111 protein-coding genes and 2 riboswitches (2 of these 113 only partly in view) are annotated in these 115,343 nt (G+C 67.4%); of the genes, 72 read left to right on the forward strand and 39 right to left on the reverse strand.

The window, feature by feature from the left end; translation table 11 throughout:
• Positions 1-70: the 3' portion of a TetR/AcrR family transcriptional regulator gene (locus Y900_RS24010; protein ID WP_036344872.1), read on the forward strand. 545 nt of this gene lie to the left of the window's left edge; 70 of the gene's 615 nt are visible here — the last part of the coding sequence; its start codon lies beyond the left edge, outside the window; the stop codon is at positions 68-70.
• A 77-nt stretch (positions 71-147) separates the two neighbouring features.
• Here Y900_RS24010 and aceA read toward each other — a convergent pair whose 3' ends face one another.
• On the reverse strand, positions 148-2,451 hold the full coding sequence (aceA, locus tag Y900_RS24015) for an isocitrate lyase ICL2 (RefSeq protein WP_036344873.1): 2,304 nt from the start codon (positions 2,449-2,451) through the stop codon (positions 148-150).
• 450 nt (positions 2,452-2,901) lie between these two features.
• Here aceA and Y900_RS24020 point away from each other — a divergent pair, with 450 nt between their 5' ends.
• Genes Y900_RS24020 through Y900_RS24030 form a run of 3 tightly spaced genes read left to right on the forward strand, consistent with a single transcriptional unit; the run spans position 2,902 to position 5,801 of the window.
• Positions 2,902-4,101 carry an MCE family protein gene (locus tag Y900_RS24020; RefSeq protein ID WP_036344874.1) on the forward strand — a complete coding sequence of 400 codons (1,200 nt, stop codon included), beginning with the start codon at positions 2,902-2,904 and terminating at the stop codon, positions 4,099-4,101.
• Between the two features lie 53 nt (positions 4,102-4,154).
• Positions 4,155-4,352: a ferredoxin gene (locus Y900_RS24025; protein ID WP_036344876.1), complete on the forward strand. Its 198-nt coding sequence runs from the start codon at positions 4,155-4,157 to the stop codon at positions 4,350-4,352.
• Entirely contained in the window at positions 4,353-5,801 is a 1,449-nt protein-coding gene (locus Y900_RS24030) for an APC family permease (RefSeq protein WP_051660234.1), read from the forward strand.
• Positions 5,802-5,852: 51 nt separating this feature from the next.
• Here Y900_RS24030 and Y900_RS24035 read toward each other — a convergent pair whose 3' ends face one another.
• The 7 genes from Y900_RS24035 to Y900_RS24065 form a co-directional block, all read right to left on the reverse strand.
• Positions 5,853-6,401 (reverse strand): glycoside hydrolase, encoded by a 549-nt coding sequence (locus tag Y900_RS24035; protein WP_036344877.1) that lies wholly within the window; start codon positions 6,399-6,401, stop codon positions 5,853-5,855.
• Positions 6,402-6,712: 311 nt separating this feature from the next.
• Positions 6,713-7,624 (reverse strand): enoyl-CoA hydratase, encoded by a 912-nt coding sequence (locus Y900_RS24040; protein ID WP_036344880.1) that lies wholly within the window; start codon positions 7,622-7,624, stop codon positions 6,713-6,715.
• A gap of 29 nt (positions 7,625-7,653) precedes the next feature.
• Complete coding sequence (locus Y900_RS24045) at positions 7,654-9,123, reverse strand: AMP-binding protein (RefSeq protein WP_036347672.1); 1,470 nt, start codon at positions 9,121-9,123, stop codon at positions 7,654-7,656.
• Entirely contained in the window at positions 9,120-9,902 is a 783-nt protein-coding gene (locus Y900_RS24050; protein WP_036344881.1) for an SDR family NAD(P)-dependent oxidoreductase, read from the reverse strand. Before Y900_RS24050 ends, Y900_RS24045 begins: the two co-directional genes overlap by 4 nt.
• Positions 9,895-11,457: an AMP-binding protein gene (locus Y900_RS24055; RefSeq protein ID WP_081845220.1), complete on the reverse strand. Its 1,563-nt coding sequence runs from the start codon at positions 11,455-11,457 to the stop codon at positions 9,895-9,897. The genes Y900_RS24050 and Y900_RS24055 overlap by 8 nt, the downstream gene beginning before the upstream one ends.
• Before the next feature lie 6 nt (positions 11,458-11,463).
• Positions 11,464-12,204 (reverse strand): GntR family transcriptional regulator, encoded by a 741-nt coding sequence (locus tag Y900_RS24060; RefSeq protein WP_036344882.1) that lies wholly within the window; start codon positions 12,202-12,204, stop codon positions 11,464-11,466.
• A gap of 1 nt (position 12,205) precedes the next feature.
• A complete protein-coding gene (locus Y900_RS24065; RefSeq protein ID WP_036344884.1) occupies positions 12,206-13,795 on the reverse strand; it encodes a Vgb family protein in 1,590 nt (529 codons plus the stop codon).
• 156 nt (positions 13,796-13,951) lie between these two features.
• On the opposite strand from Y900_RS24065, the gene Y900_RS24070 reads away from it, so the two are divergent.
• From Y900_RS24070 to dtd, 13 genes are read left to right on the forward strand one after another with little or no spacing between them, the layout of a single operon-like run.
• Positions 13,952-14,794 carry an SDR family NAD(P)-dependent oxidoreductase gene (locus Y900_RS24070; protein WP_036344885.1) on the forward strand — a complete coding sequence of 281 codons (843 nt, stop codon included), beginning with the start codon at positions 13,952-13,954 and terminating at the stop codon, positions 14,792-14,794.
• A gap of 12 nt (positions 14,795-14,806) precedes the next feature.
• Positions 14,807-16,180 (forward strand): aromatic ring-hydroxylating oxygenase subunit alpha, encoded by a 1,374-nt coding sequence (locus Y900_RS24075; RefSeq protein ID WP_036344886.1) that lies wholly within the window; start codon positions 14,807-14,809, stop codon positions 16,178-16,180.
• Positions 16,177-18,018: a flavin-containing monooxygenase gene (locus Y900_RS24080; RefSeq protein WP_036344888.1), complete on the forward strand. Its 1,842-nt coding sequence runs from the start codon at positions 16,177-16,179 to the stop codon at positions 18,016-18,018. The genes Y900_RS24075 and Y900_RS24080 overlap by 4 nt, the downstream gene beginning before the upstream one ends.
• Positions 18,019-18,933: an SDR family NAD(P)-dependent oxidoreductase gene (locus Y900_RS24085; RefSeq protein ID WP_036344890.1), complete on the forward strand. Its 915-nt coding sequence runs from the start codon at positions 18,019-18,021 to the stop codon at positions 18,931-18,933.
• Positions 18,930-20,087 carry a CaiB/BaiF CoA transferase family protein gene (locus tag Y900_RS24090; protein ID WP_036344891.1) on the forward strand — a complete coding sequence of 386 codons (1,158 nt, stop codon included), beginning with the start codon at positions 18,930-18,932 and terminating at the stop codon, positions 20,085-20,087. The genes Y900_RS24085 and Y900_RS24090 overlap by 4 nt, the downstream gene beginning before the upstream one ends.
• The gene (locus Y900_RS24095) at positions 20,084-21,256 is read left to right on the forward strand and encodes an acyl-CoA dehydrogenase family protein (protein WP_036344893.1); all 1,173 of its coding nucleotides are present in this window, start codon (positions 20,084-20,086) and stop codon (positions 21,254-21,256) included. Before Y900_RS24090 ends, Y900_RS24095 begins: the two co-directional genes overlap by 4 nt.
• A 5-nt stretch (positions 21,257-21,261) precedes the next feature.
• The gene (locus tag Y900_RS24100) at positions 21,262-22,179 is read left to right on the forward strand and encodes an acyl-CoA dehydrogenase family protein (RefSeq protein WP_036347676.1); all 918 of its coding nucleotides are present in this window, start codon (positions 21,262-21,264) and stop codon (positions 22,177-22,179) included.
• Positions 22,176-23,096, forward strand: coding sequence for a Gfo/Idh/MocA family protein (locus Y900_RS24105; protein WP_036344894.1), 921 nt, complete (start codon positions 22,176-22,178; stop codon positions 23,094-23,096). Before Y900_RS24100 ends, Y900_RS24105 begins: the two co-directional genes overlap by 4 nt.
• Positions 23,093-24,259 (forward strand): acyl-CoA dehydrogenase family protein, encoded by a 1,167-nt coding sequence (locus Y900_RS24110; RefSeq protein WP_036344895.1) that lies wholly within the window; start codon positions 23,093-23,095, stop codon positions 24,257-24,259. The genes Y900_RS24105 and Y900_RS24110 overlap by 4 nt, the downstream gene beginning before the upstream one ends.
• A complete protein-coding gene (locus Y900_RS24115) occupies positions 24,259-25,215 on the forward strand; it encodes an acyl-CoA dehydrogenase family protein (protein WP_036344897.1) in 957 nt (318 codons plus the stop codon). Before Y900_RS24110 ends, Y900_RS24115 begins: the two co-directional genes overlap by 1 nt.
• A gap of 19 nt (positions 25,216-25,234) precedes the next feature.
• Positions 25,235-26,947, forward strand: coding sequence for a thiamine pyrophosphate-binding protein (locus Y900_RS24120; RefSeq protein WP_036344898.1), 1,713 nt, complete (start codon positions 25,235-25,237; stop codon positions 26,945-26,947).
• A 27-nt stretch (positions 26,948-26,974) separates the two neighbouring features.
• Positions 26,975-28,411, forward strand: coding sequence for an aldehyde dehydrogenase family protein (locus Y900_RS24125; protein WP_036347677.1), 1,437 nt, complete (start codon positions 26,975-26,977; stop codon positions 28,409-28,411).
• 54 nt (positions 28,412-28,465) lie between these two features.
• Entirely contained in the window at positions 28,466-28,897 is a 432-nt protein-coding gene (dtd, locus tag Y900_RS24130) for a D-aminoacyl-tRNA deacylase (RefSeq protein ID WP_036344900.1), read from the forward strand.
• Between the two features lie 28 nt (positions 28,898-28,925).
• Here dtd and Y900_RS32040 read toward each other — a convergent pair whose 3' ends face one another.
• Both Y900_RS32040 and Y900_RS32190 read right to left on the reverse strand, forming a co-directional pair.
• Positions 28,926-29,417: a hypothetical protein gene (locus Y900_RS32040; RefSeq protein WP_051660235.1), complete on the reverse strand. Its 492-nt coding sequence runs from the start codon at positions 29,415-29,417 to the stop codon at positions 28,926-28,928.
• 13 nt (positions 29,418-29,430) lie between these two features.
• Positions 29,431-30,030, reverse strand: a complete 600-nt coding sequence (locus tag Y900_RS32190) for a hypothetical protein (protein ID WP_131536267.1) — start codon at positions 30,028-30,030, stop codon at positions 29,431-29,433.
• Between the two features lie 139 nt (positions 30,031-30,169).
• On the opposite strand from Y900_RS32190, the gene Y900_RS24145 reads away from it, so the two are divergent.
• From Y900_RS24145 to Y900_RS24200, 10 genes are all read left to right on the forward strand, one after another.
• Positions 30,170-30,862: a response regulator transcription factor gene (locus Y900_RS24145; protein WP_036344903.1), complete on the forward strand. Its 693-nt coding sequence runs from the start codon at positions 30,170-30,172 to the stop codon at positions 30,860-30,862.
• Entirely contained in the window at positions 30,859-32,325 is a 1,467-nt protein-coding gene (locus Y900_RS24150) for a sensor histidine kinase (protein WP_036344905.1), read from the forward strand. Before Y900_RS24145 ends, Y900_RS24150 begins: the two co-directional genes overlap by 4 nt.
• A 161-nt stretch (positions 32,326-32,486) precedes the next feature.
• Positions 32,487-33,011, forward strand: coding sequence for a TetR-like C-terminal domain-containing protein (locus Y900_RS24155; protein ID WP_051660466.1), 525 nt, complete (start codon positions 32,487-32,489; stop codon positions 33,009-33,011).
• Positions 33,012-33,450: 439 nt separating this feature from the next.
• Complete coding sequence (locus tag Y900_RS32195) at positions 33,451-33,654, forward strand: hypothetical protein (protein WP_131536269.1); 204 nt, start codon at positions 33,451-33,453, stop codon at positions 33,652-33,654.
• Positions 33,651-34,139: a DUF421 domain-containing protein gene (locus Y900_RS24165; protein ID WP_036344907.1), complete on the forward strand. Its 489-nt coding sequence runs from the start codon at positions 33,651-33,653 to the stop codon at positions 34,137-34,139. The genes Y900_RS32195 and Y900_RS24165 overlap by 4 nt, the downstream gene beginning before the upstream one ends.
• Positions 34,132-34,557 carry a MarR family transcriptional regulator gene (locus Y900_RS24170; RefSeq protein WP_051660236.1) on the forward strand — a complete coding sequence of 142 codons (426 nt, stop codon included), beginning with the start codon at positions 34,132-34,134 and terminating at the stop codon, positions 34,555-34,557. Before Y900_RS24165 ends, Y900_RS24170 begins: the two co-directional genes overlap by 8 nt.
• 65 nt (positions 34,558-34,622) lie before the next feature.
• A complete protein-coding gene (locus Y900_RS24175) occupies positions 34,623-35,180 on the forward strand; it encodes a hypothetical protein (RefSeq protein ID WP_036344908.1) in 558 nt (185 codons plus the stop codon).
• A gap of 10 nt (positions 35,181-35,190) precedes the next feature.
• Positions 35,191-35,958 (forward strand): alpha/beta fold hydrolase, encoded by a 768-nt coding sequence (locus tag Y900_RS24180; protein WP_036344910.1) that lies wholly within the window; start codon positions 35,191-35,193, stop codon positions 35,956-35,958.
• Between the two features lie 67 nt (positions 35,959-36,025).
• Positions 36,026-37,177 (forward strand): phosphatase PAP2 family protein, encoded by a 1,152-nt coding sequence (locus Y900_RS24185; protein ID WP_081845221.1) that lies wholly within the window; start codon positions 36,026-36,028, stop codon positions 37,175-37,177.
• Between the two features lie 741 nt (positions 37,178-37,918).
• On the forward strand, positions 37,919-39,229 hold the full coding sequence (locus tag Y900_RS24200; RefSeq protein ID WP_036344914.1) for an NAD(P)/FAD-dependent oxidoreductase: 1,311 nt from the start codon (positions 37,919-37,921) through the stop codon (positions 39,227-39,229).
• On the opposite strand, the gene Y900_RS24205 is transcribed toward Y900_RS24200, so the two are convergent.
• The 6 genes from Y900_RS24205 to Y900_RS24230 all read right to left on the reverse strand — a co-directional run bounded on the left by Y900_RS24205 (position 39,230) and on the right by Y900_RS24230 (position 45,446).
• The gene (locus Y900_RS24205) at positions 39,230-40,330 is read right to left on the reverse strand and encodes a PDR/VanB family oxidoreductase (protein WP_036344915.1); all 1,101 of its coding nucleotides are present in this window, start codon (positions 40,328-40,330) and stop codon (positions 39,230-39,232) included. It abuts the gene before it with no gap.
• The gene (locus Y900_RS24210) at positions 40,327-41,226 is read right to left on the reverse strand and encodes a metal-dependent hydrolase (protein WP_036344916.1); all 900 of its coding nucleotides are present in this window, start codon (positions 41,224-41,226) and stop codon (positions 40,327-40,329) included. Before Y900_RS24210 ends, Y900_RS24205 begins: the two co-directional genes overlap by 4 nt.
• Positions 41,227-41,280: 54 nt before the next feature.
• A complete protein-coding gene (locus tag Y900_RS24215; protein WP_051660237.1) occupies positions 41,281-41,694 on the reverse strand; it encodes a hypothetical protein in 414 nt (137 codons plus the stop codon).
• Between the two features lie 130 nt (positions 41,695-41,824).
• Entirely contained in the window at positions 41,825-43,309 is a 1,485-nt protein-coding gene (locus Y900_RS24220; protein ID WP_036344917.1) for a cryptochrome/photolyase family protein, read from the reverse strand.
• Positions 43,310-43,319: 10 nt separating this feature from the next.
• Positions 43,320-44,771, reverse strand: a complete 1,452-nt coding sequence (locus Y900_RS24225; RefSeq protein ID WP_036344918.1) for a serine/threonine-protein kinase — start codon at positions 44,769-44,771, stop codon at positions 43,320-43,322.
• Positions 44,772-44,780: 9 nt separating this feature from the next.
• Entirely contained in the window at positions 44,781-45,446 is a 666-nt protein-coding gene (locus Y900_RS24230) for a TetR/AcrR family transcriptional regulator (protein ID WP_036344919.1), read from the reverse strand.
• Positions 45,447-45,665: 219 nt separating this feature from the next.
• Between Y900_RS24230 and Y900_RS24235 the strand changes: the two genes are divergently transcribed.
• The 13 genes from Y900_RS24235 to Y900_RS24295 all read left to right on the forward strand — a co-directional run bounded on the left by Y900_RS24235 (position 45,666) and on the right by Y900_RS24295 (position 60,943).
• A complete protein-coding gene (locus Y900_RS24235) occupies positions 45,666-47,663 on the forward strand; it encodes a dipeptide ABC transporter ATP-binding protein (RefSeq protein ID WP_036344921.1) in 1,998 nt (665 codons plus the stop codon).
• Complete coding sequence (locus Y900_RS24240; RefSeq protein WP_036344923.1) at positions 47,663-48,532, forward strand: ABC transporter permease; 870 nt, start codon at positions 47,663-47,665, stop codon at positions 48,530-48,532. Before Y900_RS24235 ends, Y900_RS24240 begins: the two co-directional genes overlap by 1 nt.
• Before the next feature lie 17 nt (positions 48,533-48,549).
• Positions 48,550-49,548 (forward strand): ABC transporter permease, encoded by a 999-nt coding sequence (locus Y900_RS24245; protein WP_420329841.1) that lies wholly within the window; start codon positions 48,550-48,552, stop codon positions 49,546-49,548.
• Positions 49,549-50,190 (forward strand): cysteine hydrolase family protein, encoded by a 642-nt coding sequence (locus tag Y900_RS24250; RefSeq protein WP_036344926.1) that lies wholly within the window; start codon positions 49,549-49,551, stop codon positions 50,188-50,190.
• Positions 50,187-51,767 carry an ABC transporter substrate-binding protein gene (locus tag Y900_RS24255; RefSeq protein ID WP_036344927.1) on the forward strand — a complete coding sequence of 527 codons (1,581 nt, stop codon included), beginning with the start codon at positions 50,187-50,189 and terminating at the stop codon, positions 51,765-51,767. Before Y900_RS24250 ends, Y900_RS24255 begins: the two co-directional genes overlap by 4 nt.
• Before the next feature lie 5 nt (positions 51,768-51,772).
• Entirely contained in the window at positions 51,773-52,606 is an 834-nt protein-coding gene (locus Y900_RS24260) for an N-acyl homoserine lactonase family protein (RefSeq protein ID WP_036344929.1), read from the forward strand.
• Positions 52,603-53,949 (forward strand): allantoinase AllB, encoded by a 1,347-nt coding sequence (gene allB, locus Y900_RS24265; protein WP_036344930.1) that lies wholly within the window; start codon positions 52,603-52,605, stop codon positions 53,947-53,949. Before Y900_RS24260 ends, allB begins: the two co-directional genes overlap by 4 nt.
• Positions 53,946-54,692 (forward strand): aspartate/glutamate racemase family protein, encoded by a 747-nt coding sequence (locus tag Y900_RS24270; RefSeq protein WP_036344931.1) that lies wholly within the window; start codon positions 53,946-53,948, stop codon positions 54,690-54,692. Before allB ends, Y900_RS24270 begins: the two co-directional genes overlap by 4 nt.
• Complete coding sequence (locus Y900_RS24275) at positions 54,689-55,699, forward strand: allantoicase (protein ID WP_036344933.1); 1,011 nt, start codon at positions 54,689-54,691, stop codon at positions 55,697-55,699. Before Y900_RS24270 ends, Y900_RS24275 begins: the two co-directional genes overlap by 4 nt.
• Positions 55,696-56,280 (forward strand): hypothetical protein, encoded by a 585-nt coding sequence (locus Y900_RS24280; RefSeq protein ID WP_237752636.1) that lies wholly within the window; start codon positions 55,696-55,698, stop codon positions 56,278-56,280. Before Y900_RS24275 ends, Y900_RS24280 begins: the two co-directional genes overlap by 4 nt.
• Complete coding sequence (locus Y900_RS24285; protein ID WP_036344934.1) at positions 56,277-57,314, forward strand: isopenicillin N synthase family dioxygenase; 1,038 nt, start codon at positions 56,277-56,279, stop codon at positions 57,312-57,314. The genes Y900_RS24280 and Y900_RS24285 overlap by 4 nt, the downstream gene beginning before the upstream one ends.
• Positions 57,315-57,452: 138 nt before the next feature.
• Entirely contained in the window at positions 57,453-59,531 is a 2,079-nt protein-coding gene (locus Y900_RS24290; RefSeq protein WP_036347692.1) for an adenylate/guanylate cyclase domain-containing protein, read from the forward strand.
• Positions 59,528-60,943 carry a mechanosensitive ion channel family protein gene (locus tag Y900_RS24295; RefSeq protein WP_036344935.1) on the forward strand — a complete coding sequence of 472 codons (1,416 nt, stop codon included), beginning with the start codon at positions 59,528-59,530 and terminating at the stop codon, positions 60,941-60,943. Before Y900_RS24290 ends, Y900_RS24295 begins: the two co-directional genes overlap by 4 nt.
• Positions 60,944-61,016: 73 nt before the next feature.
• On the opposite strand, the gene Y900_RS24300 is transcribed toward Y900_RS24295, so the two are convergent.
• The 4 genes from Y900_RS24300 to malQ are packed head-to-tail and all read right to left on the reverse strand — an operon-like array spanning position 61,017 to position 65,001.
• Positions 61,017-61,472 (reverse strand): nuclear transport factor 2 family protein, encoded by a 456-nt coding sequence (locus Y900_RS24300; protein ID WP_036344936.1) that lies wholly within the window; start codon positions 61,470-61,472, stop codon positions 61,017-61,019.
• Positions 61,469-62,350, reverse strand: coding sequence for an LLM class F420-dependent oxidoreductase (locus Y900_RS24305; protein WP_036344937.1), 882 nt, complete (start codon positions 62,348-62,350; stop codon positions 61,469-61,471). Before Y900_RS24305 ends, Y900_RS24300 begins: the two co-directional genes overlap by 4 nt.
• Positions 62,351-62,359: 9 nt before the next feature.
• Positions 62,360-62,857, reverse strand: coding sequence for an NUDIX hydrolase (locus Y900_RS24310; RefSeq protein WP_036344939.1), 498 nt, complete (start codon positions 62,855-62,857; stop codon positions 62,360-62,362).
• Positions 62,858-62,859: 2 nt separating this feature from the next.
• Positions 62,860-65,001 (reverse strand): 4-alpha-glucanotransferase, encoded by a 2,142-nt coding sequence (gene malQ, locus Y900_RS24315; protein ID WP_420329784.1) that lies wholly within the window; start codon positions 64,999-65,001, stop codon positions 62,860-62,862.
• Positions 65,002-65,031: 30 nt separating this feature from the next.
• Here malQ and Y900_RS24320 point away from each other — a divergent pair, with 30 nt between their 5' ends.
• Positions 65,032-66,225, forward strand: coding sequence for an MFS transporter (locus Y900_RS24320; protein WP_036344943.1), 1,194 nt, complete (start codon positions 65,032-65,034; stop codon positions 66,223-66,225).
• On the opposite strand, the gene Y900_RS24325 is transcribed toward Y900_RS24320, so the two are convergent.
• The 3 genes from Y900_RS24325 to Y900_RS33495 are packed head-to-tail and all read right to left on the reverse strand — an operon-like array spanning position 66,194 to position 66,992.
• On the reverse strand, positions 66,194-66,517 hold the full coding sequence (locus Y900_RS24325) for a DMT family transporter (RefSeq protein WP_036347693.1): 324 nt from the start codon (positions 66,515-66,517) through the stop codon (positions 66,194-66,196). The genes Y900_RS24320 and Y900_RS24325 overlap by 32 nt on opposite strands.
• On the reverse strand, positions 66,517-66,861 hold the full coding sequence (locus Y900_RS24330; protein ID WP_036344944.1) for a DMT family transporter: 345 nt from the start codon (positions 66,859-66,861) through the stop codon (positions 66,517-66,519). The genes Y900_RS24325 and Y900_RS24330 overlap by 1 nt, the downstream gene beginning before the upstream one ends.
• A gap of 5 nt (positions 66,862-66,866) precedes the next feature.
• Positions 66,867-66,992, reverse strand: coding sequence for a hypothetical protein (locus Y900_RS33495; protein ID WP_272945560.1), 126 nt, complete (start codon positions 66,990-66,992; stop codon positions 66,867-66,869).
• A 31-nt stretch (positions 66,993-67,023) separates the two neighbouring features.
• Between Y900_RS33495 and Y900_RS24335 the strand changes: the two genes are divergently transcribed.
• The 6 genes from Y900_RS24335 (at position 67,024) to Y900_RS24360 (ending at position 73,500) form a co-directional block, all read left to right on the forward strand.
• On the forward strand, positions 67,024-68,577 hold the full coding sequence (locus Y900_RS24335; RefSeq protein WP_036344946.1) for a carboxylesterase/lipase family protein: 1,554 nt from the start codon (positions 67,024-67,026) through the stop codon (positions 68,575-68,577).
• Between the two features lie 107 nt (positions 68,578-68,684).
• Positions 68,685-69,566: a sterol desaturase family protein gene (locus tag Y900_RS24340; protein ID WP_051660240.1), complete on the forward strand. Its 882-nt coding sequence runs from the start codon at positions 68,685-68,687 to the stop codon at positions 69,564-69,566.
• A gap of 33 nt (positions 69,567-69,599) precedes the next feature.
• Positions 69,600-70,082, forward strand: coding sequence for a cation:proton antiporter regulatory subunit (locus Y900_RS24345; protein ID WP_036344949.1), 483 nt, complete (start codon positions 69,600-69,602; stop codon positions 70,080-70,082).
• A 5-nt stretch (positions 70,083-70,087) separates the two neighbouring features.
• Complete coding sequence (locus Y900_RS24350) at positions 70,088-71,212, forward strand: cation:proton antiporter (protein ID WP_036344951.1); 1,125 nt, start codon at positions 70,088-70,090, stop codon at positions 71,210-71,212.
• 27 nt (positions 71,213-71,239) lie between these two features.
• The gene (locus Y900_RS24355) at positions 71,240-72,655 is read left to right on the forward strand and encodes an NAD(P)/FAD-dependent oxidoreductase (protein ID WP_036344952.1); all 1,416 of its coding nucleotides are present in this window, start codon (positions 71,240-71,242) and stop codon (positions 72,653-72,655) included.
• A gap of 152 nt (positions 72,656-72,807) precedes the next feature.
• Complete coding sequence (locus Y900_RS24360; RefSeq protein ID WP_036344953.1) at positions 72,808-73,500, forward strand: Rv1815 family serine proteinase; 693 nt, start codon at positions 72,808-72,810, stop codon at positions 73,498-73,500.
• Here the strand turns inward: Y900_RS24360 and Y900_RS24365 are convergent.
• Positions 73,497-73,937 carry a nitroreductase/quinone reductase family protein gene (locus Y900_RS24365; protein ID WP_036344954.1) on the reverse strand — a complete coding sequence of 147 codons (441 nt, stop codon included), beginning with the start codon at positions 73,935-73,937 and terminating at the stop codon, positions 73,497-73,499. The two genes, Y900_RS24360 and Y900_RS24365, sit on opposite strands and share 4 nt — an antisense overlap.
• 109 nt (positions 73,938-74,046) lie before the next feature.
• On the opposite strand from Y900_RS24365, the gene Y900_RS24370 reads away from it, so the two are divergent.
• The 3 genes from Y900_RS24370 to Y900_RS24380 are packed head-to-tail and all read left to right on the forward strand — an operon-like array spanning position 74,047 to position 76,751.
• Positions 74,047-74,739, forward strand: a complete 693-nt coding sequence (locus tag Y900_RS24370) for a TetR/AcrR family transcriptional regulator (protein WP_036344956.1) — start codon at positions 74,047-74,049, stop codon at positions 74,737-74,739.
• Between the two features lie 45 nt (positions 74,740-74,784).
• Positions 74,785-75,276: a VOC family protein gene (locus Y900_RS24375; protein ID WP_036344958.1), complete on the forward strand. Its 492-nt coding sequence runs from the start codon at positions 74,785-74,787 to the stop codon at positions 75,274-75,276.
• Positions 75,273-76,751, forward strand: a complete 1,479-nt coding sequence (locus Y900_RS24380) for an FAD-binding protein (protein ID WP_051660241.1) — start codon at positions 75,273-75,275, stop codon at positions 76,749-76,751. Before Y900_RS24375 ends, Y900_RS24380 begins: the two co-directional genes overlap by 4 nt.
• On the opposite strand, the gene Y900_RS24385 is transcribed toward Y900_RS24380, so the two are convergent.
• Positions 76,748-78,661: an ABC transporter ATP-binding protein/permease gene (locus tag Y900_RS24385; RefSeq protein WP_036344959.1), complete on the reverse strand. Its 1,914-nt coding sequence runs from the start codon at positions 78,659-78,661 to the stop codon at positions 76,748-76,750. The two genes, Y900_RS24380 and Y900_RS24385, sit on opposite strands and share 4 nt — an antisense overlap.
• Before the next feature lie 350 nt (positions 78,662-79,011).
• Here Y900_RS24385 and secA2 point away from each other — a divergent pair, with 350 nt between their 5' ends.
• The 12 genes from secA2 to Y900_RS24445 all read left to right on the forward strand — a co-directional run bounded on the left by secA2 (position 79,012) and on the right by Y900_RS24445 (position 91,273).
• Positions 79,012-81,294, forward strand: a complete 2,283-nt coding sequence (gene secA2, locus Y900_RS24390; RefSeq protein ID WP_051660467.1) for an accessory Sec system translocase SecA2 — start codon at positions 79,012-79,014, stop codon at positions 81,292-81,294.
• A 16-nt stretch (positions 81,295-81,310) separates the two neighbouring features.
• On the forward strand, positions 81,311-81,907 hold the full coding sequence (locus tag Y900_RS24395) for a CDP-alcohol phosphatidyltransferase family protein (RefSeq protein WP_036344961.1): 597 nt from the start codon (positions 81,311-81,313) through the stop codon (positions 81,905-81,907).
• Positions 81,894-82,808, forward strand: a complete 915-nt coding sequence (locus Y900_RS24400) for a DUF881 domain-containing protein (protein ID WP_036344962.1) — start codon at positions 81,894-81,896, stop codon at positions 82,806-82,808. The genes Y900_RS24395 and Y900_RS24400 overlap by 14 nt, the downstream gene beginning before the upstream one ends.
• A gap of 15 nt (positions 82,809-82,823) precedes the next feature.
• Complete coding sequence (locus Y900_RS24405; protein WP_036344963.1) at positions 82,824-83,156, forward strand: small basic family protein; 333 nt, start codon at positions 82,824-82,826, stop codon at positions 83,154-83,156.
• A 1-nt stretch (position 83,157) separates the two neighbouring features.
• Complete coding sequence (locus tag Y900_RS24410) at positions 83,158-83,934, forward strand: DUF881 domain-containing protein (RefSeq protein WP_036344965.1); 777 nt, start codon at positions 83,158-83,160, stop codon at positions 83,932-83,934.
• A gap of 39 nt (positions 83,935-83,973) precedes the next feature.
• A complete protein-coding gene (gene gcvH, locus Y900_RS24415; protein WP_036344966.1) occupies positions 83,974-84,369 on the forward strand; it encodes a glycine cleavage system protein GcvH in 396 nt (131 codons plus the stop codon).
• A 156-nt stretch (positions 84,370-84,525) separates the two neighbouring features.
• Positions 84,526-84,993 carry a glycogen accumulation regulator GarA gene (gene garA, locus Y900_RS24420; protein WP_233209206.1) on the forward strand — a complete coding sequence of 156 codons (468 nt, stop codon included), beginning with the start codon at positions 84,526-84,528 and terminating at the stop codon, positions 84,991-84,993.
• On the forward strand, positions 84,993-85,736 hold the full coding sequence (gene ftsR / locus Y900_RS24425) for a transcriptional regulator FtsR (protein WP_036344968.1): 744 nt from the start codon (positions 84,993-84,995) through the stop codon (positions 85,734-85,736). The genes garA and ftsR overlap by 1 nt, the downstream gene beginning before the upstream one ends.
• 46 nt (positions 85,737-85,782) lie before the next feature.
• Positions 85,783-86,277 carry a bifunctional nuclease family protein gene (locus tag Y900_RS24430; protein WP_036344970.1) on the forward strand — a complete coding sequence of 165 codons (495 nt, stop codon included), beginning with the start codon at positions 85,783-85,785 and terminating at the stop codon, positions 86,275-86,277.
• Positions 86,278-86,523: 246 nt separating this feature from the next.
• Positions 86,524-87,168, forward strand: coding sequence for a MerR family transcriptional regulator (locus Y900_RS24435; protein WP_036344971.1), 645 nt, complete (start codon positions 86,524-86,526; stop codon positions 87,166-87,168).
• Between the two features lie 21 nt (positions 87,169-87,189).
• A riboswitch (glycine riboswitch) is annotated at positions 87,190-87,287 on the forward strand.
• A riboswitch (glycine riboswitch) is annotated at positions 87,288-87,422 on the forward strand.
• Positions 87,423-87,460: 38 nt separating this feature from the next.
• Positions 87,461-90,316 carry an aminomethyl-transferring glycine dehydrogenase gene (gene gcvP / locus Y900_RS24440; protein WP_036344972.1) on the forward strand — a complete coding sequence of 952 codons (2,856 nt, stop codon included), beginning with the start codon at positions 87,461-87,463 and terminating at the stop codon, positions 90,314-90,316.
• 87 nt (positions 90,317-90,403) lie between these two features.
• A complete protein-coding gene (locus tag Y900_RS24445; RefSeq protein WP_237752637.1) occupies positions 90,404-91,273 on the forward strand; it encodes an alpha/beta fold hydrolase in 870 nt (289 codons plus the stop codon).
• Positions 91,274-91,277: 4 nt separating this feature from the next.
• Here Y900_RS24445 and Y900_RS24450 read toward each other — a convergent pair whose 3' ends face one another.
• From Y900_RS24450 to Y900_RS24490, 9 genes are all read right to left on the reverse strand, one after another.
• Entirely contained in the window at positions 91,278-93,179 is a 1,902-nt protein-coding gene (locus Y900_RS24450) for a substrate-binding domain-containing protein (protein ID WP_036344974.1), read from the reverse strand.
• A 53-nt stretch (positions 93,180-93,232) separates the two neighbouring features.
• On the reverse strand, positions 93,233-95,416 hold the full coding sequence (locus tag Y900_RS24455; RefSeq protein ID WP_036344975.1) for a malate synthase G: 2,184 nt from the start codon (positions 95,414-95,416) through the stop codon (positions 93,233-93,235).
• Positions 95,417-95,435: 19 nt separating this feature from the next.
• Entirely contained in the window at positions 95,436-96,314 is an 879-nt protein-coding gene (locus Y900_RS24460; RefSeq protein WP_051660468.1) for a hypothetical protein, read from the reverse strand.
• A 31-nt stretch (positions 96,315-96,345) separates the two neighbouring features.
• Positions 96,346-97,398, reverse strand: coding sequence for a hemolysin family protein (locus tag Y900_RS24465; protein ID WP_036344976.1), 1,053 nt, complete (start codon positions 97,396-97,398; stop codon positions 96,346-96,348).
• Complete coding sequence (locus Y900_RS24470) at positions 97,398-98,759, reverse strand: hemolysin family protein (RefSeq protein WP_036344977.1); 1,362 nt, start codon at positions 98,757-98,759, stop codon at positions 97,398-97,400. The genes Y900_RS24465 and Y900_RS24470 overlap by 1 nt, the downstream gene beginning before the upstream one ends.
• 190 nt (positions 98,760-98,949) lie before the next feature.
• Complete coding sequence (locus Y900_RS24475; RefSeq protein ID WP_036344978.1) at positions 98,950-100,386, reverse strand: GuaB1 family IMP dehydrogenase-related protein; 1,437 nt, start codon at positions 100,384-100,386, stop codon at positions 98,950-98,952.
• A gap of 39 nt (positions 100,387-100,425) precedes the next feature.
• Positions 100,426-101,880 (reverse strand): NADP-dependent phosphogluconate dehydrogenase, encoded by a 1,455-nt coding sequence (gndA, locus tag Y900_RS24480; RefSeq protein WP_036344980.1) that lies wholly within the window; start codon positions 101,878-101,880, stop codon positions 100,426-100,428.
• 44 nt (positions 101,881-101,924) lie between these two features.
• The gene (locus tag Y900_RS24485; protein WP_036344981.1) at positions 101,925-102,851 is read right to left on the reverse strand and encodes a M56 family metallopeptidase; all 927 of its coding nucleotides are present in this window, start codon (positions 102,849-102,851) and stop codon (positions 101,925-101,927) included.
• A gap of 14 nt (positions 102,852-102,865) precedes the next feature.
• Positions 102,866-103,282, reverse strand: a complete 417-nt coding sequence (locus Y900_RS24490) for a BlaI/MecI/CopY family transcriptional regulator (protein ID WP_036344983.1) — start codon at positions 103,280-103,282, stop codon at positions 102,866-102,868.
• Positions 103,283-103,521: 239 nt separating this feature from the next.
• Between Y900_RS24490 and Y900_RS24495 the strand changes: the two genes are divergently transcribed.
• The 8 genes from Y900_RS24495 (at position 103,522) to Y900_RS24530 (ending at position 109,229) form a co-directional block, all read left to right on the forward strand.
• On the forward strand, positions 103,522-104,238 hold the full coding sequence (locus Y900_RS24495; RefSeq protein ID WP_036344984.1) for a hypothetical protein: 717 nt from the start codon (positions 103,522-103,524) through the stop codon (positions 104,236-104,238).
• Positions 104,239-104,405: 167 nt separating this feature from the next.
• Positions 104,406-104,825 (forward strand): PaaI family thioesterase, encoded by a 420-nt coding sequence (locus tag Y900_RS24500; RefSeq protein ID WP_051660242.1) that lies wholly within the window; start codon positions 104,406-104,408, stop codon positions 104,823-104,825.
• Positions 104,826-104,876: 51 nt separating this feature from the next.
• Positions 104,877-105,179 carry an urease subunit gamma gene (locus Y900_RS24505; RefSeq protein WP_036344985.1) on the forward strand — a complete coding sequence of 101 codons (303 nt, stop codon included), beginning with the start codon at positions 104,877-104,879 and terminating at the stop codon, positions 105,177-105,179.
• A gap of 17 nt (positions 105,180-105,196) precedes the next feature.
• Positions 105,197-105,508, forward strand: coding sequence for an urease subunit beta (locus Y900_RS24510; protein WP_036347705.1), 312 nt, complete (start codon positions 105,197-105,199; stop codon positions 105,506-105,508).
• Entirely contained in the window at positions 105,505-107,238 is a 1,734-nt protein-coding gene (locus tag Y900_RS24515; RefSeq protein ID WP_036344986.1) for an urease subunit alpha, read from the forward strand. Before Y900_RS24510 ends, Y900_RS24515 begins: the two co-directional genes overlap by 4 nt.
• A gap of 13 nt (positions 107,239-107,251) precedes the next feature.
• Positions 107,252-107,899, forward strand: coding sequence for an urease accessory protein UreF (locus Y900_RS24520; RefSeq protein WP_036344988.1), 648 nt, complete (start codon positions 107,252-107,254; stop codon positions 107,897-107,899).
• 10 nt (positions 107,900-107,909) lie between these two features.
• Positions 107,910-108,590 carry an urease accessory protein UreG gene (gene ureG / locus Y900_RS24525; protein WP_036344989.1) on the forward strand — a complete coding sequence of 227 codons (681 nt, stop codon included), beginning with the start codon at positions 107,910-107,912 and terminating at the stop codon, positions 108,588-108,590.
• A gap of 6 nt (positions 108,591-108,596) precedes the next feature.
• A complete protein-coding gene (locus Y900_RS24530) occupies positions 108,597-109,229 on the forward strand; it encodes an urease accessory protein UreD (protein WP_036344991.1) in 633 nt (210 codons plus the stop codon).
• Here Y900_RS24530 and Y900_RS24535 read toward each other — a convergent pair.
• The 5 genes from Y900_RS24535 to Y900_RS24555 form a co-directional block, all read right to left on the reverse strand.
• Positions 109,220-110,533: a sensor histidine kinase gene (locus Y900_RS24535; protein ID WP_036347707.1), complete on the reverse strand. Its 1,314-nt coding sequence runs from the start codon at positions 110,531-110,533 to the stop codon at positions 109,220-109,222. The two genes, Y900_RS24530 and Y900_RS24535, sit on opposite strands and share 10 nt — an antisense overlap.
• A 112-nt stretch (positions 110,534-110,645) precedes the next feature.
• Positions 110,646-111,035, reverse strand: coding sequence for a heme-binding protein (locus Y900_RS24540; RefSeq protein ID WP_036344994.1), 390 nt, complete (start codon positions 111,033-111,035; stop codon positions 110,646-110,648).
• A gap of 109 nt (positions 111,036-111,144) precedes the next feature.
• Entirely contained in the window at positions 111,145-112,515 is a 1,371-nt protein-coding gene (locus tag Y900_RS24545) for a type II NADH:quinone oxidoreductase Ndh (RefSeq protein WP_036344996.1), read from the reverse strand.
• A gap of 109 nt (positions 112,516-112,624) precedes the next feature.
• Positions 112,625-113,554 carry an LLM class F420-dependent oxidoreductase gene (locus tag Y900_RS24550; RefSeq protein ID WP_036344998.1) on the reverse strand — a complete coding sequence of 310 codons (930 nt, stop codon included), beginning with the start codon at positions 113,552-113,554 and terminating at the stop codon, positions 112,625-112,627.
• Between the two features lie 70 nt (positions 113,555-113,624).
• Positions 113,625-114,296 carry an SDR family oxidoreductase gene (locus Y900_RS24555; protein ID WP_036345000.1) on the reverse strand — a complete coding sequence of 224 codons (672 nt, stop codon included), beginning with the start codon at positions 114,294-114,296 and terminating at the stop codon, positions 113,625-113,627.
• 116 nt (positions 114,297-114,412) lie between these two features.
• Between Y900_RS24555 and Y900_RS24560 the strand changes: the two genes are divergently transcribed.
• Complete coding sequence (locus Y900_RS24560) at positions 114,413-115,228, forward strand: ABC transporter permease (protein WP_036345002.1); 816 nt, start codon at positions 114,413-114,415, stop codon at positions 115,226-115,228.
• Positions 115,221-115,343, forward strand: the 5' portion of a protein-coding gene (locus Y900_RS24565) for a sulfate/molybdate ABC transporter ATP-binding protein (protein WP_036345004.1). The gene runs 957 nt beyond the window's last position; only the first 123 of its 1,080 coding nucleotides appear in the window; its start codon is at positions 115,221-115,223; its stop codon lies beyond the right edge, outside the window. Before Y900_RS24560 ends, Y900_RS24565 begins: the two co-directional genes overlap by 8 nt.

The following is a 115,343-nucleotide window of genomic DNA, read 5'->3' on the forward strand; positions in this document are numbered from 1 at the left end:
CGGCAGCTACGGCGATCTCGACGCGGCCCGTCGCGGGCTCACCAACGCGATCGTCGCCTACTTGAAGTAGGTTTCCGCGCCGAGATCGACGAAATGTCGCGCGCTACTCGCTCTTCCGCGGCGAAATGTCGGTTTGGGCGAAAGAGGTCAATCCTCCTTGGCGATAAGCCGTTTCAGCGCCACACGGTCGGGCTCCAGCAGCTCGGCGATGCGCTCCTGATTGACGTCGGCGACGATGATCTCGCCGACATCCTTGTGTACATCGCTGAAGATGCCGTGCGCCTTCATCTTGTCGGCTTGATAGATGTTGTCCTCGGTCGGCGTCACGTAGTAGACGGCGTCTGCCTTGAACCGGTGCACCATCCACAGATGTATCAGCGTCATCAGGCGCTTCTGCCGCAGCTTCTCGGCGAAGGTGTTCTGGTCGCGCACCGTCAGGATGCTCCGGCCGTGCCGGTCCTTGATCGGATCGACGAGCACGTTGGCCAGCAGCTCCTGCTCGCCGCCCTTTTCCCGCTCGCCGTAGATACCGAGCTCGAGCACCTCGCCGCCGGCACGCCGCGGACGCAACGTCACCCGCAGCTTCTCGCCGAGTTCGTAGTGCTCGCTCCACAGTGCCAACCAGTCTTCGAGCAGCTTCTTCGGCACTTCGGTCTGCACAAGGTGCTGGTGCTGCGTGGAGCCCTTGCCCATCGACTTGGTGGTGGCGGTGCGGCCCGAGGACGCCGCCAGCGCGGCATCGCTGCGCGGACCGCCGACCAGCGTTTGCGGTGTGCGGTAAGGCGATTCGACTAGGCGCATCTTGCGCTGCAGACGCGCCAGCGCCAGCATGCCGTCCTGGCGCAGGGCCGTGGCGAATTCCTCGGCGGCGACACCGTCGATCTGGTGGCCGCCGTAGGTCATGAAGTTGAAGACGAAGCCCATCTTGCCGAGCTCTTCGGGGAAGGCCCGCATCTCCTCGTCGGTCATCCCGGTGGTGTCCCAGTTGAACGAGGGGGAGAGGTTGTAGGCCAGCATCTTGTCCGGATACACCGCATGGACGGCTTCGGCGAACTCTCGGGCGTCGGCCAGATCGGCAGTCTTGGTCTCCATCCACAGCAGATCCGCAAACGGAGCTGCGGCAAGGGATTTCGCGATCGCATAGGGAATGCCGCCACGCACCTGGTAGTAGCCTTCGGGGGTCTTGGCTCGCTCGGGATCCCATGCCGCGTCGACGCCGAGTTCACGCGCCTTCTCCCGGGCCGCGTGCAGCGACGCGGTCTTGGCGAACTCGCGCCAGTCCGCGGCGCTCATCTCGTGTGGCTCGCCTTCGCTCTCCCGGAATGCGAGAAGCTCGGCCACCGCGTCGCCATAGGTGTCCAGCGAGGCGTCGTCCTGCCAGGCGTCGACGAATCTCGACTCGACCTTGTCGAACAGGGCGTCCAGGGAATGCTGTTTACCGTCGCGCCACGCGGCGGCCTGTTCGGTGATGAGGTCGGCGATGCCCTGCCGCTGCAGCCAGGCGTCGGCCACCGCGTATTCGCCTTCGGGCAGCGCGTACAGCAGATGACCGTTGAGCTCGGTGACACCCGACTCGTAGAACCGGCGCACCATGGCCAGGAAGCACGACTTGTACGGCGGCACCTTGAGATTGGTCGCGCCGAGCAGGAACGGCTGGTCCCGCTCATCGCCGCGGCTGTCGATGAGGTTCGCCGCCTCGGCATCGGTTCGGGCGACGATGATGCCCGGCACACCCATGATGTCGAGCTGGAAGCGGGCGGTGTTCAGCCGCTTGAGCTGTTCATCGGACGGCACCAGCACCTTGCCGCCCTGGTGGCCGCACTTCTTGGTGCCGGGGCGCTGATCCTCGATGTGATAGCCCGCGACGCCGGCCTCGACGAAGCGGCGAATCAGGTTGCGCACGTGCGGGTCTCCGCCGTGGCCGGTGTCTGCGTCGGCGATGATGAACGGGCGGTAGTCGACGGCCGGCGTGGCCGCACGCTGCTCGGGCGTCATCTGCAGGCGCAGGTACTGCTGGTTACGGTCGGCGGTCAGCAGCGCGCGCACCAGGCCCGCTGCCTCCTCGGGCACCTGGCTCAGCGGGTAGCTCGCCAGGTCCGGGCCCGGGTCCTCGGTGGTCGAACCCTTGGCCGAGGTCGCCCAGCCCCCGAGGTAGATGCCTTCGATACCCATCCGCTTCATGGTCACCGCCTGGCCCGGCGAGTACGGCCCGAAGGTGGTGATGCTCTTCTTGGCCGCGAAGAGCTCTCGCAGCCTCTTGTAGAAGGCGGCCGACGCCTCGCGGGCGACGGTGTAGTCGACGGGGATCGTGCCGCGCTGTTCGACGACCTGGGCTGCGGTGTAGAGGCGGGTGATCCCCTCGAATCGCGGACTGTCGATGTACTGCTGGGTCTCGCTGACCGCGCGCTGATGGGGCGACTGGGTTGCTGAGTCCGCTTCGATGATGGACATGAGTCTCACGCTCCTCGCTGAGCTGTTCCCGCGCCGGCGACACCCCCGGGCGGCACAGTCGATTATCCCGACTCCACCGCTTACCGGAGCGGCTTTGGGGCCAGTTCGGGATACCGTCAGCATCCGGTCGGCGGGCGGCATTCGCCCAGCATTGGCACCGCAGTTCCTCAGCAAATATTGCAAAGACAAATTGCCGCCCATATCGGCGGCCGTTGACCGTGCACATGAGTGCATTCGGAATTGGTTGGGCACCTGCATATTCCACCGCGCCAGTGCATTCCCGAATATATTGACGATGCCGCAATCCAAATTACCGAATTAACGGCATGGCGAATTGCGCGGATGACGACCATTCGAATCTCAAATCAGGTACATTCCTGTGGTCCACGTCACTGGCTACGGCCGGTAGGGGCGCTCGTTCGCTTGGGTCGGGGTTGAGGAGGGGCTGCGGTGAACTGGCGCGACCGTCCGCCGCTCAAGGCCGCCGGCTTGATATTTCTTGCCGTGATCGTCCTCGTCCTGTCGTTGGTCTATCTGCAATTTCGCGGCGACCTGTCGCCGCGGGCAACGTTGACGATGGTGTCCGATCGCGGCGGCCTGGTGATGGACACGGGTTCGAAGGTCACCTTCAACGGAGTGGTGATCGGTCGGGTCATCAACGTCACCTCCGGCGAGCGCGACGGAAAGAACATCGCGCGGCTGAGGCTCGACGTCGAGCCCCGCTATTTGGCCTTCATCCCCGCCAACGTGCACGCCGATATCAAGGCCACCACGGTATTCGGCAACAAATATGTCGCGCTGTCGACACCGAAGAATCCGGTGTCGGCCCGTCTGGCGACGTCTGACGTCATCGACGCCTCCAGCGTCACCACGGAGTTCAACACACTTTTCGAGACGGTCACGTCGATCTCCGAGAAGGTTGATCCGGTCAAGCTGAACCTCACGCTGTCGGCGACGGCGGAAGCGTTGAACGGGCTGGGCACCAAGTTCGGCCAGTCGATCGTCAACGGGAACTCGGTGCTCGACGATATCAACCCGCAGATGCCGCAGCTCCGCCGCGACATCCAGCGACTGGGCGATCTGGCCGACGTCTACACCAAAGCCAGCCCCAACCTGTGGGATGCGCTGGACCATGCGGTGGTGACCGCGAACTCGCTCAACGGCCAGCAGCACGACATCGATGCGGCACTGCTCGCCTCCATCGGGTTCGGCAATACCGGCGCCGATGTGTTCGAGCGCAGCAAGCCGTACTTCATCCGGGGGATGGCGGATCTGGTGCCCAGCTCCCAGCTTCTCGACACCTACAGCCCGGAACTGTTCTGCGGCATTCGCAACATCGCACTGGCGGCGCCGAGTGCACTGGATGCCTTCGGCGGCAACGGATATTCGCTCAGCACGATGACCGAGATCCTCGGCGCCCCGAATCCCTACGTGTACCCGGACAACCTGCCAAGGACCAACGGCAGGGGTGGCCCCGGCGGCGCGCCGGGGTGTTGGCAGACGATCGACCGCAATTTCTGGCCGGCTCCCTATCTGGTGATGGATGACGGGGCCTCGATCGCGCCGTACAACCACTTCGAACTCGGCCAGCCCTTGCTCACCGAGTACGTGTGGGGGCGTCAGGTCGGAGAGAACACCATCAACCCCTGAGGCGCTTGCCGGAATCGGCGCGTGCACTCGGGGACTGCGGTTAACCTGAGCCGATGCGGGTCCGTCTGGAGAGCTCACGGTGCGTGGGCCATGCGCTGTGCTATGCCGTTGATCCCGAACTGTTCCCGGTCGATGAGATGGGCTACTCGACACTCGACGAGCATGACGTCGCACCGGGAGACGAGCAGCGCACCCGAGACGGTGTCGAGGCCTGCCTGGAACAGGCGCTGGTGCTCGACGAGGGTGATTGATTGGCCGGCCAGGAGGCGTCCGGTGACCCCGCGCTGCGCCGGACCCTCTCCGTCTGGTCGGCGGTGGGTGTGTCGGTTGCACTCATGGCGCCGTCGATGGCCGTCAACATCAATCCGCAGGGAACGGCCGCCGCGGTCGGTCGTGCAGTCCCGCTGGCATTCCTGTTGGCGACAGTCGGCGTTCTACTGATCGCCCACACGTTCGTCCGGCTCGCGCAACGGTTCAGCCACGCCGGCAGTGTGTATGCGTTCGTCGGTGTCACCCTCGGACCGCGGGCCGGCAGTGTGGCGGGCTGGCTCAACGCGGGAACCTATGTCTTTTTCGGCGCGGTGACTGCGACGGCAGCGGGGATCTTCCTGACCGACCTGGCTCGAAAAGTTGCTTCCCCCAACGAATTACCGGATTGGGTTGCGTTCGTGTCCGGCTGGTTGGTGCTCGCCGCGGTGTGGTGGCTCGCCGCCAGGGAGATCAAGGGTGGCGCCACCGTCCTGCTGGTCACCGAAGGCCTTACGGTGATGCTGATCCTGGTGGTGGCGGCGATCACGCTGGGCAAGGTGATCGCCGGCCACACTCCCGGCGGTCAGCATCTGGATATGTCGGTGTTCTCCGTCGCCCCCGGTACCTCGGTCTCCACGGTGTTCTTGGGCATCGTCTTCGGTTTCCTGTCTTTCGCCGGCTTCGAGGCAGCGGCGACTCTCGGTGAGGAGACCGAGGCGCCGCGGCGCAACATTCCCCGGGCCATCCTCGGTACCGCGCTGTTCGGCGGGATGTTCTTCGTGACTGTCACGGCGATTGAGATGATGGCGTTCGGCACGGACTCGGCCGGAGTCGCGGCCTTTGCCAAGTCCGACGCTCTCATGGGTGATATCGCCGAGCAGTACGTCGCGCCGTGGCTGTCCTATGTCATCGTCGTCGGCGCGACGTTCAGCGCGGCGGCCTGCTGCCTGGCCAGCGTGGTGGGTGCGAGCCGGCTGCTCTTCGCGCTCAGCAGGGACGGCATCGGCCCGGCCGCGCTGGCAGCGGTGCATCCCCGACGCAACATTCCGCATGTCGCGGCGGCGGCAGCTGTGGCGGCGGTGTTCGCGATCCAGGCCATCGGCTGGGTTGCGTTGCGGGCGCGTCCATTCGACGTGTTCAGCATCGCTGCCACAGCGGGCACGCTCATCTTGCTGGTGGCCTACGCACTGGCCACGTTGGGAGCTGTCCGGCTGCTATTCCTCGCCCGCGACACCCAGATTCGCAAGTCGGAGGTGATCCTGCCGTTGCTCGGTCTGGCCCTACTGGGGTATACCCTGTATCGCAATGTGATCCCGTGGCCGCACGGCAGTGCGGTGTGGGGACCGTGCCTGGCTGTCGCCGTCCTGGTGCTGGTCGTGGCCGGCGTGCTCGCCCGTCCCGTCGCTGCGCGTGAAGCGGGAGTGAAGCTCATTGCGCAACAAGGCTTTTGATGACGTACGCCGCACTGCCGAGGTGGGCAGTGCGGCGTAATCGTCGATGTTCTATGCGGGTTGGGGGGCGGGATCGCCTGGCGGAGAGGCGATATCGGCGCTGACGGGCACGGTGCCACCGGCCGGTGGAGGAACGTCGCCAGCGGGCGGCGGCGGTGCGTCGACAAACACCGGCGCATCCGGAGGCGGCGGGGGAGCATCCGGCGCCGGCGGATCCTGCATGTCATCGGCAGGCATCGGCAGGTACATGTGGTGGGTGAACTGCGGTTGGTAGGCGCCGCCGCCGCCGACGCGCACGCCGGCGCCCTCACCGCTGGAGACTGCAGTGCCGTCGGGCAATGTGACTGCGGTGTGGCGGCCATTCCAGCCGATCACCAGGGAATTGGGGGCGGTTCCGTAGTGGAATCCGCGGGCGAGGAGGGCGGCTTCCTCGTTGCCGGTGTGAAACCGGCTGCCAAAGGCAGGCCTTCCGGTGGCCACATTTGACACCCAGGAGGCCAGTCCCGAGCAGTCGGTGCCAGCCGGTGTGTCCCCGCCGGGGACGTACGGCGTGCCTGACACCTGACTGATCAGAGTCATCAACGTCGCTATTGCAAACATGCGGCCGAAGCTAACAACAATTTGCATGTATACCAAAGTCTGTGCTTTTCACCACGTTTCGCGAAAAGGTGTGTCCTGCACAACAAAAATTTCGAGAAATATAAAGCCAATCCGATTGCGGCGCCGTGCGCATTCTGCGAATTAAAGCCTACTACAAGGGATTTCGGCAAGACCACGTTGACGGTACTTCGGCTGCAGTCGTCCAACCATACGGCTCATCTGTCGCTGTCTGTGACAGTGCCGAGACTGCTTGAACGATTCAGGTGAGCTGGAATCGGGACTTTGCCGTGATCGCGCAGATGCGCTGACGATCAGCTTTCAGCGCGGACCTGGTCCTTGACCGCTGGCACGATCGGCGGGGCGGTCTTCCAGTTCGGCAGGCCATCGGACTCCAGGCCTACCGGCCAGCCCTCCTCGTGCACCTGTGCCCAGTGCGAGTGATTGAGCTGGTGCAACGTGAAGCACGCGTTCAGCGCGTTGTAGAAGCCCATGTTGTCGACGGTTTGATTGACCGCTTCTTTGGCGAGCAGAGCCGCCATCGTGGGCACCTCGGCGATCCGCCGGGCGAATTCCAGCGTCTTGTCTGCGAGCTCGTCGTGGGGGAAGACCTTGGTGATCATGCCGAGCTGATACGCCTCGTCGACCTCCATCGCGTCACCTGTGAGCATCAGCTCCTTGGTCTTGCGGGGTCCGAACTCCCACGGATGGGCGAAGTATTCGACACCACACATACCCAGCCGGGTGCCCACCACGTCGGCGAACCGGGTGCCCTCGGCCGCGATGATCAGGTCGCACGCCCACATCAGCATCAGTGCTGCCGCGTAGACGTCGCCGTGCACCTGCGCGATGGTGATCTTGCGCAGGTCGCGCCACCGCCGGGTGTTGGCGAAGAAGTGATGCCACTCCTGCAGCATCAGCTTCTCCGCGCCCTCCCGGTTGGCGCCAAGGCCCTGAAAGCTCGGGTGCTGGTCCGGCCCCGGGCTGTACTCGGCCCGCGACACCGCCGACCCGAGGTCGTGACCGGAAGAGAACATCGGGCCATGACCGCCCAGGATGACCACCCGAACCGTGTCGTCGGCCTCGGCTCGCAGGAACGCCTCGTTGAGCTCGACCAGCAGGCCGCGGTTCTGCGCGTTGCGTGCCTCGGGCCGGTTGAGCATGATGCGGACGATGCGGCCGTCATCGAGCTCTTCGTAGGTCAGGAAGCGGTAATCGGTGGACATAGCGGCATTCTATGCAGACGAGAACGTCGTTACCCGAGGCGGGCGCGCAATTCGCGCTTGAGCACCTTGCCGTAACTGTTCTTGGGCAGGTCGTCGACGAAGAGGTAGCGCTTTGGCCGTTTGAACCGGGCAATCCGATCGAGCAGGTGGGCGTCGAGCACATCGCCGGCGGCGGAGCCCACGACGAACGCCACGACGACCTCACCCCACTCGGGATCCGGCGCACCGACCACGCAGGCTTCGGCGACGTCCGGATGCTCCAGCAGCGCCTCCTCCACCTCCCGCGGATAGATGTTGCTACCACCGCTGATCACCACGTCCTTGGAGCGGTCGTGCAAGGTCAAGTAGCCACGGTCGTCGAACGAGCCCATGTCCCCGGTGTACAGCCAGCCCTGCCTGACGGTGTCGCGGGTGGCCGCCGGGTTGTTCCAATACCCGGACATCACCACGTCGCCACGACAGACGATCTCGCCGATCTGGCCCGGCTCGGCGCGTGAGCCGTCCTGGCCCAGCACCGCCACCTCGACGCCGGAACGGGGGTATCCCACCGACCCGAGGATCTCGTCGCCGGCGAGTTCATGGTCGGCACGCCGCAAGCCGGTGATGGTCATCGGAGATTCACCCTGGCCGTAGATCTGTGCGAAGACCGGCCCGAACGCGGCCATCGCCTTCTTCAGGCCGTCGACGTACATCGGGCCTCCGCCGTACACGATCGTGCGGAGGGCGGCGGGTGCCTTGCGCCCGGTGTCGACCAGGCGCTGAATCATGGTGGGCGCCAGGAACGCTGAAGATCCCGGGTGTGCCGCGCAGAGATCGAGGAACTCCTCCGGGTCGAAGACGCCGGATGCGGCAACCACCTGCCGTGCGCCGCGCAATACGTAGGGCGCGATGTAGAGACCGGAGCCGTGCGACATCGGGGCGGCGTGCAGCAGGCTGCACTTCTCGTCCGGGGAATCGATATCGGCCAGATGTGCCACCGTCATCGCGGTGAGACTGCGGTGGGACAGCATCGCTCCCTTGGAGCGGCCGGTGGTACCGCTGGTGTAGAAGAGCCACGCCAGCGTCGACGGGTCGGTTACCGGGGCGTCAGCGGGCGGGGCGGTGAACAGCTGGTCGTAGTCCGGGCCGCCGATCTGTTCGACGCCGACCGGGGAGTGCGGGGTCAGTTCCGCCGCGATCTTAGGAGAAGCGAATACCATTGCCGCACCGCAGTCGTCGAGGATCTGTGCCATCTCGCGGGGATGGAGCTTGAAGTTGACTGGAACGACGACGCACTCGGCCGCCCACACCGCGTAGAACAGCTCGATGATCTCCGCGCGGTTCTCGCTGGCGATCGCGATCCGCCGGCCTGGTGCGTGGACACGCCGAAGCGATGCGGCCAGTCGCAGCGCGCGCTGCCTGAGCTGGCTCCAGGTGTGCAGCTGCTGCTCGCCGCAATACACCGCGCCGCGGTCCCCGAAGCGGTCCGCGGCCTGATCGAGGGTGGCGAACAGGTTCACCGGGCGACCCACTCTGAGGTCAGCGCGAAGTCGGACAGATACTTGGTGGAGCTCCAGCCTCCGTCGACCACGATGGTCTGGCCGTTGACGAAACTGCCTGCGGGGGAGCACAAGAACGCCACCGTGCCGGCGATGTCCTCGACCCGGCCCAGCCGGGTGTGCGGTGTCATCTCCGTCTGCATCTTCCGGAAGCCGGGGTCGTCCAAGCGGTGCTCCACCATCGGGGTGACCGTGACGCCCGGCGCGACGGCGTTGCTGCGAATCCCTTGTGCGCCGTACTGGCACGCGATGTGCATGGTCAGTGCGGTCAGACCGCCCTTTGCTGCGGAGTAGGCGCCGCCACGCAGACCGCCGACCACCGCGAAGGTCGACGTGACATTGATGATGGCCGAACCTACTCGCATGTGTGGGATGACGTCGCGGGCGAGCCGGAACGGCGCGCGCAGCATGACGCCGAGGAAGTAGTCGAGCGTCTCGTCGTCGGTTTCGTGCAGCGGTTTCGGGCTGCCGACACCGGCGTTGTTGATCAGGAAGTCGACATGTCCCCATCGGGAGACCGCCTCCTCGACGATCCGCTGCGGCGCATCGTCGTCGGTGAGGTCGACCGCCAGGGTGGCCACCCGGTTGGGATCGCCGATTGCGTCGGCCAGCGCGGCCAGCCGGCCCGCGTCGCGCCCGGTGCCGACGACAGCCATACCCGCCGCAGCGAGCGTTGTGGCGCAGGCGAATCCGATTCCGCTGCTTGCCCCCGTCACCACCGCCACCTGTGGATCACTCATCCGCGTCGACCAATCTTGCTCGAATTCGATGTTTCAGTACCTTGCCTGCGTCGTTCTTGGGCAGTGCGTCCCAGACGACGACCTGCTCGGGCCACTTGAACTTCGCGACACCGGTGGCCTGCAGGAAGTCGCGCAGATCGCCGACGTCTGGCCCCGGCGCCCGATCGGTGACGATCACCGCACACGCCCGCTCGCCGGTGCGCCGGTCGGGGACTCCGACGATCGCGATCTCGCTGATGCCGGGGTGGCCGAGCAGTACGTCCTCGACTTCCTTGGGGGAGATGTTCTCGCCGTTGCGGATCACGATCTCCTTGGCCCGGCCGGTGACCACGAGATAGCGGCCGTCCACCCAATGACCGAGATCGCCGGTGCGGAAATAACCGTCAGCATCGAAGGCGTCGGTGTTGTCCTCCGGATGCAGGTAGCCCAGCAGCATCTGCGGACCGCGGGCCCGGATTTCACCGTCCACGATCGTGACGTCGGCGATGCCGGGTCGGCCGTCGGTGTCGGCGGCCCGGTCGCGATCGTCGGGAGCGCCGATCGTAGTGACCGGCACCTCGGTGGAGCCGTACACCCGGGAGACCAGCGCCCGCTCGAAATAGTCAGCGGCAGTGCGGATCAGCTGCGGCGAAACCGAGGCACCGCCACAGATGAACACCCGCAGGTCGGGTAGTCGGGTGTTCGCGCGTTGGGCGGCGGCGAGAATCGCCTGCAGGAACGGCGTCGCGCCGGCCATGTGCGTGCAGTGCTCGGCGGTCAGTAGTGCGACCGCGTCCTCGGAGTTCCACCGGTCCATCAGCACCGCGGTGGTTCCCAGCAGGACTGGGCATTCGAACGCATAGATCGAGCCACCGATGTGGGCGATGGGGGAGGGCACCAAGAATGCCGATCCGGGTTCGATCAGCCAGTGTCTGCCGATCTGGCGGATCAAAGCGTGAATCGAATTATGGCTGTGAAGAACCCCTTTGGGGCGTCCGGTGGTGCCGGAGGTGTAGAGGATCATCCGGACGGCGTTGGGGTCGAGAGCCGGAGCCGGCGCCGGCTGCGTCGGGAGCGAGTCGAACGCGAGCTGCCCGGCCAAGGGTTCGCCGCGCACCACGATGACAAGAGGTGGATCGGGCAGCGTCGCGGTGACCCGTTGGAGCATTGCCGCATAGGCGTGACCGCCGACGTCGCCGGGCACGAAGATCATTCGCACATCGGCATCGGCCAGGATGAAAGCCAGCTCGTGGTCGCGCAGCGACGGCAGAATCGGGTTGACCACCATGCCGGCCGCGGTCGCGGCGTGATAGACGATCGCCGCTTCATGCCAGTTGGGCAACATGAACGACACCACGCTTCCGGCGGGTATCCGGTTGAGCATCACGCCGGCAAGCCCGGTCGCGCGATCGTGAAGCGTTGCGCAGTCGAGGCGCACCGGGCCGTCGATGACAACCTCCCGCCGCGGGGTGTCGCGGGCGGCGGCGGTCAGTGCGTCGGCCAGGGTGTCGTGCACCCACAAGCCGGAAACATAGGCCCGGGTGGCCAATTCGGCGTCACGCTGCGCGGTGCGCACTGCCCGTCAGCCCTTCACCCGTCGCATCGTCATCGAGTGGCGGAACCGCGAGGCCGGGTGGGTGTTGACGGTCACCTGGGCGATCTCGCCATCGGACGTGATGTAGGTTCGTTGCATCTCGAGGGCGGGTGTACTCGGTTCGACCTTGAGCCGGCCGGCCAGCTCGACGCTGATCTGGACAGCGGAGATCTCCTGCCGCACTTCAACGATGCTCAGCCCGAACAGGTCCTCGATGAGTGGGAAGATCGGCCCGCTATGGTTCTGCAGCATCCGGCCCACGGCCGCGAACGCGCGGTTGATGTAATACTCGGTACGGCAGACCGGGGCGTCGGCTCCGTCGGCGCCGCGGAATCCCCAAACTGCCAGCCAGTCTTCGCCGGCCGTCAAACCTGTTCGGTGCTCGAGTTCGTCGTCGATGGGCACCATGGCGATCGATTCGATGGCGAAGCGGGCGCCCGTCGCGAAGGCCAGCAGATCGTTGATGGACACCACGTCCTGGACGTAGGCGTGCGCCGACGGCCTGGGCACCACCATCGTGCCCGCCCGCGGCCGGGACGACACCAGGTTGTCCTCACGCAGCCGTCGCAAGGCTTCGCGTACCGTATACCGGCTGACCGAAAACCGTTGGCACAGTTCATGTTCGGTGGGCAGCTGAGAACCGACGGGATACACCCCGTCCACGATCTCCTTGCGCAGCGTGCGGGCCACCTGAATATAGCGGTGGTCGCCGGACTCGGGAGGCGACATGTCAGCCGCCCCGATGCAGGGCCAGGACGCTGCCGTCGGCATCGGCCGAGACGTATAGGGTGCCGTCCAGCGCGGTGGCGATCCCGGCGAACGGTCCCTGGGGACCCGAGAACGGCGGCATGCCGCGCAGCGGTTTGGGGGTGACGCCAGGTGGTGCGCCGACCGGAAGACCCGAGGCGATCGTGGTTCGCGATCCGCTGTCCAGATCGACTTCGAGCACTGACTTGGCCTCCGCGTCGACGATGTAGAGCCGGTTGCCGTCCACCAGAATGCCCTGCGGACAACCCAATCCGTCCACCACCGGCTCGATCGTGCCGCCGTCGACCCTGACCACACGGCCGCGTTCGCTGACCAGCGGGCTGCCATCGGGTCCGAACGCCACCCCGACCGGGGTGTCGAGTCCGGTTGCCAGTACCTCGATGCGACCGGCGTCCACGGACACCAGTCTCCCGGTGCCCTGCTCGACGGCGACGATTCCACGCGCTCCGACGGCCACCCCGTAGAGCTGGTCCAATCCGTCTGCCAGAAAATCACTTTCGCCATCGGTCGGACGGAATCGGGCGACCTGCCCCCCTGAGGTCGTCACCACGAATTCGCCCGGCCCCGTCGCGGTCACACCCCGGATGAAACCGGGGTAGCCGGGGCTGAACAGCATGCCGAGGGTATGTAGCACGCCATCGGCGCCCAGTGCATAGAAGTAGGTGCCGTCAGCGATGTAGACCACGCCGTCGGAGCCGACCGTGAGGTCCAACGGCCAGTTCAGCCCGCCGGGCAGCGCCGTGCGGGTCCGCAAACCGGCGAGGACCTCGGTGATCTCACCGGTGAAGTTGGAGACGAACAGTCTGTTTCCCACGAAGGTGAGGTTGTCCAGCCCGGGACTGAGGTTGGCCAGTACGGTCTGCTCGCCGGTGCGCGGATCGATCTGCAGCACCTGGCCGCTGTGGACCTGGGTGGAGACCAGATTGCCGTTCGCGTCGAACTTGACGGCGTCGGGCACGCCGAGACCCGTCGCCACCACTTCGGGCTCACCGCCGTCCGGATCGATTCGCCAGATCGCGTTGGCGCCCATCACCGGGAAGTACAGCAGCCCGTCGGGTCCGACCTCCATCGCGTTGGGTGAGGGCGCATTCTCCAGCAGGATGCGCGGCGGCCCGCCGGCCGGATCGAGCTCCATGATGCGGCCACCCTCGCGGCATTCACCGATGAAGAGCCGGCCGTGGTGCACGGTGATGCCGTTGGCGCATGGCACATCGTCGCGCAGCACCCGGGTGGTGCCGTCGGCGGCGCGCGCGCTGACCCGCCCGTCCATCACCTCGGTGGCGTAGAGGTTCCCGGCATCGTCGAACGCGACGTCATCGGGGGCGATGATGTCGCCGCCCTTGGCGCTGATCGTGTCGAGTGATCCGGTCCCGATGTCCAGGGCGCTGATCTGGCTGCCGGTCACCTGCGCGATGTACACCCGACCGTCCGGACCGGTCCGCAGACCGTTGGCCCCGAACAGTCGGCTGGGTGCGGTTCGGCGTTCGACTGTCCAGCCCTCGGCCACCACCGGGGGTTGGACGAGGGTGAAGCGGCCGTTCTGCTGCAGCATCACGGCGTGACCGTACCAAGCTGATTTAGTCCAGACAATAGGCGTCATATTTCTTCGTTGAGACCCTTGACGTCGCTATAACCGCTGCGGAATCATGTTCTCCATTCGGCAGAGTGCAGCTATTTGTCCGGACAAAATATCGAGTGAAAGCAGGGTATGGCGGATCTCCTCAAGCTCGACGGCCGCATCGTGGTGGTGTCGGGCGCCGGCGGCGGCATTGGAACCGCCGTCGCCGACATGGCCGCACGGGCCGGCGCGACCGTCGTGGCTGTCAGCCGCTCGCGGGACAACCTCGACACCCACATCGGTCCGCTGATCGCTGACGGACTGCCGATCGTGCCGGTGACGGCCGACGCCGCGACCGATGACGGGATCGCGGCTGTGCTGGCCGCGGTGCGCAGCACCGAGGGGCGATTGCACGGCCTGGTCAACATTGCCGGCGGTGCCGCGCCCTCGACGTGGATGCCCGCCACCCGGGTCAGCCGTGACGACTGGCGGGACCTGTTCACCGCCAACCTGGAGACGATGTTCTTCATGAGTCAGGCGGTGGCCGCCGAGATCCGGGCAGTCGGTGGCCCTGGCTCAATCGTGTCGGTCTCGTCGATCAGCGGCATGAACACCGCGCCCTTCCACATCGCCTACGGCACAGCCAAGGCTGCGATCGTCGCGGCCACCCGCACCCTCGCGGTCGAACTCGCACCCGCCGAGATCCGGGTCAACGCGGTTGCGCCCGGGGTCACCGAGACAGCGGCGTCGCGCACCTACGTCGACGCCGATCCGGAACGGGACCGAGCGGCGATCGCGATGGGACGGCGGGGGCAACCGGAAGAACAGGCCGGCGCCATCGTGTTCCTGCTCTCGGACCTCGCCAGTTACATCACTGGCCAAACCCTGCTCGTCGACGGTGGCCTGGACCTGCGGTGGAGCCACCTGCGTGCCGACAACACCTCGCTGTTCCTCAAGGACGACGACTTCCGCCGCGAAATCAGCAGGCCCTGAAAGGACGTGAGGATGGGCGAAGTGGAGAGTGTCGACGAGCTCGCGGAGCCGATGACCATCGGCGTAGATGCCTACATCTCGCCGGATTACGCCCGTGCTGAACGCGACAAGCTGTGGCGCAAGGTCTGGCAGCAGGTCGGCCGGGTGGAGGAACTGCCCGAGGTGGGCAGCTACCTGACCTACGACATCCTCGACGACTCGATCATCGTCGTACGAACCGGCGCGGACACCTTCGCCGCACACCACAACGTGTGTATGCACCGCGGCCGCCGGCTGGTGGACACCCCGGCAGGTGCGAAACATGCTGTCGGACGGGCCCGTAAGTCGTTCGTCTGCGGATTCCACGGCTGGACATACGGTCTGGACGGCACCTGCACCCATATCCGGGAAGAGGCCGACTGGAAGGGTGCGCTGAATCCGGACAACACCCGGCTCCGGCCGGTGAACGTCGGCACCTGGGGTGGCTGGCTGTGGGTCAACATGGATCCCGACTGCGAACCGTTGGCGGACTACCTGTTCCCGGCCGCGAAGATCCTCGATCCGTTCGGGTTGGAGAACATGCGGTGCAAGTGGCGCAAATGGGTGCATTTCGACTGCAATTGGAAAGTCGCGCTGGAAGCGTTCAACGAGACCTATCACGTCTTCACCACACATCCGGAGTTCAACAAATTCGGGGAATTCAAGGGCTGGGCCAAGGCGCAGGGCCGGCACAGCAACATCGGCTACGACGCTCCGGAGGACATGGCCGAGACGAAGTCAAAGATCAGGCTCGGGACCGGTGACCCCCGGATCTCCACCGCGGAGATGCAGGTGTACACCATGGAGGAAACCAACGCCACCACCACGGCGACCCTGGTGGCCGCCGCATTGCGACTCGTCGACGAATTGCCCGAGGGCACCCCCGCCGACAAGGTTCTGGAGCACTGGCTGGCCTCCGCGCGGCGCGACGACGAGGCACGCGGGGTCTTCTGGCCGACGATCCCTGCCGATATCCTCGGTCAGAGCGGCACCGCGTGGCAGCTGTTCCCGAACTTCCAGATCGGTCAGGGCCTGACCAGTGCACTGTGCTACGGGGCGCGCCCCGACCCGGGCTACGACCCGGATAAGTGCATCTTCGAGGTCTCGGTGTTCGAGCTCTATCCCAAAGGGGCCGAGCCCCAAACGGAGTGGGAGTACACCCCGGTGGGCGATCCGCGGTGGCGCAGTGTGCTGCCGCAGGACTTCTCCAACATGGCCGCCGTCCAGAAGGGGATGAAGTCGCTGGGTTTTCCCGGTACACAGCCGAACCCGTACCGCGAGCGCAGCACCGTCAACCTGCACCACCAGTTGTCGAAGTACATGGGCACCGGGCAACCCCGACCGCTCGCAGAGGAGGACGGTCGATGACCGCCGAGTGCGGACCCACCGAGACCCCCACCGACATCGACATCGATGCGATGCGGGAGAAGTACCGGGTCGAGCGCGAAAAGCGACTACGTCCGGAAGGTTCCGCGCAATATCTGGAGCTTGACGGCGAATTCGCCGAGTTCTACGAAGTCGACCCGTATACGCCGGTGGTGCAGCGTGATCCGATCGTCGAAGACGTCGATGTTGTGGTGCTCGGCGGCGGTTTTGCCGGGTTGCTGGCGGGCGCCTACCTGAAGAAGGCCGGCGTCGACGGCATCCGGGTCATCGAGATGGCCGGCGATTTCGGCGGCGTGTGGTACTGGAACCGGTTCCCGGGGATTCAGTGCGACAACGATGCCTACTGCTACATCCCCATGCTCGAGGAACTGGGCTTCATGCCGTCGAAGAAATTCGCCGACGGCGCCGAGATATTTGGGCACTGCCGCAACATCGGAAAGCAATTTGGGCTGTACGACGGTGCGCTGTTCTCCACCCAGGTGCGCGAACTGCACTGGGAGGACGAGACGCAACGCTGGCGGATCAGCACCGACCGGGGTGACGACATCCGGGCCAGGTTCGTCGTGATGGCGCAGGGCTCCTACAACCGGCCGAAGCTGCCGGGCATCCCGGGGATCACGGACTTCGCCGGCCATGTGTTCCATTCCGCGCGCTGGGATTACGAGTACACCGGCGGCAGCGCCGACGGTGGATTGGACAAACTGGCCGACAAGCGTGTCGCGCTGGTGGGGACCGGCGCGACCGGCATTCAGCTGGTTCCGCATCTGGGCCGGGACGCCCAAGAGCTCTTCGTCTTCCAGCGCACGCCGTCGTCGGTCGACGCGCGAACCAATCCTCCGACCGATCCGGCCTGGCCCGCTGCGCTGCAGCCCGGTTGGCAGGAAGAGCGCAAGCGCAACTTCCACAACTGGTCGCCGTTCGTCGGTGTGGTGTTCGGTGAACCGGATCTGGTGTGCGACTTCTGGACCGAGCTCGGACGGAACCTGACTGCCCGGATCGCCGCGAGCGACGATCCCGCGTCGGTGTCGATCGAGCAGATCATGGCGTTCAGAGAGGAAGAGGACTTCAAGATCATGGAGCGGCTGCGCCGCCTCGTGGCCGAGATCGTCGAGGATCCGGCCACCGCCGAGGCGCTCAAGCCCTACTACCGCTTCATGTGCAAGCGTCCGACGTCCAGTGAGCACTACCTGGCCACCTTCAACCGTCCCAACGTCACCCTCGTCGACGTGTCGGCGTCCAAAGGTGTTGAACGGCTGACCGAGCGGGGGATCGTCGCGGACGGGGTCGAATACCAGGTCGACTGCGTGATCTTCGCGAGCGGCTTCGAGATCTCCACCGAGATCAGCCGGCGGTTCGCGATCGACGCCATCGTCGGTCGCGACGGGCTGTCGTTGTTCGAGCACTGGCACGATTCGTACAAGACCCTGCACGGCATGACCAGCCGCGGATTCCCGAACCAGTTCTTCATGGGCTTCATCCAGGGCGGTGTCTCCGCCAACACCACCGCGATGTTCGAGCAGCAGGCCAAGCACATCGCCTACATCATCGCCGAGGCCCAGAATCGCGGCGCGACAACCGTCGAGCCGAGTCAAGAAGGGCAGGACGCCTGGGTCAACACGGTCCGGGAGTTGTCGATCGACAATTCCGCATTCGAATTGTCCTGCACGCCAGGCTATTACAACAACGAAGGCCAGGGCGGCGCGAAGGACAACGGCGCGTTCCTCGGTGACTTCTATTCGCCCGGCTTCTACGCCTTCGACGACCTCCTCGCCGAATGGCGGTCCAAGGGTGACCTCGACGGTCTGGTGCTCGGAACTTAGATGGCACAAGCACGATTCGACGGCCGTGTCGCCGTCATCACCGGCGCCGGCCGGGGGCTGGGCCGCGAGTACGCGCTACTGCTCGCCGGTCTGGGCGCCAAGATCGTCGTCAACGACGTCGGCGGTGAGCTCACCGGTGACGGTGCCGACACCGGCCCGGCTCAGCAGGTGGTCGACGAGATCACCGCGGCCGGCGGGGAGGCGATCGCGTCGTCGGACTCGGTGGCGAGCGCGCAGGGTGGTCAGGCGATCGTGGCGGCGGCCCTCGATGCTTACGGCCGCCTGGATATTGTTATTCACAACGCTGGAAACGTCCGCCACGCACCGCTGTCGGAGATGACGGCCGAGACCTTCGACGCGGTGCTCGACGTTCACCTGCACGGTGCTTTTCACGTTGTGCGGGCGGCGTTTCCGTCGATGTGTCAGGCCGGCTACGGTCGAGTGATCCTCACGTCGTCGATCGGCGGCCTATACGGCAACCGCGGGGTGGCCAACTACGCCGCGGCCAAGGCCGGGGTGATCGGGTTGTCCAACGTCGTCGCGCTGGAAGGCGCCGAATACGGGGTGCGCTGCAACGTCATCGTCCCGGCAGCGGTCACCAGAATGGCCGAAGGCATTGACACATCGGCCTACCCGCCGATGGGTCCCGAGCTGGTCGCTCCCGTGGTCGGCTGGCTGGCGCACGAATCCTGTTCGGTAACAGGCGAGATCCTCACTGCAATCGCCGGCCGGGTGGCCCGGGTCGCCGTCGTCGAGTCCGCTGGGGTCTACCAGCCGGCGTGGACCGTCGACGACGTGGGCGCTCGCATCGACCAGATTCGCGACCTCAGTGAGCAGCTCGTGTTCCCGGTGGTCCCCGACGGCCACCACGCGCACATCGGCCACAGCTTCGCAATGGCAAGGGGCACGCTATGAGCAGCAGCGGCCCACTGGCCGGGATCCGGGTGGTCGACCTCACCGCGATGGTGATGGGACCCTACTGCACCCAGATCCTGGCCGACATGGGCGCCGACGTCGTGAAGGTCGAGCCACCGGCCGGTGACGACACCCGCTACGTGTCCGTCGGTCCGGCGCCCGGGCTCAGCGGTGTGTTCGTCAACGTCAACCGTGGCAAACGCAGTGTGGTACTCGATCTTCGATCCGACAAGGGCCGGGCCGCGCTGCGCGCGCTGATCGCGGGTGCCGACGTGTTCATCCACTCGATGCGGGCGAAGGCGATCACCAAACTCGGGTTCGGCTACGACGACGTCGCCGCCATGAACCCCTCGATCGTCTACACCAACTGCTACGGATACGGCCGCCGCGGACCCGACCGGGACCGTCCCGCGTACGACGACACCATTCAGGCCGAGTGCGGCCTGCCAGCCGTGCAGGCCGCATTGACCGGTGAGGCGAACTATGTCGCCACGATCGTCGCGGACAAGGTCGCCGGACTCACCGCGGTCTATGCGACGACGATGGCGCTCTTCCACCGCGAGCGAACCGGCGAAGGTCAGGAGGTCGAAGTCGCGATGTTCGAGACGATGGCCTCGTTCATGCTCGTCGAGCACGCCAACGGGGCGATGTTCGACCCGCCGCTCGGGCCGGCGATGTACCACCGGACGGTCGCGCCGAATCGAAAGCCGTATCGCACCAAGGACGGCTACATCTCGGCATTGATCTACAACGACCGGCACTGGGCCAGCTTCATCGACTCCGTGCAGCCCGTCTGGGCTACCGAGCGTTACGCGACGCTCACGGCGCGGGCCGCCGAGATCGACACCGTGTACTCATTGGTGGCGCAGACCATGACCGAACGCACCACCGAGGAGTGGTTGACGTTGTTCGTCGAGCTCGAGATTCCGGCCGCACCGCTGAATTCGCCCCAGGCACTGTTCGACAACGAACAGCTCAACGCCGTCGGATTCTTCGAGACCGTGCCCACTGCCCAGGGTCCGGTACGGATGCCGGGCGTGCCCACCTGGTTCTCCCGGACTCCGGGCCGGATTGCCGGCCCCACACCTGAACTCGGCGCCGACACCGAGGCTGTGCTGGCCGAGTTGGGTCTGGCGGAAGTGGAGAGCCGATGAATCTGAACTTCGAGATGGGCGCGTCTGCGGCAGCACTGCGCACACAGCTGCGTGAGCTGGTGAAGGACCATGTCCCGGATGGATATCTCGGAGCGTTCACCGATGACCCCGCGGATCTGAATGTCGCGCAAAGGTTTTGCCGAACGCTGGCCGAGCACGAATTGCTCTGTCCGGCCTGGCCACAGGAGTTCGGCGGTCGCGGCGTCTCGGTGTGGGAACAGACCGTGGTCCGCGAGGAGATGTGGGCGCACCACGAACCGCGCGGTGCCCAGTACATGGGGGTCAACTGGGTGGGGCCCATCATCATGCGGCACGGCACCGAATCCCAGCAGCGCACCCATCTTCCGGCAATTGCCCGCGGCGAAGTCATCTGGTGTCAGGGTTTCTCGGAGCCCGAAGCGGGTTCGGATCTGGCGTCGCTGCGCACCACCGCGCGCCGCGACGGCGATGGTTGGTTGGTGAGTGGTCAGAAGATCTGGACGTCCTACGCGACGATGGCGCAGTGGTGTTTTCTGCTGGCGCGCACGACCAAAGTGGGAGAAGGCGCAACGCAGAAAAAACAACAGGGCCTGACGATCTTCCTGGTCCCGATGGACGATCCGGCCATCACGGTGCGGCCGATCCGATGCATGATGGGCCCCCATCACCTCAACGAGGTGTTCTTCGACAATTTGCGGGTCACCGAGGCCGACGTGCTCGGCACCATCGACGACGGATGGTCGATCGTGCAGGAGGTGACCTCGTTCGAGCGGGTGGGAATCGCTCGATACGCGCGGTGTGAACGGTTGCTGGCAGCGGCGCCAACGGTTCTCGGCGACCGGTGGGATGCCGTGTCTGCTGAACTGCGCGGCAGGTGGGTGCGGATGTTGACGCATTGCCGCCGTGCGCGGCTGATGGCCTATCGCATCGTGGAACTCCAGAACACCGGGCGGGTCCGGCCCGGCGACGCCGCCGCTTACCGGATCGCGGTCACCACGTTGGATCAGGACAGCGCAGAGGTGTTGATGGACATCGTGGCCGAGGTCTCCCACGACGACCCGCGCGCGGGGTGGTTCCTCGCCGAGGTCGACGACCACTGGAAGTACTCCCAGGCCTCGACAGTGTCCTCCGGTAGCATCGAGATGCAGCGCATCCTGCTGTCGCGTTCCATGCTGGCGGCCGCGAAATGACCGGGATGGTGCTGGATCTCAGCGAGGATGCCAGAGAGTTCGGGCATCAGGCACTCCGGGCTTTCGAGGCCGCAGGCGGTGACCAGCTGGTGCAGCAGGCCGAGGCTAAACCAGACCTCCGGGAGTCACTTGTCGGTCCGATCCTGACCGGGTTGGGCGCGTGGGAACTCGACCCTCGCACCGACCCGGACAGTCTGGAAGCCGCCGCGGCTCTGTGCCGCAGCGCAGGCTACTGGGCGCTGCCGTACCCGGTGGCCGAGCGCCTGGCCGCCCCCACCGACCTCGACGTCGACGGCCTGGTGGTCGTAGCAGGTATCCGTCCGATGGCGACTCTGGCCGGACTCGAAACCCGTTGGGCAGCAGTGACCCTGGCCGGCGAACGAGCCCACGTGGCCGGCCATGCCGAGGACGGCCCGGCGTTCGTCACCGGGCTGCAGCTGGCGGCGATCGACGAGAACGGCACCGGGGATATCGCCCTGGCGCTGACACTGCAATGCTGGACGCTGCTCGGGATGCTGGATCGTGCGATCGAGCTGACCGTTGCTCATGTGAGCCTGCGCAAGCAATTCGGCCAGTCGCTATCGGGCTTTCAGGGAGTGCAGTTCCAGCTCACCGACGCCGAAGTCGAGCGCAGCGGGTTGGATATGCTCGCCAAGTACGCGCTGTGGAGCATCGGAAGCGACAGCCCCGACGCGTTGAACGATGCTCTCGCCCTCCGGATGTCGGCTCTCGAAGCCGCGGAGATCGTCTTTCGGGTGTGCCATCAGCTGCACGGTGCGGTGGGGTTCTGCGACGAGACGACGCTGTCGTGGCTCTCGCGCCACAGCCAGCCGCTGCGGCGGCTCCCATCGGGCCTGTCCGCGACGCGAGACCTGCTGACACGCAGGGTGGGCGGGGCCGGATTGAAAGGACTTTTCGCGTGAAGGTCGTTGTCATCGGCACCGGCTTCGGAAAGCACGCTGCCGCTCCGGTCTACTCGAGTCTCGGCCTCGACGTCGAGGTGATCAGCCCACGTGACGAGTCCGCGGTGCAGCATGCGATCGCATCCGACGACGTCGATCTGGTCTCGGTGCACTCGCCACCGTTCCTGCACGTCGATCATGTGAACGCCACCATCGATCACGGGCACCCCGTGCTCTGCGACAAGCCGTTCGGCCGCAACGCCGCCGAGGCCGAGGCGATGCGTGACAGGGCAACGGAAGCCGGAGTGCTGAACTTCCTGAACTTCGAGTTCCGGTTCGCCGAGGCGTGGGCGAAGCTGAAACAGCTGGCCGACGATGGAACGATCGGGGCGCCAGTGCATCTGAACTGGACGTTCTACGGCAGCGGACTACGCGGACGCGAGTACGGCTGGATCAACGATCGTGAGCGCGGTGGCGGTTGGATCGGCGCCTACGGCTCGCACCTCATCGACTACACGCGCTGGTTGTTCAACAGCGAGGTGGCCGACTGCCGGGGTGTCACGCGTATCGATGGTTCGCCGCCCGAGGCGACCGCCGAGGATGCGTACTCGGCCTGGTTCAGGATGACCAACGGCTGCACCGCCGCACACGACACCGGTTTCGCCGGGGCGGTTCCGCTGGCACCGCGGGCCACGCTGCTCGGCAGCGCCGGCTCCATTGAGTTGACGGCCGACACGACACTGGTGGTGTACCGGCCTGGTGAAGATCCGCGGACTCATCAGTTTCCGCCAGCGCCACGGCGGTCGCCACCGCCGGCGTTGTCGTCGTTCCTCGGCGCGGTCGTCGAGGCGATCCGAAGCGGCACGCAGATCGCGCCGTCGTTCGACGACGGTGTGGCAGCCGCCCATGCCATGGACCGGCTGCGAGTCAAGCCATGACGAGCCCGGACGAGTTTCGCGAGCATGTCCGCGCGTGGTGCGTCGCGAACATCCCCACCGACTGGCGGGCTACCCAAACCGGCGCCAGCGAAGCTGAATTCGTGGCTTTCCAGAAGGCGTGGTTCGCCGAGCTGCACGCTGCCGGGTTCGCGGTGCCGCATTGGCCCGCCGAGTGGGGTGGCGGCATGCCCGTCGACGAGCAGATCGTGCTGTACTCCGAACTGGCCGCCCACGACGCGCCGCGGCTGGTGCTCGCGTTCGTCGGTATCCACCATGCGGCGTCCACGCTGCTGGTCGCGGGAACCGACGAGCAGCGCCGCCGGCATCTGCCCGCGATTCTCGATGGCGAGATCTGGGTGCAGGGTTTCAGCGAGCCCGAGGCTGGATCGGACCTGGCCAGCCTGCGCACCACCGCCCGGCGCGAGGGCGACACGTTTGTCGTCGACGGTCAAAAGCTCTGGGCCAGCGGGGGATTGCACGCCGACTGGTGCCTGTTGCTGGCCCGCACCGATCCTGGCGCCCCGAAACGCGACGGCATCTCGTACTTCCTGATGGACATGACCAGTCCGGGCGTCGAGGTCCGGCCGATCCGCAACGCCGTGGGCGACTCGCACTTCTGCGAGATCTTCCTCGACGGTGTCGAGATCCCGGCCGCGAACCTGATCGGCACCGAGAACCAGGGCTGGCAGGTCGCGCAGGCCACGCTCGGCGCCGAGCGCGGCATGACGATGCTGGAATTGACCGAGCGGCTGGCGAACGCGGGCTTCCGCCGGCTGGTGCAGGCCTGCTCGCCAATCACGGATGCGCGAGTCGCCGATCGCCTGGCGCAGTTCGAGATCGAGATCGCCGGGCTGCGTGGACTGTGTCGGGACCTGGTGCTCAGCCATGACACCGGGGGTGTCGGCGCGGCAGACGCCTCGGTGGTGAAGTTGTTCTACAGCGAACTGCTGCAGCGGATGACCGACTTCGGCGCCGAGATCGGCGGCCTGGCCGCCCACACCACACTCGTCAAACCCGCGTCCAGCGGCTGGGAGTCCGGGGCGTGGGTGCTGGACTTCATCGGCTCCTGGGAATGGACGATCCCGGGCGGCGCCAGCGAGATTCAGCGCACGATCATCGCCGAACGCGGGCTGGGCCTGCCGCGAGAGCCGAGTAGCGTGTGATGGCCGCAGAGACATCAGAATTCGACGAGTTCCATGGCGAGCTGCGTTCGTTGGCGGCTGAGCTGTTGGCCAAAGACCGCGCCGTCGCCTGGCCGGTGCTGGCCGACGCGGGGTGGGTCGGGCTCGAGGTGGCCGAGCACCTCGGCGGTGCCGGCGCGACCTTCGCCGAGGTGGCGGTCATCTGCGAGGAGCTGGGTCGCGCAGCCAGCACCACGAGCTTTCTCGGCAGCGCCGTGCTGGCCGTCGGGGTGCTGAATGCGCTGGAGCCCAGCGAGTTCCGTGATCGGCTGCTGGCCGAGATCGCGTCGGGCGACACCCGGGTAGCCGTCGCGTTCGAGCCGTTCGATTTCGTGCCCGATGCCGAGGGTGCCGACACGGTCTTGGTCGTCACCGACGCCGGGGTCACCGAGGCGACGGTGAGCATCACCCCGCAGCCGGTACTGGATGAGACGCGCCGCCTGGCCCGCGTCGCGGTCGAACGCCCAGGAGCAGCACTGAGTTTCGTCGACGAGTCCGCCGGCCGCCGGCTTCGCGACCGGGCTGCCGTCGCCATCGCATGCGACAGTCTCGGCGTGGCCGAAGCCATGCTCACCGCGACCGTCGACTACGCCAAAGTGCGGCAACAGTTCGGCAGGCCCATCGGCTCGTTCCAGGCCGTCAAGCACGCCTGCGCTGACATGTACGTCGCGATCTCGGTGTCGCGCCAATTAGTCAGTGCTGCAGTACACGCCATCGCACTCGATCAGCGCGATGCTGCCGTGAAGGCCTCGATGGCCAAGTCGTACGCGTGCAGCACCGCTGTCGACGTGGCAGGCAAAGCCATGCAGCTGCACGGCGGCATCGGCTACACGTGGGAGAGCGGCATTCACGTCTACCTCAAGCGGGCCGCGCTGAACCGTTCGCTGTTCGGCTCGCCCGCGTCCTGTCGCCACGAGCTTGCTCAACGTTATCTATAGAGAAGTCAAGGAGTTTCGCATGGGTGTTCCCGTTTACAAACGCATTCTCGACCTGTTCGAGGCCGAGGGTGTGAACACGTTGTTCGGCATCCCCGATCCCAACTTCGTGCACATGTTCACCGAAGCGGACGCCCGCGGTTGGTCGGTTGTGGCGCCGCACCACGAGCTGAGCGCCGGATTCATGGCCGAGGCCGCATCCCGGATGACGGGCAAGCCCGGCCTGTGCATCGGAACGCTCGGCCCGGGCATGGCCAACATCGCAGGCGCCATCCAGTGCGCACTCGTCGAGAACTCGCCGGTCATCTTCCTGGGCGGGCAGCGGGCCCGGGTCACCGAACGCCGGGTGCGGCGCGGACGTATCCAATTCGTCCAGCAGGAACCGCTTTTCGCCGCATCAGTGAAGTACAGCAGCTCCATCGAGTACGCCGACCAGACGGACGAGATCATCCACGAGGCCATCCGCAAGGCGATGTCCGGCACCCCCGGCCCGACCTACGTCGAATTCCCCTCGCACGTCATCCTCGAAGAGCTCGACGTCGATGACGCGCCGCCGCCGTCGTCCTACCGGTTGGTGAACCAGGGTGCGGGCTCCCGTGAGGTGGCCGAGGCGGCGACCCTGATCCGCGAAGCCAAGAGCCCCGTGCTACTGGTCGGTCACGGGGTGCACACCTCCAGAACCCAGCAGGAAGTCAAGGAGCTCGCCGAGCTGATGGCGTGCCCGGTGATCCAGACGTCCGGCGGTACATCGTTCGTCCCGGGTCTGCAGGACCGGACGTTCCCGTACCTGTTCTCCCCGGCCGCCAATGAAGCCGTCGAAGAATCCGACCTGTGCGTGGCGCTGGGCACCGAACTCGGCGAACCCATGCATTACGGCCGCACCCAGCACTGGGCTGCCAACAACGCGACGCGCAAATGGGTGATGGTCGAGCAGGACCCGACCGCCATCGGCGTCAACCGGCCCATCGACGTGGCGCTGGTCGGTGACCTGCGCGGTGTGGTGCCACAGCTGGTCGAGGCGCTACGGGACACTCCTCGCGCTCCGTCGGCCGCCCTCGAGACGCTGATCAAAGCCGACGTCGCCGAGCTGGCGCGGGTGGCGGAGGAGGCGCCGAGCGGACGCACCCCGGTGCACCCGGCCCGGTACGTCGTCGAGGCGACCAAGGCGTTCGACGAACTCGACGACGGGATCCTGGTGCGCGACGGCGGGGCGACGGTGATCTTTCAGTGGACCTATTCGCAGACCAAGCCGCGCGATGTGATCTGGAATCAGAACTTCGGTCACCTGGGCACCGGCTTGCCGTATGCCGTCGGTGCCTCGGTGGCCGAGGGCGGTAACCGCCCGGTGATGCTGCTCACCAGCGACTCGGCGTTCCTGTTTCACATCGCCGAGTTGGAGACCGCCGCTCGGCAGAACGTGCCGCTGGTGTGTGTGGTCGGCGTCGACCATCAGTGGGGTCTCGAGGTTGGCGTGTACAAGCGGACCTTCGACCAGCCGTCGCCGCAACCCGGCGTGCACTGGAGCAAGGATGTCCGGATGGACAAGATCGCCGAGGGTTTCGGTTGCCACGGCGAATATGTGGAGAAAGAAGAGGAGATCGGCCCAGCGATCGCCCGCGCGTACGCGAGTGGAAAAGTCGGCGTGGTGCACGTGTGCATCGACCCGAAGGCCAACTCCGAAGAGATGCCCAAGTACGACCGATTCAGGACCTGGTACGCCGAAGGCACCCAATAACCCACCCGGATTGAGGAGGATGTGATCATGCGTGAATATTTGAAGTTCTACATCGATGGCCAGTGGGTGGATCCGGTCGAGCTGCGGACGCTCGACGTCGACAACCCGACGCTCGAGCAGGTCGGCGGCACGATCGCCATCGGCAGCGACGCCGACGTGGACAAAGCGGTCAAGGCGGCCCGCACGGCATTCGGCACGTGGTCGGTCAGCTCCAAGGAAGACCGCCTCGACGCCTTGCAGACGATCCTCGACGAGTACCAGAAACGTCTGAAGGATCTCGCCGATGCGGTGCACGAGGAGATGGGCGCCCCTCCGACGCTGGCCGCGGGGCCGCAGGTGATGATGGGTCTCGGTCACCTCTCCACTGCCATCGACGTGCTGAAGAACTACAGCTTCGAAACCGAGCGCGGCCAGACCATGGTGGTCAAGGAGCCGGTCGGGGTGTGCGGCCTCATCACGCCGTGGAACTGGCCGATCAACCAGATCGCCTGCAAGGTGTTCCCGGCTCTGGCCGCCGGGTGCACCATGGTGCTCAAGCCGTCCGAGGTCGCGCCGTTCTCCGGGCAGATCTTCACCGAGATCATCGACGCCGCAGGGCTTCCCGCGGGTGTCTACAACATGGTCTTCGGTGACGGGCCGGGCGTCGGCGCCGCGCTGTCCAGCCATCCCGGCATCGACATGGTGTCGTTCACCGGCTCGACCCGGGCAGGCATCGAGGTGGCGCGCAACGCCGCACCCAGCGTCAAGCGAGTCAGCCAGGAACTCGGCGGAAAGAGTCCCAACATCGTGCTCGACGACGAGGCGTTCGGCCAGAGCGTCGCGGCCGGCGTCGCGGTGATGATGATGAACTCCGGGCAGAGCTGTAATGCGCCATCGCGCATGCTGGTTCCGAACTCGCGGATGGATGAAGCCGTGGCGGTGGCGAAGGCCACCGCAGAGGGAGTGAAGGTCGGCGATCTGTCCGACAGCTCGGCCATCGGGCCGGTGGCCTCCCGCGCGCAGTTCGAGAAGGTACAAGGCCTCATCGAGAAGGGCATCGCCGAGGGAGCGAAGGTGGTGGCGGGCGGTCCGGGCCGTCCTGAAGGCCTTGACACCGGCTACTACGTGCGTCCGACGGTGTTCGCCGACGTGAACAACGACATGACGATCGCCCGCGAGGAGATCTTCGGACCGGTGCTGTGCATCCTGGGTTACGACAACCTGGACCAGGCCGTCGAGATCGGCAACGACACCGATTACGGCCTCTATGGGTACGTCTCCGGTGCCGACCTGGACCAGGCGCGTGCGCTGGCTCGGCGTATCCGTGCCGGCGCCGTCGCGATCAACCACGCGTTCGACATCAAGGCCCCCTTCGGCGGGTACAAGACCAGTGGCAACGGCCGGGAGTGGGGCGAAGAGGGTTTCGCCGATTTCCTGGAGACCAAAGCAATTCTCGGGTACGCGCCGGTGGGCACCGGGGAGTAGCTCGTCTCCTGGGCGGCATCGTCGACACGACGCCACGCACTAGCATCGGCAGCCATGCGGGTGCTGGTGCAGCGGGTGACGTCGGCGTCGGTGTCGGTGGATGGAAAGGTGGTCGGGGAAATCCGGCCGTCCGGTCAGGGCCTGCTGGCCCTGGTGGGCGTCACCCATTCCGACACCGACGCCATCGCTCGCCGGCTCGCCGAAAAGCTATGGCAGTTGCGGATTCTCGACGATGAACGGTCCGCGGCCGACATCGGCGCACCAATCCTGGTGATCAGCCAGTTCACCCTGTACGCCAACACCGTGAAGGGGCGCAGACCGACCTGGAACGCGGCCGCGCCGGGCACCGTCGCCGAGCCGCTCGTCACAGCCTTCGCCGATGCGCTGCGGGAGCTGGGCGCCCACGTCGAAACCGGCGTGTTCGGTGCCGACATGGCGGTGGCGTTGGTCAACGACGGCCCGGTCACGGTGCTGCTGGAGCTGTGACCGCCCGCTCCGGCGGCGGTGAGGCTGGTCATGAAATCTGTTGGCGCAGAGCCTCATAGGCGCGGCGACCCCGGGCGAACGTCGCGGCGTCACCTCCTTGATCGGGGTGATGCCGGGCCGCGAAGCGCCGCCAGGCTCGCCGGAGGTCCGCGGCACCGAAATCGGTGCTCAGTCCCAGGATGATCAGGGGATCCGTCGGCGGTGCAGGCAGCGCCATCGACGGACGAGGCCGCGCTGTGCTCGCGTCGGAAGACGAGTCGCGCTGAGGGCTGCGGGGCGCAGCTTTCTTTCCCGCAGTCTTCTTCCCAGGCGCCTTCTTGGCGGTCTTCTTGGCCGCTGACTTGTGCTCAGCCTTTTTCGCCGGAGCCTTTTTCACCGCCTTCTCGGCCGGGTGCTTGTGCGGGGGATGCTTGCCGGGCGCCTTCTTCGCCGCCGCTTTGCCGGGCGCCTTCTTCGCCGCCTTTTTGGCAGCCTTCTTGGCCGGAGCCTTCGACGGGGACACCCGTGCGAGTTCGTTCATGACCCCGTTCTATCTACCGAGCCTGGCCGTCAGCTGACCGTGAGGGACTCGGCGGGGTCGCCGGCCGTTCGGCGGGCAAGGGCGATGCCGGGGCATTCGCCGTAGCCGGCGGTGGTGGTGGCGAGTCGCCACCACTTCTATCAGGGGTGCCAACCGGTGGGGCTTGCCCCGGCATGGGGTTCATCGGTCCGGGTCCGCTACCGGGCAGCGGTGGGACGGGCGGCGCGGGGCGCTCCCGATCCCACGGCTGCGGCGGCGCCGGCGGCGGTGGTCGGCGGTCGCCCGGCCCCGGGATGGGCGGTGGCGGCGGGGGAAGCTTGTCAGCCCCCGGCGGGTTGGCGCGGGGCGCGGGATCCGCGGCGGTGCCGACGGTCAGCGTCAGGAACGGTTGGGTGCTGAAGGCGGCGCCCCCCAGAAGGCCGACGGCCAGACCGATCAGTCCGGCTGCGCCGAGGGCGATCATGCGGTGCCGCCGATCACCATTTTCGTCGCGCTGGCGGGGCGGGCTGGACGGGGGAGTCGCGGGCGGTTGCGTCTGGGGCGCATCGGGGCCGTCCAGCGATGCGTCGCCCCGCGATTCGCGGTGTTCTGGCTGGGTGTCGTCGTTCATCATGAGCTCACCTTCGGTCTGGATTCGTTGATGAGGCCGAGGGTAGGAACGCGCGATGAAGTCAGCCTGAAGACGACGGGGCGAAGCGCACATCTTCATTTTCGCTTCAGATAGCGCGCGACGCGTCCGACACAATGAATGCATGCCCGGCGTCGTAGAGGAGCAGGCCACCGCCCGAGTTCTGGTGGTGGAGGATTCCGACGCGATCCGGGAGATGGTCGTCGAAGCGCTGCACGCCGCCGGATACGCCGCCGACGGCCGAGCGGACGGGCACGCCCTGGAAGAGTTCCTCGACGGCTACCGGCCGGATCTGGTGATCTTGGATGTCATGATCCCAGGCCGCGATGGCTTCGCGCTGATCGACATCGCCAGGGCATGGAGTGACGTCGGGGTCGTCATGTTGACCGCGCTCGACGGTCTGCCCGACCGGCTTCGCGGACTCGACGGTGGCGCCGACGATTACATCGTCAAACCGTTCGAGATGTCGGAGTTGATATCTCGGGTGGGTGCCGTCCTGCGAAGGCGCGGCCGCATTGCCTCTGCCGTCACTGTCGGTGATCTGATCGTCGACCGTGGTGCCGGTGTCGCGGCGCGCGCCGGACACCGATTGAATCTGACCGCCACGGAACTCAACGTGCTCAACTTCGTCCTGGACCAGCGTGGCCGCATCGTCAGCGCAGCCCAGATCTTGACCGCTGTCTGGGGGTATGACGCCTACGACGACAATCTGGTGCACGTACACATCAGCAGCTTGCGTCGCAAGCTCGAGGCGTACGGCCCCCGTCTGATCCACACCGTGCGTGGAATCGGGTACCGCCTGTACTCCACGCCATGACCCAGACGTCAACTGCCACACCATCATTGCGCCGACGCCTCGTGCTGGCGGTGCTCGGACTGCTGGCCGTCCTGGTCACTCTGCTCGGAGTGTCGGTAGACGTGGTGATGGGTGTGCAGGCGCGCCGCGATCTGCACGACCGGCTGATGGCCACCGCCGCGCGTGCCGACAGCCTCGACCGCGCCGGGGTCGCGCCTGACCAGCTCGTCGCCCAGACCCAGGGCGGCGGCATCCGGGCTCGGCTGATCACACCCGACGGACACAGCTACGGCGACGCAAGCCTTCCGTCAAACGGTCAGGGCGTCCTGACACCACCACCCCCGCCGAGCCCGGCCGGTGGCGGTCCGCCGGGCCCACCCGGTGGTGGGCCGCCGCCGAAGCCGCCGTTGCCGCCACCGCCAGAGCAGGCCACCGCGACGGCCATCACGCATCCGTTACCCGACCGCAGCTTGCTCGTCTTGGTTGCCGACACCACAGCGACAACGGTCGTCCTCGGTCAGTTACGCATGATCATCATCGTCTCGGCACTTCTGGTACTGCTCATCGCGAGCGCAGCCGCAACCGTGCTCATCAGATCCGCTATGCGTCCCCTGGACAGACTGACCGCGGTGGCCGGCGCGATCACCGCCGGTGACCGTGGCCGGCGCCTGCATCCGGATCGGCCGAACACTGAACTCGGCCGGGCTGCAACGGCATTCGACAATATGCTGGATGCCTTGGAGCAGTCCGAACACCGCGCCCGGCAGTCCGCCACCGACGCCGCCGACGCAGAGAAGGCAACGCGACAGTTCCTGGCGGATGCCGCGCACGAGCTGCGCACTCCGATCGCGGGCATCCAGGCCGGGGCCGAACGAATCATGACGACGGCGAGCCAGACCGCAGGTGCTCAGTCGGATCAGCAGCGCCATCGCGCGCAGCTCGTGCTGACCGAGACGCGCAGAGCAGGCCGGCTGGTCGCCGACATGCTGGACCTGAGCCGCATCGACAACGGATTGCATATCGACTGGCAGGCCTGTGATCTGGCGATCATCGCCGATCAAGAACGGGACCGCGCCGAGATGTTCAGCCCCTCGATCACGATCATCCGGACAGGACCGGCCACCCTGCCGATCCTCACCGACCCCCAGCGCGTCGCACAAATCCTTGCCAACCTGACCGAGAATGCGCGCCGATATACACCCGACGGGGGAACCGTCACAATCGATCTCAGCCGAACTGCCAGTCGCGCCGAGATCATCGTCAGCGACACCGGCCCCGGCGTTGCCGCCGCCGAGCACGAGCGGATCTTCGAACGGCTGGTGCGGCTCGACGCGGCTCGCAGCCGCGACCACGGCGGTGCCGGTCTGGGCCTGCCGATCGCCCGCGGTCTGGCCCGCGCTCTTGGCGGAAACCTGACGTGCGTACCCCGCGGTACCGGGGCCCACTTTCTACTGTCGCTGCCACTCAGCCGGCCGACCAACTGACCGTCACTGTGTGTGCGGGACTTGCGCGGGAATCTGATCCGAGCCCCCCGGCAGAAGTGGTTGACTGGCAGCTGTCGAACGGCAGGGATGGAGGTCGACCAATCGAAGGCGATTCGGAGCATACTGACGCCGGCGTCCCCGACGACGTCCGGCACATTGTGATGAAAGCCGCCTACGACGAGCTGACCCGGTGGGGCTTGGAGCGATTCGACATTCCGGCCATGTGCTCGCGGCACAAGATCGACGAAGCTCTGGTCACCACATACTGGGGGGACGGCAGCCGGCTCGCCCTCGAAGCGCTCTTGTTCTGGAGCAACGACATCCTCACCGCACCCGACACCGGATCGCTGCGCACCGATCTGCAGGCCCTGGCCACGGTGGTGGCCCAACAGGTCAACGACACGGTCGGTCGCAGTCTGCTGCGGGCATTGGTGGTCGACGACCGCGCCGCTTTCGCGGACGACACCCGGATGGCGTTCTGGATGCGGCGGTTCGCGAGTATCCGGTCGGTGTTCGACCGGGCCGCGGCACGTGGCGAGCTGCGCGACGGCGTCGACACGATCGCCGCGATGCAACTCGTCCTCGCCCCGATCAACGTGCGTGCCCTCTACACCCGAGAGCCGATCGCCGAGCACTACTGCGCCGCGATCGCCGACCTGGCCTGGCATGCCGTTGCGAAGCATTAGGCCGCGGTCGAGCCGCAGACACCAAGCCAGCGGCGAACCGACCTGCACGTCGGCGACCACCGCTTGGCCGGCCAGCCATCGCCGGGCCCGGGACCAATGTGATGGCGTGAGGCTGACCCGTTGGATCTCATCTGTCCTGCCCGGGATTCGCCATAGCGGTTGTCGCTGAGCACGGTGTCCATGCGTACCGTCAGAAAACAGTTGTCTCTGCGCAACTAATCTAAGCGCTCGATGAGGCCTCGATTAGGGTGTGCCCGCTGCCGGCATGCATCGCCGCTGACCGGGTATGCGCACTCCATGCATCGCCCGGCGTATGGGACGGGAAGCCATCACCGTCGATCAACCCGACGACATCGCAAAGGCATGGGACGGGAGTGCTTGGTCGATGACCTGCTGGCGTCGCTTGTTCCGGTCGGTCCCGCGTTCTCAGGAGGCTGACGTGGCGCCCGCGTGGGTGACGGTGCTGTCATGGGGTGCGCTGGCGTTGGCCGGAATCAGACCTCTGATCACCGTTTTCGACATCTACGCACGCGGTTACCGGCAGCGGATGCGCGTGATGGAGGCACTAGGGCCGGTGACCGGACTGTACTTCGGTCCAGTCGCAGTGTGGTTGATCAGACGAGGGGTCAAGGAAGCGATGTGAACGGCTGGGAGCACGCGCTGATAGGCGACTGGCACCAAGCGCCGTGGGCGGCTGCCAAGGCGTTGACACTGTTCGTCACGGCTGCAGCGGCGTTTCGCTTCACCCAACGTCGTGCGATCGCGGAGTTCACCCCGTTCGATTGGGTCACCGCAGTCGCAATCGGCGCAGTCGTGGGCCGGACCGCTACCGCGCCCGACACCGCATGGCTGACCGGAGCCGCGGCGCTGGCGACGTTGATCGCGGCGCATGCAGCGGTCGTCCGGATGCGGTTCGTCCCGGCCTTGAGGCGCATTGTGGATCCGCCGCTCCGCGTGCTCATCCGCGATGGCGAGGTCGACGAGCGAAACCTGCGGCGCAGCGGGCTGACTCGCGCCGACCTCGACGCGGTGCTGCGACAGCACGGCCATCTCAGCCCGCGGCACGTTCATCTGGCACTGTTCGAAGAGAAGGGTGTGGTGTCGGTGCTGGCCGCGAAGGATGAGTGACGAGCGTGGCCGGAACATCGACGAAGAGGGGCCCTCCGAAGCCGTCACGGTGCCACAGCTGCGGGTGTTGGTGATGATCGACACCCAGGGCCCGCTGAACCTTGCTTCAGTCGCCGCGGCGCTGGACATCAGCCCGTCGAACGCCAGTCGGATCTGCGATCGGCTGATCAAAGCCGGCTTCCTGCACCGGCAGGACTCCGCGGCGGACCGGCGCAACATATCGCTGGCGCTCACGACCGAGGGAAGGCAACTGGTCCGCAAAATGAACCGGCACCGCCGGCGCGCCATTACCCGGGCGCTGCGTGCGATGAGCGCCACGGAGCGGCAGTCGGTGGTCAACGCAATGGACACCTTCGCGGTCGCGGCCGGTGAACCGGCCGACGATGCCGGGCTCAGCTTGGTGTGGCCGCCGGGCTGACACGAACCGATTTGTTACCGGTCCGCGCTCTTGGGTCCACATCAGACGTGAGAACGTAGACCTCTATGCAATCGCACAGCTTCGTCACCTATGAGGAATTCGGGCGCCGGTTCTTCGAAATCGCGGTGACCGAGGAGCGGGTGGCTGCCGCGTTCGCCGAGATCGCCGGCGGCGAATTCGAAATGGGCCCGATGGCCCAGGGGCCTGGTGGCCTGGCCAAGGTCACCGCCAAGGTGAGAATCCAACAGCCGACCGCGCGGCGCAGCGTGGGCGACACCATCACCTTCAACGTGCGCATCCCGCTGGTGATCGAGCTGATCGTGGACCTGAGGGTCGACAAGCAGCGGTTCAAGGTTGATGGCGATATCGCGCTGCGGGCGACTGCCCGCGCGGCCGAACCGCTCACCCTGGTCATCGACGTCGCGAAGCCGAGGCCCTCTGACATCGCCGTGCATGTGACCTCGAAATCGGTGCGCGGCGAGATCCTGCGGATCGTGGCAGGCGTCGACACCGAGATCCGTCGCTTTGTCGCGGCATACGTCGCGGACGAGATCGACAGCCCGGCCTCGCAGCAGGCAAAGGTCATCGACGTCGAAGAGGCTGTTGCCTCAGCCTGGGACTGAGGAGACGGCAGTGCGATTCGTCCTCGTCCACGGCGGCTTTCACGCGGGCTGGTGCTGGGAGCGGACCGTCGCCGAATTGAACCGACTTGGCCACGAGGCGGAGGCGGTCGATCTGCCGGGGCACGGCACCCGCGTCGACGACCCGCTGACCGAGTGGACCATTCCGTGTCGCCGTGACGCGATCCTCGCGGCGATCCGTCCCGGCGACGTGCTGGTGGGCCATTCCGGCGGCGGTTTCGATGCGACAGTGGCGGCCGATGCCGCCGTTGAGGCCGTCAGTCACATCGTCTATCTGGCCGCAGCGCTGCCCCGGGAAGGTCGTAGCTATCCCGAGGCGATGGCGATGCGCAACACCGAAGACGGTGAATTCGACGGCGATGTCGGGGAGATGCTCGGCTATCTGCACTTCGACGACGAGGGGGCGATGACCTTCGCCGACTTCGGCGGTGCATGGCGCTACTTCTACCATGACTGCGACGAGACAACCGCCCGGTGGGCGTTCGACCGGCTGGGTCCGGAGAAATTCGGAGCGGTCAACGACACTCGGGTGTCGCTGCCCCGATTCTGGGCTGCCGAGCTGCCACGCAGCTTCATCCGCTGCACCGAGGACCGGTCGATGCCCCGGTGGCTGGCCGACAGCGTTAGCGAGCGACTCGGGGTTGAGCAGCTGACCATCGAAGCGTCGCATTCGCCGTTCCTGAGCCGCCCGGCCGAGCTGGCCGAGTTGCTGGTCCACGCGACCACCACCCGTCCGATCGGCCCGCTACAGCCGGATTGACGGCGTCTGAACGAAATCTTGCGTAAAGCGGGTAACCCCATGCGATGAACGGGTTGAGTGGACGGCGATGACCGCCGTCGACGTCGAGCCCGAAGCTCCGCAGCGCGATCCGGATCCGCACACCAACCGGCTCGCGCTGATACGACGCATCGCCATTGTAATCTGGCTCGCCGGCATCGTATCGTGGACTGCCACAAACGGTTTGGCGCTCAATCGTGAACTCGTGCTGCTCTACGTGTGTTCCGGGCTGCTGGCCGCCAGCATCGGTAGGCGCCGGGTGTTGCTGATCGTGCGGGACTGGTTGCCCTTCGCCGCCGTGCTGATCGTCTACGACCTGAGCAGGGGAGCGGCCGGGCTGATCGGCACCCCCACCCAGTGGGTGTGGCAGCCGGAGGTGGATCGCCGGATGTTCGGCGTGGTGCCCACCGTGTGGCTTCAGGAACACCTCAAGATGCCGTCCCCGCCCTGGTGGGAGGTGGTGATCAGCACGGTGTACATGTCGTTCTTCATCCTCCCGTACGTGGTGGCGGGTGTGTTGTGGTTGCGCGACCGGGCGGAGTGGAAGGCGTTCGTCCGTCGTTTTCTGGCGCTCTCGTTCGCGGCGCTGGCCATCTATGCGGTGCTGCCCGCCGCGCCGCCCTGGGCGGCCGCCCGCTGCGAGCCGGCCGACGTCGCAGGCGGTCCGTCCGCACCGCCATGCATGTTCGGCCCGGTGCCGCGTGCCGACGGCGGGCTGCTGGGGCCGGTGACCACCCAGCACCCGGGAGCCAACGACGTCGTGGAACGGATCTCCAGCCGAGGGTTTGGGATGCTTCATCTGGACGTGGCCCGCGCCCTGCTCGACGAGGGTCAGGCCAGCGTGAACCTGGTCGCGGCCATTCCGTCGCTGCACGCCGGCCTGTCGGCGATGATCGCGGCATTCCTGTGGGGACGGGTCGCACGGCGCTGGCGGCCGCTGCTGGCCGGCTACGTGATGATCATGGCGTTCACGTTGGTGTACGCGGCTGAGCACTACGTCATCGATCTGCTACTCGGGTGGTCGCTGGCCGCGGTGACGGTGCTCGTGGTCCGGCGTTACGAACGCCGCCGGCTGGCTGCGGCGGGACCGGCCGGTGAAATTGAGTGGCCGACCGACAGCGCTGAGCTGGGTGAGAACGTCCTCGACGCGTGCCCTGGGCACCTCGGCCCGCCACTGCGGGAGGCTACTGGTCAGTTGTAATGAGCTGGGCCCCAACGACAGACTGGTCAGAGTCAGGCCACTCGCCAGTTCCGGGAGCCGGACCGGGTATGACGGCAACCGCGTCGGCAACGCCCACCGACGCCGAGTGGTGCGCAGCGCCCGCGGGTGCAACCACAACGTGGAGCCGTCCAACTCCACATCCACCTCCACACTGCCGAGCCGGGGGTGGCGAGTCCAGCGCAACCGCGCGATGCCGTCGTCGTCGACATGGCCCGACAATCTGGGCAGCGACTCCGAGAACACCGCGTTGAGCGCCTGGGTGGAGACGACCATGGTCACCTCCACCGGGGCGGCCACCAGCACCGGTGGGACGCCCGGCTTCAAGTGCACATTGTGCAGAACCATCGAGGCGCCCTCGAAATGATGCTTGCCCCAACGGATGTCGGTAGCGGTGATCCGGACGTCGTTCAGCTGGCCGACGGCAAGCCCACGAACGTCGAGGCGCGAGTTGAATTCGGTGACGGTCAGCGTGACGTCCCCGCCGTCGAGGCGCACGGTCATCGTGCGCCCGACCACCAGCCGCTTGACGGTCATGAACAGCGTGCGATACGCCATCGCCGCCCCGGTGCTCACCGGGAAGGTCGCCGCCGACGACCAGACCGAAGACAGCAGACCCAGCGAACGTGCCATAGGGCTACCCATCCTGCTCGGTCGGCACGGGGCGGCGCAACACCGCCAGTCCTGAGTTTGTATTCGCCGGGTGAGGGTATAACTGGCCCGATGACGTCCGTGGTGGTGGTGGGAAGCGGCTTCACCGGGTTCGAGTGCGCACGGCGACTGCAGCATCGTTTGCGCCGGCAGCACACGGATGTGCAGATCACCCTCATTTCGCCGATCGACTACATGCTTTACACACCGCTGCTGCCCGACGTCGCAGGCGGTCTTGTCGACGCGCGGTTCGTCTCCATCCCGCTGGCCGGCACGCTTGACGGGGTTCGGGTGATCCGCGGCCGCGTCGACACAGCGGACCTGACGGCGCACACACTCGGCTACACCGACCCCGAGGGTCGAACCCACGAACTTGCCTGGGATCGCCTGGTGCTGACGCCCGGCTCGGTGACCCGGCTCTTCGACATTCCCGGCCTGGCCACCTACGCCCGCGGTCTCAAATCGATCGCCGAAGCCCTCTACCTGCGTGACCATTTCCTGGAGCAGCTCGAACTGGCCGGTCTCGACTCCGACCCCTCGGTGGCCGCGGGACGACGCACGGTCGTCGTGGTGGGCGCGTCGTATTCGGGCACCGAACTGGTGGTCCAGCTGCGGGCGCTGGCCGACGCCGCGGCCCGTCAGATGGGATTCGACCCGCAATCGGTGCGCTTCGTCCTGCTGGACCTCGCCGAACAGGTGATGCCCGAGGTGGGCGCGAAACTCGGCAAAGCCGCTCGGGAGGTTCTGCGTGATCGCGGCGTCGACGTCAGGCTGGGCCTGACGTTGAAGGAAGTGCAGGCCAATCACGTTGTGCTCAGTGATGATTCGCGGATAGACACCCGGACGGTGGCCTGGGTGACGGGGGTGACCGCCGCACCGCTGATCGAGACGCTCGGCCTGCCGACTGAGAAAGGTCGGCTGAAGGTCGGGGCGGACCTGCGGGTGCCCGGCCATCCCGACGTGTTCGCCGCCGGCGACGCCGCCGCCGTCCCCGACCTGACCCAGCCCGGTACCATCACCCCGCCCACCGCCCAGCATGCGGTACGGCAGGGAAAGGCGTTGGCGCGCAACGTTGCCGCCAGCCTGGGATTCGGCACCTCCAAGGACTACCGGCACCGCAACATGGGTCTGGTCGTGGACCTCGGCCCACGCAAGGCCGTGGCCAACCCGCTCAACATCCAGGTCTCCGGCCTGCCCGCCAAAGCTGTCACCCGCGCTTATCACCTGTATGCGATCCCGCGCGGAGTCAACCGATGGGCGGTCGCGCTGGCCTACCTCACCGACCTGATCTTCCCGAGAACGCTGGTGTCGATGGGACTTGCCAGCCAGGAAGACGCCCAATTCTCGACCAGCGAGGGCATTCCGATGCTCAAGGCCGATTGACTACAGATCCAGCGTCAGGTGGCCGCCGTCGGGCGCGCGTGACACGCACGTCAGCATCATTCCCTCGGCTCGCTCGGGTTGAGTGAGAAGCGTATCCCGATGCTGCACAACGCCGTTGACGACGCGGGTGCGGCAGGTGCCGCAGAATCCCTGCTGGCAGGAGTACGGCGCCGGCACGTGCTCGCGCTGCAGCGCCGACAGCAACGTCTCCTCGGGCCGCACCGCCACCGTGACACCTGTCGAGGCCACCGTCGCGGTGAACGTCGTGCCGTCGACCACCGGTGGGGCGGCGAACCGCTCGAAGTGCAGTTCGACGTTGTCGCGGCCGGTCAGCTCTTTCCGGATGGCGGTGAGCATGGGTGCGGGCCCGCAGGTGTAGACGCCTGCACCGTCCGGGCAATCTCCCAAAAGCTCTGCGGCGGTGGCAATTCCGTGCTCATCGTCGGTCCGGATCTGCACCCGATCACCGAATTCACGTAGCTCGTCGAGGAACGGGATGGCCTCGCGGCTGCGACCGGTGTAGATCATCGACCAGTCGACACCCAGCCGCTGCGCCAGACCCAGCATCGGCAGGATGGGGGTGATGCCGATACCGCCGGCGATGAACCGCAGCTGCCGGGCGGGGGAGCCGTAGCCGGGAACGGTGAGCGGGAACGCATTTCGCGGGCCACCGGTGGTCGCCGTCGCCCCGATCGTAAGGTCGTCGTGCACCTCGATCGATCCGCCACCACCATCGGGGATGCGCCGCACCGCGATCCGGTAACTGGTTGGCACGGCGGGGTCGCCGCACAGAGAGTACTGCCGAATTCGGCCGCTGGGCAGCCGGATGTCCACATGCGCGCCGGGATGCCACGCCGGCAGCGGCCGTCGATCCGGCGCCGCCAGCGTCAGTGCCACCACGTTCTGATCCCGCGCGACCACACGGCGGTCGACGACCTGCAGAGAGAACGTGCGCTCGCGTGCCTGCGGCATCGCCGGGCGCCGCACCGCGCCGCTGATCGCCCACAGGGCCCTGATCGATGCGTCGGTGAGGCGCAGGAACGGATCGTGGCGAGTGCGGCCCGACACGCTCGGCGGTGCGGACCCGAGCCGGACTATCACTGGTGCGCGGCGCGGGCGGCCGGCGAGCTCGCCAGATACGCGACCGCTTGCGCGGTGGACCCGACGTCCTCGGGTGAATAGTTCGGCCGGAAGTAGGTCAGCGTCGTGGTGCCGAACAGTGTGCGGTACTTGGGCAGCAGCCCCAGCTTTGAGTCGCGGGCCCGCAGCCGCTGCATCTGCCACCACGTCATGTTCACCGTCGGATCCGTCCGGCACAGATACCAGCTGCCGCGGTTGAAGAAGCCGGCGATGAGGACCACCGCCATCGCCATCGAGCGGATCCGGTCGAGATAGCTGTCGTGGAAGTAGACCGCGACGTCGTGCGCGACGTTGCGGTGCTCCACCTCCTCGCTGCCGTGCCAGCGGAACACGTCGACCAGGGTGGGGTCGGCGCCGAAGTCGTCCCAGGCGCAGTTGAGTGCGAAATCGCCCAGGACCGCGGTGTAGTGCTCGATCGCCGCGATCAGCCACAGGCGGTCGCACAGGTTGTTCAGCCGCCTGCGTGGGTCGGCTGACGTGCTGGGCGAGAGCACCTGACCGAACACGTAGTCGAGCTGGCGCAGGATCGGCTCGGCGTCCACGCCGCGCGCCACCATCAGCTCCTGCAGGACCTGGTCATGGGTGTCTGCGTGGGTGGCCTCCTGGCCGATGAATCCGCGCATGTCCTCGGCCAGCCGCGGGTCCTTCACCAGCGGCAGCGCCTCGTTGTAGGTGTCGACGAACCAGCGCTCCGCGACGGGAAGGACGACGTTGAGCAGACCGATCACATGAGATGCGACCGGGTGCCCGGGAATCCAGTGCAACGGCGCATCGGACACGTCGAAGGCGACCTTGCGGGCCTGGATCTGCACCGGGCCCGGATCGATCTCGCGTTCGAAACGGCGTGGGCGCAGCATGGGCAAACCTCCCGGCAGTGGCTGCCGAGGAGTCTAGCTCGTCGCGGGGCGGGGTCAGCCGACCTGAGTCGGCGTGACGGTGACGGTTCCGGGAGCACCCGGAGTCGGGCGGGAACCACCGTCGGACGGGATCTGCTGGGCGGGGGCCGAACCCGGTCCGCTGGGAGCCGGAGCCTCGGGCTGGGCAGCCTTGGTGCAGTTCAGCATCAGCGACATCTTGCCGCTGGCCAGGTATTTCTGGCTCTGCACGACGCACTGCGCCTGCGGTACATCACTGCCGACGGAACCGCCGAAGACGGTCTTGATGCCTTGTGCATGCAGGATCGCGACGGCTTTGTAGTACGGCTCGCCGAGAATGTTCATGGTGCCGCCAGCGTTGGGGTCGGCATTGCTGGACCCCATGCCCAGGGCGGCTGCTGCCGAACCCGCGGCAAGCGCTCCGGCGGCCACCAGGATGAGCCTTTTCACTCCAACCTCCGTCTGTGTCTGCGGTCGAACATAGCCCAGGGAGCTTGGAGATCGCTCTGCGAGCAGATCACACCAGCCTCTTGCGACCTCTATCGCCACAAGGGCATGGATTCGTTTCACCGGTTGGTGACTAGAACGTCTCTCGGTGCCGTTCCTGCTCGACGACGGCGTCCAGGTCGGCCAGCCGCGCCATCGAGGACACCGCGCGGGCGGTGCGGTTGTTGCGGGCCAGCAGGTCCTGGTGGCGATGCACGAACGCCCAATATCCTGCGGTGAAGGGGCAGGCGTCGGGTCCGATGCGGACCTTCGGGTCGAAGCAGCACGCGCGGCAGTGATCACTCATCTTGTTCACGTAGGCACCACCGGAGGTGTACGGCTTGGTGGCGAGCAGGCCCCCGTCCGCGTGCTGGCTCATCCCGACCACATTCGTCGGCATCACCCAGGCGAAGCCGTCGACGAACGCGGTGGCGAACCATTCGGTCAGGGCCCGCGGCTGGTAGCCGCGCTGCAGCGCGTGGCTGCCCAACACCATCAGCCGCTGGATGTGGTGCGCCCACCCGCGATCCCGCACACCGCCGAGTGCCTGCCGCAGGCATTCGGCGGTGATTGAATCGGCATCGAGTTCGGTCCACCAGGCCGGCAGCGGAGTCTCGGCGGACAGGGCGTTGTTGTCCAGGTAGTCCGGGCCGAAGTGCCAGTACAGGTGCCACATGTACTCCCGCCACCCCAGAATCTGGCGGATGAACCCTTCGGCTGCCGCGAGCGGGGTGTTGCCGTCCCGGTAGGCCTGCTCCGCGGCGTGCACGGCGTCCAGCGGGTGCAGCACGCCGAGGTTCAGCGGCACCGACAGCAGCGAATGCGACATCGCCCAGTCACCGCCCATCATGGCGTCCTCGTAGCGGCCGAAGAGTGGCAGCCGACGTTCGATGAACCTCGTCAGTGCCCGGCGTGCCTCGGCCGGGGTGACCGCGAACAGCCGTGGCCCGTCGACGCCGACAGTCGGCAGATCCATCGCATCCAGATCACGTCGTACCTGCTCGTCGATGTCGTCTTCCCGCGGGCGGTACGGCGCGTCGACTCCGATCGATCGACCGTTCTTGGGTGGGGACTCGCGGTTCTCGGCGTCGAAGTTCCACCGCCCGCCGACCGGCTCGGGACCGTCCATCAGCACGCCGAACCGCCGGCGCTGCTCGCGGTAGAAGTCCTCCATCCGGAACCGGCGTCGATCACCGGCCCACCGTCGAAAGCCGGTTCGTGACAACGCAAATCCCGGGGTGGGCAACACCTCGGCCACCATGCCGTCGCGCTGAAGGCGCCGCACGAAGCGATCGGCGGCGAACGATGTCGGTTCGTGTACCAGCACCGGTGCGCCGTAATCACGGAGCGCTTCGGTGTAGCTGTCCGCGCGTACCAGGGTGACGCGCTCACCCAGGTCGGCCGCGGCGTGCCGCAGGGCGGACAGCACCAGGTGCAGCTTCTGCCGATGAAACCGGCGCCGTCGCAGCGCGGAGGTCGCCTCGACCAGGAACACCGGGCGGTGCGCGTGTTCGCCGCCGTAGAACTGCGGGCCGAGCTGATCGGCGAACAGCCACAGCGGGGTGTCGTCAGCGCTCATCGGTTCGGTCCTAGCCGCCGTTGCCGCGCAATATCTCCTCGGCACATCGCAATCTGGTATGCCCGGTTTCCTGCATGCAGACACGAATCGGGGACTCGGTCTCCGTCGGCGGGGCCGCCACGGCAGAAGTCGGCGACGACGTGACCACCGGGTTCGGAATCTCGTCCTGATGCACCGACCACAGGTAGCGGTCGGTGTACTGCAACTTGGTGCAGTACGCGGTCGCACCGTCTGCGGTGGTTCCGGTAGCGCCCGGCTCGGTGCAGTCCGAGCCGATCACCGCGGTCGGGGTCGGCTCGACGGTGACGGTGTCGGTCGCCGCGGTCGTGGTCGCGGTGGTCGGTGGAGTCGTCGTCGCGGCCGGCGGTGGTAATGGCGGGACGACAGGGATGGTCGCCGTCGTCGTGGCGGTGCGGAGGTCCTTGGCGGCAACGTTCTCCCCGCGGTCGCGCCCGGCGATGAAGGCGATCGCGACACCGGCGACCAGCAGCACCGCCAGCACGGGAAGCAGGATCTTCAGCCACCGATTGTGGGACTGCGGGACCGGCTCACCAACGGGCGCCGCATCGGTGATCGGGGTCAGCCGGGTGTCATCGGCATCGGTCAGGCCGTCACCGGACACCGGGGTGGTGATGTGGTGGGCCAGCGCTCGCGCGAAGTCCACGCACCGGTCGAATCGCTCGGCAGGGTCCTTGGACAGCGCCTTGCGCAGCGCAGCGTCCAGGTTCGCCAGCTCCGGGCGGTGCTCGGCCAGGCTCGGCGGTAACGCCGACAAATGCTGGCTGATCACCACCGCGGGATTGGAATGCGGAAACGGCGGGGTGCCGGTGAGCAGGTGGTAGGCCGTGGCCGCCAGCGCATACTGGTCGGCCCGCCCGTCGAGATCGCGGCCCATCAGCTGTTCAGGCGCGGCATAAGACACCGTGCCGACCGTCATGTTGGTCTGGGTCAAGCCGCTGGCATCGTCGTCCCACCGGGCAATTCCGAAGTCCGCCAACAGGATTCGTTCCTCGCCGGATTCCTGTTTGGATACCAGGATGTTGGCGGGCTTGACATCGCGGTGCAGCAGATGGCGTTGGTGCGCGTAGTCCAGGGCCTCGGCGACCGCGGTGACGATCTTGAGCACCTCAGCCTGCGGCAGGCCGCTGGGGAAGTTCTTCAACAGATCGCCGGCGTCGTTGCCGTCGACGAAATCCATGGCGATCCACAGCTGGCCGTCGGTCTCGCCCCGGTCGTGGACGCCGACGATATGAGGGTGCCAGAGCGTGGCGGCGATATCCGCTTCCCGTTCGAACCGCGCACGGTATTCGGCGTCGCTACTCACCGAGGCCGGTAACACCTTGAGGGCGTCGCGGCGGGGCAGCCGGGGATGCTGGGCCAGGTAGACCTCACCCATCCCGCCCGCGCCCAGCAATCGCAGGATCGTATAGCCCGCGAATGTCTCGCCTTCGGCCAGCGGCATGGCCTGATACTACAAATGTCCTGCCCGGGCGGGTTCGGACGCGCTGAGCTCGGCTAGCTGGTCCTCGGTGACACCGAGGACACGAAGGCACGCGTCGGCAACGTGGCCGGCCAGCGTGCCGGGGTCCGGATGCGGGGGCGGTGTCCACATGTTCACCAGGGACTCGACCAAGCGGAACGGAAGGTCGGCCGCGTCGTCGGCGATGCCGGTCGCCACCAGAACCGCGCGGCTGAGGTCCAGGTAGGCCTGTCGCAGGCGCTCACGTTCGGTCCAGAAGGTGGCCAGCCGCGCCTCCCTGAGCTCGGGCAGCAGGTAGAGGGCACCCAGGTTCCACTGCGCTGTCAGCAGCTGGGCGCCGTCGAAGGCGGCCAGGGCGTGCAGGGTGCTCGCGGCCGAGCGGGGGTCGCCGCCCTGCTCCAGTTCGGACAGGAACGTCAGGGTCGGCGTCACGGTCTGGTGCAGCAGCGCTGACAGCAGTTCGTCCTTGGTCTTGAAGTAGTGGTACAGCGAGGCCTGCCGGATGCCGACCGCCTCGGCGATGGCCCGGGTCGAGGTGCTCGCGTAGCCGCGGCTGGTGAACAGCTCCGCCGCTGCGTCGAGGATCTCATCCCGGGCGGTCGTGCCGGGTCTGCGCCGTTCGGTCAAGCGCGGACGGCCCGCCCGCGTTGTCTCCATGGTCCGATGTTGACCTACATCACCTGCGAAAAGACAGACCCGGGGATTTTCTGTCACATGACAGAAACGCGGGATACCTATCGGTTACGCGCCGTCTTGGTTTGGTTACGCCAGCGACACCCACCGCGACCAGAGGCCCGTAAAACTGTCAATCGACAGGCTGATGGCTCACCGGTGAGCGCATCCTCGTGGAACCTCTGACCTTCCGGGAGACTCTGCATGGCGAGCGCCGCAAGTGTCGCGCTGCGACCCGATGCACCGGCGACGACGCCGCGCGACGTGGTCGCGGCGGTGGACGATCTGTGTGTCACGTTCCGCCGCAACGGCAAGGACGTGCACGCGCTGCGCGGGGTGTCGCTCCAGATCGCACCCGGCGAAATCGTGGGCCTGGTGGGTGAATCCGGCTCCGGTAAAAGCGTTCTGGGCTTCAGCATGCTCGGCCTGCTCGGCGCCGCCAAGACCAGGGGCAGTGTCCGGGTGTGCGACACCGACATGCTCACCGGCGCCGCCAAGCAGCTGCGCAAGGTCCGTCGACTCGACCTCGGCGCGGTGTTCCAGGACCCGATGACGTCGCTGAACCCGACGATGCGGATCGGCAAGCAAGTCGAAGAAGTGGCAGGCAGCAGCGCAGAGGCGCTGAAACTGCTCACCGCCGTTGGTATTCCAGATCCCGAGCGACGGATGCGGGCCTATCCACACGAATTGTCCGGCGGGTTGCGCCAGCGGGTGATGATCGCGATCGCGGTGGCCGGTGATCCCGAACTGATCATCGCCGACGAACCGACCACCGCACTCGACGTCACGGTGCAGGCACAGGTGCTGGCGCTGCTGCAGCGATTGCGCGCCGAGATCGGCTGCAGCATCGTGCTGATCACCCATGACCTCGGTGTCGCCGCGCAGATCGCCGACCGCATCGCCGTGCTGTACGCCGGGCGGATCGCCGAAATAGGCCCGACCGCCGACGTTCTCGCCAGCCCCGCGCATCCCTACACCCACGGGCTGCTGCAATCGCGGCTGACGCTGGACACGGCGCGGGACCGCCCGCTGGCCGCGATGGCCGGCCAGGTGCCCAGCCCGACTGCGCCACTGCCCGGATGCGCGTTCGTGCCGCGGTGTGCGCTGGCCCGCACCGAATGCTCCGCCACGCCACCGGATCCGGTGGCGTGTGCCGAGAACCGGGTGAGCGCCTGCATCATCGAGCCGGCACAGATGCGCACCGAGCTGGCCGGGATCATCGCCGCCGAGGCCGAAGCTTTCGCCGATCGGGTCGAGATTGCGGCTGATCAGCCGCCTGCCGTCGACGCGCGCACCGTCACCAAGACGTTCACCGTGCGCCGTCGCCGGCTGGATCGCTCGGGCGCATCAGGAGGCAAACTGCAGGCGCTGCGCGGAGTGTCGCTGACCGTCGCGCACGGCGAATCAGTAGCCCTGGTGGGCGAGAGCGGCTCCGGGAAGTCGACGTTGCTGCGCATCATCGCCGGGCTGGAGAAGCCGACCACCGGCGAGGTCGAACTGGCCGGCGAGACCCGCCCGCAGATGGTCTTCCAAGACGCCGGTGCCTCGCTGACACCATGGTTGTCCGTCGGCGAGCTGATCGGTGAACGGCTGCGCAGCACCTCGATGTCGCGTAGCGAGCGCAAGGACGCTGTCGCTGCCGTTCTGGAGCGTGTCGGCCTCCCGCAGGACGTGGTGAAGTCGCGGGCCGCGCAATTGTCCGGCGGTCAGCGGCAACGCGTATCCCTGGCGCGGGCCACCGTGATCCCGCCGCAGGTGCTGCTCTGCGACGAGCCGACCAGCGCGCTCGATGTGTCGCTGGCCGCCTCGGTGCTCAACCTGATCGGCGAACTACGCCGAACCCTGGACATGTCGGTGGTGTTCGTGACCCACGACCTGTCGGTGGCGCGGGTGGTCGCCGACCGGATCGCGGTCATGTACCTGGGTCGCATCGTCGAGATCGGCCCCGCCGAAGACGTGATCGGACGCCCGACACATCCCTACACCCAGGCTCTGGTCGACGCGATCCCCGACCTGGGTCGCGACTGCCGGGTGCTGGCAGGCGAACCCGCCAGCCCACTGTCACCGCCGACCGGCTGTGCCTTCCACCCCCGGTGCCCGATCGCGATCGACACCTGCAGCGACATCGAACTCGATGTCCGCCTGGAAGGCACTCCCGGCAGCCCGCACCAGGTCGCCTGTATCGAACGGAAGGCGCGCTGATGGCCATCGCAGTCCCCGCCCCGGCACTGTTGCGCAGCCGCGAGAAGCGGATGGCGGCGTTGCCGAAAGACCGTGCGGTGATCATCAATTGGCTCGGCGTGTCCTTGCTCCTGCTGGTGACGGTGATCGCCGTCGCCGTGCCGCTTGTGGCCCCCCATGACCCACTGGTGCCGGTGGGTATGCCGCTGCAGGCGCCTGGCAAGGACGGCTTCCTGCTCGGCACCGACAGCGTCGGACGGGACATCTTGAGCCGCGTGCTGTTCGGCATCCGGTCGAGCTGGTTCGCGGCCCTGGTGGTGGTCGGTGTCGGGCTGCTCATCGGAGGTCTCGTCGGGCTCATCGCCGGCGCAACCGGCGGCTGGCTGGACGCGACCCTGATGCGGATCACCGACGGTTTCCTGTCGCTGCCCGCGCCGGTGCTGGCCATCGCCGTCGTCGCCGCGCTGGGACCCGGCTTCGTGCACACCCTGATCGCGGTGTCGATCGTGTGGTGGCCGTTCTACGCCAGGCTGGTTCGCGGTGAGGTCGCGCGATTGGCGGCCCGCCCCCACGTCGAGGCCGCCCGGCTGGCCGGGGTCGGACCCGTCCGGGTTGCGACGCGCCACCTGCTGCCCGGCGCCGTGCCCAATGCGCTGGTGGCCGCCAGCCTCGACCTCGGCACGTTGATCCTCACGCTGGCGGCGCTGTCGTTCCTCGGTCTCGGGCAATCTGCTCCCGCACCGGAACTCGGCGCCGACGCCGCCCGCAACCTGAGCTACTTCCTGCAGCAGTGGTGGGTCCCGGTGATGCCAGGCCTGGGTGTCCTTGTCCTCGCAGTGATCGGCAACGTCGCCGGTGACAGCCTGCGCAATCTGATGAAGACGAGCTAGGAGGCCCACACGTGAAAATGTTCATCGCCTCCCGCCTGGCCGCGACGCTGGTGATCCTGGTCGCACTGACCGCCGTGATGTTTGTGCTGCAACATATTTCGCCGCTGGATCCGGTCAAGGCGCAGATGGGCGCACAGGCGTCGGCCTCAGCGGTGGCCGCGCGCCGACAAGCGCTCGGCCTCAACGATCCGATCGTCACCCAGTTCTGGCACTACCTCACCGGCGCGGTCCAGGGCGACCTCGGCACGTCGTACCGGACTCGGCACGCCGTCGCGTCCGATCTCGGCAGCTTCTTCCCGGCCACCCTGGAACTGGCGCTCTACGGTATCGGCATCGCATTGGTTCTGGCCGTGCTGCTGGCGTTCAGCACCACTCTGAAGTGGCGGGGATCGGCTGTGCTGCGGGCGATTCTGTTCACCGGTTCGTCGGCTCCGATGTTCCTGCTCGGCATCCTCGGACTGATCGTCTTCTACCAGAAGCTCGGCTGGGTACCGGCCAACGGCCGCATCGGCATCAGCAACCCGCCGACCGGGCCCACCGGATTGCTGACCGTCGACGGACTGCTCAGCGGACGATTCGACGTCGTCGCCGATGCCCTGCACCACCTGATTCTGCCTGCCCTGGTGCTGGCGTTGGGCCCGGCGGTCGCCATCGGTCGGGTGCTGCGGTCCAGTCTGCTCACCGACATGGACAGCGACTATGTGCGGACCGCACGCGCAAAAGGCTTGTCGGAAAGCCGAATAGTGGCCGGTCACGTACTGCGCAACTGCGTCGGTTCGGCGTTATCGATGACCGGGCTGCAGGTCGGCTTGATGTTCGCCGGCGTGCTGGTCGTCGAGCAGGTGTTCGGCTGGCCGGGTATCGGCCAGTACATCGCCCAGAGCATTCCGGTGGCCGACTTCCCGGCGATCGCCGGCGTCACGCTGATGCTCGGCGCCCTCTATGTCTTCATCAACACGGTCGTGGATCTTCTCCAGGCCGCCGCAGACCCCCGCATCGCAGTTACAGGAGGATAGGTGCCGAAACAGCCACTGATAGTGGGCAATCCGGTCTTGGTCGTCGTCGACATGCAGGAAAGCGGCGATATGCCCGTCGAGGAGGTGGGCATCCCGCACATGGCCGGCTATGCCGACCGAATCGCCCGGGCGCGGCAACTGATCGCCGCCGCGCGTGCCGCGACCATACCGATCGTGTTCTTCCAGGAAGTGCACCGCGCCAACGGCATCGATTTCGGCCGTGAACTCGACGGTGTCGAAGGACCGCACTGCATCGACGGCAGGCCAGGCACCCCGCTCCATCCCGAGCTGTTACCCGACTTCACCGGCGCCAATCACGAGTTCCACATCGTCAAGCGGCGTTACTCGGGTTTCATCGGAACCGAATTCGAGATCGTGCTGTCCGGGCTGAAGGCCGACACGCTGATCCTGATCGGCGGCCTGACCGACGTGTGTGTGCACTACACCTTCGCCGATGCCCATCAGCGCGACTTCCACGTGCGAGTGGTATCCGACTGTGTGGGCGGCTCGTCGGTCTACCGGCACGATGCCGCACTGGATGCCATGGAATACCTGCAAACCGGCGCGACACGGACCACCGAGGAGATCCTCGACGCCTTTGCATCCCTCACCACCCCGGTACTCGAAGGAGCCGCCCGATGAAGAAACTCACTACGCTGCTCGCGATCGGCGCGACCGCAGCTCTGGCTCTGACCGCTTGTGGCGGTTCGAATTCCGGTGGCAGCAGCACCCCGAACGCGGCTCCCACCGACAAGGTGCTGAAGCTGTCATTCCTGCAGGATCCGGGCCAGCCGCCGGACCCCGACATCTACTACGCCGGCCAGGGCCTGCTGCTGACCACCAACACCTATGAGGGTCTGCTGCAGTACAAGGGCGGCACCGACAAGGCGGAGCTCCAACCGCTGCTGGCCACCGAGTGGACGGCGTCCCCGGACAACAAGGTGTTCAACTTCAAACTGCGCCAGGGGGTGAAGTTCCACGACGGCACCCCGTTCACCTCGGCCGCTGTCAAGGCATCCTTCGATCGGCGGGCGGCCGTCAACCAGGGACCTGCGTACATGGTCGCCGACGTCGATTCGGTCACCACCCAAGGCGATTACGACGTCACCGTCACGCTCAAGGCGCCGAACTCGGCATTCCTGGACTACCTGGCCTGCCCATACGGTCCGCGGATGATGAGTCCTGACGGCCTGCAGAAGAATGCCGGCACCGACCACGCGCAGGGTTATCTGACCACCCACGACCTGGGCACCGGCCCCTACACGCTGACCGACGCCCAGGTCGGCTCCAAGTACCAGCTGACCGCTTTCGGCGACTACTGGGGCACCAAGCCGTACTTCGAGAAGGTCGAACTGCCGGTGATCACCGACGTCTCGGCACAGCAGCTGCAGTTCAACAACGGCCAGCTCGCCGCGATCCTGCACGACCTGCCGTCCTCGGCGGTGCAGTCCTACCTGGACAACAAGTCGTTCACGAATTACTCACTGCCGACCATGATGTCGAACTTCGTCTACATCAATCCCAAGAAGGGGATGATGACCGACGCGAAGAATCGGAACGCCGTCATGCAGGCCATCGACGTCGACGAATTGGTCAAGCAGACCTACTTCGGCCGCGGCAAGAAGGCTGACCAGATCTACCCGGCGAACATGATGGCCGCTGACTACGGCAAGCAATCGGTCACCCATGATCCGTCCGTGCTGACCGCGCTGGCGGCGGGCCTGCCTGCCGACCAGAAGTCGGTCACCATCGGCTACGACTCCTCGAACCCCGATAACCAGTTGATCAGCAACCTGATTCAGACCCAACTGGCGGCGGCCGGACTCAACGCCAAGGTGCAGGCCTACCCGACGTCGGAGATCTACGGGTGGGTCGGCGGTGACGGTCAGGCGGCACCGGAGATCATGACCTACCTCGGCTGGCCGGACGCGCCGTCGCCCTACACCTGGGGGCATATCTCCTGGGATGCCGACGGCGGCCTGAACTTCTTCGGCTGCTCGGCCCCGCCGATCACCGACGCGCTGGCCAAGGGTCTGCCCACCGGTGACCTCGCGGATTTCTCCACCGCCGGTGAGGAAGCGGTGAAGACCGGTTGCTGGCTGAACATCGCCAATGTCAACGACTTCATGGTGGCCCAGCCGTGGCTCAAGGGGGTCGAGCAAGCGCACGTGGTGACCGATCCGAACACGCTGCGGTTGGCCGCGCTGTCGGTGGGCTGAGCCGAATGGTCCTGGGAGACGGGAAAGTTCGGAGGATTGTCCTGCTGACCCTCGGGTGGGAGGAGCTGCCCAAGTCGGTTTCGGTCTACGGGGCGCCAGCGGAGCTGCGGATGCGTGAGCCGGTGCCCGGGGTGCTGCTGCAGACCGACGGCGGCTGGGTGTTGCTCGACACCGGGTTCAACACCGCACTGATCCGCGATCCGGCGTTGTACCGGCGGTTCTTCCCGACCGTCGAGTACATCCCGGTACTCCCAGGACCCGGCGAGCCGATCGAGGAGTCGTTGCACGACATCGGGATCGACGTCGACGACATCCACCTCGTGGCGCTGTCGCATCTGCACCACGACCACGCGGGCGGCGTGAAGCTGTTCGCCGGCAAGGTCCCGGTGCACGCGCAGCGCCGCGAGCTGGAGTACGGACTGTCGAACCATCCAGAGCCCGAACACAACGCGATCAACCGCATCGACTTCGACGATCCCCGCATCGACTGGGTACTCGCCGACGGCGAAGCCGAGATCGCGCCCGGTATCACCGCGGTGCCCACCTACGGGCACACGCCGGGGCATCAGAGCTTCGTCGTCGATCTCGACGAGTTGGTGGGAGGGGGCGGGTTCGTGTTCGCGTTCGACGCCGCCGACCTCACCGAGAACATCGAACACGAGTTGCCGATCGGCGGGTTCATCGACGTCGACCCGGCTGACACCGTCGAGCCGATCCGCAGGCTGAAGAGGTTGGCCACCGACAAGGGGTACGAGCTGGTGCCCGGCCACGACCCCCATGTCTGGCCGGAGCTGACCCAACGCTTCGCGGAGCGGTTCGGCCCGGTGCCGCCACTGTGACCGCGCCCGCCGTCGAGCACGTCATTCGCGCGCCGCGCGCGGTGATCGACGGCGAGGTCCGGCCCGCCGCGATCGGGTTGGCGGGCGGCATGATCCGCGTCGTCGCCGAGCTCGACAGTCACCTGGGCGGCGCCGCCGAGACGGTGCTCGGCACCGACGTGGTGGTGCTGCCCGGTCTGGTGGACACTCATGTGCACATCGACGACCCGGGGACCGACTGGGAGGGCTTCGACTCCGCGACGGCGGCGGCGTTGGCCGGTGGCATCTCCACGGTCGTGGACATGCCGCTGGACTGTGACCCGGTGACGACCACGGTGGCGGCGTTGGAGGTCAAACGTTCCGCGGCGCACGGCGTATGCCACGTCGACACCGGTTTCTGGGGCGGCATCGTGCCGGACAACCTCGAGTCGTTCGGTGAGCTGGCCGGCGCGGGAGTGCTCGGCTTCAAATGCTTTCTGTCCGAATCGGGCAACGCCGACTTTCCGCCCCTGGACCCCGATCAGCTGCGGGCCGCGATGGCCGTTGTGGCCGAACTGGATTCGGTACTGCTGGTGCATGCCGAAAGCGAGCGGGTGCTGTCCGATTACCCTGCCCCGGCGGGACGCTCCTATGGCGATTTCCTGCGGTCGCGGCCCGACGCGGCCGAGCGGGACGCGGTGCGCATCGTGCTCGACGCCGTCGCCGACACCGGTGCCCGAGCCCACATCGTGCACGTCTCGAGCGCCGAGGTGTTACCGATGATCGCCGAGGCCAAAGCGGCGGGGCTGCTCGTCACTGCCGAAACATGCCCGCACTACCTGACTTTTGCCGCGGAGGCCATTCCTGATGGTGCGACGGTGTTCGCGGCCTGTCCACCCATCCGGGGTGGGGACAATCGCGACCTGCTGTGGGCTGCGCTGGCCGACGGAACCCTGGACATGGTGGTCTCCGACCATTCGCCGTGCGCCCCGCGCCACAAGGACCTCGCCGGCGGAGACTTCGGCCGTGCCTTCGGCGGGATCAGCTCGTTGCAGATCGCACTGCCAGCGTTGTGGACCCAGGCTCGCCGGCTCGGATTCGAGATTCGCGATGTGTGCCGGTGGATGGCGCAGGCGCCCGCCGAACTGGCCGGGCTGACCGACCGGGGAGTGATCGCCGAAGGTAAGCGCGCCGACTTCTGCGTGTTCGACCCCGACGCCGCGTGGGTGGTCCGGGGTGCCGAGCTGCGGCACCGTCATCCGGTGACCCCGTACGAGGGCCATTCGCTGACCGGTGCGGTCCGGCACATGTGGCGGGCCGGACGGGTGGCCGGCCCGGACAGCCGCGGCGACCTGCTGGTCGCCGGACTGCGGGAGTCGGCATGAAGATTCTGGTGCTCAACCCCAACACCTCGGAGACGATGACGGCGGAGATCGATGCCGCGGCCCGGGCGGCGGCCGCACCCGAGACCGAAATCCTGACCGTACAGCCCGTTTTCGGGTCAGTCGCGATCGACTCCGCCGCGGAGAGTTACCTCTCCGCCGTCGGGGTGATGGACGTCGTCGCCACCCTGCTCGCCGCCGGAACGTTCGACGCCGATGCCGTGGTGCTGGCCGGCTTCGGTGAACACGGCAAAGATGCGCTGCAGGAGATGCTCGACGTCCCCGTACTCGATATAGCCGAGTCGGCCGCCCACGTCGCGCATCTGATCGGCAGGCGGTTCTCGGTGGTCACCACCCTGGCCCGCTCCATCGCCCCGATCGAGGACCGTCTGCTGTTGGCCGGGTTGGCGGCGCACTGTGCGTCGGTACGGGCGTGCGGCCTCGGGACAGCCGAGGTCGACGCCGACCCCGCCGGCGCGGTCGCCGCGATCGTTGCCGAAGCCGAACGCGCCGTGACGCTGGACGGCGCCGACGTGATCTGCCTGGGCTGCGCGGGAATGGCCGGTGTGACCGCCGCGATCACGGAGAAACTGGGAGTCCCCGCCGTCGACGGTGTTGCCGCCGCGGTGGGTCTGGCGCAGATGCTGGTCGGCCTGAACCTGTCCACCAGCAAGGCTGGCGTACATGCCGCCGGACCGGACAACGCACGCACGCATTGGCCACTATCGCAGGGGTTACCCACATGACCGGACTGGACCTGGCCTGCCGTACGGTCGGTGGCAGCGTCGTGGCGGCCAGCGACGAGTCGTTCGGCGTCAAAGAGCGGCTGATCGACGCGGCCGAACCAGACTTCGTTCCAGGCACGTTCGACCTGCGCGGTGAAGTCGTCGACGGCTGGGAGACCCGCAGGCACGCGCCCGCGCCGGACTGGGCGATCATCCGCCTCGGAGTGCCGGGCCGGCTGCGCATCGTCGACGTCGACACCCGATTCTTCACCGGCAACCATCCGACCGGCGCCACGCTGTACGCGGCGACGCCGGCGGCCGGCACCGACCCATGCGATGCGCGGGTGGACTGGCGGTTGCTGTCGCCGCCGATGGCTCTGAAAGCCGACGCACACAACCCCATTGCCGTTGACGACCCGCGCCGCTACACCCACCTCAAATTGGTGATCGCCTCCGACGGCGGGGTGGCCAGGCTGCGGGCCTACGGCGATCCCGTTCCCGATCCGGCGCTGTGGTCGGGGGTGACCGTCGAGGTGTCCGGCGCCGAGAACGGAGGGTGCGTCGAGCACTGCAGCGACACGTTCTACTCCGATGCGCGGGCACTCATCGCCGCGGACCGGCCGCAGAACATGGGATCAGGCTGGGAAGCCCGGCGCCGGCGTGACATCGGGCCCGACACCCACGATGCGGTGACGATCTCCTTTCTGGCGCCCAGCGATCTGGACCGCATCGAAATCGACACCTCCTACTTCGTGTTCAACGCATCCCGCGAAGTGTCCGTGCTCGGTACCCGTGACCGGCCCGATGCCCGACGACCGTGGTGGGCTTTGCCGTTCGACGAGGTGGTGCTGCCCCGCACGCGCGTGGTCGCCGACGCGCGACAGGTCTTCGTGGTCGATGCCGCGGCGATCACCGCCATTCGAGTACAGGCCTATCCCGACGGTGGTATTGCCCGGGTCCGGGCATTGGGCAGGCCCACCGCATCGGGATTCGCGGAGCTGCAGTCGAGATGGGAGGCGTCGCTGTGACCCTCGCGACCCCGATGATCGCCGACTGCACCGGGCTGTGGCGACGGACGCTGCTGGTCGAGGCCGACGGCTCCCGCGACACCGGAACGAATGTGCAATGGCTGCAAGGCATCTCCATGTTCGTCGACCTGCGCGGACCGGGGGAGGGTTTCGCAGGCCTGCTCAGCCGGCGCGACGATGTCTTCGAATGGGCCCGCCTGGTCGACCTGCAGCCACCCGGCCTACCCGATGCGGGGAGGATGAGCTGGGTCGGTGACACCCTCGTGGAGACCGGCGTACACGCCGACTACACCGAGCACTGGCAGCGCCAAGCCGGCCCGACACAAGCCTGTTGGGGACTCGTGCTGTCAAGGCCGGGAACGACCGGTGTGCTGGTGCGGGTGGGGAAGCGGTTCGGCTGGGCCAACCTGCAGGAGATCTCGCTCGGGTCCGTCAGCGGAACTGATTGGCGGATCGACGAATCCAGCGATTCGCACCGAGTCGGGACGCAGCTGCGCCTCCGGATCGATACCGGACAGGTACGAGTCGACGACGACATCGACTGGGACATCAAAGAAAGCGAAGGAAGCGTGACACTGTGAGTGGGGCGACATCATTCCAATCGGTACCCGTCATCGACATCAGTGGGTTGCGGTCGGCCGACCCCGCCGACCGTGACCTCGTCGCGGCCGAACTCGGCGCAGCGGCACGCGACGTCGGCTTCTTCTACATCTCGGGGACGCCGGTCAGCGACGATCTTTTCGATCGGCTACTGCAGGCCACCAAACAGTTCTTCGCCCTGCCGCTGACGGAGAAGATGAAGTCCTACATCGGGCTGTCGAACTGTCATCGCGGTTATGTGCCGGTGGGCGAGGAGGGGTTCTACGGCGACAAACCTGATGTCAAAGAAGCATTCGACACCGCACTGGACCTGCCCGCCGACGACCCCGACCACCTGGCGGCAAACCCGATGCTCGGGCCCAACGTGTGGCCCGACCTTCCCGGCTTCGCCGACACGGTCACCGAGTACTACCAGGCCGTGCTGGGCGTCGGGCAGGATCTGTTGGCCGCCTTCGCCGTCGCGCTCAAAGAGGACCCGGACACCTTCACCCGGCACGCCACCAAGACGCCAAGCCAGTTGCGGCTGATCTACTATCCGCACAACCCGGATGCCGAAGACGCCCAGGGCATCGGCGCGCACACCGACTACGAGTGCTTCACACTGCTCAAGCCCACGGCGCCCGGGCTCGAAGTCCTCAACGGCGCCGGGGAATGGATCGACGTGCCACCGATTCCCGGGACGTTCGTGGTGAACATCGGCGACATGCTCGAACTGTGGACCAACGGCACCTTCGTGGCCACGTCGCATCGGGTGCGCAAGGTCAAGCAGGAGCGGTACTCGTTCCCGCTGTTCTTCAACGTCGACTACCACACCGTGGTCCAGCCGCTGCCGCAGTTCGTCACTTCCGACGACGAGTCGCGACCGGCGTTGGTGGCCGGCGAGCACCTGTTCGCCCAGACCGCGCAGACCTTCGCCTACCTGCGCTCCCGGCTCGACAGCGGCGATCTGGTGCTGCCGGACGGCTCGCTAACGACCGGTACCTTCGGCCAGCAGGCGCTGCAGTCCCGCAACTGACGTCCCGTCGCTGACGGATGCGTTAACATCCGCTCGGTCAGCGGGACGAGCGGGGGTCGACAAGTGGTCCGATTATCGGTTGTGCGCTTGCGGAGTTCGCGGCTGCGATCACTGGGGTTTCAATCGAAGCTGCTGCTGATGCTGTTGTCGGTCAGCATCGTCTCGGTCGTGATCGCGGGTGCCATCGGTTACGTCTCCGGTACGACATCGTTGCGAAATGCCGAGTACCAGCGGCTGACCCAACTTCGGGAATCCCGCGCGCGTGAGATCACCTCGTTCTACAGCGACATCAGTGACGCGGCATCGATCGTCACCCACGGAACACAGACGATCGCGGCCGCCAATGAATTCGCCAAGGCGTTCGCCGAACTTCAGACAACGCCGCTGCCGCCGGGCGCCGAACACGCGGTGGCCACGTACTACTCGACGGTGTTCGGCCCGACCCTTGCGCAACGGACAGGCCAGCCCGTCGACGCTTCGCTGTTTCAGCCGACCAGTAATGCGGCGACGTACCTTCAGTCCCTGTACACCGTTCCGGCACAAGGAGATTACGAGAAGGCACTGAATCGGTTTTCGGCCGGCGATCCCAGCGCCTGGTCGGCGGTCAACGCTCGCTACCAACCGTTCTTCGCGGATTTGACCCAACGCTTCAAATTCGAGGACGCGATGATCCTCGATACCCAGGGCAACGTCGTCTACACGGCATACAAAGGTGTCGACCTCGGGACCAACGTGACCACTGGGCCCTACAGCACGACGGTGTTGGGCACGACGTATCGGAAGGCGTTGCAGGCGACGTCGATCGATCAGACGTTCATCAGTGACTTCGAGCGCTACGCCCCGTCCTACGGCAGGCCCACGCAGTGGGTGCTCTCGCCGATCGGGCGCGACGGCGCGATCGCCGGAGTGCTGGCACTGCAGATGTCGCTCGACTCGGTCAACGATGTGATGACCGGGCAGGGACGTTGGGTTCAAGACGGTCTCGGGCAGTCTGGCGAGACCTACCTCGCCGGACCGGACAAGCTGATGCGGTCGGTGTCGCGCGAATTGCTGACCGACCCGAAGCATTACGCCGAAGAGGTCATCGCCGATGGAACTCCCGACGACGTGGCCAAGCGCCAAGTCGACGTCAAAGGCAGCGTGCTGTTGCAACCGGTGGACAAGATGGCCGTCAACCGGGCACTGATCGGTGAGAGCGGGGTGACCACCGCCCGGGATTACATCGGTCCGGAGGCGCTGGTCGCCTACGCTCCATTGGCCATCCCGGGGCTCGACTGGGTGCTGGTGGCCAAGATCGACAAGTCCGAAGCGCTGGCGCCGGTGAACACCTTCGCGCGCAACATCGCGCTGTCGACCGCGGCGATCGTGCTCGCGGTCTCGCTGCTGGCGTTGTTGTTCAGCCGGATCCTCACCCGGCCGATCAAACGGCTGGCCACCGCGGTTCGTCGGGTGGCCGGCGGCGAACTCGGCGTCAATGTTCCGGTCGGGGCGCGAGACGAGATCGGCGAACTGGCTTCGGCTTTCAACGATATGAGCGTGAGTCTGCAAACCAAGCAACACCTCATCGACGAGCAGCGCCAGGAGAACGACGAACTGCTGGCCAGCCTGATGCCCGAGCCGGTGGCGCGCCGCTACCGAGACGGCGAGGAGAACATCAGCACCCACTACCGCGATGTGTCGGTGATCTACGCCCAGCTGCTCGGGTTCGACGAATTCTCCCGGTCGATGCCCAGCGCCGAATCGGTCGCGATGCTCAACTCGCTGGCCGAAGCGTTCGACGGAGCGGCCGAACGACACGGCGTCGAGCAGGTTCGCAGTATGCAGGACAACGGGCTGCTCGCCACCTGCGGTCTTGTGGTGCCTCGGGTCGACCACGCCAGCCGGACGATCGCCTTCGCGAGCGAGATCACCGAGATCGTGCACCGCTTCAACGACCAGCACGACGCCCGGCTGGCGATCCGGGCCGGAATCGACAGCGGACCGGTCACCAGCGGCCTGGTGGGCCAGCGGTCCAAGATATATGCACTGTGGGGCGAGGCGGTCGACCTGGCGAACCGGGTGCACGCATCGACCAAGGCGGCCGGGGTGTTCGTCAGCGACCGGGTGCATGAGGCGGTGGTGGGCATCTACACGTTCTCCGATGCCGGCACACTGTCCGGCGCCGACGGCAACGAGCCAGTGTGGCGCCTGGACGTCGGAACGCGGCATCCGGCATGAGCGGGCTTACCGCACAACCTTGGTTCTGCCCGGCGCTCGGCGTCATCATCGGCTTGCCGCTGGCACTGCTACTGCTGAACGAGTTGCACGGGGCGCTGGTCCGCCGGGCTAGCTCATACGCTAGACCCGTTGCACTGCTGCGTAATTGGGTCCTTCCGGCCTGTGCGGTGTACTTGCTTGTGGCGCAGCTGGAACAGGCCGACGTACACGCCACCTGGTCGAAGTTGGCGGCGACGGTGTTCGGCTTCCTGATCATGCTGTTGTTGCTGTCGGGTGCGAACGCCGCGCTCTTCGGTGAGGCGCGGGCCGGCAGCTGGCGTGAGCGGCTACCCGGGATCTTCATCGATCTGGGCCGGCTGGTGCTGATCATCCTGGGCGTCGGTCTGCTGCTGTCCTGGGTGTGGGGCGCCAACATCGGCGGCCTGATCGCCGCGGTGGGCGTGACGTCGATCGTGATCGGCCTTGCCGTGCAGACGGCAGTCGGCCCTGTCATCGCGGGATTGCTGCTGCTGTTCGAGCAGCCGTTCCGCATCGGCGACTGGCTGGACACCGCTCCGGCGAAAGGCCGCGTGGTCGAAGTGAACTGGCGGGCGGCGCACATCGACACCGGCAACGGCATCCAGATCGTCCCGAATGCGATGCTGGCCACCGGATCGTTCACCAACCTCAGCCGGGTGCAGGGTGCGGCGTATCAGGCGACGGCCATGCTGGCGTTCGGCCCCGACGATCCACCGGGCGCGGTGGCATCGGCACTGCTGGCGGTGGCCACCGGATTGCCGACGCGGCTGGCCCATACACCCGCCAGGGTGGTGTCGCTGGGGGAGGCCAAATACAAAGTCTCGGTACCGATCACCTCACCAGCCGACGAGGGACGCACGAAAGCGCTTCTGCTACACCGCGCGTGGTATGCCGCACAGCGGGCCGGACTGCACCTCGACGAGGCCAGCCCCGATCCGGAGCTGGCCGAGAAATACGTGGGCGCCGCACTTACGCGGGTGGCCGCCGCACTGGGGCTGGACGACGATGCGGTGGCCACCATGGCGGGGCAGGCGCGCCAACTGCTTTACGCCGAGGGCGAGATCATCCAGCAGGTCAACAGTGTCCCGGACACAGTCGGGTTCATCACCGCAGGGTCGGTCGGGATGATCGTGTACGCCGATGACGGCCGAGAACTTCCGCTGGGCAGTCTGGGAGTGGGCGACTACATCGGCGGAACGTCGCTGACCCGCCAGCGGATGATCACCGGCGTGGTCGCGCTCGCTGACACCACGATCGTCGCTGTGGGCCGCGACGCGATGAACCGGGTGGTGCAGAACAATCCGCGGCTGGCCCGCCAGATCGGCGGTGCCATCGAAATGCGCCGCAAGGCCGCAACGGACGCCCTGGCCGAGGCGGCGGCGGGGGTGCGTTAGCGTCGAGCGTGCGGCTTATCGTCGGCGAAATGGCCGCGCACCACCGACAACGCCCACGTTCGGCGGATTGTGCTCAGCGCACACGCCGGACAGGCCGCGTCTCGATCGCGTCGATGGTCAGGGCCCGCCGGGTCAGCACCCAACCCGGCTCGGCGCGCTGGTACTCGTCGTCGTAGTGCAGGTACCACACCAGATCGGTGATGCCGTCGGTGCGGCGACTGAAGTGGTGCGCGGTCGCCGCGATACGTCCCTGCGCGACAGCGGAATTCGAGCCGGCCGCATAGACCTCGGAGTCGATGCTGTGGTGTGTCCGCCCGACGCTGGTCACCGCGGCGAGCGCGTCGCGAATGGCGTCAGGACCGCGGTGCGACCGTGCCGGAGTCAGCACATCCGGCGGATCCGGCAGGACCAATTCGCCGTCCGCCGCGAACAATCCGATCACGGTCTCGACATCCCGGTCGTCGACCGCCGCCGCGTACCGATGCACCACGCACGACAGGCCCGAGCGGTCGGCGACCGAAAGACTCACGGCCGCAATCCCAGCCGCTGCGCGCAGGCCGACAGGAGGTCTTTGGCCTCGTCGATCTCGGTGACTGCAGGCATCCCTAGCACCAGCCGGCCGGCCCCGACCTCGGCCAACCGCGCGGCCCGGTCTGCGTCGACCTTGGTCACCAGATGGCCCAGCGACAGCTCGAGGGAGGCCGGGTCACGTCCGGCATCCTCTGCGGCCAGTCGCATCACCTCGATGAGCGTCGCGAGCTCGGCGCCGCCGACCCCGAGTGGCTGGAAACCGTCACCGAGACGCCCGGCCCGCCGTGCCGCCAACCGGCTGTGTCCACCGATATGAATCGGAATACCCTCGGCTGCAACCGGTTTCGGGTATGACATCGCATGGTCGAAGTCATAGAACTCGCCGTGATGGCTCACGCCACCGGGATTGTCTGCCCACAGCTCCCGCAGCACCTCGATCTGCTCGTCCGCGCGACGGCCCCGGCTGGTGAAACCTGCTCCGCAGGCTTCGATCTCCTCCCGCAACCAACCGACCCCGACGCACAGTCGCAGCCGTCCGCCGGACAGCATGTCGACGGTGGCGGCCCGCTTGGCCAGCATCACCGGATGATGGTTGGGCAACACCAGCACCCCGGTGGCCAAACCCAACGTCGTGGTTTGACCGGCCAGGAACGCCAGCATCTCCAGCGGGTCGGGGACCGGGCACTCCGGGGCCACCTCGACCCGGCCTGACGGGTCGTACGGATACACGCTGGTGTACTCCGTCACCAGCACCGTGTGCTCGGCCATGATGATCGACTCGAAGCCACACGCCTCGAGATGGCGGGCGAACTCCGTCATCCACACGGGGTCCGCGGTGACCCCCGCGGCAATGGGAGCGACGACGGCGAACTTCACGTCGTGAGGCTAACCCTCGGGCTCCGGGTCACCTTCGTCCAGTCCCGGCAGATGAGCCATCAGCCGGTCCAGGAACACCACATGGCCCTTGAGTAACTTGCGGCGTGCCCGCGCCACCGGGAACCACCCCACCCGGTCCAGTTCGGGGAACTCCTGCATTCGCCCCGAACCCTTCGGCCATTCCAGGGTGAAGGTATTGCTCTGTGCCCCGGTCACGTCCAGGTCGGCCTCGACGGCGAAGACGGTCAGCACCTTGCCGCTCGGCTGCTTGACCGCATCGAACTCGATCCGGACGCCTTGCGGCACATCGGATCCCAACTCTTCGGCGAACTCACGCCGTGCGGCGTCCCACGCGTCGTCGGTATCGGGGTCGTACTCGCCCTTGGGAATCGACCACGCGCCGTCATCCTTGCGTGCCCAGAACGGACCACCGGGATGGCCGATGAGAACCTCCGCGACGCCGTCGACATGTCGGTGCAGCAGCACACCGGCGCTGTATTTCGGCACCGCTACTCCGGGTGTGGCGCGGTCGCGGACTGCATCACCGCCGCCAGCGCCTGCGCCCGCGGGTCGGTCAGCACATCCTCGAGCAGCAGCGGCGAACCGTCGGGCCCGGTCAGCGGGACGCGCCAGTTCGGGTACTCGTCGGTGGTGCCTGGCTGATTCTGGGTGCGCCGGTCGCCCACCGCGTCGGTCAACGCCAGCGCGAGCAGCCGCGAGGGGGTCCGGGCCAGATACCGGTACAACGCCAGGATCACCTGCTCCTCGTCGGCGTCGTCGCCCAGGAGGCCGACCCGGCGAAGCTCGGCCAGCCAGGCCGACTGGTCGGCGCGGTCGTCGGCGAGCTCTTCGGCCGCCGGGCGGGTGAGCAGACCGAGCTCGTCACGCAGCCGCACGTGCTCACCGGCGAGATAACCGGCCGTCGGCGGCAGGTCGTGCGTGGTCACCGAGGACAAGCACAACTCTCGCCAGTGCTCGGCAGGCAGCGGGCCGCCGCCGGAGTCGCGGTCCAGTTCGAACCACAGGATCGACGTGCCCAGCAGGCCGCGAGCCCTCAGGTAGTCACGCACCCACGGTTCCACCGTGCCCAGATCCTCGCCGACGACGACGGCTCCGGCCCGGTGCGCTTCGAGCGCGACGATCCCGATCATCGCGTCGTGGTTGTAGCGCACATAGGTGCCCTTCGTCGGCGCGGCGCCGGACGGGATCCACCACAGCCGGAACAGTCCGATGATGTGATCGATGCGCACCCCGCCGGCGTGCCGGAGGATCGCCGCGATCAGGTCCCGAAAAGGTTGGTAGCCAAGCTCTTCGAGCTGGTCGGGCCGCCAAGGTGGTTGTGACCAGTTCTGGCCCAGCTGGTTGAACTCGTCGGGCGGGGCCCCGGCGGCGACCCCGGTGGCCAACACGTTCTGCAATGCCCAGGCGTCCGCGCCGTCGGGATGAACGCCGACGGCCAGGTCGTGCATGATTCCCAGCGCCATCCCGGTGCGGACGGCCTGGGACTGCGCGACGGCCAGCTGATCGTCGAGCTGCCACTGCAGCCAGCGGTGGAAGTCCACCGCCGAGCCGTGCCGGTGGACAAACTCGGCCACGTCGGGGCTGCCCGGATGTCGCAGCCCTTTCGGCCACTTCCGCCAGTTGCCGCCGTACTTCTCGGCCAGCGCCGACCAGGTGGCGAAGTCGTCGAGAGCCTGGCCTTCCCGCTGCTTGAATGCCTCGAAGGCCAGCTCGCGGCCCGCCGACCGAGGAACCCGGTAAATCGCTTTCAGCGCAGTACGTTTCGCAGCCCACGCCGAGTCGCGGTCGATGGCGTCGATCTTGCGTGACCGGGCCTGAACCGCGGCCCGCAGCTTCCACACCCGCCCGCGCTTGGGCAGCTGAGCGAACTCGGGAACGGACTCGACGCGCAGGTAGATCGGATTGCTGAACCGCCGTGACGTCGGCAGGTAGGGGGAGGGCTCCATCGGCCGGGTCGGTGCGGCCGCCTGCAGTGGATTGACCAGTATGTAACCGGCCCCGTGGCGCGCCCCGGCCCACACAGCCAGATCGGTGAGGTCACCAAGATCGCCTACGCCCCAGGAGTTTTCGGAGCGCACACTATAGATCTGGGTGGCCAGGCCCCACGCTCTCCGCGCGCCGAGCCGTTCCGGCAGCCCAAGCCAGGCCGGGGTGATGATCAGCGGCGTACTGAACTCCTGACCACCCGAGCTGAGATGAACGCTGTGGTAGCCGAGCGGCAGATCGGCGGGAAGCACGAACGTCGCCTCACCAACCAGCCTGCCGTCCACGTCGTGCGGCGGGGTGAAGTTGTCGGCTTGGCGCACCCCGGTGCGCACCGTGCCGTCCTCAAGTCGAACCCAGACGTGCGCCGGGTCGCCGTGGGTGACGTGCGCCCAGAACGAGGTCTCGCTGTCGGCGCGCCCGATCACCGTCGGCGGCAGTGACCGGGACCAATACCGGGTGTTGTCGGCCGAAAGCGCTGCGGCGCGGCCCTCTTCGGTGCGGGCCTCGACACCGAGCGCGGCCAGCACCGCCACCAGGGTGTCCTCCTCGACCGGCACGGACCGCCCGGTCCAGTCGTAGTACTCGGTGGCCACACCGAACCGATGGGCGAGTTCGGCCAGCGACGAAGCAGTCATGTGTGCCATCTTGCTCGGTTGGCCGTAACCTCGCCTCACATGGGCGGCCCCGGACTCGCTGTGCGAAATCGGCGAGCCCGAATCGCCAGCGCCGCGCTGTTCCTGACCAACGGCGCGCTGTTCGCCAACCTGCTGCCGCGCCTCCCCGAGATCAAGGCTGATCTCGGCTTGTCCAACTCGGCGTTCGGTCTGGCGGTGGCCGCGTTCTCGGCGGGTGCGCTCCTGACCGGGGTGACCGCCGCGGCCCTGGTCCGCCGGTACCGCTCCTCGGTGGTGGCCGTCGCGGGCAGCGTGCTGATCGCCGTCTTCACGATCGCCGCCGGCCTGGCACCCACCGGCCCGACGCTGGCGGCCGCGCTGTTCTGCGCCGGTGCGGCCGACTCGGTGACCGACGTCGCCCAGAACGTGCACGGGCTGCGCGTGCAACGCGCGTACGGCCGCTTCATCATCAACTCGCTGCACGCGGTGTGGTCGTCGGGAGCGGTGCTCGGTGGCCTGATCGGCGCGGGCGCAATCTATCTCGGCATTCCCCGCGTCGCGCAGCTCTCGGGATCCGCTCTGCTGTTCAGCGCGGTGTGCCTGGTCGCCTACCGGTACCTGCTGCCCGGTCCCGACCACGACCACATCGAAACCCCGGCGGGCGAGCGGGCCACGGCCCCGGCGGGCCGCAGTGTTCACCTCGCATTGGCCGCGCTGGTGGCCATTGCGATCGCCGGTGCCGCCGTCGAGGACGCGGGCAGTTCGTGGGCCACGTTGTATCTGCGAGATTCGTTGTCGGCACCCGCGGCGCTCGCTGCGTTCGGCTACGTCGCTCTGGTCGGCTTCCAGTTCATCGGCCGCCTCGTCGGCGACCGGCTGACCGACCGATGGGGGCCGTGCACGGTGGCCCGGGCCGGCGGCGTGATCGTCGCCGCCGGCATGGCGGGCGCCCTGGCCTTCCCCAGCATCCCCGGCACCATCGCGGGATTCGCCGCCGCCGGATTCGGCTCGGCCACCCTGGTACCCGGTGCCATGCACGCCGCCGACGAGCTGCCCGGACTGCGGCCGGGCACCGGGCTGACAGTGCTGACCTGGCTGATGCGCGTCGGCTTCCTCGGCTCACCGATCCTCGTGGGCGCGCTCGCCGACGCCGTGTCGCTGCGAGTCGGTCTGCTGACCGTTCCGGTGGCGGGGCTGGCGGCAGTCCTGCTGGCCCGGGCTCTCAGCCCGCCGCGCCGGTCAATTCGATCGTGAGCACGCCCGCGATGATCAGCGCGATGCCGCCCATCATCAGCGGGGTCAGCGGCTCGGCGAACAGCACCCGGGCGATCACCGCGATCAGCGCGACGCCGGCCGCCGACCACACGCCGTATGCCACCCCGACCGGCATGCCCAGCGACAGCGTCACCGACAGCAGCGTGAACGACACCAGATAGCCGAGCAGCATCGGTGCGACCCACGCCTTCTTGCGGAAGCCGTCCGAGGCGCGCAGACACAGGGTCGCGCACACCTCGATGAGGATGGCCCCGGCCAGCGTCAGCCACATCATGGCGTGCCCTCCTCGCCGGCGTGATTCCGCGAACCAAGCTCGACCAGCAGGACACCGGCGATGATCAACCCGATCCCGGCGACGATCGGGACGGTGAACGGGTCACCGAAGATCACCGCCGCCAGGATGGCCGTCGCCGCGGTTCCCACCGCACCCCAGACGCCGTAGGCCACCCCGACCGGCATGCCGGCCCGCAGCACCAACGCCAGGAAGTAGAACGAGGCGAGGTAACCGCACACCACCAGAACCAGCCATGCCGAATGGTCTTGCGACGCGCGCAGCGACAGGGTGCCGGTGACCTCCACAGTGATAGCGGCCACCAGGAGCGCCCATTTCCGCACGCCGGTCAGGATAGCTGGGCCGACAGGGTGTGGCCGCCGTCATAGCCGGCCGCCGCGGTGACCGGATATACCAGCGGCTGCGCGTCCAGACGTATTACCCGTCGGTAGCGTGGATGGGTGGTGTCGTTCATCGACATCGCATGACGTGGCAGGAGGACAGCGATGACAGCGGACGCGAGCGTGCGGCCGATCGTGGACAGCCCGGTCGTCCAGACCCGCTACGGGCCGGTGCGCGGGGCCGACGACGGCCGGGTCACGACGTGGAAGGGCATTCGCTATGCCGCTCCGCCGGTCGGCGACCTGCGCTGGCGGGCACCTGTTCCTCCGCAGCCGTGGACCGAGGTCGCCGACGCGACGACGTTCGGTCCGGTCAGTCCTCAGCCGCGCAGCCCCATCCCGATGGGATTGGGCACCCACGCCGACGAGGACTGCCTGTTCCTCAACATCTGGGCGCCGTCCGGGACCGGGGCGTCGGCCACCGGAGAGCCCAAGCCGGTGATGGTGTGGGTGCACGGCGGCGCCTACATCTTCGGGTCGGGCAGCCAGCCGATGTACGACGGCACCGTGCTGGCCACCGGTTCCGACGTCGTCGTCGTCACGATCAACTACCGACTCGGCGCGCTGGGCTTCCTCGACCTCTCCTCGGCCGGGTTCGACAGCAACGTCGCGCTGCGTGACGTGCTGGCCGCGCTGCGCTGGGTCCAGGACAACATCGCCGAATTCGGCGGCGACCCGGACCGGGTGACGTTGTTCGGTGAGTCGGCCGGAGCCGCGATCACCACCACGCTGCTGGCGGTCCCGGAGGCGGCCGGTCTGTTTTCCAGAGCCATCGCCCAAAGCGCGCCGGCCACTTCGATCTACGGTGCCGAGCGTGCGGGCACGATGGCCGGGCTGTTCCTCGATCGGCTCGGCATGACAGCGGCCGAGGCGCACCGGGCCCCCGTAGAGACCCTGGTGGACGCGTCACAGCACGTTTTCGATCACGTCCCGGCCGCGACGCCCGGGTTGCTGGCGTTCGCGCCGACCGTCGACGGGGACCTCGTGCCGGACTACCCGGTCACGCTGGCCAGGGCCGGCAAGACGCACCCGGTGCCGCTGCTGATCGGCACCAACAAGAACGAGGCCGCACTGTTCCGGCTGATGCGCTCACCCCTGATGCCGATCGCGCCCAAGGCGGTCCGCACGATGTTCAGCGAGATGGCCAACGACCAGCCCGGTCTGCAGCTGCCGACCGCCGAGCAGGTCAGTTCGGCATACCCGGCGAAGATGGCCCGGACCCGCAGCCTGTGGGTGGCCAGCGACGTCGGCTTCCGAATGCCGACGGTGTGGTTTGCCGAGGGACATACCGCCGTCGCGCCGGTCTACCTCTATCGATTCGATTGGGCCACACCACTTTTCAAGACGATCCGATTGGGTGCCGCACACGCCACCGAGCTGATCTATGTGTGGGGCAACCTGATCTCGGGTCCCCGCGACGTCACGTTCAAGCTCGGCGGACTCAAGACCGGCGAGGAACTGTCCGAGCGGATGCGCGCCCGCTGGACGGCGTTCGCCGCCACCGGTGACCCGAACGTGCCGCTGGGTCAGCCGCACTGGGCGCCGTATCGGGACGGCGACCGCGCGACGCTGGTGATCGATCGCCGGGATCGCGTCGTCGACGACCTGGACCGGCCGATCCGGCAGGCCTGGGGCGACGAGGTGCTGAGCTTCCGCTAAGGCTTCTTGACGCCGTGTCTAACAACGGGCCCGGATCGCGTTAGACTCCCGCCGGGAGGTGTCGCGTGGATCGAATCGGTGAAGTGTTGTCCGTTCTCCCGCCGCAGATGCGTGAGCCGGTGCTGTTCGCGATCCCGTTCTTCCTCCTGCTGCTGATCCTCGAGTGGACCGCAGCCCGCAAGCTCGAACGGCTGACCGAGGCCGAACAACCCGCGTCCGGCGCCTACCACACGCGCGACGCGTGGGCCTCGATCTCGATGGGGCTCATGTCGGTGGCGACGATGGGCGCCTGGAAGTTCCTGGCCCTGCTCGGCTACGCCGCGCTGTACGCCTACGTCGCGCCATGGCACCTCTCGCCGACGACGTGGTACACGTGGGTGATCGCGATCGTCGGAGTGGATGTGCTGTTCTACGTCTACCACCGCACCGCCCACCGGATCCGGCTGATCTGGGCCACCCATCAGGCGCACCACTCCAGCCGGTATTTCAACTTCGCGACCGCGCTGCGGCAGAAGTGGAATAACAGCGGCGAGATCATCATGTGGATTCCGTTGCCGCTGTTGGGTGTTCCGCCGTGGATGGTGTTCACCAGCTTCTCGGTCAGCCTGATCTACCAGTTCTGGATCCACACCGAACGCATCGACAAGCTGCCGCGGGCCTTCGAGTTCGTGTTCAACACGCCGTCACACCACCGGGTTCATCACGGGATGGACCCGGAGTACCTCGACAAGAACTACGGCGGCATCCTGATCATCTGGGATCGCCTGTTCGGTACATTCCAGCCCGAACTGTTCCGACCGCACTACGGCCTCACCAAGCCGGTCACCACGTTCAACATCTGGACGTTGCAGACTCACGAGTACGCGGCGATCGCCCGCGACGTCCGCTCGGCGCGCCGCTGGCGTGACCGGCTGGGCTACGTCTTCGGTCCGCCCGGCTGGGCGCCCAGCGCCGCAGCGCAACCGGCGACTACGGTGGCCGCAAGCTAGTCAACATCGGTGCTGTCATCGAGGATGGAGCCCATGGAGGTCAAAGAAGTCCTGCTGCCCGGAGTCGGCCTGCGGTACGAGTTCGACAACGCCGATGGCAACCGCATCGGTGTGATCGCCCGGCGCAGCGGCGATTTCGAAGTCGTCGTCTACGGCGCCCCCGACCCCGACCAAGCGCGCCCGGTGTTCCGCCTCACCGACGAGGAAGCCGACGCGCTCGCCCAGATCCTAGGTGCCCCGCGGATGGTGGAGAGCTTCGCCGACTTGACCAAGGAAGTGCCCGGCCTCGACGCCGGCCAGGTCGAGATCGCGGCGGGGTCACCGTTCGTCGACCGGCCGCTCGGCGATACCAAAGCCCGCACCCGCACCGGCGCGTCGATCGTGGCGATCGTGCGCGACGAAGAGGTGCTGGCCTCGCCGAAACCCGACCAGGTGCTGCACGCCCGCGATGTTCTGGTCGTGATCGGCACCGAACACGGCATTTCCGGAGTCCGTCGAATCGTCGACCAAGGATGATCTGAGTGGCGGTGTCGGCGGCGCTACTGCTCGAGCTCGGCGTCATCTTCACGGTCCTGACCATCCTCGGAACCCTGGCGCGCCGGTTCGCGCTGTCACCGATCCCGCTCTACCTGCTCGCCGGACTGGCCCTGGGCAACGGCGGAATCGCGCCGGTCCCCGCGGCGGGGGAGTTCGTGTCGTCCGGCGCCACGATCGGCGTGGTGCTGCTCCTGCTGACCCTGGGCCTGGAGTTCTCCATCGGCGAGTTCGCGGCCAGCATGCGGCGACACCTGCCGTCGGCCGGCGTCGACCTCGTCCTCAACGCCACCCCGGGCGCGATCGCCGGCTGGCTGCTCGGCCTGAACGTCGTCGGCATCCTGGCGATGGCGGGCATCACGTTCATCTCCTCGTCGGGCGTGATCGCCCGGCTGCTCAACGACCTGAGCCGGTTGGGTAACCGGGAAACCCCTGCCGTGCTGTCGATTCTGGTCCTCGAGGACTTCGCGATGGCCGCCTATCTTCCGCTGCTGGCAGTGCTGGCGGCTGGCGGCACGTGGTGGGAGGCGCTGCTGTGGATGGCTGCCGCGATGGTCGCACTGGTGGTGGTTTTCGCGGCGTCATACCGCTGGGGCCACCATCTGGGCCGGCTGATCAGCCATCCCGACGACGAGCAGCTCCTGTTGCGCATCCTCGGACTGACCTTGCTGGTGGCGGCTGCCGCCGAACATCTGCACGCCTCGGCCGCGGTGGGTGCGTTCCTGGTCGGATTGACGCTGACGGGGGATACCGCGGCGCGGGCCCGCGCCGTGCTGACCCCGCTGCGCGACCTGTTCGCGGCGGTGTTCTTCCTGGCGATCGGGCTGTCGGTGGCGCCGAGCGATCTGGTTCCCATGCTGCCGGCCGCCGTGCTGCTGGCGGTCGTCACCGCGGTCACCAAGGTGGCCACCGGTGTGTATGCGGCCCGTCGCGACGGTGTCGGCAGGCCGGGCCAGCTGCGGGCGGGCACCGCACTGGTCGCCCGCGGCGAGTTCTCGCTGGTGATCATCGGGCTGGCGGGGACCACCGTCGCCGCGGTGGGAACCCTGGCCACGCCCTATGTTTTCGTCCTGGCCATCGTCGGGCCCCTGCTCGCACGGTTCGCCCGGTAGGACGGCCCGTCATGGCACCATGCTGGAGTGCAGACCGTATTCGACCGCGACGTCGACCCCGCCCTGATCGCCCGGGCGCTGGGCTCCGCCGCGTTCGGATCGATGTGGCTGGACTCGTCACTGGTCGCCCGTCCCGACTACCCCCGGCTGTCCGGCGACCTGACGTGTGACCTGCTTGTGGTCGGCGGCGGCTATGCCGGACTGTGGTCGGCTCTGCACGCGAAGGCACGCAACCCCGGATCGCGGGTGGTGCTGATCGAAGCCGAACAGGTCGGTTGGGCGGCATCGGGACGCAACGGCGGCTTCGTCGAGGCCAGCATCACCCACGGCGCCGAGAACGGAAAGTCGCGCTGGCCCACCGAGTTCGACCGCCTGGAGAAGCTCGGCCTGGCCAACCTCGACGGCATGCAGGCTGATATCGCCGCCCACGGCATGAACGTCGACTGGGAGCGCACCGGCATGCTCACGGTCGCCACCGAACCGCATCAGGTCGAGTGGCTGGCCGAGGGCGCCGACGGCGGCGAGGGCCGGTTCCTGGCTCAAGCCGCGGTGCGCGCCGAGGTCGCCTCGCCGACCTATCAGGCCGGGCTGTGGGCGACCGACACCTGCGCGATCGTCCATCCGGCCAGGCTGGTCTTCGAGCTCGCCCGAGCCTGCTCGCAGGCCGGGGTCGAAGTCTTCGAACACACCGCGGCGACGTCGGTGCAACGCGAACAGCGGGGGATACGGGTGGAGACCTCCGCCGGGGTGTTCCAGGCCGACCAGGTTGTGTTGGCCACCAACGTGTTTCCGAGCCTGCTGAAGCGGAACCGGTTCCACACGATTCCGGTGTACGACTACGTGCTGTCCACCGAGCCGCTCACGAGCGACCAGTTGGAGCGCATCGGGTGGCCCAATCGGCAGGGCATCGGCGACAGCGCCAACCAGTTCCACTACTACCGCCTCTCGGCGGACAACCGCATCGTCTGGGGCGGCTACGACGCCGTCTATCACTTTGGTCGTCGCGTCGACTCGATGTACGAAGACCGGCCAGAGAGCTACCGCAAGCTTGCCGCGCATTTCTTCATCACGTTCCCGCAACTCGAGGACGTCCGGTTCAGTCACCGCTGGGCCGGCGCGATCGACACCAACACCCGGTTCTGTGCGCACTGGGGGCTGGCCGGCCGAGGCCGGATCGCCTACGTCAACGGATTCACCGGTCTGGGTGTCGGCGCCGCACGGTTCGCCGCCGACGTCTGTCTGGATCTGCTCGACGGTCACCCCACTGAGCGGACCGAGCTGGAGATGGTCAACCGCAAGCCGTTGCCGTTCCCGCCCGAACCGATGGCCAGCGTGGGGATTCAGGCCACCCGGTGGTCGCTGGACCGGGCCGATCACAACGAGGGCAAACGCAACCTCATCCTGCGCACCCTTGACCGGTTGGGCCTGGGGTTCGACTCCTAACTCCGGCTTGTAACCCCATCTGCGGCGATTCCTGCGGCGACACGCCGGGTACGCCATAGTTCGTTGGTAACGATTTGAAATCGGCGCCGATACACAGTCGAGATACTTCCGCGGCGCGTCCTTGACGTACCGCCGACCGATCGGGGTGTAGGGTGACTCGTTTTTCACTGGGATTCGTCTCCACCGCAGCGGCCTTGGCCGCGTCCGCGATCATCGCTCCGCTGGCCCACGCCACACCCGGTGTGGTCGTCTCGCCCGGGATGGAGATCCGCCAGGCCAGCAATGTCTGCACCCTCGGCTACGTCGATCCGGTGGCGCGCATCGCCTACTCGGCCGGTCACTGCCGGGCCGACGGACCGGTCACGGATCGCGACGGCCACTTCATCGGCATGGTGTCGGCGTTCCAGGACAACACACCTGACGGCGCCGTGGTGCGCACCGACCAGGTGATCTCCGACTACGAGACCATCACGCTGGCCGCCGACGTCGCGGTCAACAACATTCTTCCCGGCGGCCGCCAGCTGGTCGCCGACGCCGCCCCGCCGATGGCCAACGGCCAGCCGGTCTGCCACTTCGGCGTGATCACCGGCGAGAGCTGCGGATCGATCGAGCGGGTCAACAACGGCTGGTTCACCATGGAGAACGGCGTGGTCAGCCAGAAAGGCGACTCCGGCGGCCCGGTGTACATGCCGATCGACAACAACAAGGCCGTGATCGTCGGACTGTTCAACAGCACCTGGGGCAACCTCCCTGCGGCGGTGTCGTGGGTCGCCACCAGCCAGCAGGTGCGCGCCGGCGCCGACGTGGTCAACGTGGCCGCCGCCGAGCAGGCCAACGCCAACTAGCGCGCGAGCGCGAAGACCGGGATTACCGGTGCGGCCGAACGCAATTCGGCGGCCGTCGAGTCCGGTGTGAGGCCGGCGATGTGGCCCTTCACCTCCCAGTACCACCGGTCGAGATAACTCTTGAGCAGGGCCGGCTTGGCGTCGTCGTCGACCTCGGTGAGGGTGACGTGAGTGCGACGCCAACGCGGGCCGAGTTCCACTTCGCCTGCTGCCCGCGCATTGCGCGCCCACTGGGTGTTGCCGCGTGGGGAGACCAGGTACTCGGTGTCGCCGACCCGCAGCACGTTGACCACCACGTTCTGTAGCGCGCCGGATTTACGGCCGCGCACGCGTAGCGCCCGCGTGCCCGCGATGCTGATGCCAGCCTCGGCGAGCCGGCGGATGACGGCGTTGGCCGCGCGGGCGGCGGCGTTCGGGCGGTCGTAGTGCTGGTTCATGACGTGTCCTATCGACTCGAAGTTTGGAGAGCGGTGCTCTCAAAACGAGGATGCCAGCGAGGCCGCCGAAAAGCAAGAGCAGTGATCTCGGATATGACAGACTCGGTGCGTGGGGAAACGCGAGGACACGCGGCAGCGCATCGAAGCTCAGATCGTCGAGCTCGGACGCCGGCAGCTGGCGACCGTGGGCGCGGCCGGACTGTCGGTGCGGGCTATCGCCCGCGAGCTGGGCATGGTGTCTTCGGCGGTGTACCGCTATGTCGCCAGCCGTGATGCGCTGCTGACCCTCCTGCTGGTCGATGCCTACTCCGACCTCGCCGACGCGGTCGGGCAGGCGCGGGTGGCCGCCGACGGCGGCTGGCGGGCCGACGTCGCGACCATCGCCCACGCGATCCGCCGCTGGGCGCTGGACCAGCCCGCCGAGTGGGCCCTGCTGTACGGCAGCCCCGTGCCGGGCTACAACGCCCCGGCCGAGCTGACCACCGGACCCGGCACCCGAGTGATCGGCATGCTGTTCGACGCGGTCGCCACCGGGGTGGCCACCGGCGATATCGCCTTGACGGAACACCATGCCGCTCAACCGATGTCGACCGACCTGATGCATGTGCGGGAGGAATTCGGCTTTCCCGGTGACGATGCGCTGGTGATCCGGTGCACCGCGATCTGGGCCATGATGATCGGGGCCATCAGTCTCGAGGTCTTCGGTCAATACGGCAGCGACACCTTCACCGATCCTCGGGCGTTGTTCGACGAGCAGCTGCAGCTGGCTGTCGACCTGCTGACCGCCGGAACGCAAAACTAGAACACGTTCTAGCCACACCGGCGGGCCGGGGATATCCTCGAACCGATGACCGACCAGACACCTGTCCAGATCGCGTGGGTGACCCGCGACCTGGACGCCACCGAGGCGGCGCTGACCACGCTGCTCGGGGCCAGGAAATGGATCCGCATGCCCGATGTGCACTTCGGGCCGGACACCTGCGAACACCGCGGCCGCCCCGCCGACTACCACGCCGACATCTCGTTGAGCTACGCCGGTGACACCCAGCTGGAACTCATCGCACCGACGCGCGGCGAGAGCATCTACACCGAGTTCCTGGACCACGGCGGCCCCGGGCTGCACCACATCTGCGTGGAGGTCCCCGATACCGACGCGTTCGACGCCGCGCTGACCGGCGGTGGCCCGTCGGCGGAGGTCGTCGCCCGCGGTGTGATGCCCGGCGGCATGCGGTTCGCATACCTGTCCGCCGCCGCGGCCGGCGTCCCGTACCTCGAAGTCGCCTACATCCCCGACGAGATCCGCACGTTCTTCGACTATGTGAAACAGGAGCAGCAATGAGTGGCCTGGACATTCCCACGACCGTCCCCGCCTCGGATGTGACCGACTGGTCCGACGACGTCGACGTCGTGGTGATCGGCTTCGGCATCGGCGGCGGGTGTGCGGCAGTCAGCGCCGCAGCCGCCGGCGCGCGGGTGCTGGTGCTCGAGCGCGCCGCCGTCGCCGGCGGCACCACCTCGATGGCCGGCGGTCACTTCTACCTCGGTGGCGGAACCGCCGTCCAGCAGGCCACCGGGCATACCGACAGTGTTGAGGAGATGTACAAGTACCTCGTCGCGGTGTCGCGCGAGCCCGAACTCGACAAGATCCGCGCCTACTGCGAAGGCAGCGTCGAACATTTCAACTGGCTCGAGGAGCTGGGGATCGCGTTCGAGCGCAGCTACTACCCGGAGAAGGCGGTGATCCAGCCCAACACCGAGGGGCTGATGTTCACCGGTAACGAGAAGGTGTGGCCGTACAAGAACATGGCGGTACCCGCCCCGCGTGGCCACAAGGTCCCGGTTCCCGGTGACACCCAGGGCGCGGCGATGGTGATCGACCTGCTGCTCAAGCGGGCAGCCGAGCTGGGTGTGCAGATCCGTTACGAAACGGGCGCAACGAATCTCGTCGTCGACGACGAGGCAGTCGTGGGCGTGTCGTGGAAGAAGTTCACCGAGACCGGAGCGATCCGGGCCAGGGCGGTGGTGATCGCCGCGGGTGGTTTCGTGATGAATCCCGAGATGGTCGCCACGCTCACGCCGAAGCTCGCCGAGAAGCCGTTCGTGCTCGGCAACACCTACGACGACGGCCTCGGTATCCGCCTCGGCGAATCGGCGGGCGGGGCCACCAAGCACATGGACCAGATCTTCATCACCGCGCCCGTCTACCCCCCGTCGATCCTGCTGACCGGAATCATCGTCAACAAGGAGGGCAAGCGGTTCGTCACCGAAGACTCCTACCATTCGCGCACTTCGGGTTTCGTGATGGACCAGCCCGACAGCGCGGCGTACCTGATCGTCGACGAGGCGCACATGCAGCGCCCGGAGATCCCGCTGATCACCTTCATCGACGGCTGGGAGACGGTCGAGGAGATGGAGGCCGCGCTCGGTATCCCGACGGGCAACCTCGTCGAAACGCTGAACAACTACAACGAACACGCCGCCAAGGGTGAGGATCCGGAGTTCCACAAGCAGCCGGAATTCCTTGCGCCACAGGACAAGGGGCCGTGGGGAGCCTTCGATCTGACGCTGGGCAAGGCGATGTACTCCGGCTTCACCGTCGGCGGTCTGGCCACCGATGTCGACGGCGAGGTATTGCGCGCCGACGGCAGCGTGATTCCGGGCCTGTACGCGGCGGGCGCGTGCGCGTCAAACATCGCCCAGGACGGCAAGGGCTACGCCAGCGGCACCCAGCTGGGGGAGGGCTCCTTCTTCGGGCGACGTGCCGGAACGCACGCTGCCAAGGTTGCCGCCGAAAGTGCCAGCGCCGCAGACTAAACGGTCGCCGGCTCGTTGCCCTCGACGTGGCCGAGGCGCCACTGACCCTCGCCGAGCAGTTCCAGGTGCCTGACGTGGTGCTGCTCGACCGTGCTGCGGTGGCTGACGCTGACCAGGATGGTGTTCGGTAGTTCGGTGCGCACCATCTCGTAGAGCGCGAACTCCAGACCCTCGTCGAGCGCCGAGGTGGCTTCGTCGAGGAAGACCGCCTTCGGTTTGGTCAGCAGCACCCGGGCGAACGCGATGCGCTGTTGCTCGCCCGGCGACAGCACCTTGGCCCAGTCCTGGGACTCGTTGAGGCGAATCGTCAAGTGCGACAATGCGACCTTGGACAGCGCATGTTGCAGATCGTCGTCGCTGATCTCCCCGGAAGTAGCGGGGTACGACACCACGGTCCGCAGATCGCCCAGCGGGACGTACGGCATCTGCGACAGGAACATGGTGTGGTCGTCCTCGGGGCGGCACAGGGTGCCGGAGGTGAACGGCCACAGCTGGGCCAGGCTTCGCAGCAGTGTGGTCTTACCCGCACCCGACGGTCCGGTGATGACCAGCGTCTCGCCCGGCTCCAGCCGCAGATCGATCGGATCGACGAGCTGGCTGCCGCTGGGTGTGCGGACCTCGACCCGGCGAAGTTCCACCGAGCCGTCTGTGCTGGTGACTGTCGTCAGCTTGGGCAGCTCGCGCGCCTCGGCGTTGGTTTCCACCAGGCCGTGCAGACGGATGATGGCCGCCCGGTAGGAGGCGAACGAATCGTAGGCGTTGCGGAAGAACGACAATGAGTCGTGGATCGACCCGAATGCGCTCGACGACTGGGTGACGTCACCGAGGTCGATCTGCCCGGCGAACAGCCGAGGCGCCTGGATCACCAGCGGCAGGGGGTTGATGATCTGGCTCATCGACAGGTTCCACCCGGTCAGCGCGATTGTGCGATTCACATAGCGCTTGTAGTTGGCGATGATCTGGGCGAACTTGGTGCGCAGCAGGCCCCGCTCGGCGTTCTCGCCGCGGTAGAAGCCGACAGCTTCGGCCGAATCACGCAACCGGACCAGCGCGTAGCGGAAGACGGCGTTGGTGAGCTCGTTGCGGAAACTGAGCCGGATCAGCGGGTGGCCGATCCAGAACGCGATGACCGTCGCCACCAGCACGTAGACCAGCACCACCCAGAACAGCGCGTGTCCCAGGGTGACGCCGAGGAATGTCAGCGGACCCGACAAATTCCACAAGATCACGGTGAACGAAACCACCGTCACCAATGAGTTGATCGCGCCGAACAGCAGCGTGCTGGAGCTGCCGATCATCGGCGTGTTCGGGGAGGACCCCACCCCGGCGGTGAAGATGTCGATGTCGTACTGGATGCGCTGGTCGGGGTTGTCGATGTCGCTGTCGGTGAAGCGGGTGCGGTAGTAGGCGTGGTCGTCGAGCCAGTCGCAGGTGAGCCGGTCGGTGAGCCATACCCGCCAGCGAATGATGAACCGCTGCATCAGGTAGATGTCCAGCATCACCCGGCTGATGTAGATGGTCGCCAGGATGCCGAACAGAATCAGCGCCGCCCAGAATCCGTGGATACCGGACTGGCGAACTTCCTCGTTACCCCCGCCCGCGCCCTGGAACGCCACCTGCAGCGACGTGAACAGGTCATTGCTGTAGTAGCTGAGCAAGACGTCGAGGCGCACCGAGATGATCGTCGAGAGCAACAGCACGGCGATCCAGATCCAGACCCCGACGCTCTGCCTGCCTTTGAAGTAATCCCCGGTGATCCGCCAGTACTGCCGGCCCCACACCGTATAACGGGCCAGCAGGAACAGCGCAATCAGACTCAGTACGGCGCTGATGCCCCATGCCTTGGCAATCCAGATCAAGGACGGGACCAGCTCGTGTCCCCAGTCCATGGACGGGTGGAACTTCTCCAACGCGCTTCTCCTCCTGCGGCGACGACCACGCGACGCCCGATCTGCCGGCTTCCCGGCGAACCTACCCCGGCATCCCGGCGAAGGCCCGCGTGTGTGTCAGATGACTGGTGAAATGTGAGCTTCGGCGCGTCGTCAGACCTGCCCCGTTGAGCTGGGGGCCGTGAAGCAAAGATAACCGTCACGTCCCGGATCCACGGTTGCGCGACGCCCGGCTTGAGACCGCGCGGCGAAGTCGCGGGAGGCCGGTGCGTCGCCGTCCGCCAACGCGCCGACGGTACCGTTGACCCGTGGCGAAAACTCGCAAGGACAGTGTTGCCGGACCCGGCCGCATCAGCCGGGGCTTCTGGCGCATGCTCGGTGCCACCACCGAGAAGACCAAGGCCCATTCGACGGCTGAGGTGAACGCCTCGGCCGAGTTCGACGACAAGGCCAAAGGCCTCGACGACGAGCAGCTCGCCAAGGCCGCGACGCTGCTGGAGCTCGGCGACCTCGCCGCGTCGTCCGACATCCCGCAGTTCCTGGCCATCGCCCGCGAAGCCGCGGAGCGCACCACGGGCCTGCGCCCATTCGATGTCCAGCTGGCCGGTGCGCTGCGCATGCTGGCCGGTGACGTCATCGAGATGGCCACCGGTGAGGGCAAGACCCTCTCTGGGGCCATCGCCGCCGCCGGCTACGCACTGGCCGGGCGCAACGTCCACGTCGTGACCATCAACGACTACCTGGCCCGTCGCGACGCCGAGTGGATGGCGCCGTTGATCGAGTCAATGGGGCTCACGGTCGGCTGGATCACCGCCGAGTCGACCGCGCCGGAACGCCGCGCCGCCTACCAATGCGACGTCACCTACGCCTCGGTCAACGAGATCGGCTTCGACGTGCTGCGCGACCAGCTGGTCACCGACGTCGCCGATCTGGTGTCGCCCAACCCCGACGTCGCGCTGATCGACGAGGCCGACTCGGTGCTGGTCGACGAGGCCCTGGTGCCGCTGGTGCTGGCCGGCACCACCCACCGCGAGACCCCGAAGGTCGAAATCGTCCGGCTGGTCGGCGATTTGAGGGCAGGCATCGATTACGACACCGACGCCGACAGCCGCAATGTGCACCTCACCGACACCGGCGCCGAGAAGATCGAGACCGCGCTCGGCGGTATCGACCTCTACTCCGAGGAACACGTCACCACCACGCTGACCGAGGTGAACGTCGCCCTGCACGCCCATGTGCTGCTGCAGCGCGACGTGCACTACATCGTCCGCGACGGCGCCGTGCAGCTGATCAACTCCTCGCGCGGGCGGATCGCCTCCCTGCAGCGCTGGCCCGACGGGCTGCAGGCCGCGGTCGAGGCCAAAGAAGGCATCGAGACCACCGAAACCGGCGAGGTGCTGGACACCATCACCGTGCAGGCCTTGATCAACCGGTACCCGACGGTGTGCGGGATGACGGGTACCGCGCTGGCCGCCGGTGAACAGCTGCGCCAGTTCTACAAGCTCGGTGTCTCGCCGATCCCGCCGAACACGCCGAACATCCGCGAGGACGCCGACGACCGCGTCTACATCACCGCCGCGGCCAAGATCGAGGCGATCATGGAGCACATCGTCGAGGTGCACGCCACCGGTCAGCCGATCCTGGTCGGCACCCACGATGTCGCCGAGTCCGAAGAACTGCACGAGCGGCTGGTTCGCCGCGGCGTCCCGGCGGTGGTGCTGAACGCGAAGAACGACGAGGAAGAGGCCGCCGTCATCGCCGAAGCCGGCAAGCTCGGCACCGTCACGGTATCCACCCAGATGGCCGGCCGCGGTACGGACATCCGGTTGGGCGGGTCGGAATCGGACGATCAGTCCGCCGAAAAGATCAAGGTCGCCGAACTCGGCGGTCTGCACGTCATCGGCACCGGGCGGCATCGCACCGAGCGGCTGGACAATCAGCTGCGCGGGCGCGCAGGCCGGCAGGGCGACCCCGGCTCGTCGGTGTTCTTCGCCAGTTGGGAGGACGACGTCGTCGTCGCGCACCTCGACGAGGGCAAGCTGCCCACCGACGCCGACGAGACCGGCCGGATCACCAGCCCCAAGGCCGGCGCCCTGCTGGACCACGCCCAGCGGGTGGCCGAAGGCCGGCTGCTCGACGTCCACGCCAACACGTGGCGCTACAACCAGCTCATCGCCCAGCAGCGCGCGATCATCGTCGAGCGCCGCAACACCCTGCTGAGCACGCCGGCAGCGCGCAACGAACTCAAGGAACTCTCGCCCGACCGGTACGAGGAGTTGGCCGAGACATCCGGCGACGACCAGCTCGAGACGATCTGCCGCCAGATCATGCTGTTCCACCTGGACCGCGGCTGGGCCGACCACCTGGCCTACCTGGCGGACATCCGCGAGAGCATCCACTTGCGCGCGCTGGGCAGGCAGAACCCGCTCGACGAGTTCCACCGGATGGCCGTCGACGCGTTCGCGCACCTGGCCGCCGACGCCATCGAGGCCGCCCAGCAGACCTTTGAGACCGCCAACATCCTCGAAGAGGAGCAGGGCCTGGATCTGTCGAAGCTGGCCCGCCCGACCTCGACCTGGACGTACATGGTCCACGACAACCCCCTCAACGACGACACGTTGTCGGCGCTCAGCCTGCCCGGGGTGTTCCGCTAGGGCTAAGTTCATCACCATGGACCGCCGCGACCGGGTGCTGACGATCCCGAACGTCCTGTCGGTGATCCGGCTCTTGCTGGTGCCGGTGTTCCTGTACCTGCTGCTGGCGACCGATGCCTACGCACTCGCGGTGGCGATCTTGATGTTCAGCGGCTTCTCCGACTGGGCCGACGGCAAGATCGCCCGCCTGGTGCCCAATCAATCGTCACAGCTCGGCGCCTTGCTCGACCCGCTGGTCGACCGCGTCTACATGGTGGCCGTGCCGGTGGGGATGGGTTTCGCGGGCGTGGTCCCGTGGTGGCTGGTGGCGACGCTGGTCGGCCGCGATCTGGTGCTGGCCGCTACGTTGCCGGTGGTGCGCAGCCGTGGGCTCGCCGCGCTGCCGGTGACCTATATCGGCAAGGCGGCGACGTTCGCGCTGATGTCCGGTTTCCCGCTGGTGCTGCTCGGCCAGTGCGACGCGACGTGGAGCCGGGTGATCGGCGCCTGCGGCTGGGGCTTCCTGCTGTGGGGCGTTGGTATGTACCTCTGGTCAGCGGTCCTCTACCTGCTGCAAGTCCGTCTGGTGGTGACCACGCTGCCCAAAGCCGGCGTCAGCGATGCCCGCACCTGACAGCGCGCTCGGCGGTTACGACCCGCGGGCCGGCCGCAGCGAACGCCACGAGCGCCGACCGGCCCTCATCCCGCTGCCGGGTCTGCTGCGTTCGTTGCTCACCGAACATCTCGACCCCGGCTACGCCGCCGCCGCCGCTGCGCGCGAGACGAGCGGACAGTCCCGCCGAACGATCGCCGACCGTGCCTGGCAGGCAGTGGCGGCGGTACTGATCGCGGTGGTGTTCGCCGCCGCGGTCGCGCAAGCCCGCGCCACCGCGCCCGGCGTCAACGCCGCGCAGCAGGTGCTGGCCGCCAGCGTGCGATCCGCCGAAGGCACCACCGACCGGCTCACCCAGCGCCGCGACGAGCTGGCCACTCAATCCGACAGCATCCAGCGCCGCCAGCTGCGCGACGACACGGCAGGCCGGGATCTGCTCAGCAAGCTCGACGCGCTCAGCCTGGCCGCGGCCACCACCGCCGTCATCGGGCCCGGCCTGTCCGTCACGGTGACCGACCCCGGCGTCGGCCGCGATCTGTCCGACGTGTCCAAACAGCGGGTGGCAGGCAGCAGACAGATCATCCTGGACCGCGATCTCCAGCTGACCGTGAACTCGCTGTGGGCCAGTGGGGCCGAAGCGATCTCGGTCGGGGGAGTGCGGATGGGGCCCAACGTGACGATCCGGCAGGCGGGGGGTGCCATTCTCGTCGACAACCATCCGATCAGCAGCCCCTACACGATCCTGGCGGTGGGGCCGCCGGGCGAGATGCGCGATACCTTCGATCGGAGCAGCGGGCTGCAGCGTCTGCGGCTCCTCGAGGTGTCCTACGGGGTGGGGGTCAGTGTGAGCACCGGCGACGGCCTGTCGCTGCCGGCCAGCGCGGTACGAGAGATTAAATTTGCCAAGCAGATCGGTCGGTAGGGGGCGTATCAACACATGATCGGAATCGCCGCACTCATCGTCGGTATCGTGCTGGGCCTGGTGTTGCATCCCAGCGTCCCCGAGGTGATCCAGCCGTACCTGCCGATCGCGGTCGTCGCCGCACTCGATGCGGTGTTCGGCGGTCTACGGGCCTACCTGGAGAAGATCTTCGACCCGAAGGTGTTCGTGGTCTCGTTCGTGTTCAACGTGCTGGTGGCAGCGCTGATCGTCTATGTCGGCGATCAACTCGGGGTGGGCACGCAGCTGTCCACGGCGATAATCGTCGTGCTGGGCATCCGCATCTTCGGTAACGCCGCCGCACTGCGGCGCCGGCTGTTCGGGGCGTGAGGTGACCGAGGAGGACACGCACGCCGCCGAACACGGCCGCCACGAACTGCCGGCCCCGGCCCCGGCCCCGCTGCGCCCGCCGCGCAGTCGCACCCAGATCATGTTCGGCGCGCTCGGCGTACTGCTGTGCCTGATGCTCGGTGTGGCGATCGCCACCCAGGCCCGCCAGACCGAGACCGGTGATGCACTGGACACCGCGCGCCCGGCCGACCTGCTGGTCCTGCTCGGCTCGCTGCAGCAGCGTGAAGCAACGCTCAACACCGAGGTGGCCGACCTGCAGCGCAACCTCGCGGCCATGCAGACCGCGGGCAGCAGCGACCAGGCCGCGATCCAGAACGCGCAGGCCAGGCTGGCCGCGCTGTCGATCCTGATCGGCACGGTCGGCGCGACCGGGCCTGGCGTGACGATCACGATCGACGATCCCGGGCCCGGCGTCGCGCCAGAGACCATGCTCGACGTCATCAACGAACTGCGGGCCGCCGGCGCCGAGGCGATGGAGATCCGCTCCGGGCAGCAGGCCATCCGCGTCGGCGTCGACACCTGGGTGGTCGGCAGCCCCGGCGCGCTGGTGATCGACACGCAAACTCTTGGCCCGCCGTATTCTGTTCTGGCCATTGGCGATCCGCCCACCCTGGCTGCCGCGATGAATATCCCGGGCGGCGCCGTCGACAGCGTCGAACGGGTCGGCGGGCGAATGACCGTCGCGCAGTCCGACCGTGTGGACATCACCACCTTGCGGCAACCGAAAGCGCGCCAATACGCTCAGCCCGTCAAATGAGCAGCCCGAAAAAACGAGCATCCGACACCGAGGAGCACCGTGAGCGAAATCCCAGCCGACCTGCGCTACACCGCCGAGCACGAGTGGGTGCTGCGTACCGGTGACGACACCGTGCGCGTCGGCATCACCGACTTCGCTCAGTCCTCGCTGGGTGACGTGGTGTACGTGCAGCTTCCCGAGGTGGGTAGCGACGTCACGTCCGGTGAGTCCTTCGGCGAGGTGGAGTCCACCAAGTCGGTTTCCGATCTCTACGCCCCGGTCACGGCCAAAGTGATTGCCGTCAACGGCGAATTGGAAGGCAGCCCCGGGCTGGTCAACTCCGATCCCTACGGTCAGGGGTGGTTGTTGGAGTTGCAGGTCGACGGCGATACCCTCGAACAGGGGTTGGCGGCGTTGCTCGATGCGGACGCCTATCGGGACACAGTGACTGAATGACATTGTTAGGGTGCCTGCCAGCCACCGATCCGGCGGTGGTGGGCACAACGACGACCACTGCGCGGTACGGTCGTCGTAAGTGATTGGTGAGGCGGACGGGCGCCTTGTGCGGATTCCCGCCAAGTGCAGCCACGGCAGCCAGTGAAGGAGCAGCGGGTGACCGACAAGGACCAGAACTCTGACGAAGTCACCGTGGAGACGACGTCCGTCTTCCGGGCCGACTTCCTCAACGAGCTGGACGCCCCGGCGGCCACCAGCGGCGAGAGCGGGGTGTCCGGGGTCGAAGGTCTCCCGGTCGGCTCGGCGCTGCTGGTCGTGAAGCGTGGCCCGAATGCGGGTTCGCGGTTCCTGCTCGACCAGGCGACGACGTCGGCGGGCCGTCATCCGGACTCCGACATCTTCCTCGACGACGTGACCGTGAGCCGTCGGCATGCCGAGTTCCGCTTGGACGGCAACGAATTCCAGGTCGTCGACGTCGGCAGCCTCAACGGCACCTACGTGAACCGCGAGCCCGTCGACTCGGCCACCCTCGCCAACGGCGACGAGGTCCAGATCGGCAAGTTCCGCCTGGTGTTCCTGACCGGACCGAAGTCGTCCGAGGATGAAGGCGGTCCGGGAAGCTAGTGACCGCCCCCGATAGTCCCGCGCTTGCCGGGATGTCTATCGGAGCGGTCCTGGACCTGCTGCGACCGGACTTCCCGGACGTGACGATCTCCAAGATCCGATTCTTGGAAGCCGAGGGTCTCGTCACGCCGGAGCGCAGCGCATCGGGGTATCGGCGGTTCACCGCGTACGACTGCGCACGGTTGCGGTTCATCCTGACCGCGCAGCGCGACCACTATCTACCGCTGAAGGTCATCAAGGCTCAGCTCGACGCCCAGCCGGACGGCGAGTTGCCGCACGTCGGATCGCCTTACGCCGTACCGCGTTTGGTGACGGTGGCGGACGACCAGGATGCGCCTGCCGCCGACACCGAGACCGACGTGGCGCGGGCTCAGGTCCGGTTGAGTCGCGAGGATCTGCTGGAGCGCTCCGGCGTGGGCGAGGAGTTGCTGACCGCGCTGTGCAAAGCGGGCGTGATCACCACCGGCCCGGGTGGGCTGTTCGACGAGTATTCGGTGGTGATCGCGCAGTGTGCGCGTGCGCTGGGCGACTACGGCGTGGAACCGCGGCATCTGCGGGCGTTCCGGTCCGCGGCCGATCGGCAGTCCGATCTGATCGCGCAGATCGCCGGCCCGGTGGGCAAGGCGTCGAAGACCGGGGCGCGCGATCGGGCGGACGACTTGGCGCGCGAGGTTGCCGCTCTGGCAATCACGTTGCACACGTCGCTGATCAAGTCCGCTGTACGAGACGTTCTCGACCGCTGAGGACTAGACTCCAAAGGACTGCAACGAGCGCGGAGGTCAGACACAGATGGGCGAGGTTCGTGTGGTGGGCATTCGCGTCGAACAGCCCCAGAACCAGCCGGTCCTGCTGCTGCGGGAGTCGAACGGCGACCGGTATCTGCCGATCTGGATCGGCCAGTCCGAGGCCACCGCGATCGCCTATGAACAGCAGGGTGTCGAGCCGACCCGCCCGCTGACCCACGACCTGTTCCGAGATGTCATTGGCGCACTGGGGCATTCGCTCAAAGAGGTGCGGATCGTGGATCTGCAGGAGGGCACCTTTTACGCCGACCTGATCTTTGACCGCGACATCAAGGTGTCGGCGCGCCCGTCGGACTCGGTGGCGATCGCCCTCCGCATGGGAGTGCCGATCTACGTGGAGGAGGCGGTGCTGGCCGAGGCCGGGCTGCTCATCCCCGACGAGAACGACGAGGAATCCACCGGCGCGGTCCGCGAAGACGAGGTCGAGAAGTTCAAGGAATTCCTCGACAGCGTGTCCCCGGACGATTTCAAGGCGACCTGACCGGGTATCCCGCAGTGCTGGTGAGGGTCGCCGACAGCAAGATCACGGATGCGTCTCACTTGGCCTGCAGCGGTTCGACACGCGCGGCGGATGACGGTCCGCACGGCTGAGGGCGGCCATACTTTGATTGCGAACGACGAGCGCGACTGCCCGTCGAAAAGCGTATGCTCGGTGGACTCGGACTGGGCAAACGTGGTTGGTGGAGCGGTCAGCGGGCCATAGGTTCGAACGGCGAGAGGAAGCATCGTGGGCGAGCAGCCACGTCAGGGACAGTTGGACCTTGCTGGCACGGGCTCTGATTCCGATGGCCGCTTTGAGGCGGACATGCCCGCCGGCGCGCCGGTGAGCGAGGCGGTGCAGCAGGGCCTGTTCCCCGACGACTCGGTTCCCGACGAATTGGTCGGCTACCGCGGGCCGAGCGCCTGCCAGATCGCCGGAATCACCTACCGCCAGTTGGACTACTGGGCGCGCACCTCACTGGTGGTGCCGTCCATCCGCGGTGCGGCCGGCTCCGGCAGCCAGCGGCTGTATTCGTTCAAGGACATCCTGGTCCTCAAGATCGTCAAGCGTCTGCTCGATACGGGCATCTCACTGCACAACATCCGCGTCGCCGTCGACCATCTGCGTCAGCGCGGCGTGCAGGACCTGGCCAACATCACCCTGTTCTCCGACGGCACAACGGTGTACGAGTGCACGTCGGCCGAAGAGGTCGTCGACCTGCTGCAGGGCGGTCAGGGTGTGTTCGGCATCGCGGTCAGCGGAGCCATGCGGGAACTGTCCGGCGCGATCGCCGACTTCCCCGGCGAGCGGGCCGACGGCGGCGAGTCGATCGCCTCCCCGGAGGACGAGCTGGCATCCCGGCGGAAGAGCCGCGACCGCAAGATCGGTTAGCAGCTAGAATTTCTTCTGTATCGCCCTCGCGCGGGAGAGTTTCGTGGCCGCCAGTCACGGACGCCGAAGGAGCAACACCTCTCCGTCAACCTCTCAGGCACCCGGACCGCGCGTGGCCACGATGCCTCTGGAAAGCGGCGGCTCGGTTTTTTTCGCCGAGGTCGCCCGCCCATGGGGAAAGGCAGCATCCGCTCATACGCGGGCTGACCGAATCTCTCAGGCACCCGGTCCGGGTCGACGACAGAGGGAGAGGACGCCGCTGACGGCTGCGCCGTAAGTCAGGAGTGCCCCCATGTCGAAACAAGCAGGGTCCAACCACACGCCCACCTTCGCCGATCGTCACATCGGACCCGATTCGGATGCGTTGGCCACCATGCTCGACGTGATCGGGGTCGCCTCGCTCGAGGAACTGGCGGCCAAGGCGCTGCCCGCAGGCATTCTCGACGCGCTCTCCGCCGACGGCATCGCACCCGGCCTCGATCAGTTGCCCGCCGCGGTGGGCGAGCATGAGGCGCTGGCCGAGCTGCGGGCACTGGCCGACACGAACACCATCGCGGTGTCGATGATCGGGCAGGGCTACTACGACACGCTCACCCCGCCGGTGCTGCTGCGCAACATCCTGGAGAACCCGGCCTGGTACACCGCGTACACGCCGTATCAGCCGGAGATCAGCCAGGGCCGGCTCGAGGTGCTGCTGAACTTCCAGACCATGATCGCCGACCTGACCGGGCTGGATCTGGCCAACGCGTCGATGCTCGACGAGTCCACCGCGGCCGCCGAGGCGATGACGCTGATGCACCGCGCGTCGCGCGGATCGGCCAACCGGCTCGCCGTCGACGAGGACATGTTCGCCCAGACCGCGGCCATCCTCGCGACCCGCGCGGAGCCGCTGGGCATCGAGATCGTCACCGCGGATCTCCGCAACGGGCTTCCCGAGGGTGAGTTCTTCGGCGTCATCGCGCAGCTGCCCGGCGCCAGCGGCCGGGTCACCGACTGGTCCAAGCTCGTCGAGCAGGCCCACGAGCGCGGCGCGCTGGTGGCCCTGGGTGCCGACCTGTTGGCGATGACGCTGATCGCCCCGCCCGGTGAGCTGGGCGCCGACGTCGCGTTCGGAAGCGCGCAGAGATTCGGTGTGCCAATGGGATTCGGCGGACCGCACGCCGGTTTCCTTGCCGTGCACAACAAGCACGCCCGCCAGCTGCCCGGCCGACTGGTCGGGGTGTCGGTCGACAGCGACGGTGCACCGGCGTACCGCTTGTCGCTGCAGACCCGCGAACAGCACATCCGCCGCGACAAGGCGACCTCCAACATCTGCACTGCCCAGGTGCTGCTGGCGGTGATGGCCGCCTCCTACGCCAGCTACCACGGTCCGCAAGGTCTGACCGGAATCGCCCGGCGCGTGCACGCGCACGCCCGCTCACTGGCCGCCGGCCTGGGCGCCGCCGGCGTCGAGGTGGTGCACGACACCTTCTTCGACACCGTGCTGGTGCACCTCCCGAACCGCGCGGCCGCAGTGCAGGCCGAGGCCAAGGGCCGTGGCATCAACATCTGGCGGGTGGACGCCGACCACGTGTCGGTCACGTGCGACGAGGCCACCACGTCGGCTCATGTTGTCCTGGTGCTGGAATCGTTCGGCGCCGGCTTGGCGGGCGAGTACACGGGTCCCGACATTGATTCGCGGACAAGTGAATTCCTGACCCACCCGGCCTTCCACCGGTACCGCACCGAAACCGAGATGATGCGCTACCTGCGCACCCTGGCCGACAAGGACATCGCCCTGGACCGCAGCATGATCCCGCTGGGGTCGTGCACGATGAAGCTCAACGCCGCCGCCGAGATGGAGTCGATCACCTGGCCGGAGTTCGGCAGGCAGCATCCGTTCGCCCCGGCCGGTGACACCCCGGGGATGCGCAAGCTGATAGCCGACCTGGAGGGCTGGCTGACCGGGCTGACCGGGTACGACGCAATCTCGTTGCAGCCTAACGCCGGATCGCAGGGTGAATACGCCGGACTACTGGCCATCCGCGACTATCACCTGGCCAACGGCGACACCGGGCGCACTGTGTGCCTCATCCCGTCCAGCGCGCACGGCACCAACGCAGCGTCCGCGGCGATGGTCGGCATGCGGGTGGTCGTGGTGGCCTGCCGGGAGAACGGCGACGTCGACCTCGACGATCTGCGCGCCAAGGTCAGCGAGCATGCCGAGCGGTTGGCCGCGCTGATGATCACCTACCCGTCCACGCACGGGGTCTACGAGCACGACATCGCCAACATCTGCGCCGCGGTGCACGACGCGGGCGGGCAGGTCTACGTCGACGGCGCCAACCTCAATGCCCTTGTCGGGCTGGCCCGGCCGGGCAAGTTCGGCGGCGACGTGAGCCACCTGAACCTGCACAAGACGTTCTGCATCCCGCACGGCGGCGGCGGCCCGGGCGTCGGGCCGGTGGCGGTGCGGTCGCACCTGGCGGCGTTCCTGCCCGGCCACCCGATGGCCGAGGAACTGCCGAAGGGACATCCGGTGTCGGCTGCGCCGTACGGGTCGGCGTCGATCCTGCCGATCACGTGGGCCTATATCCGGATGATGGGTGCGGGCGGCCTGCGCGATGCCACGCTGACCGCGATCGCCTCGGCGAACTACATCGCGCGCCGCCTCGACGAGTACTACCCGGTGCTGTACACCGGCGAGAACGGCATGGTCGCCCATGAGTGCATCCTCGATCTGCGCGGCATCACCAAGTCCACCGGCGTCACCGTCGACGACGTGGCGAAGCGGTTGGCGGACTTCGGTTTCCACGCACCGACGATGAGCTTCCCGGTGGCGGGCACGCTGATGGTGGAGCCCACCGAGAGCGAAAGCCTGGCCGAGGTGAACGCGTTCTGTGAGGCGATGATCGCGATCCGCGCCGAGATCGACAAGGTCGGCTCGGGGGAGTGGCCCGCGGAGGACAATCCGCTGCGCAATTCGCCGCACACCGCCGAATGCCTGCTGGTCGACGAGTGGACCCACCCCTACACCCGTGAGCAAGCGGCTTACCCGCTGGGCAAGGGATACCGGGCGAAGGTGTGGCCGCCGGTACGCCGCATCGACGGGGCGTACGGCGACCGGAACCTGGTGTGCTCCTGCCCGCCGGTGGAGGCATTCGCCTAGCGATTCTCGTCGATTCAGAACTGAGGGCGAACATTCGGCCCCAAACATCGCCCTCTGTTCTGCCTCGTTGCCTGATAGCGTCACCCTGTGCTGCCTGCCAGCGTTCGCCAGTGGCAAGAGGGTGGCCGGATGCTGTCCACCGGTGCCGGCAATGTCTTCGTGCGATCACACCAAGGTGCGGGCCCGACCCTGCTTCTGCTGCACGGCTTCCCGTCGAGTTCCTACGATTTCCGCGGGGTCGTCGAGCGACTCGGGGACCAGGCCTGGTTGACGCTGGACTTCCTCGGTTTCGGGCTGTCGGACAAGCCCCGCCCGCATCGCTACAGCCTGCTCGAGCAGGCCGACATCGTGCAGCAGGTGGTCGCCGACGCCGCACCGGGTCCGGTGGTGCTGCTCGCCCACGACATGGGCACCTCGGTGGCCACCGAACTGCTCGCCCGCGACGTCGCAGGCACGCTGCCCTTCGACATCGAGCGTGCCGTCCTCACCAATGGCAGCGTGATCATCGAGCGCGCCAGCCTGCGGCCAAGCCAGAAGATCCTGCGCGGCCCGCTCGGCCCGCTGTTGGCCCGGCTGACCAACGAGCGGGGCTTCCTGCGCGGCTTCGCCAAGCTGTTCAGCGCCGCGCATCCGCTGTCCGGCGACGAGGCGCAGGCCCAGTGGGCGCTGCTGGCACGCGACGACGGCCACCGCATCCTGAACCTGCTGTGCGCCTACCTCAACGAACGGGTGCGCTTCGCCGATCGGTGGCACGGGGCGGTTCGCGACTGGGACAAGCCGCTCGGATTCCTCTGGGCCACCGGCGATCCCGTGGCCACCACCAATGTGCTGGCCGGCCTGCGGGAGTTGCGGCCCGCGGCTGAGGTGATCGAGCTGGCCGGGATCGGCCACTACCCGCAGATCGAGGTGCCCGACGAATTCACCGCAGGCGTCCGGCGGCTACTGCGGCTCGACTAGGGGACTACGACAGCAGCGTCGACACAGCCGTCGCCAGATCCGGCGAATCGGACGTCGCGACATTCTGATACGTGCCGCCCGAGGCTTGGGCCACCGCTTCCCACGTCGCCCGGTCGGCGTCGTCACCGAAGTCGATGACGTTGATTGCCACCGGCTTGGCCGGATCGGCGGCCGACTTCACGTACTGAACCAGCCCGGGGCCGTCCAACGTCTGATCGGTGTGCGGACCCTGAGTGATCACCAGCATCGAATTGGTCTGGCCCTGGCGGAAGTTCGCCAGCGCCTCGCCGTAGGCCAGCCGTAACGTGGTGAACGACACGGCACCGCTGCCCGACGGCGACAACCCGCCCAGCGTGCCGGTCAGTGCGGCCGAGCGTGGCTGCCCGTTGACTTCGTCGGTCAGCGGCCCCATCGGCACCGCCGACTTGCCCTCGACACCGTTGAACGTCCACAACCCGACGGCCGCGTTCGACGGCAGCGCGCCGATCCGGTTGGTCAGCGCGGTCACCACATTGGCCAGTCGCGACTTGCCGCCTTCGTCGGTACCCATCGCCTGGTTGAGCATGATCGTGGTGGCGGACCCGGTGGCCGGGGTGGACACCGCCGCGGCCAGCGTGGCCCGCACCGACTCGTCGTCGATGGTCAGCGGCGACCCGAGCTGCGGGAAGCTCACCACATCGTTGCCCTGCGGGTTGGCGCCTTCGGCGCGGAAGCCGGCCTTAGCCAGGGTGCTGAGCTGTTCGGGTTTGTGCATGAACCGGGCGAACTGGCTGGCCGCACTGACCTGTTCCTCGGACAACCAGCTCCCGGACAGCAAGACGGTGGGGTAGTCGGCCACGGCCACCGGTCCCGACGGCAGCCATTCGGCGACATTGTTCTTGGCGTCCGGCGTCGACGACGTGCGGGCGAACAACTGCTGCTCGGTGATCGCTACGGCGTGCACCGGCGCACCGGGGTCCCCGGACCCGATCAGGGACTTCCAGGCCGTGTCGGCGGTGTCGTCGGCGAGCTTGGGCTGCCCGGCGACCAGGCCGTTGACCGCGCCGATGCCGGCCGTGGCCGGTGAGTTCGCCGGCGCCGACGCCGAAGCCACCGCTTCGGCAGCCAGATAGGTGGCGTCGGCATCGCCGACGGTAGGCAAGGCCAGTCGCAGCGATCCCCAGCCCGGCAGGTTCAGGCCGTCGAGCGCCGTCGGATTGGATTGCAAGCCCGGCAGCGCCGCCCAACCCTGCTGTCCCAGGGCGTCTTTGAGCTGCGGCCGCACCGCGAGAACCACCGGCGAGGTGACCAGTGAGCGGGCGTCGCTGACGACTTCCTTTCCCGCAGTGGACTGCAGGCGCGCCGCACCGATGGAACTGGCCGGGATCCAAAGCGCCGGACGCTCGCCGAGATCGCCGGGCCAGTTGGACACGAATCCGTCGACCACCCGATCCGAGTCGGCCGCGGTGACAACCATTTTCACGCAGCGATCGCCGATCGGCGTGACCGCGGCGTTGAAGCCCTGGGCGAACTTGCTGACGTTGTCGACGATCGACGGGTCGGCGATCACCCCGACGTTGAGAGTGCCGCCCAGACACTTCTGGGCGGCGTCGGTCGATCGATGGGACAGCGCATCGCCGAAGAACCGCCACAGGATCACCGCACCGACAACCACCACGACCGTGATCAGCGCGGCGATCACCCCGAGACTCACTCCGCGGCGCCCGCTCTCACTGCGGTGCCCACCCTCGAAAGCGATTCTCCGCCGGGCGGTGTCGGTCAGCGCCGACGAGCCGGTGTCGTCGGGTGTGTCCTCGGCGTCGGGAGCATCGGAGTCACCGCCACGGGCGAAGCGACCGGTCGGATTGTCGTCGGCAGGCTCGTCACCGAATGAACCCCCGGGACCCGGTCTACTGTGCCTGCCCATGGCGGTGCTTGATCCTCTTCCCTGTCAACGGTGATGCGGTGCGGACGCGCCTGTCAGGCGCCGGTGCTGGCCTTGTACTCCCGGCGACGCCGATGCAGGATCGGCTCGGTGTAGCCGTTTGGCTGGGCGGCGCCGGCCAGGATCAGTTCCTGGGCGGCCTGGAAGGCGATGCTGTTGTCCGGATCCGTGGCCATCGGCTTGAAGTCGGGATCGGACGCGTTCTGCTCGTCGACGACCGCCGCCATCCGGCGCAGGCTTTCCCGGACGGCATCCTCGGTGATCACACCGTGCCGCAGCCAGTTCGCCAGCAACTGGCTCGAAATGCGCAGCGTCGCACGGTCTTCCATCAGCGCGACGTCATGGATGTCGGGCACCTTCGAGCAGCCGACACCGGCGTCGATCCAGCGCACCACGTAGCCGAGGATCGACTGGCAGTTGTTGTCCACCTCTTCGTGGATCTCCTCGGGCGACCACGCCAGCTCCTTGGCGAGCGGGATCGTCAGCAACTCGTCGATGCTGGTGCGCGTCTTGCCGGCCAGCTCCTTGTGCACCTCGTAGACGTCCACGTAGTGATAGTGCATGGCGTGCAGAGTGGCCGCCGTCGGCGACGGCACCCACGCGGTGGTGGCGCCGGAGCGGGGCTGGCCGATCTTCTGCTCGACCATGTCGGCCATCAGATCGGTCATCGCCCACATGCCCTTACCGATCTGCGCCTTGCCGGAGAATCCAGTGGCCAGGCCGATGTCGACGTTCTGGTCCTCATAGGCCGTGATCCAGGGCTGCGACTTCATGGCACCCTTGCGAATCATCGGGCCGGCTTCCATCGACGTGTGGATCTCGTCGCCGGTGCGGTCCAGGAAGCCGGTGTTGATGAACGCCACCCGGTCGGCGGCGGCCTTGATGCAGGCCTTGAGGTTGGCCGAGGTGCGACGCTCCTCGTCCATGATGCCCACCTTGATGGTGTTCTGCGGCAGGCCCAGCACGTCCTCGACGCGACTGAACAGTTCACAGGTGAACGCGACCTCGTCGGGCCCGTGCATCTTCGGCTTCACGATGTAGATCGACCCGGTGCGGCTGTTCTGCCGCGGGCTGCCGTCCTCGGCCTTGAGGCCGTGCACCGCGATCAGGCTGGTGAACAGCGCATCCTGGATGCCTTCGGGGATCTCGTTCCCATCAGCGTCCACAATCGCGTCGTTGGTCATCAGGTGACCCACGTTGCGGACGAACAGCAGGCTGCGTCCGGGCAGCGTCAACTCTCCGCCGCCCGGCGTCTTGTATGTGCGGTCGTCGTTGAGCACACGGGTGAAGTTCTTGCCGCCCTTGCTGACCTCTTCGGCCAGGTCGCCCCGGTTCAGGCCCAGCCAGTTGCGGTAGCCGAGCACCTTGTCGTCGGCGTCGACGGCGGCCACCGAGTCCTCGAAGTCCATGATCGTGGTGATCGCGGACTCCAGCACGACATCCTTGACGCCGGCTTTGTCGGTCTTGCCGACGGGCGATTCGGGGTCGATGAGGATCTCGATGTGCAGGCCGTTGTTGACCAACAGCACCGACCACGCGGGTTCGCCGAGCTCACCGGTGTAGCCGACGAACTTCTCCGGGCTGGCCAGCCCGGTGGACCCGTCGCCCAGCGCGATCTCCAGGACGCCGTCGGCGAGGCTGATGCCGGTCGCGTCGGCCCACGATCCCGACGCCAGCGGCACGGCCTTGTCGAGGAAGTCCCGGGCGTAGGCGATCACCTTGTCGCCGCGAACCTGGTTGTAGCCGGTGCCCGGCTCGGCGCCGCCCTCGGTGCTGATGACGTCGGTGCCGTAGAGGGCGTCGTACAGCGAACCCCAGCGGGCGTTCGCGGCATTCAGCGCGAAGCGGGCGTTGAGAATCGGGACCACCAGCTGCGGGCCGGCGGTGGTGGTGATCTCGTCGTCGACGCCGGAGGTGGTGATGCTGAAGTCGCCCGGATCAGGCTGCAGGTAGCCGATGTCGGTGAGGAACTGCTGGTATTCACCGGCGTCGATGCCGCCGATGATCCGCTGCCGATGCCACCTGTCGATCTGCGCCTGCAGATCGTCGCGGCGGGCGAGCAGATCCTGATTCTGGGGCGTCAGGTCGGTGACGACCTTGTCCACCCCGGCCCAGAAGCTGTCGGCATCAATCCCGGTGCCGGGCAGCGCTTCGTTGGTGATGAAGTCGTACAACACCTGCGCCACACGCAGGTTGCCCACGGGCACGCGATCGCTCATCTGTCCTCCCTCACGAGAATCAATTCATCTTACCCGCAGGTAGGAACCCCTCCGACAGAGTGTCGTAGGCCACCTCCGCACCCAGCAGCCGTTCACACCACGCCAGCAGTGCCGCACGCAACGGCGCCGCGCGCTCGGCTATAACTCCCTGGCACCGCACGTATTCCGCCCGCCCGGCGGGTTCCTCGACGGCGATGGGCTCAAACCCGAAGTCCGACAGGTCGTAGGGGCTGGCCCGCATGTCGAGTGCGCGGGCGTCGGAGGCCAGCTCCAGGCAGTCCACCAGCAACTCCGAATTCACCAGCGGTCCGAGCTTGACGCACCACTTGTACAGGTCCATGTTCGCGTGCAGGCACCCCGGCTGTTCCCAGTCGCGCTGCGCGGCGCGGGTCGGTACCCCGCGGTTGCGTGGCGCTGCCGCGGCGGTGAAGAACCGGTAGGCATCGAAATGTGTGCAGCGCAACGGCATCGACTCGACCACGGCATCGGTACCCGGGCCGCCGAGTCGCAGCGGCACTGCGCCGTGGCGAACCGCGTCGGTGCGGTAGACCATCGCCCACTCGTGCAGACCGAAGCAGCCGAACTGCGGCGGACGCGCTGCGGTGCTGCGCAGCAGATCGGCGACGAAACCGATCGTCGACTGCCGGGAGCGCAGAAAGCTCACGCCGACGGTCACGCCGTCTGGCGTGGCCTGATAGCCGGCGCGGGCGAGGTATTCCGCACCCGCCGGGCCGGCCAGCGAGACGCCGTAACCGGGATGCCACACCCGCAGCTGGCGGGGGCGCAGGCTGTAGTAGGTGAACAGGAAATCCCACACCGGATGCGCCTCGCCGCGGCGGGAGCGGTGCAGATGCGGCCCGGTGAACCTTTCCACCCGGGCGCGGTGAGCCGCCGCCATTGCCAACCACGTGTGTTCGGCCAGTGGGCCGTCACGCACGGTGCATCCCGTCGCGCACCGTGCCGATCAGGTCTTCGACCAGGTCCTCGAGCGCGACCATGGCGCATACGGACTGGTCGCCGTCGGTGACCAGTGCCAGGTGGCTGTTGTCGCGGCGCAGCTGGGACAGGGCGTCCGGCAGCGGCATGTCGGCAGGCACCCGCGGCAGCGGACGCACCACGGCGCCGTCGACCACCGCGTCGCGCTCGTCGATCTGGTCGAGGATGTCCTTGATGTGGACGAAGCCGACGAACTCGCCGCTCGCATCGGTGACCGGGAACCGGGAGTAGCCCGTCTCGTTGAGCGCCTGCTCGATGGCGCTGACCGTCGGGCCGCCGCCGGGCCGGGCGACCGGGACGGCGCGGATGTCGCGCACCGGGACGGCCACATCGTTGACCACCCGGTTGCGGATCTGCAGCGCCCGGGTCAGCCGCATGTGCTCCTCGGGGTCCAGCAGCCCTTCGGATCGCGATTCGGCGATCATCTCCGCGAGCTCCACGGTGGACACGGTGACGTCGAGTTCGTCCTTGGCCTCGACGCCGAACGCGCGCAGCGTGGTGTTGGCCGCCCAGTTGTAGAACCCGATGAAGGGCCGGGCGACGCGCACATAGACCAGATACACCGGCACCACGAGCATCGCCGTCTTCTCCGGCCCGGCGATCGCGATGTTCTTGGGCACCATCTCGCCGAGCAGCACGTGCAACGTCACCACGAAGCCCAGCGCCACCACGAACGACACCGTGTGCAGAACGGCGTCGGGAACGCCCACCAGATCGAACGGCTTTTCCAACAGGTGGGCCACCGCGGGCTCACCGACGCGGCCTAGCAGGATCGAACACACGGTGATGCCCAGCTGGGCACCGGCCAGCATCAGAGACAGTTGCTCACCGGCGCGCAGCACGGTCACCGCGCTCCGTTTGCCTTGTTCGGCAAGGGCTTCCAGTCGGTCGCGGCGGGCCGAGATCAGCGCGAATTCGGACCCGACGAAGAAGGCGTTGGCGCCCAGCAGCGCCATCGTCAGCAGGACACCCAGGACGTCGCCCATCAGCCCTCCCGCCCGGGGTCGCCGCGGCGACCCAATTCGGTCAGCACGAGCTGATCGATCCGGCGGCCGTCCATCTCGACGACGGTGGCCCGCCAGTGGACCGGATCGTCGAACAGGCCGTCCGGGTCGAAAGCGGACAGTTCGACCGATTCGCCGGGCTCGGGAATGTGGCCCAGCCTCTCCAGCACCAGCCCGCCGATCGTTTCGTATTCACCTTCGGGGGCGCGGAATCCGGTGGCTTCGGCGACCTCGTCGATGCGGAGTAGCCCCGATACCCGCCAGCCCTGCCCTGCCTTCTGGAAGTCGGGCGTGGAGTCGTCGTGCTCGTCGCGGACGTCGCCGACGATCTCTTCGATCAGGTCCTCGACGGTGACCATGCCCGCCGTGCCGCCGTATTCGTCGACCACCATCGCGGTCTGCAGGCCGTGGGCGCGCAGCTGGGCCATCAGCGCGTCGCCGTCCAGCGACGAGGGCACCGTGGGCACCGGGATCGCCAGCGACACCAGCCGGGTGGTCGCGCGTTCGTCTGCAGGCACCCCGAACACCTGCTTGACATGCACCAGGCCGATGGTCTCGTCCAGGTCGCCGCGCACGATCGGGAAGCGGGAGAAGCCGGTGCTCGCCGAGGCGGTGACCAGGTCGGCGACAGTGCTGTCGGCGTCCAGCGCCTCGATTTCGGTGCGCGGGGTCATGAACTCCTCGGCGATCCGCGACCCGAACTGCAGTGAGCGGTTCACCAGCGCCGCGGTGGCTTCGTCGAGCGAGCCGTGCTCGGCCGAGCTGCGGACCAGCGACCCGAGCTCTTCAGGCGAGCGCGCCGAGCGCAGTTCCTCGGCCGGTTCGATGCCCATCCGGCGCAGGATCCAGTTCGCGGTGCCGTTGGTGAGCTTGATGACGGGGGTCATCACTGTCGAGAACATCAGCTGGAATCCGGCAGTTGCCCGCGCGGTCGGCACCGGCCGCGCTACCGCGAGGTTCTTGGGCACCAGTTCGCCGAAGACCATCGACAACGAGGTGGCGATCAGGATCGCCAGGGCCAGTGATATCCCGGCAGCCGCCCGCTGGGGCACATGCAGCAGGTCGAGGACGGGATCGAGCAACCGGGCCAGGACGGGCTCGGCCAGGTAGCCGGTGGCCAGCGTGGTGATCGAGATACCCAGTTGCGCGCCGGACAGCTGGAAGGACAGCGTGCGATGCGCTTTCGCGACGTTCTGGTCGCTGCGGTCACCGGTGCGGGCGTTCGCGTCGACGGTGCTGCGTTCCAGGGCGGTCAGCGAGAACTCGGCGGCGACGAACAACGCCGTCCCGAGGGTCAACACGACGATCGCCAACAGGCTCAGCGCGGTGTACATGACGGTCATGAGCGGGTGGGGCAGCCGGGCCACATGCCCGGCCGGCTAGAAGAAGGTTCGGCCTCGGCCTCGTCTGCCGGGCGCTCGCCCCAGGCAGCCCGATCCGCGGGTACCTCGATGGGTGCCTGCGGCACAGGTTCCCTTTCCTCGGGGAGCAGAACAAATCCCTATGTTAGCGGCTTCGCCGACGGTGACCTGCTCACCAGCCGGTCGGCAGGGGATGCCCCTCGGCGAACCCGGCCGCCGACTGGACGCCCAGCACCACCCGTTCGTGCAGCTCGGCGATGGTGGTGGCGCCGACGTACGTGCAGGTGCTGCGAACGCCGGAGGTGATGTGGTCGAGCAGGTCCTCGACACCGCCACGTGCGGGGTCCAGCGCCATCCGCGAGGTCGAGATGCCCTCCTCGAAGAGTGCCTTGCGGGCCCGGTCGAAGGCGCTGTCGGCGCTGGTGCGGGCGGCCACGGCCCGCTTGGAGGCCATGCCGTAGCTCTCCTTGTAGGGTCGGCCGTCGCGGTCGCGCATCAGGTCACCGGGGGATTCGTAGGTGCCGGCGAACCAGGAGCCGATCATCACGTTCGACGCGCCCGCCGCCAGCGCGAGCGCCACGTCGCGCGGATGCCGCACTCCGCCATCGGCCCATACGTGAGCACCGAGTTCCCGTGCAGCAGCCGAGCATTCGAGCACGGCAGAGAACTGCGGGCGTCCGACGCCGGTCATCATCCGGGTGGTGCACATGGCGCCGGGGCCGACCCCCACCTTGACGATCGAGGCGCCGGCCTCGATCAGGTCGCGCGTCCCTTCGGCGGAGACGACGTTGCCGGCTGCCAGCGGGACGCCGAGGTCCAGCGACGACACGGCCTTGATCGCGTCGAGCATCTTGAGCTGGTGGCCGTGCGCGGTGTCGACCACAAGCACGTCGACGCCGGCCTCGGCCAGCGCCTGCGCCTTGGCGGCCACGTCGCCGTTGATGCCCACCGCGGCGGCGATCCGCAGCCTGCCGCCCGCGTCTACGGCCGGGGTGTAGATGCCCGCGCGGATCGCGCCGATGCGGGTCAGTACGCCGGCCAGGGCGCCGTCGGCGTCGGTGAGGACGGCGACGTCGACCGGGGCGTGCTCGAGCAGCTCGAACACCTGTCGTGGTTCGGTGTGGACCGGCGCGGTGACGAAGTCGGTGACCGCGATGTCGCGCACGCGCGCGAATCGGTCGACGCCGACGGTGGCGGCCTCGGTGACCAGGCCGATGGGCCTGCCCTCGAACACCACCACCGCCACCCCGTGGGCCCGCTTGTGGATCAGCGCGACGGCGTCGGACACCGAGTCGTCGGGCGCCAGCACCACCGGGGTGTCCGCCACCAGGTCACGGCTCTTGATGAAGTCGACGGTCTGCTTGACCGCGTCGATCGGCAGGTCCTGCGGCAGCACCACGATGCCGCCGCGGCGGGCCACCGTCTCGGCCATCCGACGACCCGCCACCGCGGTCATGTTCGCCACCACGACCGGGATCGTCGTCCCGGTTCCATCGGAGGTCGACAGGTCGACATCGAACCGGGACGCGACATCGGATCGGCTGGGCACGACGAAGACGTCGTCGTAGGTCAGGTCGTACTGAGGTAGCTGGCCGTCGAGAAAGCGCACCCGATCAGCCTAATGCGCGCCCCGGACGGGGAAGAGGGCCTACGCCTCGACTTCGCTGCGGTCACCGCTCCACAGGGTGTGGAACCGGGCGGCCGGGTCGGCGTCGGTCCGGCCGTAGGTGTGCGCGCCGAAGAAGTCGCGCAGGCCCTGGGTCAGCGCCGCGGGCAGCCGCTCGGTGCGCAGCGCGTCGTAGTAGGACAGCGCGGAGGCGAAGCCGGGGACCGGGATGCCGAGCTCGGTGGCCTTCACCACCACGCGACGCCAGCTGTCGATACCCGCTTCGACCGCGTCACGGAAGTACGGCGCGGCGATGAGCGTGGCCAGTTCGGCGTTGTCGTCGTAGGCCTCCTTGATCCGGTTGAGGAATTTGGCCCGGATGATGCAGCCGCCGCGCCAGATCGTCGCCATGTCACCGAGGGTGATGTCCCAGTTGTATTCGGCGCTGCCCGCCTGGATCTGGTTGAAGCCCTGGGCGTAGGCGATGATCTTCGAGGCGTACAGCGCCTTGCTGACGTCATCGATGAATTGCGCTGCGTCCGTGGGCTGTTCACCCAGGTCACCGGAGGCCAGGCTAGTGGTGGCCTTGCGTTGGGGGACCGAGCCCGACAGAGCGCGGGCGAAGACCGCCTCGGCGATGCCGGTCACCGGCACCCCGAGATCCAGTGCTGACTTGACCGTCCAGCGACCAGTGCCTTTCTGCTCTGCCTCGTCGAGGATCACGTCGACCAGCGGCTTGCCGGTCTTGGCGTCGGTCTGGCGCAGCACCTCGGCGGTGATCTCGATCAGGTAGCTGTCCAGATCGCCTTTGTTCCAGTCGGCGAAGATCTCGGCGATCTCGGGTGCGGTCTTGCCGAGGCCGTCGCGCAGCAGCTGGTAGGCCTCGCCGATGAGCTGCATGTCGGAGTACTCGATACCGTTGTGCACCATCTTGACGAAGTGGCCTGCGCCGTCGGGGCCGATGTGGGTGCAGCATGGGACGCCGTCGACGTGCGCGGAGATCTCCTCGAGCAGCGGCCCCAGCGACTTGTAGGACTCGGCAGGCCCGCCCGGCATGATCGACGGCCCCTTCAGCGCGCCTTCCTCGCCGCCGGAGATGCCGGCGCCGACGAAGTGCAGGCCGCGCTCACGCACCGCCTTCTCGCGGCGGATGGTGTCGGTGTAGAGCGCGTTGCCGCCGTCGATGATGATGTCGCCCGGCTCGAAGACCTCGCACAACTCGTTGATGACGGCGTCGGTCGGGTCGCCGGCCTTGACCATGATCAGCGCGCGGCGCGGCTTCTCCAGCGCGGCGGCGAATTCGGCCATCGTCTCGGTGCGCACGAAGTTGCCCTCGGAACCGTGCTCGGCGAGCACCGCATCGGTCTTGGCGACAGACCTGTTGTGCAAGGCCACGGTGTAGCCGTGGTGGGCGAAGTTCCGCGCGATGTTCGATCCCATCACCGCCATTCCGGTAACACCGATCTGTGCAGTACCGTCCGTCTGCGGTGAGGTCATCTCGCGCCTTTCGATTATGTGGATTTTGTTGTGGCAGAAGAGTTTCAGGAAAGAAAGAGGCGGCGCAGTTCGGTCAGCCACGGCATCGCCACCGCGACTGTCGGCACCACCAACACCGCAGCGGCGGTGGCGTAGGCGGCCAGCGAGTGCGCCAGGCTGTTTCCCTCGCCGGCCAGCCGGCGCACCCGGATCAGCGTGGTCGGGCCGCCACCGGCGAGCGCGCCCTTCGGGGTTCGGGCCGTCGCGCAGGTCACCAGGGCGCGGGCCAGGGGAGCGGGTCCGGCGGTGCGCACCGCGGCATCATCGGCGAGCATCTCGACGAGCAGTCGCACCGCATTGAGGGCGCTGCCGCTGCGGACGAAGCGGGGGAACGCGGTGTGCACGGCGATGAACGCCTCGAGCACCAGATCGTGGCGGGCCCGCAGATGGGCCCGCTCGTGGCTGAGGATCGCGGTGAGTTCGGTGTCGCTCAACGCCGACAGGGTGCCCTGGCTGAGTACAACCCGGCTGCGCACTCCGGGCAGGCAGTAGGCGAGTGGTTCGGACACATCCAGCACCCGCAGTCCGCTCATGCCGTGTCCGGACTCGCCGAGCAGGTCGACGACCATCCGGTGATGCGCCCGGCGGCGCCGGGTGGCGACGGCGACCTGTACTGCCGCGACCACCAGCCGAGCGCCGATGAGCAGGGTGATCGCGAAGACCACGACGTACGCCGACCACAGTGGCCAGCCCAGGACTTGGATCTCGCTGGTGATCGTCGCGGTGGGGCGGCCGTCCGGGCCGGGGGCGAAAAGCCGGCTGGCGATGGCCAGTCCGGCGCTGAACGCGGAGAGCACCGCGGCCACCGCAATGGACTGCCAGAGGACGATCGCCGCGCGCGGTGCACGCATCGGCCACGAGGCCCGGGCCAGCAGCGCAGGCACAGGACCGACCAGCATCAAGGCGAGGAAGGTGAAGGCCAGCGCGGACACGCTGAAATTGTCCCTCAGGCGCCGGGCATGCCGCCAGCGGGCCAGGTGGAACGGTGCTTGGACTCCAATTCCGCCAAGGCGCGACGCAGTGCGTCGACCTCGTCGACGCCCACCCGTTCGACGAAGTGCACCAGGGCGGCCTGCCGGCTTCCTGAGTCAGAAGCCTGATCCAAGGCATCGACCATCAGGCCCGCGACCAGTTCGTCACGGCCGTGGACCGGTGCGTACTGGTGGGCGCGGTCATCCCGAATCTGGGAGACCAGGTTCTTGCGGGCGAGGCGTTGCAGGACGGTCATCACCGTGGTGTAGGCCAGGTCCCGTTCGGTACAGAGCGCCTCGTGGACCTGACGAACCGTCAACGGCTCACCAGCGGCCCACAAGTGGTCCATCACCGCGCGTTCAAGTTCGCCGAGACGAGTCAACTTGGCCATTTCCGTTCATCTCCGTAGGCAGTCAAATCAGAGTACTCCCGATTACTACCGCGCGTCGTATCCAACAAGTCGATCAACTCCGCTCGCGACGGTGGTGTTCCCGCGGGATGTCTCCCGAGTGGGTCAGCCCAGGCCACCGGGCATAAACGAGCAGAGCTGTGACAGCACTCACAGCAGTCACGCAGGCTTGCCATCCCTCCTTATGGTTAGGCTTACCTAACCATAGATGAGGAGGTGTCGTGACCGCAGCCGTGCTCGACCCGTTGATCGACGGGATGACCATTCGCCGGGTCCTGCCGTTGCACGAATCCAGCCGCCGATTGCGCGCCCTGACCCCGGATTCACCCCGGGTGCACGGGGTGGCGGTGATGGCCGATGTGTCCCGCCGTCGCTGGTGGCCGCTGGATTCGGTGACCTCCGGACGGCTCGCCGCCATGTTCGCATCGGCGGCCGACGAGCTGGGGGACCGACGGGCTGCCGCCCACCAGATCGCGGCCACGTTCACCCACGCGGTTCTGGGTCGGGTGGTGACCTTGTTCGTGCTCGAGGGCCGGGCCTGGGATGCCGGGCCGGGAAATCTCTGGATGCACATCGATTCCGAAGGGTCGATCGACTGGGCCGCCGTCGTCGACCCGACGCTTCGGGTGCTGCCCGACGATCCCGCCACCACCGGCGTGGTGCGGCTGCCCAACGAACTCGCGCTGGCCACCTGGACCGCGCACCGCAGCCATCGCTCGCTGGAGCCCATTTTCGACGGCCTCCATCACCTGAGCCGGGGTTCGCTGACGCCGGCGGCCATGTGGCAGATGGTCGGGTCCGCGGTGGTCATCACCGCCACCCAGGTGCCGATGCTCACCGGAACCGGCGAATTCACCTGCATGCGGCGCGGACAGGCGGTGCTCGACGCCCTGAGTGGATTCGGGCTGCCGGTCCGGTCGCTCCGCCGCGCGGGATAGCTCTTGCAACTTAGGCAAGCCTTGCCTATTTTGTAGATATTGGACCAACGGACCGAGCCGGAGTTTCTGAGGGCTGCAGAAACCCCCGGTCCATGCCGAGGACGGGCCCCGCGTTCACGCGCGGGGCCCGTCCCTCGTCCCGGCCAGGCTGGTGTAGACACAAGTGCGTGCAATCAGAGCAGTCGCCGAGCGAGCAGATCGCTTTCTCCGCCCCGTTCGACAACGAACTCGGGCTGGTGTTCACCGAACTGACCGTCGACGGCGCCAAGGCGCAGCTGGACGTGCAGCCCAAACTCCTGCAACCGATGGGCATCGTCCACGGTGGGGTGTACTGCTCGATGATCGAGTCGATGGCCAGCACGTCGGCCTTCGTGTGGCTGTCCGCCAATGGCGGGGGCAACGTCGTCGGCGTCAACAACAACACCGACTTCCTGCGGGCGATCTCCAGCGGCACTGTGTACGGCGTGACCGAGCCCGTGCACCGCGGCCGTCGCCAGCAGCTGTGGTTGGTGACCATCCGCGACGACAAGGAGCGCCTCGTCGCCCGCGGACAGGTGCGCCTGCAGAACCTCGAGCCCGAGGCCTGAGCGACCTCGCCGCCCTGCTGATCCCGTGTGGGCGTGGCAGGATCGCGCACTATGCAACTGACACCGCATGAAACCGACCGGTTGCTGTTGTCCTACGCCGCCGAGCTCGCCCGGCGCAGGCAGGCGCGCGGACTGAAGCTCAACTACCCCGAAGCTGTTGCTCTGATCACCGATCACGTGCTGGAAGGCGCCCGCGACGGTCGCACCGTGGCTGAGCTGATGGTCACCGGGCGTGGGGTTCTGGGCCGCGACGACGTGATGGCTGGTGTGCCCGAGATGCTGCACGACGTGCAGGTCGAAGCCACCTTCCCGGACGGCACCAAGCTGGTCACCGTCCACCACCCGATCCCGTGAGCTCGACGGAGGACGCCATGATTCCCGGTGAGGTTTTGCTCGGCGACGGTGACATCGAAATCAACGCCGGCGCCGCGCGGATCGAGCTGGAGATCGTCAACACCGGCGACCGGCCGGTGCAGGTCGGCAGCCACGTCCACCTGCCTCAGGCCAACAGCGCGCTGTCCTTCGACCGTGCCGCGGCACACGGACACCGCTTCGACATTCCCGCAGGCACCGCAGTCCGCTTTGAACCCGGTGTGCCGCAACGGGTCCGGTTGGTGCCGCTGGCCGGCTCGCGTGAGGTACACGGCCTGAACCTCACCCCACCCGGAAAGTTGGACGCATGACCGAGCTGTCCCGCGCCCGCTACGCCGCGCTGTTCGGGCCCACCACCGGTGACCGGATCCGCCTGGCGGACACCGACCTTCTCGTCGAGATCACCGAGGATCGCAGTGGCGGTCCCGGCCTGGCCGGCGACGAAGCGGTGTTCGGCGGGGGCAAGGTGCTGCGGGAGTCGATGGGCCAAGGCCGCGCCACCCGCGCCGACGGCGCGCCGGACACCGTGATCACGGGTGCGGTGATCATCGACTACTGGGGAATCATCAAGGCCGACATCGGGATCCGTGACGGCCGCATCGTGGGCATCGGCAAGGCCGGCAACCCCGACATCATGTCCGGTGTGCACCCGGACCTGGTGGTCGGCCCATCGACGGAGATCATCGCCGGCAACGGGCGCATCGTCACCGCCGGGGCGATCGACTGTCACGTCCACCTGATCTGCCCGCAGATCATGGACGAGGCCATCGGCAGCGGCATCACCACGATCGTGGCCGGCGGCACCGGCCCCGCAGAGGGCTCGAAAGCCACCACCGTCACCCCGGGCGCCTGGCATCTGGCTCGCATGCTGGAGTCGCTGGACCACTGGCCGCTCAACATCGCGCTATTGGGCAAAGGAAATACCGTCAGCCACGAGGCGATGTGGGAGCAGTTGCGTTCGGGTGCAGCGGGTTTCAAGCTGCACGAGGATTGGGGCACCACGCCCGCCGCGATCGATGCCTGCCTCACGGTGGCCGAGGCGGCCGGTGTTCAGGTCAACATCCACACCGACACCCTCAACGAGGCAGGCTTCGTCGAGGACACCCTGGCCGCGATCAAGGGCCGCAATATCCACGCGTATCACACCGAGGGCGCCGGCGGCGGCCACGCGCCGGACATCATCACCGTCGCGGCTTATCCGAACGTGCTGCCGAGTTCCACCAATCCGACCCGGCCGCACACCGTCAACACCCTCGACGAACACCTCGACATGCTGATGGTCTGCCATCACCTGAACCCCAGCGTCCCTGAGGATCTCGCGTTCGCCGAGAGCCGCATCCGGCCATCGACCATCGCCGCCGAGGACCTGCTGCACGACCTCGGGGCGATCTCGATGATCGGCAGCGACTCCCAGGCGATGGGTCGCGTCGGCGAGGTGGTGCTGCGTACCTGGCAGACCGCCCATGTGATGAAGCGCCGCCGCGGAGCGCTAGGAGGCGACACGGCGGGAAAGGATGGGGCCGACAACAATCGGGTGCGCCGGTACGTCGCGAAGTACACGATCTGCCCGGCGCTGGCCACCGGCATCGACCACGAGGTCGGTTCGGTGGAAGTCGGAAAGTTGGCTGACCTTGTGCTGTGGGAGCCGGCCTTCTTCGGGGTGCGCCCGCACGCCGTGCTCAAGGGCGGCATGATCGCCTGGGCGGCGATGGGCGACGCGAACGCCTCCATCCCGACTCCGCAACCGGTACTGCCGCGCCCGATGTTCGGCGCCGCCCCGGCCGCCGCGGCCGCCACCTCGGTGCACTTCGTCGCCCCGCAAGCCATCGAAGACGGGCTGGCCGACCGGATCGCGGTCAACCGAAAGCTGGTGCCGGTCGGCAATGTGCGCGCCGTCGGCAAGGCGCAGATGCCGCTCAACGATGCCCAGCCCCGTATCGAGGTCGACCCCGACACGTTCACCGTCCGCATCGACGGCGAGGTGTGGGCCGAACAGCCCGCCACCGAATTGCCGATGGCGCAGCGCTACTTCCTGTTCTGATGGCACTGTTCTGATGGCAACACTGTCCACCCTGCTCATACTCGCCGACTCGCGGCTGCCGACCGGCGGTCACGTGCATTCCGGCGGGGTGGAAGAGGCCGTCACCAGTCGGGTGGTCGTGGACCTGGAGACGCTGGAGGCCTACCTGCGCCGCCGGATCCGCACCAGCGGACTGGTGACGGCATCGGTCGCGGCCGCCGTGCACCGCGAAGATCTCACCGTGGCCGATGCGGACGCCGAAACCGATGCGCGCACACCGTCACCCGCGGCCCGGCAGGCCTCCCGCGCGCAGGGCCGCGGACTGCTGCGGCTGGCGCGGCGCGTCTGGCCCGCCGTGGAACAGGACTGGGACTGGGACTCCCTCGGTCCGCGTCCGCACCTGGCGGTGACCGCCGGCCGGGTCGGGGCGGTCAGCGGGCTCGACCCTCACCAGAGTGCGCTGTCGCTGGTGTACACCACGATGACCGGCACGGCCACCGCCGCGCAGCGATTGTTGGCGCTCGATCCCGCCGACGTCGCGGCGTTGACGTTCGGCCTCGCATCCTTGTGCGAAGACACTGCGGCCCTGGCTGCCGCGGGACTGGCCGACCTGTCCGATCCGCTGCTCGACGAGTTCGCGCAGCGGCACGCCCAACGCGAACGACCGCTGTTCGTCTCCTGAAAGAAGCTGTATGCCTCCACATTTCATTGACGGTCAGCCGCACGCGCACCCGGACCGGCCCAAGCGGACGCGGCAGCCGGGGGAGCCGTTGCGGATCGGCATCGGCGGCCCGGTCGGGTCTGGCAAGACCGCGCTGGTGGCCGCGCTGTGCCGCCAGCTGCGCGACGAATTGTCGCTCGCGGTGTTGACCAATGACATCTACACCACCGAGGACGCCGACTTCCTGCGCCGCCACGCGGTGCTGCCCGACGACCGGATCGCCGCGGTGCAGACCGGTGGCTGCCCGCACACCGCGATCCGCGACGACATCACCGCCAACCTCGACGCCATCGACGACCTGATCGCCGGGCACGACGACCTGGATCTGATCCTGGTGGAATCCGGCGGCGACAACCTGACCGCGACGTTCTCCTCCGGACTGGTGGACGTCCAGATCTTCGTCGTCGACGTGGCCGGGGGAGACAAGGTGCCGCGCAAGGGCGGTCCGGGGGTGACGTTCTCGGATCTGTTGGTGGTCAACAAGACCGACCTTGCTCCGCTGGTCGGCGCCGACCTGGAGGTGATGCGCCGCGACGCCGCCAAGGTCCGCGAGGGCCGCCCCACGGAGTTGATCTCGCTGACCGCCGATCCGGCGGCGTCGCCGGTGTTGGCGTGGGTGCGCGAGCAGCTGCGCGTCAACCAACTCACGTGAGCCGCAATGCGTTCTGATGTCGTGGTGGTGGCGCAGCCGGAGCGGCTGCCCCACATCGAGTGCCGTGGGGCTCTGGCCGCCCGGCACACCGAACCCGACACCGTGCACCTGGTGTCCGCGGCGGCGACGCCGCTGGGCGGGGACGTCATCGCGATCCGGATCGTCGTCGAACCCGGCGCGCGGCTGCGGCTGCGCAGTGCCGCCGCGACCGTGGCGCTGCCCGGTGCCGACACCATCGACTCATACGCGTGCTGGCAGATCGAGGTCTGCGGTGAGCTCGACCTCGACCCCGAGCCGACGATCGTGGCCGCCAACGCCCGCCATGCCAGCGAGCTCACGGTCGGGCTGGGCGACAGCGCCCGCCTGCGGATCCGGGAACGCGTACAGATCGGCAGAACCGGTGAGCGCGAGGGATTTTGGAGCGGCGCCATGCGTGCAGACGTGGCAGGCGTGCCGCTGCTGAGACATCGGGTGGAACTCGGGCCGTCGTCGGTGGCCGACGACGCGCTCGGCACTCCGCTGGCGTGTGTGAGCGAGTTGCGCTACCCCGAGCCCGCCGCCGACGCCGCAGGGATCACCCTGGCGCTGGCGGCCGGCGGCAGTTTGTCGACCTGGCAGGGGCAGCGGCTCTACTCGTGACGGCCGGCCAGGGTCAGGACCAGGCGGGCGCCACCCAGCGGACTGGTGGTCAATGACGCTGTGCCGCCGTGCAATTCCGCCTGTTGGGCCACCAGTGCCAACCCGAGTCCCGACCCGGAGCGGGAGGCGGTCGAGCCGCGGGAGAACCGCTCGAACACCGCGGCCCGTTCGTCTTCGGGCACCCCGCTGCCGTCGTCGTCGACGGTGATCTGGACGCCGTCGGCCGAGCTGGACACCGACAGCTGAACCTCGGTGGCCCCGCCGTGCTTGACCGCGTTCGCGATGGCGTTGTCGATCACCAGGCGCAGCCCCACCGGCAGACCGACCATGAGCACCGCGGGGGAGGGGACCAGTGACACCTTCAGATCGCGGTAGATGCGTTCGGCGTCGTGTGCGGCACGGTCGAGCAGTTCGGTGACGTCGAACGGCACGAAGTCCGCGGCCGTGGTCAGCTCGCCCTGGGCGAGGCGCTCCAGCGCGGTCAGCGTGGCCTCGATGCGGCTCTGGGTGCGGATGACGTCACCGATCACCTCGTTGCGCTGCTCCGGTGCTAGGTCGAGGGTGGAGAGCACCTCGAGGTTGGTGCGCATGGCGGTCAGCGGAGTGCGGAGCTCGTGGGAGGCGACGGCCGCGAAGTCCCTGGCCGATTCCAGTGCGGCCCTGGTGCGATCCTGCTCGTCGCCGATGCGGGCCAGCATGCCTTCGACCGCCTCGGCGATCTCCACGGCTTCCTTGACGCCGCGCACCTGGACCTCGTCGGGGTTGGACTGGGCGTTGATCGCGCGGGCCTGCTGGGCGAGCACCCGGAACGGGTTGATCATGATCAGCGAGATCAGCCAGCCCACCACCACGGTGCCTGCGATGACGCCCGCACAGATCAACAACACCCGCAGATGCAGCTCGGCGATCCGCCGCTGGGTTTCGGCCACCGGAGCGCCCAGCGCGATCGTGGCGCCACCGACGGCGAACGTCCGCACCCGGTACTCGACGCCGTCGATCGTGGTGTTGGCGTAACCGTTGCCCAGCTGCGGCAGCACCACGTCGGGCGGTACCGACATCGCCATCGCCCCAACCCGGATGGTGCGCACCAGGTTTCCGTCCGGAGTGGGAGTGCCGCTGGCGTCCGGCTTCGACGTCGTCAGCAGCGAGCTGACGTCGCCGAGGCTGCTGACCGAGTCGAGCCGGCGGTCCAGCTGGCTGTACTGGTCGTTGGTGACGCCCAGCCACACCCACGTGCCCAGCGTCAGCACCAGGATCACGACGGACAGCGCTGCGACGATCACGATCGTGCGCAGCGACAGCATCCGGGTGGGCAGCCGCTGCAGCACGCGGTAAACGATCTCGTCGGGCTTCACGACCACGCCGACCACCTTAGGGCGCGGCGTGCGACGAACGTGGGACCGCGCCGGGGCGCGGCTAGACCACGCCGGGTGCCAGCGGGCGCTGAATGAGTCCGCAGCGGTTGCGGAAATCGGTCGACGGCTGGCGAATGCCGTCCAGCTCCGCGCGGATCTGCGGGTTGGCGTCGAGATACTGCTGCGTCTGAGTCTTGACCTGATCCTTCGGCAGCCCCTGCAGGCCGGTGAAGAAGCCGTTGACGTCCGGGTGGGTGAACAGGTAGTTCGACATCGCGGCCGACACTCCCGCCATGATTCCGGTCATGTCCGCGGTGGTGCAGTTGGGCGGCGGGTCCGCCGCGGCCGGGCCGGCCAAGATCACCGAAGCCGGGCCGGCCACGCTGAGCAACACCGCGCCGGCGCCGAACGCTGCCGCAGCCGCGCGACGCACGGAACGATTGGATGTCATCGAGCCCCCTTGTAGTCAGACTGTCTCGCCGATCATGTTAAGGCAGCCGGTGGCTGAACACGCTCATTTCGCCTGCGCTCACGGGCAACTCCCAGCAGCGCAGGCGCGGTCAGCTGGCGGCTTTCTCGTCCTCGACGGTGGCCGCGATCTCCTCGAGTTGCTCGATCCTGGTGCGGGCGTACGCCTGCTGCTCGGTGATCGTCAGCTGTCCGCGGTGGCTGCCGATGAACGTGCTGATCCACGACAGCGACGTGGTGAGCCGTGCCTTGAACCCGACGAGGTAGATCAGGTGCAGGAACAGCCAGGCCAGCCAGGCGATGAAACCGCCGAATTCGATCTTGCCGACCTTGGCCACCGCCGAGTACCGCGACACCGTGGCCATCGAGCCCTTGTCGAAGTACTGGAACGGCTCACGGGCGGCCGGGTCGGCGCCCTTGAGTTCGGCCTTGATCAGCTTGGCGGCGTACTTGGCGCCTTGGATGGCACCCTGCGCCATACCGGGAACGCCCTCGACGAAGGCCATGTCGCCGACCACGAACACGTTCGGGTTGCCCGGAACGGTGAGATCGGGCAGCACCTTGACCCGGCCGGCACGGTCGATCTCGGCACCGGACTGGTCGGCGATGATCTTGCCCAGCGGGCTGGCCGACACGCCGGCCGACCACACCTTGGTGGCGCATTCGATGCGATCGAGGCTGCCGTCGCCGCGCTTGACGGTGATGCCGTTGCGGTCGACGTCGGTGACCATCGCGCCGAGCTGGATCTCCACGCCCAGCTTCTCCAGCCGGTCGGCGGCCTTCTTGCCGAGCTTCTCGCCCATCGGCGGCAGGACGGCCGGGGCGGCGTCCAGCAGGATCACCCGGGCCCGGGTGGAGTCGATGTGGCGGAACGCACCCTTGAGGGTGTGGTCGGCGAGTTCGGCGATCTGCCCGGCCATCTCCACACCGGTGGGGCCCGCGCCGACGACGACGAACGTCAGCAGCTTTTCCCGGCGCACCGGGTCGCTCGACCGCTCGGCCTGCTCGAAGGCACCCAGGATGCGGCCGCGCAGTTCCAGCGCGTCGTCGATGGTCTTCATGCCGGGGGCCCACTCGGCGAAGTGGTCATTGCCGAAGTAGGACTGACCCGCCCCCGCGGCGACGATCAGGGTGTCGTACGGGGTGCGGTAGGTATGGCCCAGCAGGATCGAGTCGACGGTCTTGTTGTCCAGGTCGACGTTGGTGACCTCGCCGAGCAGAACCTGGCAGTTGCGCTGGTCGCGCAGCACCACGCGGGTCGGCGGGGCGATCTCGCCTTCCGAGATGATGCCCGTCGCCACCTGGTACAGCAGCGGCTGGAACAGGTGGTGGGTGGTCTTGGCGATGAGCTTGATGTCGACGTCGGCTCGTTTGAGCTGCTTGGCGGCATTCAGGCCGCCGAACCCAGAACCGATGATGACGACCTTGTGCTTATCCGATGGGGTGGCACCGGGGTGGGTCATTTCTGCTCCTCAACGACTTGCACAGGACGCCTACTACGGTAGTCGCCCGGGCAACGGGTTTCTCACCCATACCCGGGCCAATCGGGTGATGTGGACCACCCACCGGGGGCTACCCGCCCAGCAGTGGGCGCACGGCCTCCGTGACGGCGGTGATCCGGCCGGGGTGATAACCGTCCAGGTGGGTGACCGGACTGAGGATGACGCCGTCGACGCCGGCGTCGAGCACCTTGGTCTTGAGCTGGTCGGCGATCTGCTCGGCGCCGCCCCAGACCGCGCGCTGCTTGACGTCGGAGGGGATGAAGTCCTCGGTGATGTTCTCGTCGATCAGCCCGAAGACGAGCATGCTGGTCTCGAGCTCGCTCGGGTCGCGGCCGATCTGCTCGCACTGCTCGTTCTTCACCTGGATCTTGCGGGCCAGCTCATCGAAGCCGCAGACCAGGTTGAGGTGGTCAAAGTGCTTGGCGGCCAACGGGATTGTCTTCTTCTCACCGGTGCCGCCGATCATCAGCGGGATGTGGTCGCGGAAGCGCGGGTTGGCGAACGCCTCGCTCGTTCGGTAGTACGTGCCGTCCACCGTCACTCGCTCGCCCTTGAGCATCGGCAAGATGATGTCCAACGCCTCGTGCAGCTTGTTGAACCGGTCGGTGAAGGTGCCGAACTCATAACCCAGCGAGTCGTGCTCGAGCTCGAACCAGCCGGTGCCGATGCCCAGGATCGCCCGGCCCTGGCTGATCACGTCGAGGGTGGTGATCTCCTTGGCCAGCAGGGCCGGGTTGCGGTAGGTGTTGCCGGTGACCAGCGTGCCCAACTGCACCCGCTGCGTGGCATTCGCCAGCGCACCCAGCGCGGTGTAGGCCTCCAGCATCGGCTCCTCGGGCGCACCGAGGCTGGGGAGCTGATAGAGGTGATCCATCACGAAGACGGCGTCGGCGCCGGCCGCTTCGGCCTCCTGCGCCTGCGCGATGACCGTCGGGAACAACTCCGGGACACCGGTGCCGTACGAGAAATTGGGGATCTGGATCCCGAGTCGAATCGTCACGGATGCGACGTTAGCCCCCGACGGCGAACTACAGGTGAACCAGCATCGGTCGCCGACCGTTCGGGTCGAATCAGCCGAAGTTGGCGAGCGCCCCCCGGCCGACGTGCACGGTCTGGCCGGTGATGTGCCGGGCCGCGGGCGTGGTCAGGAACAGTGCGAGGCGGGCGATCTCGGCCGCCACCGACGGCGGGGTGCTCGACAGCCCGTCGTAGGACGGCTCGGCGCTGCGCCCGCACGCCACCGTGTTGACCGTGATGCCGCGGGTGCCGAAGTAATCCGCTTGTCCTGCGGTCCAATTCGACAGTGCGGCCTTGACCGCGGCGTCGGCGCCGCCGTCGCGAGGATTGTCCGGCACCACCGTGACGATGGATCCGCCCGAACGCAGATGGTCACCGATGTTCTGCACCAGCAGCACCGCGGACAGGACGGTGGCGTCCAGCGCGGTGCGCCAAGCCTTCGCGGTGTCGCTCAGGCTGAAGGTGCGGGGATCGCCGCCGGCCCAGGCGGGGGCGGGCACGTGAACGATGGTGTCCAGATGGTGCGGGAACTCGCTGCGCAGCCCACCGAGGGTCTCCGCATCGGTGGCGTCACACACGATCGCGTCGACGTCGAGTTCCTTGGCGGCCACCTCGAGATCATCGCGGCGTGCCCCGCTGATGACGACCTTGTGGCCGGCGTCGCGAAAACCCTCCGCAATCGCCCGACCCAGTTCGGTGTCACCTCCGGTGACCAGCACGTCCATCCCGTCAACCTCCTTGTTGGAATACAGCGAAATGTTACTGGACGGTAGCTAAAGAGGCCAATGCCGCGCCGACACGATCCGGACACGACATCGCGTTTCGCCCTAGGGTGTGTCGGGTGAAGCGCAGCCGGGCGCACCGGACGCAGCCGCCGCTGCCGCGGTGGGTCTATGTACCGGCAGCACTCGGTGCGGCCTTCGTGGTGCTGCCTCTGGCGGCGATGGCGGTCAAGGTCGACTGGACGAACTTCTGGTCCCTGATCAGCAGCGCGCCGTCACAGGCCGCGCTGCTGCTGAGCCTGCGCACCGCGGCGGCCAGCACGGCGATGTGCCTGCTCGTCGGTGTGCCGATGGCGCTGGTGCTGGCCCGCAACGACGGCCGAATCGTACGAACGCTGCGACCGCTGATCCTGTTGCCGCTGGTGTTGCCGCCGGTGGTCGGCGGTATCGCGTTGCTGTACGCCTTCGGCAGGCTCGGTCTGCTTGGCAGCTATCTGGAGGCGGCGGGCATCCGGATCGCCTTCACCACCACCGCGGTGGTGCTGGCGCAGACTTTCGTCTCGCTGCCTTTCCTGGTGATCGCGCTGGAAGGTGCGGCCCGCACCGCGGGCTCCGACTACGACGTCGTGGCGGCGACTCTGGGGGCGAGGCCGGCGACCGTGTGGTGGCGGGTGACGCTTCCGCTGCTGACGCCGGGCCTGGTCTCCGGCGCCGTACTGGCCTTCGCCCGCTCGCTCGGCGAGTTCGGGGCCACGCTGACCTTCGCGGGGTCCCGGCAGGGGGTCACCAGGACGCTGCCGCTGGAGATCTATCTGCAGCGAGAGAGTGACGCCGACGCGGCGGTCGCGTTGTCGCTGCTGCTGGTCGTCGTCGCGGCAGTTGTGGTGCTGGGTCTAGGGGCGCGACGGCTGTCCGGCTGGACCGGCAATGGCTGAGTTGCAGTTCGCGGCCGCGGTGGCCGACCGCTCCTATGAGGTGGCATTCGAGGTCGCGGCCGGGGACGTGCTGGCCATTCTCGGGCCGAACGGCGCAGGCAAGTCCACCACGCTG

Source organism: Mycolicibacterium aromaticivorans JS19b1 = JCM 16368 (genome assembly GCF_000559085.1).
Classification (GTDB): Bacteria; Actinomycetota; Actinomycetes; order Mycobacteriales; family Mycobacteriaceae; genus Mycobacterium; species Mycobacterium aromaticivorans.

Excerpts from the sequence above, each read along its gene's own strand:
- Y900_RS24155 (WP_051660466.1), top strand. The coding sequence starts at position 32,487 with ATGAAAGCCGCCTACGACGAGCTGACCCGGTGGGGCTTGGAGCGATTC.
- Y900_RS24235 (WP_036344921.1), top strand. The coding sequence starts at position 45,666 with ATGGCGAGCGCCGCAAGTGTCGCGCTGCGACCCGATGCACCGGCGACG.
- Y900_RS24515 (WP_036344986.1), top strand. The coding sequence starts at position 105,505 with ATGACCGAGCTGTCCCGCGCCCGCTACGCCGCGCTGTTCGGGCCCACC.
- Y900_RS24405 (WP_036344963.1), top strand. The coding sequence starts at position 82,824 with ATGATCGGAATCGCCGCACTCATCGTCGGTATCGTGCTGGGCCTGGTG.
- gndA (WP_036344980.1), bottom strand. The coding sequence starts at position 101,880 with ATGACCTCACCGCAGACGGACGGTACTGCACAGATCGGTGTTACCGGA.
- Y900_RS24115 (WP_036344897.1), top strand. The coding sequence starts at position 24,259 with ATGGCCGCAGAGACATCAGAATTCGACGAGTTCCATGGCGAGCTGCGT.
- Y900_RS24100 (WP_036347676.1), top strand. The coding sequence starts at position 21,262 with ATGGTGCTGGATCTCAGCGAGGATGCCAGAGAGTTCGGGCATCAGGCA.
- Y900_RS24365 (WP_036344954.1), bottom strand. The coding sequence starts at position 73,937 with ATGAACCAGCACTACGACCGCCCGAACGCCGCCGCCCGCGCGGCCAAC.
- Y900_RS24240 (WP_036344923.1), top strand. The coding sequence starts at position 47,663 with ATGGCCATCGCAGTCCCCGCCCCGGCACTGTTGCGCAGCCGCGAGAAG.
- Y900_RS24535 (WP_036347707.1), bottom strand. The coding sequence starts at position 110,533 with ATGCTGTCGCTGCGCACGATCGTGATCGTCGCAGCGCTGTCCGTCGTG.
- secA2 (WP_051660467.1), top strand. The coding sequence starts at position 79,012 with ATGCTCGGTGCCACCACCGAGAAGACCAAGGCCCATTCGACGGCTGAG.
- Y900_RS24395 (WP_036344961.1), top strand. The coding sequence starts at position 81,311 with ATGGACCGCCGCGACCGGGTGCTGACGATCCCGAACGTCCTGTCGGTG.
- Y900_RS24255 (WP_036344927.1), top strand. The coding sequence starts at position 50,187 with ATGAAGAAACTCACTACGCTGCTCGCGATCGGCGCGACCGCAGCTCTG.
- Y900_RS24340 (WP_051660240.1), top strand. The coding sequence starts at position 68,685 with ATGCGTGAGCCGGTGCTGTTCGCGATCCCGTTCTTCCTCCTGCTGCTG.
- Y900_RS24430 (WP_036344970.1), top strand. The coding sequence starts at position 85,783 with ATGGGCGAGGTTCGTGTGGTGGGCATTCGCGTCGAACAGCCCCAGAAC.
- Y900_RS24530 (WP_036344991.1), top strand. The coding sequence starts at position 108,597 with ATGCGTTCTGATGTCGTGGTGGTGGCGCAGCCGGAGCGGCTGCCCCAC.
- Y900_RS24400 (WP_036344962.1), top strand. The coding sequence starts at position 81,894 with ATGCCCGCACCTGACAGCGCGCTCGGCGGTTACGACCCGCGGGCCGGC.
- Y900_RS24150 (WP_036344905.1), top strand. The coding sequence starts at position 30,859 with ATGACCCAGACGTCAACTGCCACACCATCATTGCGCCGACGCCTCGTG.
- Y900_RS24375 (WP_036344958.1), top strand. The coding sequence starts at position 74,785 with ATGACCGACCAGACACCTGTCCAGATCGCGTGGGTGACCCGCGACCTG.
- Y900_RS24110 (WP_036344895.1), top strand. The coding sequence starts at position 23,093 with ATGACGAGCCCGGACGAGTTTCGCGAGCATGTCCGCGCGTGGTGCGTC.
- Y900_RS24540 (WP_036344994.1), bottom strand. The coding sequence starts at position 111,035 with ATGACATCCAATCGTTCCGTGCGTCGCGCGGCTGCGGCAGCGTTCGGC.
- Y900_RS24070 (WP_036344885.1), top strand. The coding sequence starts at position 13,952 with ATGGCGGATCTCCTCAAGCTCGACGGCCGCATCGTGGTGGTGTCGGGC.
- Y900_RS24225 (WP_036344918.1), bottom strand. The coding sequence starts at position 44,771 with ATGCCGCTGGCCGAAGGCGAGACATTCGCGGGCTATACGATCCTGCGA.
- Y900_RS24465 (WP_036344976.1), bottom strand. The coding sequence starts at position 97,398 with ATGGGCGACGTCCTGGGTGTCCTGCTGACGATGGCGCTGCTGGGCGCC.
- Y900_RS24450 (WP_036344974.1), bottom strand. The coding sequence starts at position 93,179 with ATGGGCAGGCACAGTAGACCGGGTCCCGGGGGTTCATTCGGTGACGAG.
- Y900_RS24335 (WP_036344946.1), top strand. The coding sequence starts at position 67,024 with ATGACAGCGGACGCGAGCGTGCGGCCGATCGTGGACAGCCCGGTCGTC.
- Y900_RS24080 (WP_036344888.1), top strand. The coding sequence starts at position 16,177 with ATGACCGCCGAGTGCGGACCCACCGAGACCCCCACCGACATCGACATC.
- Y900_RS24555 (WP_036345000.1), bottom strand. The coding sequence starts at position 114,296 with ATGGACGTGCTGGTCACCGGAGGTGACACCGAACTGGGTCGGGCGATT.
- dtd (WP_036344900.1), top strand. The coding sequence starts at position 28,466 with ATGCGGGTGCTGGTGCAGCGGGTGACGTCGGCGTCGGTGTCGGTGGAT.
- Y900_RS24220 (WP_036344917.1), bottom strand. The coding sequence starts at position 43,309 with ATGAGCGCTGACGACACCCCGCTGTGGCTGTTCGCCGATCAGCTCGGC.
- Y900_RS24090 (WP_036344891.1), top strand. The coding sequence starts at position 18,930 with ATGAGCAGCAGCGGCCCACTGGCCGGGATCCGGGTGGTCGACCTCACC.
- Y900_RS24260 (WP_036344929.1), top strand. The coding sequence starts at position 51,773 with ATGGTCCTGGGAGACGGGAAAGTTCGGAGGATTGTCCTGCTGACCCTC.
- Y900_RS24230 (WP_036344919.1), bottom strand. The coding sequence starts at position 45,446 with ATGGAGACAACGCGGGCGGGCCGTCCGCGCTTGACCGAACGGCGCAGA.
- Y900_RS24345 (WP_036344949.1), top strand. The coding sequence starts at position 69,600 with ATGGAGGTCAAAGAAGTCCTGCTGCCCGGAGTCGGCCTGCGGTACGAG.
- Y900_RS24470 (WP_036344977.1), bottom strand. The coding sequence starts at position 98,759 with ATGACCGTCATGTACACCGCGCTGAGCCTGTTGGCGATCGTCGTGTTG.
- malQ (WP_420329784.1), bottom strand. The coding sequence starts at position 65,001 with ATGGCACACATGACTGCTTCGTCGCTGGCCGAACTCGCCCATCGGTTC.
- Y900_RS32190 (WP_131536267.1), bottom strand. The coding sequence starts at position 30,030 with ATGATGAACGACGACACCCAGCCAGAACACCGCGAATCGCGGGGCGAC.
- Y900_RS24520 (WP_036344988.1), top strand. The coding sequence starts at position 107,252 with ATGGCAACACTGTCCACCCTGCTCATACTCGCCGACTCGCGGCTGCCG.
- Y900_RS24320 (WP_036344943.1), top strand. The coding sequence starts at position 65,032 with ATGGGCGGCCCCGGACTCGCTGTGCGAAATCGGCGAGCCCGAATCGCC.
- Y900_RS24025 (WP_036344876.1), top strand. The coding sequence starts at position 4,155 with ATGCGGGTCCGTCTGGAGAGCTCACGGTGCGTGGGCCATGCGCTGTGC.
- Y900_RS24200 (WP_036344914.1), top strand. The coding sequence starts at position 37,919 with ATGACGTCCGTGGTGGTGGTGGGAAGCGGCTTCACCGGGTTCGAGTGC.
- Y900_RS24145 (WP_036344903.1), top strand. The coding sequence starts at position 30,170 with ATGCCCGGCGTCGTAGAGGAGCAGGCCACCGCCCGAGTTCTGGTGGTG.
- Y900_RS24380 (WP_051660241.1), top strand. The coding sequence starts at position 75,273 with ATGAGTGGCCTGGACATTCCCACGACCGTCCCCGCCTCGGATGTGACC.
- Y900_RS24490 (WP_036344983.1), bottom strand. The coding sequence starts at position 103,282 with ATGGCCAAGTTGACTCGTCTCGGCGAACTTGAACGCGCGGTGATGGAC.
- Y900_RS24510 (WP_036347705.1), top strand. The coding sequence starts at position 105,197 with ATGATTCCCGGTGAGGTTTTGCTCGGCGACGGTGACATCGAAATCAAC.
- Y900_RS24170 (WP_051660236.1), top strand. The coding sequence starts at position 34,132 with ATGAGTGACGAGCGTGGCCGGAACATCGACGAAGAGGGGCCCTCCGAA.
- Y900_RS24050 (WP_036344881.1), bottom strand. The coding sequence starts at position 9,902 with ATGAGTGATCCACAGGTGGCGGTGGTGACGGGGGCAAGCAGCGGAATC.
- aceA (WP_036344873.1), bottom strand. The coding sequence starts at position 2,451 with ATGTCCATCATCGAAGCGGACTCAGCAACCCAGTCGCCCCATCAGCGC.
- Y900_RS24035 (WP_036344877.1), bottom strand. The coding sequence starts at position 6,401 with ATGTTTGCAATAGCGACGTTGATGACTCTGATCAGTCAGGTGTCAGGC.
- Y900_RS24505 (WP_036344985.1), top strand. The coding sequence starts at position 104,877 with ATGCAACTGACACCGCATGAAACCGACCGGTTGCTGTTGTCCTACGCC.
- Y900_RS24460 (WP_051660468.1), bottom strand. The coding sequence starts at position 96,314 with ATGGCGGCGGCTCACCGCGCCCGGGTGGAAAGGTTCACCGGGCCGCAT.
- Y900_RS24120 (WP_036344898.1), top strand. The coding sequence starts at position 25,235 with ATGGGTGTTCCCGTTTACAAACGCATTCTCGACCTGTTCGAGGCCGAG.
- Y900_RS24125 (WP_036347677.1), top strand. The coding sequence starts at position 26,975 with ATGCGTGAATATTTGAAGTTCTACATCGATGGCCAGTGGGTGGATCCG.
- Y900_RS24295 (WP_036344935.1), top strand. The coding sequence starts at position 59,528 with ATGAGCGGGCTTACCGCACAACCTTGGTTCTGCCCGGCGCTCGGCGTC.
- Y900_RS24075 (WP_036344886.1), top strand. The coding sequence starts at position 14,807 with ATGGGCGAAGTGGAGAGTGTCGACGAGCTCGCGGAGCCGATGACCATC.
- Y900_RS24545 (WP_036344996.1), bottom strand. The coding sequence starts at position 112,515 with ATGACCCACCCCGGTGCCACCCCATCGGATAAGCACAAGGTCGTCATC.
- Y900_RS24210 (WP_036344916.1), bottom strand. The coding sequence starts at position 41,226 with ATGCTGCGCCCACGCCGTTTCGAACGCGAGATCGATCCGGGCCCGGTG.
- Y900_RS24245 (WP_420329841.1), top strand. The coding sequence starts at position 48,550 with ATGTTCATCGCCTCCCGCCTGGCCGCGACGCTGGTGATCCTGGTCGCA.
- Y900_RS32040 (WP_051660235.1), bottom strand. The coding sequence starts at position 29,417 with ATGAACGAACTCGCACGGGTGTCCCCGTCGAAGGCTCCGGCCAAGAAG.
- Y900_RS33495 (WP_272945560.1), bottom strand. The coding sequence starts at position 66,992 with ATGAACGACACCACCCATCCACGCTACCGACGGGTAATACGTCTGGAC.
- Y900_RS24455 (WP_036344975.1), bottom strand. The coding sequence starts at position 95,416 with ATGAGCGATCGCGTGCCCGTGGGCAACCTGCGTGTGGCGCAGGTGTTG.
- Y900_RS24060 (WP_036344882.1), bottom strand. The coding sequence starts at position 12,204 with ATGTCGCCTCCCGAGTCCGGCGACCACCGCTATATTCAGGTGGCCCGC.
- Y900_RS24325 (WP_036347693.1), bottom strand. The coding sequence starts at position 66,517 with ATGTGGCTGACGCTGGCCGGGGCCATCCTCATCGAGGTGTGCGCGACC.
- gcvP (WP_036344972.1), top strand. The coding sequence starts at position 87,461 with ATGTCGAAACAAGCAGGGTCCAACCACACGCCCACCTTCGCCGATCGT.
- Y900_RS24185 (WP_081845221.1), top strand. The coding sequence starts at position 36,026 with ATGACCGCCGTCGACGTCGAGCCCGAAGCTCCGCAGCGCGATCCGGAT.
- Y900_RS24275 (WP_036344933.1), top strand. The coding sequence starts at position 54,689 with ATGACCGGACTGGACCTGGCCTGCCGTACGGTCGGTGGCAGCGTCGTG.
- Y900_RS24085 (WP_036344890.1), top strand. The coding sequence starts at position 18,019 with ATGGCACAAGCACGATTCGACGGCCGTGTCGCCGTCATCACCGGCGCC.
- Y900_RS24095 (WP_036344893.1), top strand. The coding sequence starts at position 20,084 with ATGAATCTGAACTTCGAGATGGGCGCGTCTGCGGCAGCACTGCGCACA.
- Y900_RS24040 (WP_036344880.1), bottom strand. The coding sequence starts at position 7,624 with ATGTCCACCGATTACCGCTTCCTGACCTACGAAGAGCTCGATGACGGC.
- ureG (WP_036344989.1), top strand. The coding sequence starts at position 107,910 with ATGCCTCCACATTTCATTGACGGTCAGCCGCACGCGCACCCGGACCGG.
- Y900_RS24270 (WP_036344931.1), top strand. The coding sequence starts at position 53,946 with ATGAAGATTCTGGTGCTCAACCCCAACACCTCGGAGACGATGACGGCG.
- Y900_RS24175 (WP_036344908.1), top strand. The coding sequence starts at position 34,623 with ATGCAATCGCACAGCTTCGTCACCTATGAGGAATTCGGGCGCCGGTTC.
- Y900_RS24290 (WP_036347692.1), top strand. The coding sequence starts at position 57,453 with ATGCTGTTGTCGGTCAGCATCGTCTCGGTCGTGATCGCGGGTGCCATC.
- Y900_RS24065 (WP_036344884.1), bottom strand. The coding sequence starts at position 13,795 with ATGCTGCAGCAGAACGGCCGCTTCACCCTCGTCCAACCCCCGGTGGTG.